Origin of the sequence: Chromohalobacter sp. 11-W, assembly GCF_029889905.1 — a bacterium.
Lineage (GTDB): Bacteria > Pseudomonadota > Gammaproteobacteria > Pseudomonadales > Halomonadaceae > Chromohalobacter.
On sequence record NZ_JARANZ010000003.1, the window covers coordinates 229,268 to 344,610 of the forward strand.

A 115,343-nucleotide genomic window follows, 5' to 3' on the forward strand; every position below is an offset into this window, starting at 1 on the left:
AAGTTCTGGAACGCTCGTTGATCGACGACCCCGAGGCCATCATCGATAGCATGCAGCGTCTCAAACGCCGTGGCATGGGATTCGCCATCGATGACTTCGGTACCGGCTATTCGTCGCTTTCCTACCTTATGCGGATCCCGTTCGACACACTCAAGATCGACAAGAGCTTCATCGACCGCATCTGCGACGATCCACGCGTAGCTTCGCTGGTGCACTCGATCGTCTCGCTGGGGCGCGATGCCGGCATGCAGGTCGTCGCCGAGGGCGTGGAAAACATCGCCCAGGTCACGCTACTGCGCGACTTCCACTGCCACAGCATACAGGGCCATGTTTTCTCCATCGCCCTGACGGCCCCCCATGCCGAAGCACTGTTGGCGGCCACTGCCAGAAAACGTCATCACTCCCCGAGTGACTCGTCCAGCTCACCGGGAGCGGTGTGACGCACGTCGAGCCCCTTGACCAGATAAATGACGTGTTCAGCCAGATTGTCGGCATGATCGCCGACCCGCTCCAGAGCCCGCAGGATCGTCATCACGCTGAGAATGGACGTAATGGCGCGCGGATCTTCCATCATGAAGGTCACCAACGAGCGCGTGGCCGTGGTGTATTCATTGTCGACCGACTCGTCCTCGTGGAGCACTTCCAGCGCCAGCCGCGTATCGAAGCGCGCGAACGAGGTCAGCGCGTCGCGCAGCATCTTGCGCACGTGCTCGCTCAGGTGGCGAATCTCGACCATACCCCGCGAATGGCGGTCCGACTCGATGAGCGTCAACGCATTGCGTGCGATTTTGTTGGCCTCGTCGCCGACCCGCTCGAGATCGGAGGTAGCGCGGATGACCGCCAGCACCAAGCGTAGATCGGAGGCCGCCGGCTGCCGGCGTGCCAGCACCCGGGTGCATTCCTCGTCGATCTGGATTTGCATGTCGTTGACGGCGTTATCGCTATCGCGCACGCGCTCGGCGGTTCGACTATCGCCCTCGAGCAACGCCTCGACGGCATCTTGTACCTGCTTCTCGACCAGTCCGCCCATGGCCATCAACTGGGTCTTGAGCTGCTCCAGTTCCTGGTTGAACTGACGGGAAATGTGCTGGCTATGCGTCTCGTTGGTAATGTCCATGACACTGCTCCGCTTGTCGGAATCGCCGCGACTCAACCCACGCGGCCGGTGATGTAGTCTTCGGTGCGCCGTAAGCGCGGATTGGTGAACAACGTATCGGTCGGGGCGTACTCGACCAGCTCACCAGCGTGCAGAAACGCGGTGTAGTCGGACACGCGTGCCGCCTGCTGCATGTTGTGGGTGACCAGAATCAGCGTCAGTTGCGACTTCAAGCCACGAATCAGTTCCTCGATCTTGAGTGTCGAGATCGGATCCAGCGCCGAGGCCGGCTCGTCGAGCAGCAATACGTCCGGGCGCACCGCCAGGGTGCGTGCGATGACCAAACGCTGCTGCTGGCCGCCCGACAACGTCCACGCCGAGGCGTGCAGGTCCGCCTTGACCTCCTCCCAAAGCGCCGCTGACTGCAATGCCCACTCGACGATCTCATCCAGCTCGCGCTTGCGTTTGACGCCCTGCAGACGCACCCCGTAGGCGACGTTTTCATAGATCGACATGGGGAACGGGTTAGGCGTCTGAAACACCATTCCCACCCGGCGGCGCAGCTCGGCCACATCCACATCGCGGGCATGAATGTCCTGGCCCTCGAGGCGAATGCGTCCGTTCCGCGTGACCTGGTCATTGAGGTCATGCAATCGATTGAGGCCGCGCAGTAGCGTCGACTTGCCGCATCCCGAGGGCCCGATGAATGCCGTCACGCGATGACGCGGCACGCGCAGCGTCAAGTCGCGCAACGCCGGTTTTCCCTCATAGGCGAGCGACAGGGCTTCGATGTCGAAACAGCTCGACGTCGAGGGAAAATCAACCACCGCCGACGAGCGCTGGGTCTCGGCGGCGGAAAAAGACGCGGCAGACAAGAGTGACGAACCTCCTACGAATGCTCCAGTGCACGGTGACGTGCCCTGAGATGATGGCGCAAGATTATTGCAGTTAGGTTAAGCACCACGATGACGAGGACCAATAACGTCGCCGTCGCGAATACCAGCGGCATCGCCGCCTCGGTATCACGACTGGCGAAGCCAAGATCGAACAAGTGATAGCCCAGATGCATGAACTTGCTATCGAGATGCAAGTACGGAAACTCCCCATCCACGGGGATTTCCGGCGCCAGCTTGGCCACGCCCACCAGCATCAGCGGCGCTACCTCGCCGGCGGCACGGGCCACGGCCAGAATCACTCCGGTCAGCATCGACGGCAGTGCCATGGGCACCACCACCCGGCGCAGGGTTTCGAAACGCGTCGCGCCCAGCGCCAGCGAGCCCTCACGCAACGCCACGGGAACTCGCGCCAGGCCCTCTTCGGTGGCCACGATCACCACCGGCAGCGTCAACAGCGCCAACGTCAGCGAGGCCCACAGCAGCCCACCGGTGCCGAAGGTCGGCGACGGCAAACGCTCGGCGAAGAACCAGCTATCGAGGCGACCACCCAATCCGTAGACGAACACACCCAGCCCGAACACGCCGTAGACGATCGACGGCACCCCGGCCAGGTTACGCACCGCGATGCGTACCAGGCGCGTCAATGGCCCCTGGCGTGCCACCTCATTGAGATACAACGCCGCCAGCACGCCAAACGGCGTGACCACCAGCGACATCAGCATCACCATCAATAGGGTGCCGAAGATCGCCGGCCATACACCGCCTGCGGTATTGCCATCGCTCGGCGCCTCGCTGAGAAAGCGCCACACGCCGTGCCCCCAAGCCGCGAGCTTGTCGCCCACATCCATGCGATTGGGCCAGGCAATCGACGCCACCTGCGCGAACGCAACCTTAAGCTCACGTCCCTCGACATTGCGCACATAAAGCGTCGCTACTTCGGCGTCTCCCGCCAGCGCTCGACGCAAGCGGCGTTCGGCCTCGGCACCTTGCAGGCGTTCGCCGGCGGGCGTTTCCACCGCCGTCAGGCGACCGATGAAGGACCCCCAATCGCGACGCTCGGCGTACAGCAACGCCGGCGGCGTCTCGCGCGTCACGATGGCCTGCGTCTCGACCCATCGCCATACCTGACCGTCGAGGTCGCGATTGGCGGTGAAATAGCGCTCCTCGCCGGCTGCGCTGCCACGGGCGATGCCGGCAATCCGCTGGCCGTCGTCGAGGGTCAGTTGCTCGATATCGGCAGGCCAGAAATGCGCTAACCCACGTGTCACGACCAGCACCAGTAGCGCCACCACGGCCAATAGCGACAGCGCCACGCAGGCCCCGCTCAGCCATCGCCACACACCGTCACCGCCCAACCGAGGGATATTCATGCGTTACCCCCACTCATGCGTCACCCCCATAGCGTCGATACCGCCGCTTGAGCCGCCAGCGCACCATTTCCGCCAGCGTGTTAACGACGAAGGTGAACACGAACAGCAAGAGCGCCCCGAGCAGCAGCAGGCGATAATGGGTGCCGCCCACCGCCGCCTCGGGTAATTCGATGGCCAGGTTGGCGGCCAGCGAGCGCAGGCCCTCGAAGAGGCTCGGCGACATCAGCGGCGTATTGCCGGTGACCATCAGCACGATCATGGTTTCCCCTACCGCGCGCCCCGCGCCGATCATGACCGCGGAGAGAATCCCCGGCGCGGCAGCGGGCAACTGCACCCGCCACAGCGTCTGCGCCCGTGTCGCGCCCAACGCCAAAGAGCCTTCCGCCAGGGGACGAGGCACGCCAGAAAGCGCTTCCTCGGCCAGCGAATACAGCGTGGGAATGATCGCCAGCCCCATGGCCATGCCGACGATCAGCGCATTGCGTTGCGCGTAGTCCCAGCCCCACTGCTGGTGCATCCAGGCACGCAGATCGCCGCCGAACCACCACGCCTCGAGCCACGGCGAGAGACTCAGCGCCGCCCAGCACAGCAGCGCCAGGGGCACCATCAGTCCTACTCCGGCACTGATAGGGGGTAGACGCGGTCCCCAGCGTCGAGACAGCATCCGCCACAGCCAACCGCACGCCACGCTGCCCAGTGGCACGCACACGAAAAGCGCCAGGGTGCCGGCGAGATGGCGCTCGACGAAAGGCGCCACGAACAACCCCGCGACAAAGCCGATGACCACGCCGGGCAATGCTTCCATCAACTCGATGGCGGGTTTGAGACGCGCACGCTGCCGCCGTGACATATAACAGGCGCTATGCACCGCAGCTCCCAGCGCCAGCGGCACGGCGAACACCATGGCCCAAGCCGCCGCCTTGAGTGTGCCCCACGCCAGTGGCACCAGGCTGTATTGCGGCTCTTCATCCCCGGTGACGGCTGCCGCCCAGCGCCACTGGGCATCGCTGTGGCCTTCATAGGTCAGCGGCATCCATAGCGTCGCTGGACTCACCGCGGCATGCGGTGCCTCGATCGCCAGACGTTGGAGCGCCCCCGTCGCATCTAGCCACATCACTTGTGTGCCTTGCGCGTTAATCGACACGGCCGGCGGCGGCGTGGCCTCGGGTGCCTGCCCCTGCCAGCGCTGGCCGCTCAGGGATTGATAGAGCCCCAAGCGGCCGCTGTCGTCCAGCGCCAACCACAGGCGCTGCCGGGGCAGCGCGATCAAGCGTCGAATGGCAGCATCGCCCAAGGCCGTGTAGGACGTTTCGGCCACTTGCCAGCCCGTGGCATCGGGGGAGAGTCGCCACCGGCGCAGCCCGCCTTGGGCATCGCCGACGATCAGCGTGCGCCCGCCTTGCAGGAAGCCCAACGCCGTCACCGGCGCCTGGGTTTCGGTGCGCGCCAACGCCTTGCCACCGCCGTCGGGAGACAGTTGCCACAGCGTCAATTGCGTGCCTTGGGTCATGGCCAGGCGGCCCGCGTGGCCCAGTGCGATATGCTCGGCCGTCTCCGGTACCAAGAGACGCCGCGTGGCCTCACCGGTATGCCACAGGGCCGCCACCTTGCCTTGGGTATCGCGCCCTGCCAGTACCCAGCCCTGGGCCGCATGACGCAGTGTCAGCGCCACCACACCCCGGGCCTCGAACAGGCGCATGGTAGAGGCCTGGGCCCATCGCAACCGCCCACTATCATCGCGGGGCACCAGACGCACCTCGCCGTTGCCCAATCCCAGGGCCAACGGCTGTGTCTTGCCCGACTCGGCTACCGACGCGATCGTGGTGTCGGTGGTCAGCGTCGCAATCTCGCCCTCGGCGTCGCGCAGATGCCCATCTCGCGTCAACCAACGCGTGCCGTCATCGGCCAGCCAGACGGCGTGAATCGCGCCGTCGTCGGCAGCCGAGGGGGCGGCGTCGATATCCACTTCGGCGCCGTCGAAAAGCGGCAGCACGGCCAGCGTCAGATACACACCGATGGCCAGCACCGCAACCACCACGCCGATACCGCTGGCGGCGATCACCCCGGTCGCCAGACGGTCGAGACGCTGACGCAGGCGACGATTCGGGCGAGGCGGGGCAGTGGAGGGTTCAGTCATCGGCGAGCCCGGCGGCGAAGCATTGCCTTGCAATGAAGTGAGACCATCAGATTACGTCAGTTTGATGACGATTGCGTGACACCGGCAAGGGATGGCAACCGCAATGCTCGCCTGGCGGCGGCCAAGCGCGGTTCAGGCAACGGCACGAAACCTTGCCGGGCGACCACCGCCTGACCTTCGGGCGAAAGCACTAGATCGAAGAAGGCCCGTTCCAGGGCCGGCAAGCGTTCCTCCGGGGCCAGATTGACGTATACATACAAGGGGCGAGTCAGCGGATAGCGCCCACTGACGACGTTGTCCTGCGTGGGCAGACGCGGCGTGCCCTCATCATCACGCAGCGCCAGCACCTTGACCATCGCGGTGGGATAGCCAAGGCCAGCATAGCCGATCGCCTCGCGGGAACGGCCGACCGCCGCCACCACCGCCGAGGAGCCCGGCAGTTCATTGACGTCACGGCGGAAATTGCCGCCGCACAAGGCCTCTCGCTTGAAAAGTGCATGCGACCCGGAGGCTGTGTTGCGACCGAAGCGGGCCACCGGGCGTGAGGCCCAGTCGCCGTCGAGCCCCAGCGCACCCCAGCGTCGGATAGCGGGCGTTTGATCGCAGAAGCGCGTATCGGCGAACAGCGCCTCGACCTGCGCCAATGACAGCGAGGTCAGCGGATTGTCGCGATGCACGAACAGCGTCAGCGCGTCCAGTGCCACCGGCACCGCCACCGGCGGATGGCCCTGGCGGGCGATGAAGTCGGCGCGCTCGGCCTCGGTCATGGGCCGTGACATCGCGCCGATACGCGTCACTCCTTCGGCCAGCGCCGGCGGCGCCGTCCCCGAGCCCGAGGCCTGTACCTGCAAGCGCACCTCGGGATGGCGCGCGCTGAGTCGTTCGCCCCATTGCGTCATCAAACCGCCCAGCGTATCCGAGCCGACCGTGCCCAGTGTGCCGCTCAACGGCGCCGCCATCGCCATCATCGGCAACAGCAACGCCCCCAGAGTCATCGCCACGCGACACCGCCTGTTCACTGTGCCGCACCGGCCTGTTCGCTTTTTACTTATCAACGCTTTCGCCCCCGTTGTCACGCCTGTCCCGCCGCGATACACCTTGCCGGGCGACTGGTCGTCGAGGCCCAGCGGCGTTTACTATGAGATGGTTGCAACGGCACACGCTAATCTCGACAACAACAATGCTCGACAACCACGATGCTCGATAACAACAATCGCCAGGACCCACACCATGCATGAACTCGACGATATTCCCACCCCGCAGGGCGAACTCACGCTCAAGCTGGTCACCCGGCGCCAGGACACCAACCTTTATGGCGACATTCCCGGCGGTTGGCTCATCGCACAGATGGACCAGGCCGCCGAGCTCGCCGCGGGGCGCCTGGCAAGCGGCCGAACCGCCACGGTCGCCACCGAGAGCATGGATTTCCTGTGCCCGGTGCGGGTCGGCGCGATGGTCAATATCTTCACCCAAATCAGTGAGGTCGGGCGCAGCTCGATCAAGGTCGATGTCGAGGTGTGGATTCGCCCACCACACGAGCGCAGTCCCGAGGAGCGCTACAAGGTCACCGAAGCGCGTTTCGTGATGGTGGCGCTGGACGACAACGGCCGCATACGCCCCGTCCCCGAAGCGTAAAGGGCCTATCGTGAACCGTTACGACGAGCCGTTGCCGCCGCGCCGCACCAGCCAGTAACTCAGGCCCAGTGCCAGCACTGCGGCGGCCAGGGCCACGATTTTCAAGGGCTCTATGGTTTCCATGTCCATGACCATGAATTTACGGACCAGCGCCATGATCGCGATCAGCACCACGATCTCGACCTGGATGAAGCCGCCACGCCCTTCCATGGTGCGCACGATGGAATTGTTGAACTCCATGGCGATCAGCACCGTGAGAATCATGTCGAACACTGCCTGGAAGACGCGGTAATCGAACGGATCGCGGGTCTGCACGAACAACAACTCGACCACGTGAACGACCAGATAATACAGCGCCACCAGTACCACGAAGCCGATCGCCACCGTCAGGACCAGCGAGACCAGGCGCTCGAAACGTTGATAGCCGGAAAGCTGCGACCACTGATCCATCAACTCGGGAAACCACTTCTTCATCGTTGCGTCTCGTTTATGTTGTGCTTACGACTCATAACGGCGTCAGCTTGGCGAATCCCAGCACCAACCATTTGTCGCCCTCGTCCTCGAAACTGATGTGCACGCGCGCTCTGGCGCCTTCGCCCTCGGCATTGATGATCACACCCTCGCCGAAGACCGGATGACTGACCCGCTGCCCCAGGCTCAACGACGGCTGATCGTCATCGCTCGAGACGCTCTGCTGCTGGGAGAGGCCGCGGTTCGGCCGCGTGGAAACCGGTCGCGAGACCTGGCCACGCAAACGCACCTCCTCGAGCAACGACTCGGGCAACTCATGCAAAAAGCGCGACGGCCGCGAGAAGGTTTCCTTGCCATGCAGGCGACGGATCTCGGCATGCGTCAGATACAGCTTACGCATGGCGCGGGTCACCCCGACATAGCACAGCCGGCGTTCTTCCTCGAGGCGTCCCGGTTCCTCCAGCGACATCTTGTGCGGGAACAAGCCCTCCTCGACACCGGCGACGAACACCACCGGGAACTCCAGCCCCTTGGCCGAGTGCAGCGTCATCAGTTGCACGCTGTCCTCGAAATCGTCCGCCTCGTGATCGCCGGCATTGAGCGCCGCCTCGGCCAGGAACGGCTCCAGCGCCGCCGCGCCCTCGCCGACTTCCTGCAACGAGAAGGGATCGCCCTGGGCGAAGTTGCGCGCCGCGTTGATCAATTCCTCGAGGTTCTCGACACGCGCCTGGCCTTTCTCGCCTTTTTCGTTGCGGTGATGCTCGAGCAACCCGGTGGTGTGCAGGACATGTTCGATCAGTTCATGCAGCGCCATGCCGGCGGTATCGTTGTCGAGGCGCTCGATCAGCTCCGAAAATGCCGAGAGCGCACTTGCCGCGCGCCCCTTGAGCAGCCCCTCACTGAGACTATCGTGCAGCGCCTGCCACAGCGATATTCCTTGGGTACGCGCCCGCTCGCGCAGCACCTCTACGGTGCGCGTACCGATACCGCGTGCCGGCACGTTGATCACGCGCTCCAGCGAGGCATCGTCGTCACGCGTCAGCGTCAATCTGAGATAGGCCAGGGCGTTCTTGATCTCGAGACGCTCGTAGAAGCGTTGGCCACCGTAGATGCGATAAGGCACGCCACTGCGGATCAGTGCCTCCTCGAGCACCCGGGACTGGGCGTTGGAACGATAGAGAATCGCGATGTCATGCCGCGCGCTGCCCTTGTTCACTTCCTCGTTGAGGGTATCGACGATGAAGCGGGCCTCGTCGAGGTCGTTGAAACCGGCATAGACCGAGATCGGTTCACCGTGAACGCCATCGGTCCACAGCTCCTTGCCCATGCGCCCGGCGTTATGGCTGATCAGCGTGTTCGCGGCCTCGAGAATCGCGCTCGTCGAGCGATAGTTCTGCTCCAGACGCACCGTGGTGGTCGCGGGAAACTCCTCGGCGAAGCGCCGGATGTTCTCGACCTTGGCCCCGCGCCAGCCATAGATCGACTGATCGTCGTCGCCGACCACGGTCATGCCCGCGCGATCGCCGGCGAGCAACTTGAGCCAGGCGTACTGCAAGGTATTGGTATCCTGGAACTCGTCGACCAACAGATGACCGAAACGCTCGCGATAATGCGCCAGCAACGCCGGGTTGTCGCGCAGAAGCTCCAGGCCACGCAGCAGCAATTCACCGAAGTCGACCAGACCGGCGCGTTCACAAGCTAGTTGATAGCGCTCGTAGAGCTCGACCATCTGGCCCATGTAGGCATCGCCATGGGTCTGGACCTGATGGGCGCGCAACCCCTCTTCCTTGCAGCCGCCGATGAAGTATTGCACCTGCTTGGGCGGGAAGCGCTCAGCATCGATGCGATGGTCCTTGAGCAAGCGCTTGACCAGGCGCAGTTGATCGTCGCTGTCGATGATTTGGAAATGCTGAGGCAGGTGCGCGTCATGCCAATGGGTGCGTAGCAAGCGGTGTGCGATGGAGTGGAACGTGCCCACCCACATGTTGCGCAACGACACCCCCAGCAGCGCCTCGAGACGCGTGCGCATCTCGCGCGCCGCCTTGTTGGTGAAGGTCACGGCGAGAATCGCGTAGGGCGACAGTCCCTCGACCTGCAATAACCAGGCGATACGATGTACCAGGACACGCGTCTTGCCCGAGCCGGCACCGGCCAGCACCAGCAAATTGCCCTGTGGATGGCTCACGGCCTCGCGCTGGGCCGTATTCAGCGAGTCGAGTAGCGGCGAAACGTCGCCCGGCGAAACGTCGTCCATGGATCACGTATCTTGGCATTGCGAAATGAGCGCACAGCTTAGCACAAGCGGTCTCGGCTTCGGTCGCTCGCGATCCGCCAGCCGGCTAGGGGTCTTCGTCGGCGTCGGGATAGCGCAACGGGACCAGGCTTTTCTTCACCGATTGGAGTTGCTCGGCCAGCTTGGGCCCACGTGTCTTGGCCACGCCCACGGCGAGCACGTCGACGATCACCAGATGCGCCACGCGCGAGCTCATCGGGGTGTAGATTTCGGTGTCCTCATGCACGTCGATATAAAGCGGCAGGGTGACTTCGCTGGCCAGCGGCGAGTCGCTGGGGCATAAGCCGATCACCGTGGCGCCGGTCTCGCGGGCCAGACGCACGCTGGCCACCAGCGCCCGGGTGCGTCCGGTCTGCGAGATGGCGACCACCACGTCGCGAGGCGTCAGCGTCACCGCCGACATATTCTGCATGTGCGGGTCGGAATAAGCCGCAGTGGATATCTGCAGGCGGAAGAACTTGTGCTGGGCATCGAAGGCCACCGCGCCCGAGGCGCCGAAACCGTAGAACTCCACACGATTGGCCATGGCCAGGGCGTTGACCGCCTTGCCCAGCGCGGCGTGATCGAGCCGATCGCGCACCGAGAGCAGCGTACCCACGGTGGAGTCGAAAATGTTGTGGGCAAATTCGGCGACGCTGTCACTATCGTTCATCGAGAATTGCGCGAACTGACTGCCCGTGGCCAGCATCTGCGCGAGCCTGAGCTTGAAGTCCTGGAAGCCATTGCACCCTAGCGCACGGCAGAAACGCACCACAGTGGGCTCGCTGACCTTGGCTTCGGTGGCCAGATCGACGATGCGCATGTGGATAACATCCTCGGGATGGCGCAATACGAAGCGCGCCACCTTCTGCTCGGAGCGCCGAAAGTGCTCCATGCGGCGTCTCATCTCGTCGAACAGGGCACTGCTCATGATGGCGCGACTCCTTGGCTGACCAACAACGACGTGAAAACAGATTCGATTCTAGTATGCCGCAGACGTTGAAGGGAGAAAAAACGCCCGTTTCATCCTTGACGTCATAATTCTGTCAAGTGCGTTATAGTAAGAATGTCAAGCGGAACCCGGTTAAATGACAATAAGACAGTCATAAGCACGATTGGGAGATTCGATATGCGCGATGCCGCACATCTTCAATCCTTGAAAAGCGAGCTTCTAGACATTCATATGAGCCTGGAAATGCTCGAACATGAGCAACGCAAAAAGAGCGCTGCAACACGCTATCTGCGGGCACGACGCGGCATTGAGCTGCATCAGGAATTCAAGCGCCTGGAGCGTGATATCGTCGATTATGACGACTGGCAATAAATAGGCACGCGATGCACGAAGAGATATCCCGTGCATCGTGTGCCTGGAAGGGCTTTCCAAGCCCGGCGCGGGCTCTATTCGCCCACGCCGGGTAACGCTCAGAGGCTGCTGACGAAGACGATCACCACGCCGATGGGCGCGATGAAACGTACCGCCACGCGCCACAGGGCGAAGGCGCCATCGCTCATGTTGAGCTGCGAGCGCAGTTCGTCGCGCCCCATGAACCAGCCCACGAACATCACGGTCGCCAAGCCGGTCAGCGGCAGCAGCAGCTTGCTGGTGACATAATCGAGCAAGTCGAAGAGGGTCATGCCGGCGAACTTGTCGAACATGCCCAGCGGCGCGAAATCACCCCAGATGTTGAACGACAGCACCGTGGCCAGCCCCAGGGCCCAGGTCGCCAGCCCCGCGACGATGGTCGAGCCCACGCGCGACAGCGGCGAGCGTTCCTCGATCCATTCCACCAGCGGCTCCAGTAGCGAGATCGCGGAGGTCCACGCCGCGAACACCAGCAGCACGAAGAACAGCAACCCGAACAGCCAACCACCGGCCATGTTGCCGAACGCCAGCGGTAGGGTCTGGAAGATCAGACCCGGGCCCGCAGCCGCATCCAGCCCATTGGCGAACACGATGGGGAAAATGGCCAGTCCCGCAAGCAGGGCGATGACAGTATCCATGACCACGACGATGAGCGCCGAGCGACCGATGTTGACGTCATCGGAGAGATACGAGCCATACGCCATCATGATGCCCATGCCCAGGCTCAGGGTGAAGAAGGCATGCCCCAGCGCAGCGAGAATGCCGTCACGGGTGATCTTGGAGAAGTCCGGCGTAAACAGGTAAGCCGCCCCTTCGGCGAAAGCGCCGGTCGTCGCGGCATAACCCACGAGCAATACCAGCAGCACCGCCAGCGCCGGCATCAGCGTCTTCGCCGCACGCTCCAGGCCACCGGCAACGCCTCCCACCACGACACCGATCGTCATGATCATGAATAGGCTATGCCAGAGCAGCAATTCCACGGGGCTTGCCAGCAGATTGCCGAACAAGGTGCCAACGCTATCGTTATCCAGTCCGCTGAAGGTGTCGACGACGGCCATGCGAATGTAGGCCAGCGCCCAACCACCGATCACGCTATAGAACGAGAGGATCAAATACGCGCCGAGAATCCCGGCCACGCCGATCAACACCCAGGCACGGCTACGCTTGAGACGCCGTGTGATGTCGCCCATCGTCGAGATGGGGTTCTTCTGGCCCAGGCGTCCGAGCAGCCATTCGGACATCAGCATCGGCAAGCCGACCAGGAAGATGCAGATCAGATACACCAGAACGAAAGCGCCACCCCCGCTTTCGCCGGTCATGTAGGGGAATTTCCAGATATTGCCCAGGCCGACCGACGAGCCGACGGCGGCCAGCACGAAGGCCATCCGGGAGGACCACTGCGCGTGCGAATGAGACTTGTAAGACATTGCTTCACCTGAGTTGCGTGGCGCCACCGCGCGATTAAAGGATGGCGTTGTATTGTTGTTGCCACGTCCCCGGGCATGGATCGCACACCACGACATGGAGCATGACAGGTCCTTGTGAGCGCTGGGATCTGACCACCGATCAACAAGGAGACCGCACCGCTCGCAGCGATGTCAGTCACCGTAAGGGTGTCGATAAACACCGATTGAGGAGACGACTGTCCTCGACGTCGTCCACAGAGAAACGCCATTTTAGCGGCAAGTTTTAGCCAAAACCATTCGCGTTATAGCATCAAGCCATCAACACCGCGTCCTACCACGCCATGGCGTTATCACCGCGGTTAGAAAAGCGCGCTCTGGCGCTCGCCGGGAAAGGCCTCGAGAGGCGGTAATTCGACGCGTTCGGCCAAGCGTGCATAGAAGCGTCGCGCCAATTGTGGCGCTTGTCGATTATCCGGCGTATGCACAAACAAAAAAGGGGTTTTCCCCTGTTTTATCCACAGAATCAGGCGCTCACACCAAGGAGTGAAAAGTCGATCGTTGATGGCCATATCACAATGTCCGATAAAACGCACGATAGGCATATTTGCCGTGGAAATCACGTGTAACGGGCGTTTCGGCTTTTCGCCCTGAGCCTTTATCAAGCGCGTATCGGTGCCCGCGGGCGTGGCGAAAAGCGGCCTCACATCGAGCATTACCCGGTCTACTCCCAAAGTTATCAACAAGCGGTTCAATTGCTGTTCCGCCGCCCCTTTGTGGAAAAAATCACTATGACGCACCTCCACGGCGCAGGGTATTGCCGACGGCCAGTGCCTCAACAGTGCCTCCAACGCTGGCAGTTCCTGGGCCCCGAAATCACGCGGCAATTGCACCATCGTCGGCCCTAGCCGGTCATGTAACGGCGCTAGCGCTGCAAAGAACGTTGCGAGTTCCTCCGCGATATTCACCAGACGCTTTTCATGCGTGAGCCGCGCCGGCAACTTGAAGCAAAAACGAAAATCCGCCGGTGCCTGGCGCGCCCATTGGGCGATGGTCGCCGCCTTGGGCGGCCCGCTGTAGAAGGTCGTGTTGCCTTCCACGCTAGTGAACACGGCACCGTAATCGTGCAGCATGCCCTCCTGCGGCGCGTGTTGCGCGTAGAGACTGCCGCGCCATTCGCTATTGGCCCACATCGGCAAGCCCAGGAATAAACGTGGGCGATCCCCCGTCATGACGGGCCTCGCGATTGTATCGCTTGCGCCCCGCGGCTATGATGCGCTGCGCGAAGCAGCCTCACCGGGTACGCTTCTTGCAGCGTGTCATTTACCCGCCCTTTGGCCACAAGCCCTCGGCGGTGCGCCGACCATCTTCGGCATCGATTCATCTTCCACACCCTCGGGAGAGACAACATGAAGGTTTCCTGGCGTTCCTGGCTGACGCTGCTCGAAGGCTGCCTATTGGTGGCACTTGGCGTGCGGCTTCTGCAATCCGCCGATTTACTGGTCAGCGGTACCGCAGGGTTGAGTTTGCTGATCAGCGATCTGCTGCCGGTGAGTTTCGGCATCACTTTCTTCGTCATCAACCTGCCCTTTTACGGGCTCGCGTTCAAGCAATTGGGGCGCGATTTCACGCTACGTACGCTCTCGAGCGTGACCTTGCTTTCGGTACTCAGCGACACCCTCACCGCCACACTTCCCTTGGGCGACACCCACCCTGTGGTGTGTGCCATCGCGGCAGGGCTGTTGATCGGCCTCGGGCTTGCATTGCTGTTTCGCGCCAACGCCTCGTTGGGGGGTCTTAACATTCTCGCCCTTTATCTGGAACGCCGCGTGGGATGGCATGCCGGTCGCACCACGCTGTGCTGCGATCTGCTGCTGCTGTTGCTGGCTGTCATCGTCTATCCATGGACGCAGGTCGCTGGTTCGGCCTTGGCGTTCCTCACTTTGAGCGCGGTGCTCGGCCGTTATCATCGTAAAACGAGCAGCCAGCGCCACCAGCCCGTTGACGACGATGACAAGACGGCACGCATTCCGCGGCACAAGGGTGCTCTATCGCCCCATCGCGCCTCGATCGCGCGCTTGCGGCCCCTCAACGAGGAAGGCTAGGCCGCGCCTGAAACGTACCGAAGGCGCGACGCCACTGGCACGATTCGCCCCGGCAAGGCATCATCGCTGGCGACACTCATTCCGGGAGTCGACCGCCGAGGTGCCTTGCTTGTTCATGCCATTGCCGCAACCGATCATCGATGCCGCCCGCCCCCTGCGCCAACTCGCTCGCGCAGTGTGGCTGTTGCCGCTTTTGATACTCGGAGCGTGCAGTTCTCAGCCGCCCGCGCCGAGCATGCCTTCGCCGGCAGCCTCCGAGCGCATGCAACCCATGGCATGGCAGGCACTGCCCGGCTGGCGTGACGATCACGTCATCGCCGCCTGGAGCGCGTTTCTCGCCAGTTGTCCACAGCTTGCCAAGAAACCTCGCTGGACATCGGTGTGCGATGATGCCGAGCATATCGATCCGCTCGATGAAAGCGCTATCACGCGCTTTTTCGAGATGCGCTTTCAGCCATATCGCCTCACGAACGACGATGGCTCCACCACGGGCACGATCACCGGCTATTACGAGCCCATTCTGCATGGGGCGCGTGAGCGCCACGGGCCGTATCAGACGCCGCTCTACCGCTTCCCCAACGCCTGGCAAGCGGCACCGCAGCGTGTACGTGCCGCACAGCGCACGTTGCTGGAAAGCGGTGCCCTACGCGGTCAGGAACTGGTCTGGGTCGACAACCCCGTCGAGGCCGCCTTCCTGCAGATACAGGGCTCGGGACGTGTCCGGCTGGACGACGGCGGTACCATGCGCGTGGCTTTCGCGGGATCCAACAATCAGCCTTTCCGATCGTTCAATCGTGCCTTGATCGATCGCGGGGAAATCGACGTCTCCCAAGCGACCTTGCCCGGTGTAAAGGCCTGGGCCAAGCGGCACCCCGAACGCGTGGAAGAAATGCTGACCGTCAACCCGCGCATGGTGTTCTTCCGTGAGCTGGATAGCGATCATACCGACACTCAGGGACCGATCGGCGCCCTCGGCGTGCCCTTGACCGCGGAACGCAGCCTGGCCGTGGATCCCTCACGCATTCCGCTGGGTGCACCGATCTTCCTATCGACCACACAGCCGCTCTCGAAAGAGCCCTTGCGGCGCCTGATGGTGGCCCAGGATACCGGCAGCGCCATCAAGGGCTCGGTACGCGCGGATTTCTATTGGGGGCACGGCGAAGCGGCCGGTGAACGCGCCGCACGCATGAAGCAGGATGGTCGCCTGTGGGTACTGATGCCGAAATGAGCCGATCATCGGGCGAAGAGAGGAGCAACGCATGAGTGAAGATCGCCACGCCCCGGCCCCGTTGGCCGTGGTTACCGGCGCTACCGCCGGGCTCGGCCTCGAGACCGCCAAGGGCCTCGCGGTGCAGGGCTATCGCGTGATCGTCACCGCACGCAATGCGCAAAAAGGCGAGCTGGCCTGCCACGCCATTCGCGCCCATGCGCCCCATGCCGAGGTAAGCGCCGAACCACTCGACCTCGACAGCCTCGAATCGGTACGCGACTTCGCCCGGCGCCTGGTACACCGCGAGTCCTCGCTGGAACGCTTGATCAACAATGCCGGGGTCATGGCCCTACCGCGCCTCGAGCGCACACGAGACGGCTTCGAACGCCAATGGGGCATCAACTACCTGGGCCACTTCCTGCTCACCAGCGAGTTGCTGCCACTGCTCATCGCCGCGACGGCGCCCCGCGTGGTACAACTCTCGAGCCTCGCCCATCGCAGTGGATACATCGCCTTCGACGACCTCAACGGCGAGACGCACTACGACCCCTGGCGCGCCTACCGGCAATCCAAACTCGCCATGCTGTTGTTTGCTCAGGCGCTGCAGAAACACAGCGATGCCCACGGCTGGGGACTCAAGAGCCTGGCCGCCCATCCCGGATTGTCACGCACTGCGCTGTTCGACGCCGGGGTCAAAAGCCGGCCCTTTATCGGCAGTGTCTTCAAGCTGACCCTGCCGCTGATCAGCCAGTCCGCCGCCGAGGGCGCCCGCCCCACGCTGCATGCCGCACTCAGTGAAAGCATCGGCCCCGGCGATTACATCGGGCCCGACGGCCTCGGCGAGACACGTGGCGCACCCAAACTAGCCCGGCGCGCCCGTAACGCACGCGATCCAGCGGTCGAGGCACGCCTGTGGGATGTCTCGTGCGAGCTCACCGGGGCACGCTGGGAAACGACACCTCCTGCGTAAGTACTACCGCTCTCTTTCCAACCTCTATAGCCCTTCTTCCAGCAACTGGGGGGCGAAGTAGGTCATGATCAGGTCGGCACCGGCGCGGCGCATCGAACCCAGCGTCTCGCGGATCACCGCCGCTTCATCGATCACGCCCTGTTGCGCCGCCAGGCGAATCATCGCGTACTCGCCGCTGACCTGATACGCCACCAGCGGCAACAGGCTGTTGCGGCGAATATCCGCCATGATGTCGAGATACGCCAGCGCCGGCTTGACCATCAGAAAATCGGCGCCTTCGGCCTCGTCCGCCAGCGACTCACGCAGCGCCTCGCGACGATTCATGGGGTCCATCTGATAGGTCTTGCGATCCCCCTGGAGTTCGGTGCCCGCCGCTTCGCGGAAGGGTCCGTACAGCGCCGAGGCCAGCTTGGTGGAATACGCCATGATGGGGATATCCTCGAAACCGGCCCCGTCTAGGGCCGCGCGGATCGTCGCCACCTGACCGTCCTGAGCCGCCGAGGGCGCAATGATGTCGGCCCCCGCCCGAGCAGCCGCGACCGCCTGGACACCGAGATTACGGATCGTCAGGTCGTTGTCGACCGTGTCGCCCTTGAGGATGCCGCAGTGGCCGTGTGTGGTGTATTCGCAGAAGCAGATATCCGGAATCACCACCATCTCGGGGTCGGCCGCCTTGATGATGCGTACCATGCGCGACACCAGGCCGTTTTCGTCCATGGCATCGCTGCCGTCGGCATCCTTGTGATGCGAAATCCCGAACGGCATGATGCCCTTGAGGCCCAGCGCGCTGAGGCGTTTCACTTCCTCCGCCAACTGGTTTTCCGGAATGCGATACTGACCCGGCATTCCCTCGATGGGCACGAAGTCGTCCGCCCCCTCCTCGACGAAGATCGGATACACCAAATGCTCCGCACGCAGCGAGGTTTCGCGCACGATGTCACGCAGCGATGATGTGCGCCGCAGGCGACGCAGACGGGCCTGGGGAAACTGAGCAGGCATGTAAGACTCCTTGATCGCCGCCGGGCGCGGCGGCACCCGGCGTTAAGAACCGGGATGTATTTTATAGCACGCTAACAAAATAGCCCAGCCGACAAAATGTCGCATCATTCCACCGTCACCGACTTCGCCAGGTTGCGCGGCTGGTCGACATCGGTGCCCTTGAGCACGGCAACGTGATAGGCCAGCAATTGCAACGGAATAGTGTAGACGAGGGGCGCCAACGCCTCGCTGACCGCCGGCACACGCAGCACATGTAGATGTTCGGAAGGCTCGAGGCGAATGCCCTCATCGGCGAACACGAACAACTCACCACCGCGCGCGCGAACTTCCTGCAAGTTGGATTTCAGCTTCTCGAGCAATTCATCGTTGGGGGCCACGGCGATCACCGGCATCTCGCTGTCGACCAGCGCCAAAGGCCCGTGTTTCAGCTCGCCCGCCGGATAGGCTTCGGCATGAATATAGGAGATTTCCTTGAGCTTGAGTGCCCCTTCCAGGGCGATCGGGAAATGTGCGCCGCGTCCCAGGAAGAGTGCATGGTGCTTTTCGGCGAACGCCATGGACAGTTGCTCGATCTCGCCATCCAGGGCCAGCACCTGGTTGATCACCCCCGGCAATTCCCTGAGCCCCTGGACCAGCGGCGCATGCTCGCCATTGGCGCCCCGCACACGACCCAGCGCCAGAGCCAGCAGCATCAGCGCCACCAGTTGGGTGGTGAAGGCCTTGGTCGAGGCGACGCCGATCTCGGGGCCTGCCTGCGTCATCAGGGTAAGATCCGACTCCCGCACCAGCGAACTACCCGGCACGTTACAGATCGCCAGACTGCCGAGATAGTCACGCTGCTTGGCGAAGCGCAGCGCCGCCAGCGTATCGGCAGTCTCGCCGGACTGCGATAGCGTCACGAACAAGGTGCCTTCAGGCACTACGACCTCGCGGTAGCGATATTCCGAGGCCACCTCGACCTGAGTGGGCACGCCGGCCAGTTTCTCGATCCAGTAGCGCGCTACCATGCCCGCATGGTAGCTGGTACCGCAGGCGATGATATGCACCTGGCGCACGCTCTCGAACAGCGACGCGGCCTCCGCCCCGAAACTGTTGACCAGCACCTGATGATCGCCGAGACGCCCTTCCAGCGTGGCCGCGATCACCTGGGACTGCTCGTGGATTTCCTTGAGCATGAAGTGCCGATAGCCGCCCTTGCTGGTCACGCCGTCGCCATGCTCGAAGACGGTCACCGGACGCTCGACTCGTTCGCCGCTCGCCTCGAAGAGCTCGATCTCACCACCCCGGGCCAAACGCACCACATCGCCTTCCATCATATAGATGAAGCGGTCGGTAACCTGCAACAGCGCCAGCGGGTCGGAGGCAAGGAATGCCTCGCCGATGCCTACGCCAACCACTAGCGGGCTCCCCTTGCGCGCACCGATGATCGCATCGGGTTCGGCACGGTGTACTACCGCCAGGGCGTAGGCGCCTTCCAGCAATGCCACGCTGCGTTGCACGGCCTGGAGCAAGTCCTGGGAAAGGGTGAACTCGCGCGACAACAAGTGTGCGATCACTTCGGTGTCGGTTTCGGAGGTAAAAACATAACCCTGGGATTCAAGCTCGCCTTTAAGCGCCTCATGGTTCTCGATGATGCCGTTATGCACCACCGCCAGGCTATCGCCGGACTGATGCGGATGCGCGTTCTGCTCGCTGGGGCGACCATGGGTGGCCCAACGCGTATGGGCTATACCCAGCGTGCCCTTGAGCGCCGTGTCGGCGAGCTTCTCTTCTAGAGCCGCCACCTTGCCCACCGCACGCTGACGATTGAGTCGCGCATCGTCGGAAAGCACGGACATGCCCGCCGAGTCGTAGCCGCGATACTCGAGACGGCGTAAGCCTTCGAGAAGGATTTCCTGCACGTGACGCTCGGCGACGGCTCCTACGATTCCACACATATTGAACTCCTCGTCTTCATTCGTTGACCGCAGCGCGGATGACGGCGATACCCTGTGCCTCGATCCGTCGACAGGCATCGGCATCGAGCCCCTCGTCGGTGATCAGGGTATGAATCCTTTCCCACGGCAGTTCCAGATTGGGAATGCGCCGGCCTATCTTGTCGGATTCGGCGAGCACCACGACTTCGCGCGCGACCTCGGCCATCACCCGCGATAGCCCCAGCAATTCGTTGTAGGTGGTGGTCCCACGCCCCAGATCGATGCCATCGGCACCGATGAACAATTGATCGAAATCGTAGAAACGCAACACCTGCTCGGCGACCTGTCCCTGGAAGGATTCGGAGTGCGGGTCCCAGGTACCGCCGGTCATCAGGATCGCCGGCTCGGGCTCCACTTCGCGCAAGGCGTTGGCCACCGACAGCGCGTTGGTCATCACCACCAGCCCTTCGCGCCCGCCCAATTCGGGAATCATCGCCGAGGTGGTGGTACCGCTGTCGATGATGATGCGATTGTGGGCGCGGATACGCGCACTCGCCGCTTGCGCAATCGCTAGCTTTCGGGGCGAAAGCGGCGCGTTGGCTTCCGCCAGTATCTCACTAGGTAACGGCAAGGCACCGCCGAAGCGTCGCAATAACAGACCGCTCTTCTCCAGCGTGGCGAGATCCTTGCGTACGGTGACTTCGGAGGTTGCGAAGTGTCGGGCAAGCGTATCGACGCTGGTTTCACCCTGCTCATTCACGTAGGCCAGCATGGCATGGCGGCGCTGGGCAGTATCGCGTTTGGGCATATCATCCTTATTCACGAAAGATATATCTTCCGAAACGAAACAATACGCTTATAAAACGCGATTCGACATCTTCGGTCAAGCGCAGCCCGGCGACGTGTAGAAAAATCCTCCGCCCGCGATCAACAACGTCATACCAAGGGCGACGCTCCCTGGGATGAGAGCGCCGGAGTTCAATACTCAGGAAGACTTGCGGGGGCGCTTCCAACCCGTACGCGTGGTCTGACGCGGTCGCGCCACCGCCAACGCCCCGGCGTCGACATTCTTGTTGATGGTCGAGCCGGCCCCGACCGTCGCGCCATCACCCAGCGATACCGGCGCCACCAGGGCGGTATTGGAGCCCACGAAGACATCATCGCCGATCTCGGTGCGGTGTTTATTGGCACCGTCGTAGTTGCAGGTGATGGTGCCCGCGCCGATATTGACGCCACGCCCCAGCCGAGCATCGCCGACGTAGCTCAAATGATTGATCTTGCTACCTTCACCAACGTCGGCGTTCTTGGTCTCGACGAAGTTGCCGACCTTGCTGTCGCATGCCAGGCGCGTGCCGGGACGCAAGCGCGCGAAGGGCCCGATGCGCGCGCGTGATGCCACCTCGGCGCCGTCGATGATGCTATGCGCCTCGATGACCGTCTCCGCCGCAATATGGCTGTCGCGGATCAGCGTATAGGGGCCCACGCTGACGCCATCGCCGAGCGTCACCTCGCCCTCGAACACACAGCCCACGTCGATGAAGACATCATGACCGCAATCGAGGCGGCCACGCACGTCGAAGCGTGTCGGATCGGCCAGCGCCACGCCCTCGGTTAGCAGACGTTCGGCTCGGTCGCGCTGATAGGCGCGTTCCAGGGCCGCCATCTGCGAGCGATTGTTGATGCCCTCGACTTCCAGCGCCGAGGCGGGGCTGGCGGTGGCGATCTCGATGCCTTCGGCCGCTGCCATGGCGAAGATGTCGGTCAGATAATACTCACCCTGAACGTTCTCGGCGGAAAGCCGGGGCAACCAACGCTTGAGCTGCGCTGCGGTGGCGGCGACGATGCCCGTATTGCATTCGGTGATAGCGCGCTGGGCCTCGCTGGCTTCCTTGTGTTCGACGATGCCCGTGACATGACCGTCGGAATCGCGCACGATCCGCCCGTAACCGCTGGGATCGGGCAGTTCCACGGTCAGTAGACCCAGGCGGGTCTCATCCACCTCGGCAAGCAACGCCGCCAAGGTCTCGGCACGGATCAGCGGGACATCGCCGTAGAGGATCAGCACCTTGGCGTCGCCCATGTTCTCCAGTGCCTGGGCCACCGCATGGCCGGTTCCCTTCTGTTCGGCCTGCAGGGCGAAATCCACTTCACGTCCACTGAGTTCAGCCTCGACCTGCTCGGCGCCATGACCGATCACGACGTGCGTGCGCGTCGCGCCCAGTTGCTCGGCGGTATCCAGCACGTGCGTCACCATCGGCTTACCCGCCAACGGATGCAGGACCTTGGGCTTGGCCGAACGCATCCGCGTTCCCTGGCCGGCGGCGAGTATCACCACGTCTAACGTCATCGCAGTCGTCCCTATGCATCTCTTGAAGAAGATGGACGTATTCTACGGCGGGCGGAAGGCGCTACCAAGCGACATGCGTCATGTCTCGGCACGATATGTAAACGTCCGTGACATGCGGTTAGCGGATTGCATCCACGAAAAAGGCGACCCGTGGGTCGCCTTCATGACAGTGGCATCGCGTGCGGCGCCTAGCGGCGGCTGCCCTTCTCACGCAGTTGCTGGATGGTACGCAACTGTGCCACGGCTTCCGCCAGTTCGGCGGCCGCACGGGTGTAGTCGAGATCGGACTGCTTGTCGCCCATGGACCGCAAGGCCTCCTGACGCGCCTCTTCGGCGGCAGCCTCATTGAGATCGTGCGCCCGCGTGGCCGTATCGGCCAGCACCGAGACCACCTCCGGTTGGACCTCCAGGAAACCGCCGGTGACGAAGTACACTTCTTCCTCGCCATCTTCACGCGTCACACGGACCGGTCCCGGCTTGAGCTCGGTGAGCAGCGGTGCGTGACCACGCAGAATACCCAGATCGCCCGACACGCCGGCCGCCACTAGCTGCTCGGCGCTGCCGGAGAAGATGGCCTTCTCGGCGCTGACGATGTCGCATTGGAAGCTAGCCATCGCTATCTCCTCGTTCATGGAAGCGTCGGGCACGGCGCGCAACGGCGCCGTGCCTACCACTCCCGAATGGGCATGGCCTTACTTCATGTTATTGGCTTTCTCGACGGCTTCGTCGATGGTACCAACCATGTAGAAGGCTTGTTCGGGCAGTTCGTCGTACTCACCGTCGAGGATGCCCTGGAAGCCGCGGATGGTCTCCCTGAGAGAGACATACTTGCCGGGCGCCCCAGTGAAGACCTCGGCGACGAAGAACGGCTGTGACAGGAAGCGCTGGATCTTACGCGCCCGTGCCACGGTCAGTTTGTCTTCGTCGGCCAACTCGTCCATCCCCAGAATGGCGATGATGTCCTTGAGCTCCTTGTAGCGCTGCAACACGCCCTGTACACCGCGCGCGGTATTGTAGTGCTCTTCGCCAACGGTCAGCGGATCGAGCTGGCGCGAGGTGGAGTCCAACGGATCGATGGCCGGATAGATACCCAACTCGGCGATGGAACGCGCCAATACCACGGTGGCATCCAGGTGCGAGAAGGTGGTCGCCGGTGACGGGTCGGTCAAATCGTCCGCCGGGACGTAAACCGCCTGCACGGAGGTGATGGAGCCCGTCTTGGTCGAGGTGATGCGCTCCTGCAGAACACCCATCTCCTCGGCCAGGGTCGGCTGATAGCCCACCGCAGAGGGCATGCGGCCCAGCAGCGCCGAGACCTCGGTACCCGCCAAGGTATAGCGGTAGATGTTGTCGACGAACAACAGCACGTCACGCCCATCGTCGCGGAACTTCTCGGCGATGGTCAGACCGGTGAGGGCCACGCGCAGGCGGTTCCCGGGCGGCTCGTTCATCTGGCCATAGACCAGCGACACCTTGTCGAGAACGTTGGAGTCCTTCATCTCATGGTAGAAGTCGTTACCCTCGCGGGTACGCTCCCCCACCCCGGCAAAGACGGAATAACCGCTGTGCTCAGTGGCGATGTTGCGGATCAACTCCATCATGTTGACGGTCTTGCCGACACCGGCGCCGCCGAACAGACCGACCTTGCCGCCCTTGGCGAACGGGCATACCAGGTCGATGACCTTGATACCGGTTTCCAAGAGTTCGTTGGACGTTGCTTGATCCGCATAGCCCGGCGCCTTGCGGTGGATCGGCATGCGTTCGTCTTCGCCGATTTCGCCAGCTTCGTCGATGGGTTCGCCAAGGACGTCCATGATGCGCCCTAGCGTGGCCGTCCCCACCGGCACCGAAATTGCCGCTCCGGTATTGGCGACATCAAGGCCACGCTTGAGGCCTTCGGTGGTGCCCATGGCGATGGCACGCACGACGCCGTCACCCAGCTGTTGCTGTACTTCCAGAATGGTCTCGGTGTCGGAGACCTTCAGCGCGTCGTAGACCTTGGGCACATCGTCCCGCGGAAACTCTACGTCAATCACCGCGCCGATGATTTGTACGATACGTCCGCTCATGTTGGTTCCTCTAATACCTGCAAATGAAACCTGCTTCGCCTAGGCCCCGAGGCTGCCCGCGTGAGTGCCTCGGTGGGACCTGCGTCGTCATACGGCGGCGGCGCCGCCGACGATCTCCGAAATCTCCTGGGTGATCGCGGCCTGACGGGCCTTGTTATAGACCAGCTCCAGGTCATCGATCAGATTGCCGGCATTGTCGGTCGCGCTCTTCATCGCGATCATCCGTGCCGCCTGTTCGCAGGCCGCATTCTCGACCACTGCCTGGTACACCTGGGATTCCACATAGCGCACTAACAGATGATCGAGCAGGGTCTTGGCGTCCGGCTCATACAGGTAGTCCCAGCTGCCGCTGGCACGTGTCTCTTCTTCATCGTCATCATCCGCCTCGGCTTCCAAGGGGAGCAACTGACGCACGATCGGCTTCTGGGTCATGGTGTTGACGAACTCGTTATGCACCACGTAAAGCCGATCCAGTTGTCCCTCATCGAAGGCCTTCAGCATGACACTGACGCTCCCGATCAGGTCTTCGACGGCCGGGGCTTCGCCCAGACCGCTCTTGCCCGCCACCAAATTGCCGCCGTGGTTGCGAAAGAACACATTGGCCTTGGAGCCGATGGCCGCGTAATCGACCTCGACGCCCTGTTCATGCCAATACTTGGCTTCGCGCGTCACGGCCTTGAACACGTTGACGTTCAGGCCGCCGGCCAGGCCACGGTCACTGGAGACCACGATATACCCCACGCGCTTTATTTCGCGCTCGATCATGTACTCATGACGATACTCGGGGTTGGCCTTGGCAATGTGGCTCACCACGCGACGGATCAGCTTCGCGTACGGCTGACTGGCCGTCATGCGTTCCTGGGCCTTGCGCATCTTCGACGCAGCGACCATTTCCATGGCACTGGTGATCTTCTGCGTGTTCTTGATGCTCCCGATCTGGGTGCGAATCTCTTTTGCAGCTGCCATCTCGATCTCACCCTCTTGCGAGCCGCTCAGCTAGGATTGCCGGCCCGGTGTGTCACCGGGCCTTGCATCACCAGGTCTGAGTGGACTTGAACGTCTCGAGGCCGGACTTGAGGCCCTGCTTGATATCGTCATCGTAATTGCCGGTCTGATTGATCTTGTCGATCAGCTCGGCATGCTCGGATTTCATGTACGCCTGCAGCGCTTTCTCGAAATCCAGCACCTTGTTGACTTCGATATCTTCCAGGAAACCTTCGTTGGCGGCGTACAGTGTCACCGCCATTTCGGCCACCGACATCGGCGAATACTGATTCTGCTTCATCAGCTCGGTGACGCGCTGCCCATGCTCAAGCTGCTTGCGGGTCGCTTCGTCGAGATCCGAGGCGAACTGTGAGAAAGCAGCCAGTTCACGATACTGCGCCAAGGCCAGACGCACGGTCCCGCCAAGTTTCTTGATGATCTTGGTCTGTGCCGAGCCACCCACACGCGATACCGACAGACCCGCATTGATCGCCGGACGTACCCCGGAGTTGAAGAGGTTAGTCTCGAGGAAGATCTGACCGTCGGTGATCGAGATCACGTTGGTCGGCACGAACGCCGAGACGTCACCGCCTTGGGTCTCGATGATCGGCAGCGCGGTCAGCGAGCCGGTCTTGCCCTTGACCTCACCGTTGGTGAGCTTCTCGACATGATCGGCGTTGATACGCGCGGCACGCTCGAGCAGACGCGAGTGGAGGTAGAAGACGTCGCCCGGATAGGCTTCGCGGCCCGGCGGACGGCGCAGCAGCAGCGAGACCTGGCGATAGGCCACAGCCTGCTTGGAGAGATCGTCATAGACGATGAGGGCGTCTTCGCCACGGTCGCGGAAATACTCGCCCATGGTGCAGCCGGAGTAGGCCGCCAGGAACTGCATCGGTGCCGGGTCGGCGGCGCCAGCGGCGACGATGATGGTGTGCTCCATGGCCCCATGCTCTTCGAGCTTGCGCACCATGTTGGCAATGGTCGACTGCTTCTGACCGATGGCGACGTAGACGCAGGTGACGCCTTTGTCTTTCTGGTTGATGATGGTGTCGATGGCGATTGCCGACTTACCAATCTGACGGTCACCGATGATCAGCTCACGCTGGCCGCGGCCGATCGGCACCATGGCGTCGATGGACTTGAGACCGGTCTGGATCGGCTCATCGACGGACTGACGGGTGATGACGCCCGGCGCGACCTTTTCCACCGCGTCGGTCATCCTGGTATCGAGCTCACCCTTGCCATCGATGGGATTACCCAGCGCATCGACGACACGGCCGATCAGTTCCGGGCCTACCGGCACCTCGAGGATGCGACCGGTACACTGCGCGGTCATGCCCTCTTCGAGCTGAAGATAGTCGCCGAGCACTACGGCGCCTACGCTGTCACGCTCGAGGTTGAGCACCATGCCGAAGATGCTGCCGGGGAATTCGATCATTTCGCCGAACATCGCATCGGCGAGACCATGGATCTTCACGATACCGTCGGAAACGCTGACCACGGTACCTTCGTTGCGGGCTTCGGATGCGACATCCAGCTTTTCGATACGCTGTTTGATGATGTCGCTGATCTCGGAAGGATTCAGTTGCTGCATGCCATGTCCCTCGAACTCAAGCGGAAAGTGCGTCGCGTAGACGGTTCAATCGACCGCGTACCGAACCGTCGATGACGGTGTCGCCGGCACGCAGGATCACGCCGCCCATCAGCGCACGGTCCACCTGAGTGGTAATGGAGATTTCGCGGTTGAGACGCTTCTTCAGCGCAGTCGCGAGCTTGTCCTGCTGTGCGGCATCCAGATCGAAGGCGGAGACGATGGTCACATCCACCCGCTTCTCTTCTCGAGCGCGCAACGCCTCGAACTGCTCGGCGATCGCCGGGAGGGCGGCGAACCGCCCTCGCGAGCCAACGGTACGGAGAAAGTTGCGAAGCGACTCATCGAGTTCTCCGCAAACGTCGAGCAACAACTCGGTCTTCTGTCCTCGGGACAGTTTCGGGTTGCCCACCACCTTGGCGTTGAAATCGGTGTCAGCCACTGCTTGCGCCGCCGACGCCAGGTGTCCGGACCAGGCTTCAAGCGCCTTTTGATCGCGCGCATATTCGAACGCCGCCTTGGCGTACGGACGAGCTACGGTAGACGTTTCAGCCATGCCTCACCTCCTCAGAGCTCGGCCGCGAGCTTGTCGACCAGCTCACGATGCTTGGCTTCATCAATGGAGGAGTCGAGGATGCGCTCGGCCCCCTGAATGGCGAGTGTCGCCACCTGGGTCCGCAACTCTTCCTTGGCACGCTGCGTCTCCTGCTCGATCTCGCCGCGAGCGCTTTCGATCATGCGCTCCCCTTCGAGACGAGCGTTGTCACGCGCTTCCTCGACCATCTGGTTGGCCCGCTTATGGGCTTGCTCGATGATCTCGGCCGCCTGCTCCTTGCTTTCCTTGAGTTGCTCGGCTGCTTGCTCCTGAGCCAGCTCAAGGTCGCGAGTCGCACGGCTGGCCGCATCCAGGCCATCGGCGATCTTCTTTTGCCGCTCCTGCAGCGCCTGCATGACCGGCGGCCATACAAACTTCATGCAGAACCAGACGAAAACCGCGAAGGCTATGGCCTGACCGATCAGGGTTAGGTTCAGATTCACGCCAGCACCTCTCGCATCACAAGTTTGGGGTTAATGTCACCGTGGCCCATGGGCCGAACGGCAAAGTTAACCGACAAACGGATTGGCGAAGGTGAAGAACAGCGCGATACCCACACCGATCATGGTCACGGCGTCGAGCAGACCGGCGACGATGAACATTTTCACCTGCAGTTGCGGAATCATTTCCGGTTGACGTGCCGCACCTTCGAGGAACTTACCGCCGAGGATGCCGAAACCGATGGCGGTGCCCAATGCACCCAGGCCGATCAGCAGGGAGACGGCGATAGCGGTCATACCCAGAACTTGTGCTTCCATGATTGACTCCAGTTTATTTCAAGATTTAAGGGGTTGGGGTTGAGAAAACCGGTTAATGCTTTTCCGTCGCCATGCTCAGGTAGACGATCGTCAGCATCATGAAGATGAACGCCTGCAGCGTGATGATCAGCAGGTGGAAGGTCGCCCACGCGAAATGCAGGGGCAACTGCCACAAGCCAATCATGGCGATCAGGATGAAGATCAGCTCGCCCGCATAGAGATTGCCGAACAACCGCAATGCCAGCGACACGGGTTTGGCCAACAGCGTCACTGCTTCCAGCAGGAAGTTGGCGGGAATCAGCAAGGCCTGGACGAACGGATTGGAGGCGTTGAACGGGTGCAGCGTCAGCTCGGCTACGAAGCCGGAGAAGCCCTTTTCGCGAATGCTGTAGAAGATGATCAGGGCGAATACCGCCAGCGACATGCCCAGCGTGGCGTTGACATCGGTGGTCGGCACGACCTTGAAGTAGACGTGCGCGGGATCGGCCCCGAACCAGGCACCGATCTTCTGCGCCAACATCGGCAGGAAGTCCACCGGCACCAGGTCCATGAGGTTCATCAAGAAGATCCAGCAGAAGATCGTCAGCGACAGCGGCGCAATCAACTTGCTCTTGCCGTGAAACGTCTCACGTACCGAATTATCGACGAACTCGACCATCATCTCGACGAAGTTTTGCATGCCGCTCGGCACGCCGGTGGTCGCGGTCTTGGCGACCATGCGGAACACCCACAGGAACAGGATCCCCAGGCCGATCGACCAGCCCATGGTATCCAGGTGAATGGCCCAGAAACCCATTTCCTGAGCTTCCTGCGCGGAATGTGCCAGCCCCAACCCATGCTCCGGGTGCAACCCGAAAGTCATGTTCTGCAGGTGGTGCTGGATGTACTCCGTAGACGTCGGGTTGTTGCCTGCCATTGAGTAAGCCTCGAGTTCAAGTGCGCGACGGTCGATGCAACAGCCAGGGTCCCAGCCAGTGCGCCAACTGCGTCACCACGTAAGCGCCAAAGAAGAAAGCGGGGTTTGAGGGAGGCACGGCTACGAATACCACTATGAACAATGCCGCCGTCAAACCGAACTTACCGGCCTCGGCTCGGTAGAAACTGTTTACGATGTTGCGCGCTTGCGACGCTCCCTGATGACGAAAGGTCTGCCAGGCAAAGAAAACATTAGGCAACCAGGCAACTAGGCCACCCAACAATGTCGATAACGCCGCTTCAGGCGTATGCCAGATCAACGTGAGTGCCGTCATTCCCAGTGCCATGCACAACTGCAACATCAGCAAGGGAAACAGTCGAGGGCCCTTGAGCCTGGCCGGTGCCGCTTTATGCATGGCGTCGGTCTTGCCGTCCTCTTGTTGCTGGTGTCGTCACCCGGACAAATCTTGGCGGATTATAGGGGAGGGCCTAGTGGCCTTCAACAGAACATGGGCCGATTTAGCGCGATCTGGCAGCTCGTTACCACTAAAGGGGCACGAAAAGACGATAAATAACGTTAACGCGCTAAACGTTGACTGCGGCATTTTGTCACACTAACCGTTTATCTCGCGGCTGCATTCCCGTCATTGAATATGCCCCAGGATCCCATCCAGTTCGTCGAGACTGGTGTAGCGAATGGTGACGCGCCCCTTGCCGGAGGCCCCATGCTGGATCTTGACCGGCGCGCCCAGCAGTTCGGCGAGCCGCGTTTCGAGCCGCGCCACGTCGGTATTGCCCGACGCGCTCGGCGGGGACTTGGCGGTCTCCTTGCCGCTGGCGTTCTGCTTGGCCAGCGCCTCGGTCTGGCGCACGGTGAGATCGCGTTCGACGACTTCACGCGCAATGCTGCGCTGGCGCGCGGCGGGCAGGGTCAAAAGAGCACGCGCATGCCCCATGTCCAGGTCGCCGCGTTCGAGCAATGTCTGCACTTCCTCGTCGAGGCTCAACAGGCGCAGCAGGTTCGCCACTTGCGCGCGCGATTTGCCCACCGCATCGGCCACCTGCTGTTGCGTGAGTTCGAAGTCGTCGAGCAGACGCTTCAGCGCTGAGGCTTCTTCCACCGGGTTGAGGTTTTCGCGCTGGATGTTCTCGATCAACGCCAAGGCGAGGGCGGCCTCGTCGCTGACCTCGCGCACCACGGCGGGGATGACGTCGAGCTCCGCCAATTGAGCCGCCCGCCAGCGTCGTTCGCCGGCGATGATCTCATAGCGAGACTCGCCCATCGGTCGAACCACGATGGGCTGCATGACGCCCTGGGCACGAATCGAATCGGCCAGTTCCTCGAGCGACTCGGGCTGGATATCGCGCCGTGGCTGATACTTGCCTCGGCTCAGTTGTCCCAGCGGCAAGCGCATCAAGCGCTCCTGCTCTTCGCTGGCAGCCGGGGCCTGAGCGGGTTCCAGCAAGACATCGCCGTCGATGGCATCATCGCCGAGTGTATCGCGTTGACGCGCGCCTGCACCGATCAAGGCATCCAGGCCGCGTCCCAGTGCGCGTTTGCGCGTCATAAGTATTCCCTCGATTCGTCTCCCACTCGCCTGGGACGCATCATAGCGCCAGGCGGCGGATCAGTTCCTTGGCCAACACCCGATGGGCCTGGCTCCCACGCGACAGGCGCGCATACTTGGTCACCGGTACGCCGTGACTGGGTGCCTCGGCGACGCGCACGTTGCGCGGAATGGTCGTCTTGAGCAGGGTGTCACCGAAATATTGGCTCAACTGTTTGCTGACATCGCGCGTCAGGCTGTTACGCGCGTCGTACATGGTGCGCACGATGCCGAAAATGCTCAGATCGGGATTCACGTTGGCCTGGATCTGCTCGACGGTATCCAGAAGCGCGGAGAGCCCTTCCAGCGCATAGAATTCGCATTGCAGGGGAATCAACACCCCGTCCGCAGCGGTCAAGGCGTTGACGGTCAGCATGTTGAGCGAAGGCGGACAGTCGATGATCACCACGTCGTAACTTGCAGCCACGCTTCCCAAGGCATCGCCCAGGCAGCGTTCGCGTCCGTCACGATCGAGAAGGTCGACTTCGGCGGCGGTCAGGTCGCCATTACCGGGTAGCAGGGCATAGCCGGCGTCGGGGCAATCGAGAATCACCTCGCTGGCACGACGCCCATCGAGCAGCACCTCGAGCACGCTACCCTCGAGTTCGTGCTTGTCGACGCCACTGCCCATGGTGGCATGTCCCTGGGGATCGAGGTCGACCAATAGGACCCGCCTGTCCAGCGCGGCGAGACAGGCCGCGAGATTGACCGCGGTGGTGGTCTTGCCAACGCCACCCTTCTGGTTGGTCAAGGCGATTATCTTGGTCACGATCGACTCCCATTATCGACAACGCCCGAAAACGGCAGCGCTGGTGGCATTCAACTACGTCGCAGGCGCACGAGCACACGTTGCGCCTCATCGCCCGGCACCGCCAGCCGGCGGTTTTCGACGAGCGTTACCCCGCTCGGCAAGGCGGCAAGCTCCGTTTCCACATCACGCCCCTTCATCGCCAACCATTCGCCATCCTCGGCCAACAAGGGGCCCGTCAGCGTGAGGAAGGTCGCCAGATCGGCAAATGCTCGCGACACGATCTGATCGAAACCGCCATGCTCGAAGGTTTCGACCCGCGCTTGCACCGGCGTGACGTTATCCAGCCCCAACTCTAGAACGGCCTGGCGCTGAAAGCGTACTTTTTTGCCATTGCCGTCGAGCATGGTCACCGCCAGGCGAGGATCGAGTATCGCCAATACCAAGCCAGGCAACCCGGCGCCCGCACCGACATCGAGCAGCGTTGGACCGCGCACGGCGGCCGCGATGCTGGCGCTATCGAGCAGATGGCGGGTGACCATCTGCTCAGGATCGCGTACCGCGGTGAGGTTATAGGCGCGGTTCCACTTGTGCAACAACTCGAGCAACGCCAGCAGGCGCTCACGGGCAGTGGCATCGACATCGATCTCGAGCGTGGCAAGACCGGTATCGAGACGCGTTTCACAAGCTGGGGTCATGCGTTGGCCGCCTGGACGTCCTGATCCTCGATCAGACGACGCTTCTTGAGATGCACCAGCAATAGCGACACGGCCGCCGGGGTAACGCCGGAGATACGTCCCGCCTGCGCCAGCGTCTCTGGCCGCGCGGCCTCGAGCTTCTGACGGATCTCATGGGACAGGCCGTCGATGCGTGCGTAGTCCAGATCCTCGGGCAGACGCAGTGTCTCATGGCGGCGCAGACGCTCGATCTCGTCTTGCTGACGCGCAATGTATCCCTGGTACTTGGCTTGGATCTGCACCTGATCGGCGACGCTGGGGTCGAGCTCAGGCGCCTCGTCATCGAGGTCGGCATGCGTCAGTTCGGGCCGCTTGAGTAGATCCGCAAGACGGTATTCGCGGGCCAAGGGCTTGTCGAGCTTGCTTGACAGGCGCTGGGCCAGCTCGCTCTGGGGTTGTACCCAGGTATCCCGCAAGCGTTCGGATTCGCGGGCGATGGCCTCGCGCTTGGTGGAAAAACGCTGCCAACGCTCGTCGTCGACGAGTCCCAGTTCCCGGCCGATCTCGGTGAGACGCAAGTCGGCGTTGTCCTCGCGTAGCAGCAAGCGATGCTCGGCCCGCGAAGTGAACATGCGGTACGGCTCCTGGGTGCCCATGGTGATCAGGTCATCGACCAGCACCCCGAGATAGGCCTCGTCGCGGCGCGGTGACCAGGCATCCTGTCCCAGGGCGCGACGAGCGGCGTTGAGTCCGGCCAGCAAGCCCTGGGCGGCAGCTTCCTCGTAGCCGGTGGTGCCGTTGATCTGACCGGCGAAGAACAGGTTGTGGATAAATTTGGTTTCCAGCGAGTGACGCAGATCGCGTGGATCGAAGAAATCATATTCGATGGCATAACCGGGACGCGTGATGTGCGCGTTCTCGAAGCCTTTGATCGAACGTACCACCTGGAACTGCACGTCGAAGGGCAGCGATGTCGAAATCCCGTTGGGATAGAGCTCGTGGGTATCGAGGCCTTCGGGCTCGACGAAGATCTGGTGACTCGATTTGTCCGCGAAGCGGTTCACCTTGTCTTCAATGGACGGGCAGTAGCGCGGTCCGACACCCCCGATGACGCCGGAATACATCGGCGAGCGATCGAGGTTGGCGTGAATGATCTCGTGGGTACGAGCGTTGGTATGCGCGATATGGCAGTTCATCTGGCGCGGATGCTGCTCCCGGTTGCCAAGATATGACATCACCGGAGTCGGCGTATCGCCGGGTTGGGTCTCGAGTACCGAGAAATCCACGCTTTTGGCGTCCAGACGAGGCGGAGTACCGGTCTTGAGCCGATCGACGTTGAACGGCAGGGCACGCAGGCGTTGCGCCAAGGCGTTGGAGGACGGATCCCCGGCACGCCCGCCGGAGTGATTGTCCAACCCGATGTGGATAACACCGCCGAGGAAGGTGCCGGTACATAGCACCACGCTTTCGCCATAGACCCGGATACCCGTCTGCGTAACGACACCGCGCACCGTGTCGCCATCGACGATCAGGTCGTCGGCGGCCTGTTGGAAGAGCGTCAAATGCGACTGGTTTTCCAGTTGGCTGCGAATCGCGGCCTTGTAGCGGACGCGATCGGCTTGGGCCCGCGTGGCACGCACGGCGGGGCCCTTGCGGGCATTGAGTACACGGAACTGAATGCCGCCGAGATCGGTGGCATGCGCCATGGCGCCGCCTAAGGCATCGATTTCCTTGACCAGATGACTCTTGCCGATCCCGCCGATGGCGGGATTGCAGGACATCTGGCCGAGCGTCTCGATGTTATGCGTCAGCAGTAGCGTCTGACAGCCCATGCGGGCGGCAGCCAATGCGGCTTCGGTCCCCGCATGGCCCCCGCCGATGACGATGACATCAAAGCGGTCTGGGTAATCCACGTTACACCTCGAATCGCAGCGTATGGCTGCGGTCGTGCATGTCGGCAAGTCTCATCGTCAGGCGATGAAGCTTGGCAAATAGCCGGACAGTATAAACCCCTTGTGAGTAACCGTCAGGGTTTTCCACACATGGATTGCCAGTGGGTTGGCTCCTCATTGGGTCTCTTATTAATAACAATATAGAATTTAAAAGAAGTTCTATTGTTGTTGTTATTACTGGTATCGGCAAAATCTGGGGATAAGTGGAAAAACTCGAGTGTTGATAGTTTTTTACGCTGTTCACTCTTGATCGGAAAAAGCGCCAACAGCCTGCGCGGGAGCGGGGGATGGCCTGTGGATGGAAGGGGGGCTTATCCACACGCCAGATCATGCACTACTTGTCCCCAGGCACATACCAGGGCTCCGCCCATAGTGGTCAACATTTGTCGGCGTTGCCTCTTAACCCCCGCATGACGGGGCTGGTAACGAAAATGAGCGGGTTGTGACAGCAATGTTATGCACAGGCAAAAAATTGCCCTGTGAAGACGGAAATGAAGCGCGGCGACCCTTGAAAGGTCGCCGCGTGATCGTGAGGTGAGAGCGTTACCTGATGTTTGAGAACAAAAAGCTAGTGCTTGAGAACGCGGGAGAGGAAAGCTTGGGTGCGTTCGTGTTGGGGATGATCGAAGACTTCTTGTGGTGTGCCTTCTTCGACGATGCGCCCGTCATGCACGAAGATGACGCGGTCGGCGACCTCGCGTGCAAAGCCCATCTCGTGGGTCACGATCATCATCGTCATGCCTTCGTTGGCCAGTTCACGCATGGCGTCGAGTACTTCGCCGATCATTTCCGGGTCGAGGGCCGAGGTGGGCTCGTCGAATAGCATCAGGCGCGGTTCCATGGCCAATGCGCGTGCCAAGGCGACACGCTGCTGCTGGCCGCCGGAGAGCTGGCTAGGATACTTGTCGGCTTGATTGCTGATACCCACGCGTTCGAGCAGTCGATCGGCGATTTCCCGGGCCTTGGCGTTGTTGAGCCCGCGTACTTTCTCCGGCGCCAAGGTCACGTTGGCATGTACCGACAGGTGGGGAAACAGATTGAATTGCTGGAAGACCATGCCGACCTCGGTACGGATGGTTTGCAACGATTTCCCGCCCTTGCCGTGCGGTGTGAGCTCGTTGCCATCGACGATGATGCGTCCCGACTGGAACTCCTCGAGGCCATTGACGCAGCGAATGAGCGTCGATTTGCCAGAGCCGCTGGCACCGACGATGACGACCACCTCACCGGCGGCGATCTCGAGATCGATATCCTGCATCACGTGCAGGCTGCCGAAGTACTTGTTGACCTTCTCCATCGTGACGATCGGAGCGGTGGAATCTTGCTGACTGTCATTCATGATAGGCGCCTCATTGTCCGACCAGGCCCTTGCGCTCGAGCAGGCGCAAGGCGAAAGAGAGACTCAGGGTGATCGCCAGATAGAGCAAGGCGACCATCAAATAGACCTCGAGCGCGGTGAAGGTGGTCGCGATATAGACCTGGCCCTGACGCACCAGCTCGCCCACGCCGATGACCGAGAACAGCGAAGTGTCCTTGATGCTGACGATGCCCTGGTTGCCGAGCGCCGGAATCATGCGGCGTAGCGCCTGGGGCCAGATGATGTAGCGGAAGGTATCGGTCCGCGACAGGCCTAGCGACAAGCCGGCTTCGCGCTGGCCCTTTTCGATGGATTGCACGCCGCCACGCACGATTTCCGAAATATAGGCCCCCGCGTTGAGGGCGATGGCGGCGATACCGGCGACGACGGCGTTGATCGGGCCGCCAATGAGCTGCGGCAAGCCATAGAAGATGAACAGCACCTGCACGAGCACCGGAGTGCCGCGGAAGATTTCGATGTAGACCGTAGCTGGCCAGCGTAGTAAGCGCAGCGGACTGATGCGTAGAAGGCCAAAGATGATACCGATCAGAAAGCCGATGGCGAGGCCGCCGAACGAGATCAGTAAGGTCCAGGGAATACCAGTGAGAAGATGCGGGAGGGAGGCGATGGCCGCCTGCCAGTCGAACTGGAAGTTGACGTCCACGAAGGTGTCTCCAGGGTCGTGCCTCAGCGTACGTGCGCGCTGAGGCGACGACGCTTACGGTGGATGATGAGCCATGAAAAGGGGCCGGGTGAATGATCACCCGGCCCCTAAAGGATCGTCGTATTTATTCGGCGTCAGGTGCCTTGCCGAACCACTTTTCGTAGATATCGTCGTAGGTGCCGTCTTCACGCATCTCGCTGAGCGCTTCGTTGGCGGGTTCTACCCATTCGCTGCCCTTGGCGAAGGCGATGCCGTATTGCTGGCCTTCATACAGTGGCCCGACCACCTTGGCCTTGCCTTTGCCCTTGGTCTCGGCGAAGTAGCCGACGTTGGGCGCATCGTAGAATACGGCGTCGACACTGCCGCCCATGAGGGCCATGTACATGTCGGAACTGCCGGGATACGGAGTGATTTCGGCGTCGTCACCGAGCTCTTCCTGAAGGTAATCGTAACTCGTGGACCCGATCTTGGTGCCGATACGCATGCCTTCGAGGTCGTCGAGTTCCTCGACGTCGTCGTTGCTGCTGGGGACCAGGATGCGCAGACCGCTGTCGTAGTACGGATCGGAGAAATCGACGATCTCGCCGCGTTCGTCGGTAATGGTGATACCCGCGATGGCGATATCGACGTTCCCGGTCTGCACGGCAGGGATGATGCCGTTGAAATCCATGGTGTTGAGATCGATATCGAAGCCGGCACGATCGGCGATGGTGTTGATGATGTCGATGTCGAAACCGACCATTTCGCCGCTATCCTCGTCCATCATCTCGAAGGGCACGAAGCTGGGGTCGGTCGCCACGGCGAGCGTGGGCGTATCCTGAGCGAGGGCGGCACCGCTGGTACCGAGTGCCAGAGCCAGGGCGGAAAGACGTAGTGGCAGACATAGTGGCAAGTGTTTCATAGCGTTCCCCGTTTGCTGTTGTTGATGGGACCGACTCTACATTGACGAGTCCCGGTGGGGGCGTCAAGTGGAGAGAGAGGAACGCGAAAGGAGAGAAGGGGCATCCGCGTGGCGGACGCCCGAGGCGCTGCATGACCGCTCAGACGGCGAACGAGGCACCGCAGCCGCAGGTAGATGTGGCATTGGGATTTTTGATGATGAAACGCGCCCCGGCGAGGCCTTCCTCGAAATCTACCGTGGAGCCGACCAGATATTGATACGAGAGCGCATCAATGATCATCGACGCGCCGCCATGTTCGATGACGGTGTCCTCATCGCCGACATTCTCGGCGAAATCGAAACCGTACTGGAAGCCCGAGCAGCCCCCACCGGTGACGTAGACACGCAGTTTGAGACCCGGCTTGCCCTCTTCCTCGACCAATACGCCCAGACGCTGGGCGGCGGCATCGGTCAAGTACATGGGCACCGGGACGAACGATTCAGCCCCGCTCATGGGTGACCTCCTTAATCCATCGTGTGACTTATGGCTTCCCATTATCGTGAAAACCAAGCAAAACGGTCAACTTTGTATTGCGCTGGAGGCGCTGCCTACCGTCCTTCGCTAAGGTGTATGATAGAAAATACGCTATGTCAGTTTGCCATGGCGACGCCGGGGCGTGGCCATGCCGCGCGCCATGACCTCGGTGGAATTATCCGTTCATGGGGAGATACGGTGTGCCTTTGCGTCGGTTTCGACCACCGCTCAAGCGGCCCAGTATGGAAGCTTTTCGTCGCCGCTTGGCAAGCGTCGATGCATTGCCACAGTTATGTGTGCTGGGGGTCCTTTCGGGGCTTCTGACCGGCGGTTTGATGGTCGTATTTCGCGGCGCACTGGAGTTTGGGGCGTTGGCCTTCATGCCGGATGGCGACCCCGAGGCTTTCGAGCGACTCGCAGTACCGCTTCGCGTGGTGTTGCCGTTGATCGCCGTGGCACTGATCGGCCTGTGGCTGTGGCGCATGCCGACGAGTGCCGGCAAGATCGGCATCGGCCATGTCATCGAACGGTTGACTTATCATCAAGGCAAGATGCCGCTACGCAACTGGATCACCCAGTGGTGGGTAGGGCTCGTGGCCCTGCTGGGCGGCCTTTCCGCAGGGCGTGAGGGGCCCGCCATTCATCTGGGTGCGGCGGCGTCGAGCTGGATCGGGCAGACCATGCGGTTGCCCCACAACAGCCTGCGCGTATTAGTCGGATGTGGCACCGCGGCGGGCATCGCCGCGTCGTTCAATACCCCGATTGCCGGCGTCATCTTCGCCATGGAAGTGGTGATGATGGAATACACCATCACCGGTTTCATGCCGGTCATTCTGGCCTCGACTACCGGTGCCGTTGTCTCGCAGTTGGTCTACGGTTCCCAGCCCGCCTTCTCGGTGCCCAGCGTGCAACTGGCCTCGTTGTTCGACCTGCCCTGGATCGTCGTGACAGCCTTGTTGATCGGCCTGGTGGCCGGCGGTTTCGTGCGCCTTGCCAGGCCCGCGGCGTGGAAGGCGCGCCTACCCATGTGGGGGCGATTCCTGGCGGTGGGCGTCGCGGTGGCGGCACTGGCTTGGTGGTACCCCCAGGTCCAGGGTATGGGTTACGACTCGCTTGAGCGCATGCTCGTCGGCCAGCCGGCGCTGGATGTGTTGATCGCCGTGGCGCTCGGTAAGCTGGTGCTGACGGCACTGGCCATCGCCTTCGGAGTTCCGGTGAGCATCATTGGGCCGATTCTGGTGGCGGGGGCGGCTCTGGGCACGTTGTGCGGGCTGTTGTGGGCCATGCTGATGCCAGAGTTGGCCTCGTCGCCGGCGGTGTTTTCGCTGCTGGGCATGGCCGCCATGATGGGGGCCGTCCTGCAGGCGCCCCTGGCGGCGTTGATGGCGCTTCTGGAGTTGACGCACAATTCGAGCATCCTGCTGCCGGGCATGCTGGCGGTGGTCATTGCGGTGCTGGTGGCGCGTCAGGGGTATCACTGCTCGGGTTTTTTCATTTCCACGCTCGATAGTCAGGGTCTGCATCCCTTGCAGCGCCCCTTGATGCAAGCCTTGTCACGGGTCGCGGTGCCCGCCGTCATGGAACGTAGCGTGGCGCGGGCACCGCGCGTGTTGTCGCGGGCCCAGGCTCAGGAACTGCTGGCCGGCAAACCTACTTGGCTGGTGGTCTCGCGCGAGGAGGATAAACCCCCGGTGGGGCTCAAGGCCGCCGGGCTGGCGCGGCTCATGCTCGACGAAAAATGGCAGGACGAACCCCGCTTCGACCTGCTGGAAATCCCCGGTCAGCGTGTCGATCTGGCGCCCATTTCCTTGCAGGCGACGCTCTCGGAGGCCTTCGAGCAACTCAACAAGTATGGCGTCGATGCGCTCTACGTCGAACACACTACGGCGCCGCTGATCCGCAAGATTTCGGGTATCATCACCCGCGACGCCATCGAGAACTACTACCGTAACAAATGATCCCGGTACTGCTCCGAGGCATTTTTCAGCAAGAACGTAGGACTAGCATTAAGGAATCGCCATGTATCATTGGATCTTATCGCTGCATCTGGTTGCCGTCATGACCTGGTTCGCGGCGCTTTTCTTCCTCCCTCGATTGTTCGTCTATCATGCTCAGGCGCGCGATCATGGCGATGAACAGGCGATGGGCTACTTTCAGCTCATGGAAAGGCGTCTCTACAAGGGCATCATGCTGCCGGCGATGATCGCGGTGATCGTTTTTGGGGGGCTGCTGATCTATCTGGTGCCGAGCGTCATGAGTAATGGCTCGTTTCATGTCAAGCTGCTGCTGGTCGCGTTTTTGATCGGCTACCATCATGTGTGCCTGGCCTACCTCAAGCAGTTCGCGGCGCAGCGTTGCCAAAAGAGTTTGAAATTCCTGCGTATTTTCAATGGCATTCCCATCCTGCTGCTGTTTGCCATCATTCTACTCGTCGTCTTCCAGCCGTTTTGATGACGACGCCAAGATTGCCGGCGGTGCTAGTGCTGGCTGGCCACGATCCCACTGGCGGGGCGGGGTTGACCGCTGATGCCGAAGCCATCCGCGCCTGCGGTGGCTGGCCATTGACCGTGCCCACTGCGCTGACGGTGCAGACCACGCGTGACGTACAGCGTGTCATGCCGTGTTCGCGAGAGAGCATCGAAAGTGCCTGCGAGGCCTTGTTCGAAGATATCGAGATCAGCGCCATCAAGGTGGGGCTGATCGCCGATCGTGCGTCCCTCGAGGCGGTCATCGCCGTGGTGAGCGCGCATCCCCATTTACCGTTGGTCGTCGACCCGGTGATGCGTGCCGGTGGCGGCGGTGTACTGGCGCCCGACGACGGCGTGCCGATGTTTTGCGAACGCCTGCTTCCGCTAGTGGATATCTTGACGCCCAATCGCCAGGAACTGGCGCGTCTGAGCACGGCTTCCGGCAGCGAGGTCGACCGGGTAGTGGAACTGATGTCGCTGGGCGCACAGGCGATTCTGGTCACCGGTGCCGATGCCTGGGAAGATGAGATGTCCGTGCGCGATGAGGTTGTCCACACCCTGCATACCCCCGACAATAGTCGCCAATGGCGATGGCCACGCTTAGCGGGTGACTATCATGGGTCGGGATGTACCCTGGCGGCTTCGCTTGCCGCGCGCCTTGCGTGTGGTGAATCCTTGATCGAAGCCTGCAGCCAGGCCCAGCGAGTGGCGTGGGATAGCTTGGTGCATGCGCAACGTCCCGGACACGGTCAGGCGTTACCCGATCGCCTGTGGCGATTGCCGCCCTTCGAGAGCGAGACGACATGACGGCGGATTGGACGCGAGGCATTTACGCCATTACCGATGCGACGCTGTTGCCGGATGATGAGCGTCTGTTCGCGGCGTGCGAGCGTGCTTTGAGCGCGCCCCCGGCGCTTCTGCAGTACCGTGACAAGTCGGCGGATGCCGACAAACGCTGGCGTCAGGCTGCGACCTTGGCGGGGTATTGCCACGATGCCGGGGTTCCGCTGATCGTCAATGACGATATCGCCCTGGCGGTGCGACTGGGCGCGCGTTTCGGTACCACTATCGGGGTGCATCTGGGGCAGCAGGATGGCGCGTTGGATGCCGCACGCGAGGCGCTGGGACACACGGCGATCATCGGCGCGACCTGCCATGCGCGCTTGGATCTGGCCGAGCGCGCGGCGGCCGAAGGCGCCAGTTATCTGGCTTTCGGGCGTTTCTTCGCCTCGCGCACCAAGCCCGAGGCGCCACCGGCGCCCTTGACGCTGCTCGGCGACGCAGCGCGTTTCGGCCTGCCGCGTGTGGCGATCGGCGGGCTCGACGTCCACACTATGCGTCTAGCCCGGGAGGCCGGCGCGGAGTTGCTGGCCACGGTGCATGCGGTCTTCGGCGCCGACGACCCCTCCATCGCCATCAAGGGACTGCAGGCGAGTCTCGGCGATGCGGCGCGCCACTGAATTATCCACAGGCTCGAGCGGAGAGTTTTTCGACCTGTCCAGAGATTTATCCACACTTTCTTTTAGCGACACGTTCTTTTAGCCACACACAGCCAGAGGAAGTCATGACCACGTCCGCACAACTCTTCGAGCAGGCTTGCCGTCACATCCCCGGCGGTGTGAACTCACCAGTGCGCGCCTTCAAGGGTATGCAGCGCGCCCCGGTATTTGTGGAACGCGCCCAGGGCGCCTATCTCTACGATGTCGAAGGCCAGCGCTACATCGATTATGTCGGTTCCTGGGGGCCGTTGATCACTGGCCACGCCGACCCCGACGTGTTGGGCGCGGTGCGTGACCGTCTCGACGACGGCTTGTCCTTTGGCACCCCGACCGCCATCGAAACGCGCATGGCGGAATTGATCTGCGAGATCATGCCGTCCATCGACATGGTGCGCATGGTCAACTCGGGCACCGAGGCCACCATGTCGGCGATTCGTCTGGCGCGTGGCCATACCGGGCGCGACAAGATCGTCAAGTTCGAGGGCAATTACCACGGGCATTCCGACTCGTTACTGGTCAAGGCCGGTTCCGGCGCGCTGACGCATGGCGAACCCAGTTCACCCGGCGTGCCGGCGTCCCTCGCCGAGCATACCGTGACGTTGCCCTATAACGATCTCGAGGCGGTGCGTGACTGCTTCGCACGCCTGGGGGATGAGATCGCCGGCATCATCGTCGAGCCGGTGGCGGGCAACATGAACTGCATTCCGCCGCAGCCGGATTTCCTCAAGGGCCTGCGCGAGGTATGCGATGCTCATGGCAGCGTGCTGATCTTCGATGAAGTGATGACCGGTTTTCGCGTAGCGCTGGGCGGGGCTCAGGCACACTTCGGCGTGACCCCGGATCTGACGTGCCTGGGCAAGATCGTCGGTGGCGGCATGCCGGTCGGCGCCTTCGGTGGGGCGCGCGAGCTGATGGAGCAAGTCTCGCCTCTAGGACCGATCTACCAGGCGGGTACGCTGGCCGGCAATCCACTGGCCATGGCCGCGGGGATCGCACTGCTCGAGAAGATTCGTGAACCGGGCTTCCACGATACGCTCGGCGAACGCGTGACGACACTGTGCGATGGCCTGGAAGCCCGTGCCGAAGCGGCTGGCGTGGATTTGATCACCCAGCGTGCGGGCGGCATGTTCGGCGTCTTCTTCACGGCCCAGCGGCGCGTCGATAATTTCGCCCAGGCCACTGCCTGCGATGCCGATACCTTCCGGCGCTTCTTCCTGGGTATGCTTGAAGAAGGCGTGTATCTGGCACCTTCGCCGTTCGAGGCCGGTTTCATGTCGAGCGCCCACACGGCGGCCGATATCCAGACGACCCTGGACGCCGCCGAACGGGTACTGGCGACATTGGGACAGGCCTGATATAGCGGGTGAACGATGCAATGCAACGACAGGATGCGGGAGAACGCTCAGTGAGCCAGGTATTGATCGAGGCATTGCGCCAAGGCAAGGAATTTGGACACTCGGTCGGGGAGGTCGAGGTGTTCGAGACCCATATTTCCTGGGTCATCCTCACTGGCAACTATGCCTACAAGATCAAGAAGCCGCTGGATTTCGGCAGCTTTCTGAACTTTTCGACTCTCGAAAAGCGGCGTCGGCTCTGCGAGCAGGAAGTGCGTCTCAATCGGCGGCTTGCCCCGGCGCTGTATCTGGAGACGGTGCCCATCAGCGGTACGCCCGAGGCGCCGCGACTGGATGGCAGTGGCACGCCGTTCGAATATGCCGTCAAGATGCGCCAGTTCAGCAACCGCCACCTGTTCAGCACCCTGCAAGTTAGCGGCGAGCTTTCGGTGGAGCTGCTCGACGACCTCGTCGATCAGTTGGTGGCATTTCACGAAGACGCGCCGCGTATCAGCGGCGATAGTCCGTTGGGCTCGCCGGATATCGTGCGCCGTACGCTGGACCGCGAGTTTCGCTTGATCGAAGCGCGGCTCGACGACACCCAGGCACGCGAGCGCCTCTCGCGACTCGAGACCTGGAGCCTGGACAGCTTCGCGCGGCTCGAGCATGAGTTCGAGCGGCGCTGGCGCGAAGGCTACGTGCGCGAGATCCACGGTGACATTCATCTTGGCAACGCGGTGCATTTCGAAGGCCGCGCGCTGCTCTTCGACGGCCTGGAGTTCAATGCCGAACTGCGCTGGAACGATGTCGGCTGCGAGCTGGCGTTCTTGTTGATGGATCTCGAGGCGCGCGGCGAACAGGCCTTCGCCAACCATGTGCTCAATCGCTACCTGGAACTCTCCGGCGATTACGAGCTGGTGCGTCTGCTTGCCTATTACAAGCTTTATCGGGCACTGGTGCGGGCCAAGGTGGCGATGCTGCATTACCATCAACCGCAATTGACGCCTGACGAACGCCAGGAAGTGTACGCTGAGTACCAGCACTACATTGCCTTAGCCGAGCGTTACAGCGAGTTTCGCTTCCCGTATCTGATCGTTGGCGTGGGGGTCTCGGGCAGTGGCAAGAGCCGTTTCACCGGCGAGATGGTGCAGCGGCTGGGTGGTGTGCGAGTGCGCTCTGACATCGAACGCAAGCGTCTGTACGGCTTTGAGGCCCAGGCCAGCACCGCCGATGGTGCTGATATCTATACCTCCCAGGCCACTGAGCGTACCTATGATCGCCTCGCGGAGCTGGCGGGGGTCTTGCTGGAATCAGGGCTGCCGGCCTGTGTCGATGCTACCTGCCTGACACGCGCTCAGCGCACGCAACTGTGCTTCGAAGCCGAACGTCGCGGGTTGCCGGTGTTGCTGGTGAGTTTCGAAGCGGATGAAGCGACCCTGCGCGCGCGCATCGAAAGGCGTGCCCAGCGCGGGGGGGATCCTTCCGAAGCGGGGCTCCAGGTGCTCGAAAGCCAGCTGGCACGTTTCGAACCCTTCGCCGACGATGAATTGAGCCATCTGGTCCATCTCGATACCACGGCACCGGATGCCAATCGTACCCTGGTGTCGATGATTCAGGAGCGTATCCAACTCAATTGAAGCGCCGTCATCATCATATCGTGGCTGCGTCATGGGCCTGTCATGTGCCACTTTTATGCTCAAGGGGTGGTTAGGGTCGTCACGTTGCCACATGGCGTGTGGATGATGTGAGTCTCGTGATATTGCGCCGCTCCTTCGGGAGCGGCGTTTTTTGTGGGTCGTGCAGGCATCATGACGTGCGCGCCTTGCGGGGGCTGCGCAACGAGACCATCGGCGGCGCACCGAGGTTCTGGCGTGCCCAGTTCATGGCCTGAATGCGGTTGTGCACCTTGATCTTGCGGAAGATATTGTAGAGATGCGACTTGACGGTATGCTCGCTGACGAAGAGCTGATCGGCGATTTCGGTGTTGGACGCGCCGGTGCCCAGCAGGCCGATGATTTCCAGCTCGCGGTGGGTCAGACCACATACCGGGCGGTACGCGTTGAGCTGTTGGCGACGATAGAAATCGATCAGGCGTGTCATGAGGTTGCGCGACATCCACAGATCGCCCTCGAGCAGCTTGGCGATACCCTTGCAGATCAGCAGCAGGTTGTCCTGGCGATAAAAGACGCCCTGCAGATGTAAGCTGATAAGCAGTTCCGCCGCATGCTCATCGTCACGCAGATTGAAGGCCGCGAGGATCATTTCCGGACTTTCGCTGGCGCGGCTGTTCCATAGATGCATGCAGTTTTCGTCGACATGGTCGGCATCCAGCAATACCACGACTTTGCAATCCATGGGCGGCTCGAAGCTTTCCTGAGTGCTCAGCGCCGAGACCTGGCAATCGAGCTGCTGGCGAATGTAATCGATGAACAGCTGCGACTGCGGATTGCAGTCGGTGACCATCAGAACCCTTGTATTGTCCATGCTCATGCGTTTCATCCCGGTGTTGTGTGAGACATTATCAGTGGCATCTCCCGACTTTCTCATGGCCGGTTTCATGCCGAATTGCCTTCAAGCCTTATCCGAGACACGCCTTTTGTAAATAGACAGTAATCCCGGTATCTTAAAACTTAAAAGAATATAATCTTTATATTTTATAACTTTTATTAATTTTATAGTCGCATCAAGTGGTTGGATGGGGCTCGCGAGTACCTCGATGAGCACGGTGTGGGTGGGCGAAGAGAAATTTCAGTCATGCCGCTCATTTATATTAGGCAAATAGTGACTCAAAAGTATGAGAAATTTCATTTACGTCATTAACATATTGTTTTAAAAGATATATTAATTAACGGTCAGAGTGGTTTCCCGACCGTAGAGCGGCCCGTAGAATGAGTGGCCGAGCGATAAGGAGGAAGCATGATGGCGGATCGAAAGACCCTGGTACTGGCCAGCGGCAATGCCGGCAAGTTGCGTGAATTCCAGCACTTGCTGGGCCCTTTGGGGCTGGAGGTGCGCCCCCAACACGACTTCGCCGTGTCCGAGGTCGAGGAAACCGGCCTGACCTTCGTCGAGAACGCCCTGCTCAAGGCCCGCGAAGCCTCACGGGTAAGCGGATGTCCCGCTCTCGCCGACGACTCGGGCCTGGATGTCGACGCCTTGTATGGCGCGCCGGGGATTTACTCGGCGCGTTTCGCGGGCGAACCCAAGGATGATGCCGCCAATAACCGCAAACTTCTGGAAGTCCTCGACGCGGTGCCGGAAGGACAGCGCACCGCGCGATTCTGGTGCGTACTGGTGTACTTGCGTCACGCCGAGGACCCGGTGCCGCATATCGTGCAGTGCGCCTGGGAAGGAGAAATCCTGGCGCATCCGCGAGGCGAGGGAGGTTTCGGCTACGATTCACTCTTCTGGGTGCCGGAACGCGGCATGAGCGCCGCGGAGCTACCCGCCGAGGACAAGAATCGGCTCAGCCATCGGGGGCGTGCCATGACCGCGCTGCTTGCCCAACTGTCCGCCGACTCATGACGACTCTGCCTCCCTTGTCGCTCTATGTGCATGTGCCCTGGTGCGTGCGCAAATGCCCATATTGCGATTTCAACTCGCATGGTGTGGGCCATGATCGCACGCTACCCGAACGCGCTTATGTCGATGCCCTGCTCGATGATCTGGACGCGGAGTTGGCGTTGGCCAGCGGCCGCGAGCTGGTGAGCATCTTCATCGGCGGCGGCACCCCCAGCCTGCTGAGCGGTGCGGCGTATCGGCGTCTGTTGCAGGCGATAGAGGCACGCTTGCCGTTTGCTGAGGATATCGAGATCACCCTCGAAGCCAATCCCGGAGCCGTGGAGCACGACCGCTTCGCGGCGTATCGCGAGGCCGGCATCAATCGCCTGTCGCTGGGGGTGCAGAGTTTCCAGTCTCTCCAGCTCGAGCGTCTGGGGCGCATTCATGGCGGCGATGAAGCCGCTCAGGCGCTGCGTAACGCGCGCGCGGCGGGATTCGATAACATCAACCTCGATCTAATGCACGGCCTTCCCGAGCAGGGCGTGGAAGATGCTCTGGCAGATATCGATCGGGCGCTGGCATTGGCGCCCGAACATATCTCCTGGTATCAGCTCACGCTCGAGCCCAATACCGAGTTCTACTCACAGCCCCCGCGCTTGCCCGATGAAGACGTCCTGTGCGATATCCAGGAGGCTGGGCATGCGCGGCTCGAGGCGGCGGGTTATCAACGCTACGAGATTTCCGCCTACACGCGTCCCGATCGCCAGGCGCGCCATAACCTCAACTACTGGACGTTCGGCGACTATCTCGGCATCGGGGCCGGAGCGCACGGCAAGTTGAGTGCTTGGCAGCCCGATGGCAGCCTGGCCATCGAACGACGCTGGAAGGTGCGTCAGCCGGAAGCCTATCTGCGGCGCGCACAGGATCCACGCGGTTTCGTTGCCGGACGACGCGCTCTCGAAACGCAGGATTTGCCGCTGGAGTTTTTGATGAACGCCCTGCGTCTCACCGAGGGCGTTCCGCGACATTATTGGCGCGAGCGGAGCGGACAGACTGATACACTGCTCGACGCACGACTGGAAGAGGCCCAGGCCAAGGGATTACTGCGTGATCCGGCGCAGCGTCTACAGGCATCGCCTCATGGACTGTTATTCTTGAACGACCTGCTCGCGCTTTGCGATGAGCAGTGACAAACGTTTCGATAGCAGGAACGCTAGAACGTTTTACGAAACGCATTACAGCTAAGGAGAAAGGACGCATGCAACGCTCGATATGGATGGCGATTCCGCTGGCTCTGGCGATTGGTGTCACGGGTTGTGCAAGCAACGATGCGCAAACCGGCGGCCAACAGAGCGACCACGGCAAGACATTCGGTGGTGCGGGCATCGGTGCCGCGGTGGGCGCAATTGCCGGCGCGCTGACCGGGGACGGCAGCAGCAGCACCCGTGACCGTGCGTTGATCGGGGCGACTGCCGGGGCAGCCATCGGTGGCGGTGTGGGTGCCTACATGGATGCTCAAGAAGAAAAGCTGCGCCAGGATCTCGACGGGACCGGTATCGGGGTCGATCGTCAGGGCGACAACATCGTCCTCAACATGCCTAGCAGCGTGACCTTCGCGGTCGACTCCAGTGAGCTGCGGACGCCCGCTCGGCAGGCACTCAACGATGCCACCGCCGTCATGCGCGAGTATCCCAAGACACGGATCAACGTGGCAGGCTACACCGACAGCACCGGTAGCGCCGACTACAACCAGCGCCTGTCGGAGCGTCGCGCGCAGTCCGTGGCCGATTATCTCGGTCAGGGAGGCATCGCCGGCAATCGTATCGCCACGGTCGGCTACGGCGAAAGCCAACCCGTCGCCAGCAATGATACTGAAAGCGGCCGTGCCCAGAACCGGCGTGTCGAAATCACGCTGACGCCTGTCACTCAGCAGAGCTAAGCGACCACGGCAGCGTGCCAGGCCGGTTCACACCGGCCTGGCCTGCCAGGTTCATCAGCGCCCCTGACGTGGGCTCCCTTCGCGCTTCACGTCGTTTCGGAAACTTTCATGCTCGCCTATCAGCACGCCTACCACGCCGGCAATTTCGCCGACGTTCACAAACATCTCGCCATGTTCGCCGTTCTGCGCCATCTATTACGTAAACCTTCTCCTGTTACGTATGTGGATACGCATGCCGGACGCGGGCTGTATCCCCTTGATGCCGAGGAAACGCAGCGCCTCAAGGAGTATCGCCACGGCGTGGCGAGTCTCTGGGCGGCGCGCGAGCGCCTTGCCGACGACGCATTTCTGGGTCCATGGTGCGAGCAACTTGGTGCGGTACAGGCGTCGCCTCGGCTCAGCCACTATCCGGGCTCGCCCTGGTGGTTGTCTCAGGCATGTCGGGTGCAGGATCGCCTCGACCTGTACGAGCTTCACCCGGGCGAGTCGAACCATCTCGAAACCCAAGCGTGGCCTGACCAGGCGCGACGTTTCCACGCGGATGGGCTGGCTGGCCTGCGTGCCTCTTTGCCGCCGGCGACGCCCCGCCTTTGTGTGCTCATCGATCCCAGTTACGAACTCAAGCAGGAATATGTCGACGTCGCGACGACGTTGCAGGCCGTGTCCGCCAAGGTGCGTCACGCCATCGTCTTGATCTGGTATCCGTTATTGCCCAGCGGGCGTCATCACGACCTGCTCGATGCCGTCCGGCATAGCGGAGTGCGCAAGGTCTGGCGCAGCGAGCTGCTTCTGCATCCGCCCGGCGATGCCACGCATGGCATGTACGGTAGCGGCATGCTGATCTTCAATCCGCCCTGGGGGGTGGATACGCAGCTCGATGACAGCCTGGCGCGCGTCGTACGCTGTCTGGGGGACGAAGCCACGCATGCGTCGCAGTGGTGGGTCGAGGAGTAGGCGTGGCTAGGCAAGGCAAGTTCTGTGGAAATGGCTGGCTAAATCACTTCCTGCGAGACTTTAACCCGATCCAATACAACGATGGTTCTGAACCATTTGACGTTGGGGTTGTTGTGAAACAGCGCGTCGCAGAGTTCTTGAAACCGACTCATGCTGGGCACTAGCAGTATCAGCATGAAATCCGCTTCACCGGTCACGTAGTAACACTGCTGAATCTCAGGTCCGGAAAAATGGGTCTTGAGCTGCGCCAGATCAGCGGCGTGGGTCTTATCCGCCTGTACCTCCACCAGCAGAGTAATCACCTGACCCAGGCGGTCTGGATCGAGCACGGCAACGTTTGCCTGTATAAAACCGCCGTTCTTGAGCTTCTGTATGCGCCGCTGAATGGAAGCCGTCGACAGGTGGACCATTTCGGCCAGCTCGCGAAGCGGCGTCTGGCAATCTTTCTGCAAAAGTTCAAGCAGGGTGTAGTCAAAGTTATCCAGCGTCATCAGGATATTCAGGTGAGAAAATTTATCGCTGACGGTAGGTAATACAAGCGCCTTTATCAAGGGTGCTGCAATAAAATAGCGCTGAATTCCCGACCGGAAGCAGCTTATGCGCACGGACTCCACTACAATCGCTGGCGTCACGCTGAACGTGATTGCCTCGGCCCTGTTTGCTTTACTGTTTGCCTATACCGCTCTGCTGCCGGCCATGGAGGGCGGCGAGATCTACGGCTGGCGGATTCTGCTGACCTTTCCCTGCCTGAGCCTGTTTATTCTGTGGCGGGGCTATGGGGCGCAAATAACCACTCTTGGCCGGCGCCTGATAGCAGAGCGCTACTTCTGGGCCACCCGGCTGGCGTCAGCGTTCCTGCTGGGCGCTCAGCTCTGGCTATTCATGTGGGCGCCGGGCAATGGCCATGGCCTTGCGGTGTCGCTGGGCTACTTCATGATGCCGATCATCATGGTGGTTATCGGGCGCATCGCGTTCGGCGACCGCCTGACAGGCTTTCAGAAAGTTGCCTGCCTGCTGGCGGTGGCGGGCATTGTCAATCAGTTGGCCATATCGCAAACGCTGGCATGGCCAACCCTGGCGGTATGCGTAGGCTATCCGGCCTATTTTTGGCTGCGGCGTAAAACCGATACCAACCACATCGGCGGGCTATGGCTGGATATGCTACTGAGCCTGCCGGCATGCCTTTGGTTTATTCTTGCTGGCGGCCATATGACAGAAGCGATCAATATCGAGGCTATCGGGCTGGTGACGGGGCTTGGACTGCTCAGCGCGCTCGCTTTAGGGTTTCAGGCGCTCTCCGCCCCGCTGCTCAATCTGAGCCTGTTCGGCCTGCTGGTTTACGTTGAACCCGTGCTGCTACTGGGTGTTTCGCTGCTTTTGGGCGAGGTCATTGATCCCCGCGAATGGCCGACCTATATCGCGATCTGGCTGGCGGTAGTGGTGCTCATGGTGGAAGGCGCTTGGGGCTTGCACAACCGCCGCTACGCGCCTGAAAAGACTGCCCCCGTGGCGGAATGACCGCGCACCACGCTACGCCCTTACTTGCCGATGCAGAAGCTGCCGAAGATTTCACCGAGTAGGTCGTCGGCGGTGAATTCGCCGGTGATTTCGGCGAGCGCGTGTTGCGCTTCACGGAGGTCCTCGGCGAGCAGTTCACCGGCCCCGTGCCCCTGTAGCTGGGCGATGCCGTTGTCGAGGGCCTGACCGGCGCGGTCGAGGGCGTCGAGGTGGCGCCGGCGCGCCGAGAAACGTCCTTCGGTGGTGGCATCGAAGCCCATCACCGTCTTGAGATGATCCTTCAGGTTATCCACACCCTCTCCAGTGATGGCGGACATGCGCACCAATGGTGGGGTTGTGGATAAATCACTCACGGCATTCTCGCCGCTTTCGTCGATCTTGTTACGCACCAGCGTCAGGCGCTCGGGATGGGGGAGGCGTGCGACGAATTCCGGCCAGAGTTGCATGGGGTCGGTCTGGGTCGTGGTCGCTGCATCGACCAATAGCAGCACGCGGTCGGCCTTCTCGATTTCTTCCCAAGCGCGGGCAACCCCGATTTTCTCGATGGCATCCGGCGTGTCGCGTAACCCGGCGGTGTCGATGACGTGCAGTGGCATGCCATCCAGATGAATGTATTCGCGCAATACGTCACGGGTGGTGCCTTCGATGTCGGTGACGATGGCGCTGTCGCGTTCGGTCAGTGCGTTGAGCAGGCTCGACTTGCCGGCATTGGGGCGTCCGGCGATGACCACGTTCATGCCTTCGCGCATCAATGCCCCTTGCCCGGCGGCGGCACGTACCTCGCCGAGCATGGTGTGCACGTCGTTAAGCATCGCCGCTACCTTGCCGTCGGCGAGGAAGTCGATCTCCTCCTCGGGAAAGTCGATGGCGGCTTCGACGAACATGCGTAACTCGATCAGCTTGTCGACGAGCGCTGCGACGCGCGTCGAGAATTCGCCCTGCAGCGAGCGCAGGGCGTTTTCGGCGGCGGCGCGGGAGCTGGCATCGATCAGATCGGCGATGGCCTCGGCCTGGGCCAGGTCGAGCTTGTCGTTGAGGAAGGCGCGTTCGGAAAACTCGCCAGGGCGCGCCAGGCGGGCGCCCAGCGTGACACAGCGTTCGAGGAGCAGGTCCATGATCACCGGCCCGCCATGCCCTTGCAGTTCAAGAACATCCTCACCGGTAAAGGAGTGGGGGCCGGGGAAGAAAATTGCGATGCCTTCGTCGATGACACCGTCGTCGGCGTTGCGAAATGGGCCGTACTGCGCGTGACGCGGCGCTGGGCAATGGCCGAGGAAACCCTCGGCCAGCGTGCGACTGGCGGGACCCGAGATGCGCACGATGCCGACCCCGCCACGTCCGGGGGGCGTGGCGATGGCGGCGATGGTGTCTTGGCGATAGAGCGGCGTAGCGGTCATGTTGATCTCCGACTCGTTGCCGGTATTGTCCCGGTGGTAGGCCCAAAACGCCAGACCCCCGCCGAGGCGGGGGTCTGATCGGATGGTAAACGGAAAGGGCCGTCAGCTCTTGGCTTTACTGGCTTTTCCCGTTTCGCCGTCACTTTCGATCTTGCGCGTGATGATCCACTGCTGAAGGATCGAAATGACGTTGTTGCAGATCCAGTAGATCACCAGGCCGGCCGGGAACCACAGGAAGAAGAACGTGAAGACCACAGGCAGCATCTTCATGATCTTGGCCTGCATGGGATCCGGCGGTGTCGGATTCAGCAACTGCTGAACGAACATCGAGGCGCCCATGATGATCGGCAGGATGAAGTAGGGATCCTGGGCCGAAAGGTCATTTATCCACAGCATGAAGGGCGCATGACGCAGTTCCACGGATTCCAGCAACATCCAGTACAAGGCGATGAAGACCGGCATCTGCACGACGATGGGCAGGCAGCCCCCCAGAGGATTGATCTTCTCCTTCTGGTAGAACTTCATCATCTCCTGCGACATCTTCTGCCGGTCGTCGCCGTACTGTTCCTTGATGCGCTTCATCTCCGGGCCCATCTTGCGCATCTTCGCCATCGACTTGTAGGCCTTGGCGGAGAGCGGGAAGAGCACGATCTTCACGACGACCGTAAGCAGCACGATCGACCAGCCCCAGTTACCGATCAGGCCATGAATCTTCGCCAGCAGCCAGAACAGCGGATTGGCGATGAACCATAACCACCCGAAGTCGACGGTCAACTCCAGGTGAGGCGCGATGGCTTCCAGGCGGTCCTGAATCTTGGGCCCCATGTAGAGCGTCGCGGCCAGAGTGGTTTCGCCGCCGGGCTGGACCTGCTTGGAGGGACCGGCAAACGCGGCGACGTTGCGATCACGGGAATCGATATTGGCGTAATAAAGATTCTCTTGGCTCTGTACCGGGACCCACGCCGAGGTGAAGTAGTGCTGGATCATGGCGACCCAGCCGCCCTCGGAGTTGACATTCTTGAAGTTGCCTTCACGAATGTCATCGAAGTCGATCTTCTCGTAGTTGCTTTCTTGCGTGGAGAAGGTCGCGCCGAGGAACGACTTCATGCTCATAGGGCCGCCGCCCTGGCTGGGATCGGCGCTATTGTCGCGAGCAAGCTGGCCGACGAAACGCGCGGAGATAGGCGTTTCGCTCTGGTTATCGAGTCGGTACTCGACATTGACGGCGTAACTGTCGCGATCGAAGGTATAACGCTTGATGATGTCCACGCCATTGACCTCGGCCGTGAGGTCGACGCTTAGGCTGTCTTGATCGTCGCCAAGCGAATATTGCATTTGCTCGGAAGAGAAATCGATGCGCCCATCATGGCCCTCCAATTGCAGCCCCGACTTGGCAACGTAGCTGCGCACGTTGTTGTCGCTGAGGAGAACGAAGGGTTGCTCGCTATTCAAGGACTCATGGTGCTTGGGTAGCGCGGCATAGACGACATCGCCGCCACGAGGATCGATGCGAATATCCAGCGTGTCGGTGCGTACCTCGATCAAGCCGTCCGCGTCGGTTTGCCCGTCCGCGCCAGGCATGTCGGCGGCCTCTTGCGATGAGGCACCGTTACCGCTGCTGTTGGACGTGGGAACCGAAAGGCTGTCGCTGTCGGCGTTACTATCGGACGTATCCTGGGTAACGCTTTCAGGTGCGCGTTGTTCGACGCTGTTTTGCCCATAATCCGCGTTCCACTGAATGACCAGTAGATAGGCGAGTACCGCGAGCGGGATGACGAGTAGGAGTCGTTTTACGTCCATAAGGATTCTGCCCGGTGATACATTCTGACGTCACGTCCCGACCGGCACTGCGGCCACGGTGGAACGTGGCGGAGAAATGCCGATCAAGGGGATGGCGTGGACGAGACCGACTGCTTGCGTACGTCTTTTTCCAGGCGTCGCCACATGCCGTGCAATTGGCGATGCAAGGTATCGTTATCCAGCTCATGAGCCCCACGCCGAGCGAGAACGATGATATCTACGGCGGGGAGACGATGCTGCTGGAGACGAAAAGATTCACGGACGAGGCGTTTCAGACGGTTACGGTCGACAGCACGACGTACGTTCTTCTTGCTAAATACGAGCCCCACTCGCGGTTCACCGAGAGCATTGGGACGCGCAAGCATCAAAAGGCCCTTGCCGTGCACCTTGAAGGACGCGTGAGCGAAGACGTGCTGATAGTCCCCGGCGGTTAGCAGTCGCCGCCGCCGGGGAAAGCCCTGATCGGACATTCGTTGTCCAGTCAGGCGCTCAGACGCTTGCGACCTTTGGCACGACGACGCGCCAGCACCTGGCGGCCGTTCTGGGTGGCCATGCGAGCACGGAAGCCGTGCACGCGCTTGCGCTTTAGGACGCTCGGTTGAAAAGTGCGCTTCATAGCTGCGAATTCTCACGTGGTTGTTTGGAAACGATTTGAAACTGAAGAGCCCGGTACGTTTGCACCAGGCGGTATTCGGCTCAAGACCGGCAATTCTAGTGAATCCCTGGGGCAGGTGCAATTTTTCCGGCGCTTTTATCCACACCTGTTTTGTTACGGCGGCGGGGGCTCGGCATGTGCCGAGGCGGTCGGCCCGAGCGGATGCTTGTTTGTTCGCTCGTCGCTTGTCGGCCTGCTCTTGGGCGAAACGATCAAGCTATTATCATTATTGAAGTTGTACTAACTGATGTTGTTATTAATAGTGGGGATATTATTTGTGGATAACCATATTTTTACCTTTATTAACAATGATGTGAGATGTTCTTGGATCTGTGAGGAAAAGGCGGGGAAGCGGTGGGTAAGCTGTCGGTAGCATTGTGGGTAAGTGGCGATTTCTACACACCCTACGACATCTCCACGTGTCACGGACACGTTGTGCGCTGAGTTATGGGGTGGGTTTTCCACAGGAAAAGAGACTCGGCATCCATGTGGATAACCCGGGCGTCGAACGATACAATAGCCGGCCATTCATCAACGCTAGGTGAGGTCGTGTGTCGGTCGCTCTCTGGCAGCAATGCCTCAACTTTCTTCAGGATGAGCTGAGCTCTCAGCAGTTCAACACCTGGATTCGCCCCTTGCAGGCGGAGGACGGTGACGCCAACGAGCTGTGTCTGCTGGCGCCCAATCGCTTCGTGCGTGACTGGGTCAATGATAAATACCTGAAGCGTATCAATGAGTTGCTGAGGGAGCTTGCATCCGGCAAGCCGCCCAAGGTGCAGCTGACGGTCGGCAGCCGCCGCAACGTGGCCATGTCGTCGCCGCGTGATCTCGGGGCACCGGTATCGGCGGCGTCCATGAATACCTCGCGTCCCCCCGAGACGCCGCCTGCCGTGCATGCACCGAGAGCCCGGGGCGATTATGCGGATGAACAGGAAATCGATCGCATGCGTGAGCGCGAGGATTCCTCGCGCCGTGGAGGTGGCGAGCGTCAGGTGCAGGTGGAAGGGAGCCTCAAGCACCAGAGTGGGCTCAATCCCAATTTTACCTTCGAAACCTTCGTCGAGGGTAAATCGAACCAGCTTGCGCGTGCCGCTTCGCGTCAGGTGTCCGAAAACCCCGGTGGTGCCTACAATCCGCTGTTCCTGTACGGTGGTGTCGGCTTGGGTAAGACGCACCTCATGCATGCGGTAGGCAATCATCTGGCCGGCCAGCGGGAAAACGCCAAGGTGGTTTATCTGCACTCAGAGCGTTTCGTGGCTGATATGGTCAAGGCGCTGCAGCTCAACGCCATCAACGATTTCAAGCGATTCTACCGCAGCGTGGATGCACTGCTGATCGACGACATCCAGTTTTTCGCTGGCAAGGAGCGCTCGCAGGAAGAATTCTTCCATACGTTCAATGCGTTGCTCGAGGGCGGTCAGCAGATGATCCTTACCTCGGATCGCTACCCCAAGGAAATCAGCGGGGTGGAAGAACGCCTCAAGTCGCGCTTCGGCTGGGGGCTGACGGTGGCCATCGAGCCGCCTGAGCTGGAAACCCGCGTGGCGATCTTGATGAAAAAGGCCGACCAGGCCAAGGTCGACCTGCCGCACGATGCAGCGTTCTTCATTGCACAGAAGATTCGTTCCAACGTGCGTGAGCTTGAAGGGGCATTGAAAAAGGTCATCGCCGACTCGCACTTCATGGGCAAGCCGATCACCCAAGATTTCATCCGCGAGTCGCTCAAGGACCTGCTGGCCCTGCAGGACAAGCAGGTCGGCGTCGACAACATTCAGCGCACGGTGGCGGAGTATTATAAGATCAAGCTAGCGGATCTTCTCTCCAAGCGTCGTTCGCGTTCAGTGGCGCGTCCGCGACAGGTCGCCATGGCATTGGCCAAGGAATTGACCAACCACAGCTTGCCCGAAATCGGCGATGCCTTTGGGGGGCGCGATCACACCACGGTGCTGCATGCTTGCCGAAAGGTGCAGACACTCAAGGAAGAAAGCGCGGATATCCGCGAGGACTACAAGAACCTGTTGCGGCTGCTGACCAGTTGAGCATGGCGGCCAGAATATTCCCTTGGACCCCAGGACGAGAGTGGAGCCCATGAGATTTACCATCACCCGCGAAGACCTTTTGCGTCCACTGTCGCTGGTCGCCGGCGTCGTCGAGCGTCGCCAGACCCTGCCGGTGCTGTCCAACGTGCTGCTCGAGGTACGTGACACCCAGTTGGCACTGACCGGTACGGACCTCGAAGTCGAGCTGATCGGCCGCACCGCCCCGCATCACGTCGATGAGCCGGGCTCGGCGACAGTGCCGGCGCGTAAGCTAATGGATATCTGCAAGTCGTTGCCCGAGAAGACCGATATCACCTTTACGCTCGAAGAGGGGCGTGCAGTGCTTCGTGCGGGGCGTTCACGCTTCACCTTGTCGACGTTGCCGGTGGCGGAATTCCCGAATATCGAGGGAAGTCAAAGCGATACAACCTTGACCTTGACGCGCGGCACGCTCAAGCACTTGATCGATGCGACCTCTTTCGCCATGGCGCAGCAAGATGTGCGTTACTACCTGAACGGTATGCTGCTCGAGTTTGGCCATCACCTGGTGCGCACGGTGGCGACCGACGGTCACCGCTTGGCGGTATGCGCACGTAGCGCCGAGGTCGACGTCGAGCCGTCGCAGAAGCTCATCGTGCCGCGCAAGGGCATTCTCGAATTGGCGCGCTTGCTGGATGGCAGCGATGAGCCGGTGGAACTCACCATCGGTGGCACGCATCTGCGTGCTCAAACCGGGGATTTCACCTTTACTTCCAAGCTGGTCGACGGCAAGTTCCCCGATTACGAGCGCGTGGTTCCGCGGGGCGGTGATAAAGTCGTCATCGCCGAGCGTGGCGAGTTGCGGCAGGTGTTGTCGCGTACCGCTATTCTCTCCAACGAGAAATATCGCGGGGTCCGGCTCAATCTCGAAGAGCACAATCTACGTGTGACGGCCAACAACCCCGAACAGGAAGAAGCCGAAGAAAACGTGGCCATCGAGTATGAAGGCGACACCTTGGAGGTGGGGTTCAATGTCGGCTATCTCGTGGATGTGCTCGGCGTGCTCGATGCCGATCGCGTACAAATGACGCTGTCCGACCCCAACAGCAGCGCACTGCTGGAAGAACCGGGTGGTGGCGATGCCATGTATGTGGTCATGCCGATGCGCCTCTGATCGCCTGCGCTGCTCTTTCACTCATGCACGTCTCGGGCGCGGGTCGGTTCACGCCGACATTGCTAACCGCGTCCGAGGTGGCATGCTGCCTCCGATCCCCTTATGCCCCTCGAACGTCTCAATTTCCTAGGTTTGCGTAACCTGGACGCACTCGATATGCGCCCCGCGCCGGGAATCAACCTGGTGACCGGTGCCAATGGCAGTGGCAAGACCAGCTTGCTGGAAGGCGTGCACATGCTGGGCATGGCGCGCTCGTTCCGCACCCAGAAGCTCAAGCGCGCGATTACCCACGACACTGATGCCGTCACCTTGCACGGTCGCCTGTCGGGTGATCCGCCGGTATCGCTGGGCGTTCGACGGGCACGCGATGCTTCCGAGCTGGAAATTCGTCTCGATGGCGAGCGCGGTATTCGCGTGGCGCGCTTGGCGGAAACGCTCCCCCTGCAACTGATCAACCCCGATGCGTTCCGCCTATTGGAAGGCGCACCTGCGGCTCGGCGTGAGTTTCTGGATTGGGGAGTGTTTCACGTGAAACACGAGTTCTTCGAGGCATGGCGACGGGTCAGGCGCGCCCTGAAACATCGGAATGCCCTGCTCAGGCATGATAGAATCGACCTACGATCGATGCGTGTCTGGGAGCAAGAGTTGGCGCATTGGAGTGAGCAACTCGACCTCTTGCGCAGCGACTACATGGCGCAATTCGCCAAGACATTCGAAGCGACATTACATGAGTTGTTGCCGCTTTCCGGCTTGTCTCTTCGTTATTACCGCGGATGGGATAAACAACGTGGGTTGCTGGACGTGCTCGAAAATGGCCGGGACACCGACCGGCAAATGGGCTTTACCCAGCAGGGGCCGCAACGTGCCGATTTGCGCTTGCGCATCGGTAAGCGAGCTGCCGTGGAAGAACTATCGCGCGGGCAGCAAAAGTTGGTAGTGAGCGCGCTGAAGTTAGCCCAAGGGCGCTTGCTGGAGGAACTGACGGGGCGTACCTGCGTTTACCTGATCGATGACCTGGCTGCCGAGCTTGATGTTTCGCATCGGCGGATCTTTTGTCATTGGCTGGCACGCTTGCACTGCCAGGTCTTTATTACCGGAGTCGAGCGCAGTGCGCTCGAGAATGCATGGCAGTCGGAAACGGATGTCGCGATGTTTCACGTGGAACACGGGCGACTGCTCACGGAATGACTTCACGACGGAGTAGGCAATGAGCGAACAAGCTTACGACTCATCGAGCATCAAGGTCCTCAAGGGCCTGGATGCGGTACGCAAGCGCCCTGGCATGTACATCGGCGATACCGATGATGGTACGGGCCTGCATCACATGGTCTTCGAGTTGGTGGATAATTCCATCGACGAAGCGCTCGCGGGACACTGCAGCGAGATTCGCGTGGTGATCCACCCCGATGAGTCCGTCACCGTCAGTGACAATGGGCGTGGCATTCCGACTGATATGCATTCGGAGGAGAATGTCTCGGCGGCGGAGGTCATCATGACGGTGCTGCATGCCGGCGGCAAGTTCGATGACAACTCCTATAAGGTCTCGGGCGGCCTGCACGGCGTTGGCGTTTCCGTCGTCAACGCGCTCTCCGAAGAGCTCAAGCTCACGGTGTGGCGCGCGGGTCAGGTTTATGAGCAGATCTATCATCACGGTGTGCCCGACTCTCCCTTGGATGTGGTAGGTAAGACCGAGAAGAGCGGTACTCAGGTCAACTTCAAGCCGTCGACCGAAACCTTCGCCAATATCGAGTTTCACTACGACATTCTGGCCAAGCGCTTGCGTGAGCTGTCGTTCCTCAACTCCGGCGTCGCGATTCGCTTGCTCGACGAGCGCTCGGGCGCGGAAGAGCTGTTTCACTATGAAGGCGGGCTACGGGCCTTCGTCGATCACCTGAACACCAACAAGGCGACGTTGAACCCCGTTTTCCATTTCGAAACGCAACGCGAAGACGGCATTGGCGTCGAAGTGGCGATGCAGTGGAACGATACCTTCTCCGAGAACATCTTCTGCTACACCAACAATATTCCCCAGCACGATGGTGGCACCCACCTGGCCGGCTTCCGGGCAGCCTTGACGCGTACGCTCAATCACTACATCGAAACCGAAGGGCTGCTGAAAAAGGCCAAAGTCAACACGGCCGGTGACGATGCACGGGAAGGGTTGACGGCGATCGTGTCGGTCAAGGTGCCCGATCCCAAGTTCTCGTCGCAGACCAAGGAAAAGCTGGTGTCGTCCGAGGTCAAGACGGCGGTAGAGCAGGAGATGGGGCGCCAGCTGGGCGATTATCTGGTGGAGCGGCCCAACGAGGCCAAGGCCATCGTCAACAAGATGCTCGACGCCGCGCGCGCTCGCGAGGCTGCACGTAAGGCGCGCGATATGACGCGCCGTAAGGGTGCATTGGATATCGCCGGGCTACCGGGCAAACTGGCCGATTGTCAGGAGAAAGACCCAAGCCTGTCGGAGCTTTATCTGGTCGAGGGCGACTCGGCGGGCGGCAGCGCCAAACAAGGGCGCGACCGGCGCACCCAGGCGATTCTGCCGCTCAAGGGCAAGATCCTGAACGTCGAGAAGGCGCGTTTCGACAAGATGCTGTCGTCGGCGGAAGTAGGCACGCTGATCACGGCGTTGGGGTGTGGCATTGGGCGCGAGGAGTTCAATCCCGACAAGTTGCGCTACCATTCGATCATCATCATGACGGATGCCGATGTCGACGGTTCGCACATCCGTACACTGCTGTTGACGTTCTTCTTCCGGCAGATGCCGGAACTGATCGAACGTGGTCATGTGTTCATCGCCCAGCCGCCGCTTTATAAGATCAAGCGCGGCAAGCAGGAAACCTATCTCAAGGATGAACAGGCGCTGACGGATTATTTGACCACGACGGCGCTGGATGGCGCGCGCCTCTACGTCAATGCCGACGCGCCGGGTATCGCCAACGAGCAGCTCGAGACCCTGGTGAGCGAATATCGCGATGTCATGCGGCGTATCGACCGTCTCTCGCGCGTTTATCCCAATCTCGTGCTGCGCAAGATCGTGCATACCGCGAGGCTCGAAAGCGAAAGCCTCAAGGACCGCGAGACCATGCAGCATTGGATCGACCATCTGCAGCGCGAAATGGACGATCTCATCGCTTACGAGGGCGGCCCCCGTTATACCTTCCATCTCCAGGAAGACGCCGAGCGCGGTGTTTATCTACCCTGCGTAGCACTGACGGCGCATGGGGTCACGACCGATTACGTGTGGGGCGTCGATTTCTTCCGCAGCGCCGATTACCGCGCCATGACCGCATTGGGCGAGACGCTGGACGGACTGCTTGAAGAAGGGTCCTATGTCGCTCGCGGTGAGCGCCAGCGTTCGGTGGACACCTTCTACGAAGCGCTCGAATGGCTGATGAGCGAGGCCCAACGTGGCTTGAGTGTGCAGCGCTACAAGGGCTTGGGCGAGATGAACCCCGAGCAGTTGTGGGAAACCACCATGGATCCCAATTCTCGCCGGATGCTGCGTGTTTCCATCGAGGATGCCGTGGCGTCCGACATGATGTTCAATACCTTGATGGGTGATGAGGTCGAGCCGCGTCGTGACTTTATCGAACGCAATGCGCTGGTCGCCAATCTGGATATCTAACGCAGACACTGGGCAGGCGATGTTTCACGTGGAACATTCACCATGAAGTGTCCTGCCTAGATTGTGGTGAGTAGGCTACAGGAGAGGCTGGCAACGTCACACGACGTTGCCAGCTTTTTTTGTGGGGCAGGGCAGGGCAGGTGAGGGGAGGCCAAGCTGCGCGCAAGCATGTCAGTAATGGCAAGAAGCCGTTTTCTCGCACGAGAGGAGCCAGTCGGTGAAGGCGGCAAGGTCGTCAAAAATGCGTGCATGACCGAGGCCTGTGCCCTTTAGCTCAGTGCGCGCTCCCTTGCCTGTACGTACCAGAGCGCTTTGACATCCCATGGCATCGCCGGCCTGTAGGTCGCGCAGGCTATCGCCCACCATCCAGCTACCTTCAAGCGTTTCTAGCCCGAGTGCATCGCGTATGCGCTCCAGCAGCCCGGGCAAAGGCTTGCGGCAGGAGCAGTCATCGTCCGGCCCATGGGGACAATAGGCGATGTGGTCGATTTTGCCGCCAGCAACATTCACCAGTGTTTGCATCTCGGTATGCATCGCCTCGAGGGTGTCTACATCGTAATAGCCACGTGCGATGCCCGATTGATTGGTAGCCACCGCAACTGTCCAGCCGGCTTGCGTTAAGCGTGCAATGGCCTCGATGGCCTGAGGGTAAGGGAGAAATTCATCGAGCGATTTTACGTAGTCATCGCTGTCCCGGTTGATGACACCGTCTCGGTCGAGGATAACGAGTTGAGGCATGGAGGCTCGCGGCTATCAGGAAAACTGCTGTCAATTATCGCGGCTAAGTGCACCGACTGCAAAAGTACGCCATGTTTCACGTGGAACAATTCTTGAGCTACGAGCTACGAGCTACGAGCTACGAGCTACGAGCTACGAGCTACGAGCTACGAGCTACGAGCTACGAGCTACGAGCTACGAGCTGAAGAGGGAAGAGGGAAGAGGGAAGAGCGCATTCTCGGCGCTAAATCTGGGGTGCCATGTTTCACGTGAAACATTTGTAGCTGACACGCGGGGAAGAAAGAAGAGGCTAGGAGGCTGGCTGGTGTAGTTAGTAAGCGTGAATGCCGATGAGCATTTTGTTCCACGTGAAACACAAAAGGGTGGCCCCGATAAGGGCCACCCTTTTCGTCTGCAACGCGCATGCGGTTATTGCTGCAACTGGGCGATATCCGCGATTTCCAGGAACAAGGCCTGGAGGCTGGCCAGCAAAGCAAGGCGGTTGCGACGCACGGCATCATCCTCGGCCATGACCATGACGTCATCGAAGAACGCGTCGACAGGGCCTCGCAGGCGTGCCAGAACGTCCAGTGCCTCGCTGTAACGAGCGGCATCGATCAATGGGCGTACCGCCTGATGGCACTGCTCTAGCGCCTCACTCAGCGTCGTCTCGGCTTCGGCTTGCAGAAGAGAGGCATCCACGGCGGTAGCGCCGTCGTGCTGCTGCTTGGCGAGAATGTTGGAGACACGCTTGTTAGCCGCCGCCAGCGCTGCTGCTTCTTCCCGCTGACTGAAGGCATGCACGGCTCGAATCCGGCGCGCGAAATCGAGCGGCCGCGTCACTGGTCGAGAGCGCACCGCCAGATAAACTTCAACGGCGATACCTTCGTCTTGGGTCCAGGCGCGGAAGCGATCAAGCATGTAGTCGAGCACATCGTCGATCAGGCCGTCAGCCTTGGGTAGCTCGCCATGCTGAGCGGCGGCGAGTTCGAGCAGTTCGCGCAAGTCGAGATCGAGCTCACCCTTGACCAGGATGTTGAGAACGCCGATGGCGGCGCGACGCAGGGCGAAGGGGTCCTTGGTGCCCGTGGGACGCTGGCCGATACCGAAGATGCCGGTCAGCGTATCCAGGCGGTCAGCCAAGGCCAAGGCCAAGCCGGTCTGCGTCTTGGGTACGTCGTCGCTGGCGAAACGCGGCAGGTACTGCTCGTGGAGTGCTTGCGCTACTTCTTCCGGTTCACCGTCCTGACGGGCGTAGTAGGTGCCCATGATGCCCTGGAGCTCGGGGAATTCCAGCACCATCTCGGTGACCAGATCGCACTTGGCGAGCTGTGCGGCACGTTGAGCATGGTCGACGTCGCCACCGATCCGAGCGGCGATGAGCGCACCGATGGTCTGCATGCGTCGCGCCTTGTCACCCAGCGTACCCAGCGACTTCTGGAAGACCACGTTATCCAGCGCATCGCGCCGCGAGGCCAATGTCTGTTTGCGGTCGGTATCGTAGAAGAAAGCGGCATCGGCCAGACGCGGGCGGATGACTTTCTCGTTGCCCTCGATGACCTGCTGTGGATCGCGACTTTCGATGTTGGAGACGGTGATGAAGGCCGGCTTGAGTTGTCCCTCGGCGTCGAGCAGGTGGAAGTATTTCTGATTGGCCTTCATCGACGAGATCAAGCACTCGGCGGGTACTTCGAGGAAGCGCTCGTCGAAGCTGCCAGTCAGCGCCACTGGCCATTCGACCAGGCCGTTGACTTCGTCGAGTAGGTCGTCGTCGATGACGGCCGTGGCGTCGTTGACCTCTGCCTCGGCCAGCACCTGCTCGCGGATGCGCTCACGTCGGCGGTCGTTATCGGCTAGTACGAAGGCATTTTCGAGCACATCCAGATAGTCGTCGGCGTGCGCCAGCTCGATGGCCTGCGGGGCATGGAAGCGATGCCCTTGGGTGGTGCGGCCGGCTTCGAGGCCGAGTACCTCGGCGGACACCACGTCCTGGCCGTAGAGCATGACCAACCAATGCACGGGGCGCGAAAATTCGAGCCGAGAGGCGCCCCAGCGCATGTTCTTGGGCACCGGCAGGGCATTGACGGCACGCTTGAGTATGGCCGGCAGCAGCGCCGTGGTGGCTTCGCCCGGTTCCTGATAGCGATAGCCGAGCCAGGTACCCTTGTCGGTTTCCAGATGGATCAGGTCCGCGACGCTGACCCCGCAGGAACGCGCGAAGCCTTCCGCGGCCTTGGTGGGCTCGCCGTCCTTGAAGGCGGCGGCCAGGGCGGGGCCGCGCCGCTCGATCTCGCGATCCGGCTGCTTGTCGCCAAGCGCCTCGATGCTGACTGCCAAACGGCGTGGCGTGGCGTGGGCATGAGCTGCTTCGAAGGGAACCTCGGCGTCGGTAAGGCCATTTGCGATACCGTCGCGCAGGGCATTGGCGAGGGATTCGATGGCGCCTGGCGGAAGCTCCTCGACGCCGAGTTCGACCAGTAGGGTGTTGGATGCCATTCTTACGCGTCTCCCTCGTTGCTTTCTCGGCTCAGCAGTTCCTGACGGATGGCTTCGGGTGCCATGGGGAACCCGGCTGCCTTGCGCGATTCAAAGTAGGCGTGGGCGACGTCACGGGCCATGGTGCGCACACGCAGGATGTAACGCTGACGCTCGGTGACCGAGATAGCGTGCCGGGCGTCGAGCAGGTTGAAAGTATGCGATGCTTTGAGCACGTGCTCGTAGGCGGGCAGGGGCAACCCTGCGTCGAGCAGCTTTTGGCATTCGCCTTCGCTGTGGTCGAAAGCCGAGAACTGATAGTCGACGTCGGCGTGTTCGAAATTGTAAGCCGACTGTTCGCGTTCGTTCTGTAAGTAGACATCGCCGTAGGTGACGGATGAACCATCGGGGGCGTAGTTCCATACTAGGTCGTAGACGCTATCGACGTCTTGCAGGTACATGGCGATGCGTTCCAGGCCGTAGGTCAACTCGCCGGTGACCGGATAGCATTCGATGCCGCCGGCTTGTTGGAAGTAGGTGAACTGGGTCACTTCCATACCGTTGAGCCAGACTTCCCAGCCGAGGCCCCAGGCACCTAGGGTAGGAGACTCCCAGTTGTCTTCGACGAAGCGAATGTCGTGGACCTGCGGGTCGATGCCGAGACGCTCGAGCGAGCCCAGATACAGCGCCTGTAGCTCCAGGGGGGAGGGCTTCATCACCACCTGGAACTGATAGTAGTGCTGCAAGCGATTGGGGTTCTCGCCATAGCGCCCATCGGTGGGACGGCGCGATGGCTGCACGTAGGCGGCATTCCAGGTCTCGGGGCCGATGGAGCGCAGGAAGGTCGCGGGATGAAAGGTGCCGGCTCCGACTTCCATGTCCAGGGGTTGCATGATTACGCAGCCCTGTTCGGCCCAGTACTGTTGCAGGGCAAGGATCAGGCCCTGGAAGGTTTTCACGTCTGGCGTCGACTGTGTCATTGGTGAAGTACCGTTGGCCCATGAATTCACGAACTGCCAAGTATACAATTAGCGGTTAATCGGTTATAGGCACCGTGACGAAAAGCACGCTTCCGTGTGGGTGCACGACTTGAAGGAATCGACGACATGATCGTAGTGACGGGCGGTGCCGGTTTTATCGGCGCCAATCTAGTGAAGGCTCTGAATGCACGCGGCCACGAGGATGTGCTCGTGGTCGACGACCTCTCCGACGGCACCAAGTTCGTCAATCTCGCCGACTGCACGCTGGGTGATTATCTCGACAAGGATGACTTCCTGGCGCGTGTGAAGGCCGAACTGCGCGGTGAGCCGAGCGCCTTGCCGCCGATCGAGGCCATCTTCCACGAAGGGGCCTGTTCGGATACTACCGAGTGGGACGGCAAGTTCATGCTCGAGAACAACTTCGAGTATTCCAAGGTGCTGCTGCATTTTTGCCAGCACAAACGCATTCCCTTTCTGTATGCGTCGTCGGCGGCGACCTACGGTGGCAGCGAGGTATTCGTGGAGGCACCGGAGCACGAGAAGCCGCTCAACGTATACGGCTATTCCAAGCTACTGTTCGACCAGTACGTGCGCGTTCACTGGGAGGAGTTCGAGGCTCAGGTGGTGGGTTTCCGCTATTTCAACGTCTATGGCCCGCGCGAGCAGCACAAGGGCAAGATGGCCAGCGTCGCCTATCACCATCACACGCAGGTGCAGCGTGGTGAGAACCCCAAGCTGTTCGGTGCCTGGGAAGGCTATGAAGCCGGTATGCAAAGCCGTGACTTCATCTATGTCGGCGACGTGGTGGACGTCAATTTATGGTGCCTCGACAACCCCGAGGTGTCGGGCATCTTCAATCTGGGCACCGGCCGTGCGGAACCGTTCAAGGCCATCGCCGAGACGGTGATCGATTACTACGCCACCGGCAAGATCGACTACATCGCCTTTCCCGAAGAGCTCAAGGGGCGTTATCAGAGCTACACCCGCGCGGATATCTCGCGCCTGCGTGAGGCGGGCTACCCGGCGGAATTCAAGACCGTGCGCGAAGGCGTCAACGCCTACCTGGATTGGTTGAATGGCTGACGACATCGCTACCTCCCCACGCCTGCTCGTCGTCGGCCCTTCCTGGGTCGGTGACATGGTCATGGCGCAGAGCCTGTTCATGACGCTCAAGGCGCGTTATCCGGAGGCCTACCTTGGCGTACTGGCCCCGGGCTGGTCGCTGCCGATTCTGGCGCGCATGCCCGAGGTCGACGAGACCGTTGCGCTGGACGTCAAGCACGGCGAATTCGGTTGGGCCACGCGGCGCAACGTGGCGCGCACGCTGAAGGGCCGCTTCGACCGGGCGATCGTGTTGCCGCGCTCCTGGAAATCGGCGCTGGTGCCGTTCCTGGCCCGCATCCCTGAGCGCTTGGGTTTCCAGGGCGAGCAGCGCTACGTGGTGCTCAATGCACGCCGTGAGCTCGATAAAAGCGTGCTGAATCAAACCGTGAAGCGCTTCGTCTCGTTGGGCCTGCCTGAGGACGAGGCGCAAGCCGGGGATTTTGCGATTCCCACGCCGCGCCTCGAGGTCAATGCCGACGAACAACGCCGCCTGCACGAGACGCTGGGGCTCTCGGATCGTCCTGCCATTGGCATGATGCCGGGCGCCGAGTTTGGACCGTCCAAGCAGTGGCCGCTAGCGCATTTTCGCACCCTGGCGGAGCGCCTGGTGGCCGAGGGCTTCGAGGTGCGGGTGATGGGTGGCCCCAAGGACGCCGACGCCGGTGAGACGATCAGCCAAGGGCTGGATGGCGTGCATAACCTGTGCGGGCGTACCAAGCTCACCGAGGTGGTGGACCTGCTCGCTGACTGCCAGCAAGTGGTCACCAACGACTCGGGGCTGATGCACGTGGCGGCGGCGGTGGACACGCGCGTGCAGGCCATTTACGGCTCGTCCTCGCCGGCCTACACGCCGCCTCTGACCGAAAACGCCGAGATCCACGATCTGTATCTGTCATGCTCGCCGTGCTTCGCGCGTGACTGCCCGCTGGGACACACTAATTGTCTGCGTCATCTCGAACCGGCGCGGCTGTTGGCGGCGATTCGGCACGCGGCGCTCAGTTGACCCCTTTCCACATGTAGGTTTGCAGCGCGTCTTCCTCCGCCATGTGGTCGTTGATGGTCTCCAGGCCGTATTCTTCGACCAGCGTGGGGGCCTTGGCGAATAGTGAGCGCCCCAACCCGGCAGCGCGTGCGTCCAGCGTGAAGCCCATGGCTTCGAGTACCGTCGGGTAGACATCGACCATCGATCCCTGGCGCTGGATGCGCTTCCCGGCCGGGACCCCCTCGCCAAGCATCATGAAAGTGTTTTCGCGCTCGGCGTCGACCAGCTGCGGCCACTCCGAGTTCTTCATGCTCAGGTGGTCGCTGGAGATCACCACCAGGGTATTGTCGAGCAGGCCTTCCGCGTCGAGCCGCTTCAGGAAACGACGTACCAGCCAGCCCGTGCACTTCACCGAATATAGGATATCGACGCCGTCGAACTTGCCTTGGTTCTCCAGGCACGCCTGAGCCGGGTTGCCGAACGGCGGATGCGCCGCCAGGGTCAGGGCGAACATGGCATAGGGTTGGCGGTCGTCATTCTCGGCGAGCTTGCGAATGCGTTCGGTGGCCATGTCGAGCAGGGTATCGTCGTAAAGGCCCCAATCGTTGAGGTAATCCGGCGGCGTGACCTGATCCTCCAGCTCGTCGCGGCCCAGCGCGCGGTCGAAGCCATGTCCCTCGTAGAACACCTTCTTGCCGGCGAAACGTGTACTGGCCCCGCCCATGTAGGTGAGATCGTACCCTTTGGCATCGAGCAGGTCGCCCAGGCACTGGGTGTGCGGGAGTACCTCGTCGAGCGGCTCGAACTGGTTGTCATGTTTCAACCCGGCGGGAATCAGCGGCACGCCGCACTGGGTGGCGACCATGCCGGCGGTTGTCCAACCGGTATTGTCGAGCTGCTTGAGCCCCTCGAAGACGGTACCGCGCTTGCCGAGCTCGGCGAGATCCTCATAGGCGTCGCCGAAGGTGTCGCGGTTGGCGTAGGTTCGCTCGGTGCTCTCTAGATAGAGATAGATAAGATTGGGGCGCGTTTGCGGCTCGCTTTCAATGCTCGGGACGCGGTAGTGATCGCGCAACCAATCACCCTCGGTGACCACCGAAGCGCCGCGTTGCGAGAGACCGAACAGCAGCGGATTGAAGGCCAGCAGGAAGAGCGCGCCGACACGCTCCCACAGCCGCCACCGGTGATCGGCGCGTACCAGCCAAGTAAAGGCCATGAGCATGACGATGGCGCATAGGGTGAAGATCACCGCGGCGACGACGCGGCCTTCGCCGCCATGCTCGGTCATCCCTGCCTGTAAATGGAAAATCACCGCGCCCAGATCCACCTTGCCGAAGCTATCGTCCAGGTACAGGTAGATCCACCACAGGGCCAGCGGAATCGACGACCAGGGCAAGACGCGTCGCGTGCTAGAGCGCTGCGCGGGATGGCCCCAGCGAAAATACCAGGCGATGGCGACCCACACTGCCGCGACGGGAAACAAAAACCAGTGACTGGTGATGGTCAGTGTGGTGAAGAGATACCCCAGGCATAAGCCGAGGTAGGTAAGCACGCTCCAGCGGAGGATGGCGGGCGGCAGCTTCATCATAAGAACGCGTCCTTGTCTTTATGACTAGAGTATGACAGCGAAGAAGCCGATCTGACTCATCGTTGCGGCATTTGTTCGAGTTCGTAGAGCTCGTTGAGCTTGGCGTACTTCATGTAGGCATGAAACGCCGTGGTCAGAGCGACCGTCATGCCGTCCATTCCCTGGAGCATGCCGCCCTTGAAGACCAGCTTGCGCAGCATCGCGTTGACGGCGTGCAGCGTCGGGCGCAGTCGTGAGGGGCGTACACCGCGCTCTTTCATCGCCCAGGCATCGCGGCTGGAGAGCGCGTCGATGCGCCGGATCCAGTGCGACATGTCTTCGTAAGTGAAATGTCGCAAGTGCGCAGTGGTGGCCTCGACCTTGGGGGCCTCGACCGAAGAGTGCGCCTTCTTGGGCAGGTAGCCGGCGGTAGTGCGGTTATAGAGGCGTACCACCGAGTCCGGGTAGAAGCCCGCGGCGCGAATCCAGTGCCGAGCCACGTAGTTCTTGCGTCGAAAGCTGTAGGCGGTCTGTGGATCATCGAGGGCGAGCGATTCGATCAGGGTTACGGCGTCGTCGTCGAGGCGCTCGTCGGCGTCCAGGGCCAGGATCCAGTCATTCTTGGCGAACGGCACGCCGTGCGCCTTTTGTGGGCCGTCGCCGAGATAAACCTGCGCGATCACCCGAGCGCCCTCGGCCTCGGCAATCGCCACGGTGTCGTCGCTACTCAGCGAGTCGACGACGATGACTTCGTCGCAGACGCGTGACAGCGAACGCACGCAGTCGGCGATATTGGCTTGCTCGTTGAGGGTGATGACGATACCGGTCAGCGGTTGCATGGCGTTTCCTCGGTGGCCGTTGGCGTCGGCCAGGCGTCGGCGATTTGGCGTGCCACCGCTGCGATGTCGATACGCGACATATCGCTGGCGGAGGCGTCGTCGGCCGGTGGGCTGAAGGCCAGGCGGCGTGTCTCGGCGTTGCAGGTTTGCCAGCGTAGCGGCGTGGCCGAGCGCTTGGCGGGGTAGAAGCCGATCGTGGGCCGGTTGAGCGCCCCGGCGATGTGCAAGGGCCCGGTCGAACCGGCGACGAAGACATCGGCGGCGGCCAGGGTCGTGGCGAAATCGGTCAGGCTGGCGCGTGGTGGCATGAGCACTGCATCGACATCGCGCGCATTGAGCGTCTCTACCAGGTGCTGGGCAACGGCTTCCTCGCCAGGACCATAAGTAAGCACCCACTTCGGAGGTGCGGCAAGATTGGCGCTGATTGCCTGAGCAAGATCCGCGTATTGCGCCACGCTGAGATTGACTGCCGAGCCGCCGCTGCCGGGATGCAGAAACCACCAGGGGCGTGTCGGGGACAGCGACAGTTCGTCGCTCAAGCGCTGGCGTTGGGCGTCGCGCGTCGCATCGGGCAGTGGCCAGTAAGGCGGCGTCAGCGTTGGCATGTCCTGGCCGAGGGTGTGCAGCAGGGCGGCGGCCAGGTCCTGATTGTAGACGTACTCGGGTTTCTGCGATCGCGACCTACGTTGTTTAATGCGAAAGTTGTAAAATACCTGAGCCCATTTGGTGGCGGGCGCCATGCGCAGGGAAATGCCGGCGCGCCACCCCAGCCACCCGATACGTGGCGTGGAGAACAGCGTCAGCAGGGCGTCGAACTTTCCGGCGCGAAGCTGCGCGAGCAAGTCTTTCTGCTGGCGTCGCGGCGCGGCGCCGCCCGGGTCGAGAATCACCTCGTCGATCCATGGGCAGGCATGCGCCAAGGGCGCCGTATAGGGGGGCACCAGCACGGCAACATGGTTGTCGGGGTGGGCACTCTTTAGGCAGGCCAGGGCCGGCCAGGCGAGCATGAAGTCGCCGAGCTTGTCGTTGCGTACCACGAGGATGCGCTGTGGGCGCGACTGGGTCATCGAGTCTCCTGTGCCCGGTGGCGTCGACGCGTGAGTCGAACATTGTCCGAGGAGCTTGCCTTGCAGCACAAGGTTTTGCACATCTGTTTATCCCGCGGCTGGGGCGGGCTGGAAATGTACCCTGCGCGCATTATACCCGAGCTGGCCCGCCAGGGGTGGCGCGCCTATGTGCTGACGCTCGAAGGAACGCGTCTGGCCCAGACGTTGGCCGACTGCGCCAACGCCTGCCGCTTCGTCAATGCACGCTGCACGCTGGCCCGACATGTGTCCGGGCTGTGCGAGATTTACGCGGATGCCGCATAGCCGAGACGGCAGACCCCCTAGCGATAGAACTTACGGAACCACTGCATTGCTTCAAACACTGCCGGCGAGAACTCGGCGCCCTCGATCGGGTCGAGCTGACGGTCGACGATCTCCCACTGACCGGTGCCATCGACCACGGTGATGCGGTCCGGCTCGATGATGCCGTAGTCGATGTAGCTGCTGGACTCGACCCAAGGATGGTCGATGCCAGGCTCGAGCAGGTCCTCGCCCATGGCGTAGTCGGAGAGCGGATTGCTGCAACCCAGGGCGTGGCGCATCAGCATGGGGGCCACGTCGAGGTGGCTGGTCATGCCCGCGACCTCGCCCGTCTCGACGCCAGGTCCGTTGACGAGCATCGGCACGTGGGTCTGCGGCGAGGCGAAGTGACTGTTGTGGCCCCAGTAGTTCTTGTCGAAATCATCGAATGATTGGCCGTGATCGGCGGTGACCACCAGCATCGTGTTCTCCCATTCACCCTTGGCCTTGAGATCGTCGATCACACGGCCGAGCAGGGCATCATCGTAATGTACGGCATTGCGATGGCGGTTGAAGGAGGGCACCGGATCGGTATCGGGACCCAGCTCGAGATAATCCATGTTCTGGATAGACGGCTGAAAAGGTTGAGCAGCATCGGCCGGCACGTCATAGCCGTGTGGCGCATCGTAGAACAGCATGCCGAACCACGGTGACGCGTCCTCTTGCTCTTGCTGATCCAGCCACTTCAACCAGTCTTCGGTCATCCTCTCGTCCCGGCCCGCGGGCGAGTTACCCGGCGTGCTCAATCGCAGGGGATCGACCGAGGAGAAAATCGTGCGATCGAAACCGACGCTATCGAGGCTGGCCGAGGAGAAGATGCCCAGCGCGTAGTCCTGCTTCTGTAGCTGGGTGATCAGCAAGGGGGGCGTCTGGGTGTCGTCGAGATAGGCGTAGTAGTTGCCAGTGAGGCCGTAGAACAGGCTCATCGTCCCGTTGCGGGTAGCATTGCCGCCGCTGTAGTGATTCAGATAGCGGCGTCCGTTCTCGTTCAATGCGGCATAGAGATTCGGCGTGTTTTGAGGTCCGTATTCGTCGGCGCGCCACGAGTCGATCAACACCACCATGACATTGGGGGTGTCATCGGGCTGGCAACTTAGCGGGCTCTTGGGCCAGTCGAGATTTTGTGCCTGCTGGGTGTTGAGATCGGCGTTTGCGGCGCGGGCAGCGCGGGGGTCGAGCCAGCCGTGATCCTCCATGAAATCCTTGGCGGTCGCCGGGAACAGCAGCGGATAGATCCCCACCTGCTGGGTCACGCTACGCATATAGCGAGCATCGGCGACGACATGCACTGCGTGGCTGCCGACCAGGGCCAAAAGCACCAGGCTACAGGCCAGGCCGACCGGTACGCGGCGACCACGCCTGCCCGCGACCAGGCGGTGGGCGAGCCAGCCTTCCACTGCCAGCGCCACCAGCACGCAGCTGGCCACTACAAGCCAGGTCGAGGTCGTGAAGCTGAAAATCTCGCCATTCTTGTCGTTCAGAAACAGCGAGACCATGAAGTAGTTCACGTGGAAGCGGTACTGGGCGTAGACCACGGTATCCAGTAACAGCGCACATAGCCCGAGTGCGCCTAATAGCGCCGCTGGCAGCCATAGCCAGCGGGCCTTCAACAATAGTGCCAACACACCCAGCGGCAACCAGGCGAGCAATACCAGCATGCCGAAATGGCCGACCCAGGTCAGGATCAGATACGCCACTCCCATGGCATCGTCGGGGATCGCGAGATACGGCACATAACGCAGGGCGATCAGCCACACGAGCGGGAGTTGCAACAGCGCAAAAATCAGAGTGCTGCGCCAACGACGCCTCAACGTATCGTGCATGCAGATCACCTTATTGTGAGTCACCGGGAGCGTTTCGATAACCATCGACAATGGCGATGAAAGCGTGTTCCGCATTGGCGGGCGAGAAGCGAACGAGCGAGCGCTTGAGGCGTGCCAGGTTGCTCTCTTGCCAGCGCCCCGGGGGGCGCAACCGGCAGCGGTCGAAGTCGATCAGCCAGACGCGATCGTCGGCGTCGACGAGCAGGTTGCGAGCATTGAGGTCGACGTGGTCGAGCCCGGCGTCGTGAAAACGGCGCACGGTATGCCCGACCCGCTTCAGAAGGGCGGGCGTCGCCGTCGGCAGGCGCTCGGCCAAGGCCGTGACATCGGGAATAAGCCGCGTGATCAGCGTGGCGGTGTAGCTCGGGCCGTGTCGCCACACGCCAGCGGCCACCGGCGCGGGCACCGGCAGGCCGCGCTGCTTGAGTTCAGCGGTCAGGCGCATCTCGCGAAAGGCGCGGGTGCGCTCGAGCCCGGTCCACACATAGCGCGCGTCGCTGAGCCGGGCGATCAGGCCACCGCGTCGATAGGGCCGCAGCGCCCAGCGCTCGTCGCCGCAGGCGACGAAAAGGCTCGCCCCACGCCCCGGCGCTTCGCCGAGTACGGCGTCGCGCTCGTGCCAGAAGTCCGGGGTCAACCAGCGTGGGTCGATTTGTGGCCCGTGGCCGGCGTCACATAGAATGTCGGCATCATATAGAATGAATGCCTGTCCCGTTTGGAATGTTGCCAACCGCATGAAGCATCCTCTGCCCGTCCGTCCCGCGCATATTTGTGTACTACGACTGTCCGCGCTAGGCGATGTCTGCAACCTCGTCCCGACCATTCGCGTGCTGCAGCGCCTATGGCCCGATGCCCGCATCACCTGGATCATCGGCAAGGGGGAGCACAGTCTACTGGCCGGTCTATCAGGGGTCGAGTTCATCGTCTATGACAAGGCCTCGGGCTGGGCCGGCATGCGTGAGATCTGGCGTCGGCTCGGCGACACGCGCTTCGATGTGCTGTTGCACATGCAACAGGCGCTGCGCGCCAGCGTGCTTTCTCTGGGCCTCAAGGCGGACCTGCGTATCGGCTACGACAAGGCTCGGGCCAAGGATTGGCAGCACTGGTTCACCCACCGTCAACTGGCGCTGCATGCCCACGCGCATGTCCTGGAATCGTTTCTCGACTTCGCACGCTTGTTGGGCGGCGAGGAGCGCGTCGACGCCGAACCCTTGCGCTGGGACCTGGCGATCCCCGACAGCGCCTACCAGGAAGCCGTACGCGTCACCGGCGAGGCGCCTTATGTGGTGATCAGTCCCTGCGCCAACCCGCGCCTGCGCAATTTCCGCAACTGGTCCGCCGAGGGCTATGCGGCAGTGATCGCGCATGCCTGGGAAGAGCACGGCCTGCGTACGGTAATGACCGGGGGCAATAGCGCCCAGGAGCAGGAAATGGGCGCGCGCATTCGCGCCCTATGCGCGGAAGGGGCGGTCATCGATGCCATCGGCGGCACCTCGCTCAAGGGTCTGCTGGCCATGCTCGACCGCGCACGCATGGTGATCGCCCCCGACTCCGGGCCGGTGCACATGGCCAACGCCCTGCGCACGCCTACGCTGGGGCTTTTCGCCACCACCAATCCCGATCGCGCGGCGCCCTATTGCTGGCGGCGTTTCGTGGTCGACCGCTATCCCGATGCCGTGCGTCGTTATCTGCACAAGTCACCGGAGGTCATCCCGTGGGGCACGCGCGTGCGGCACCCCGACGCCATGAGCCTGATCCGTGCCGACGACGTCATCGCCCAATTCGATGCCTTGCTGGATGCCTCGCCGTCCGCTTCGCCCCGCTCGGAGCCCGACCATGAAGCTTGATCTGACCGTTCTCGAACAGGCCCGCCTGCTGGTGGTGGGTGACGTCATGCTCGACCGTTATTGGCACGGCGGTACCTCACGTATCTCGCCGGAAGCGCCGGTGCCGGTGGTCAAGGTCGGTGAATCGGAAGACCGTCCCGGCGGCGCCGCCAACGTGGCGCTCAATATCGCCGCGTTGGGCGCGCACGCCGCGCTGGCGGGCGTGGTTGGTGAAGATGACAATGCCGCGTTGCTCAAGGCGAGCCTTGAAGCTTCCGATGTAAGTACTTACTTTCATCACAGCCCTGAAATTCCGACGATCACCAAGCTGCGTGTGATGAGTCGCAACCAGCAGTTGCTGCGTCTCGACTTCGAGGAATCGCTGTGGGAGATCGACACCCAAGGCCTGACCGAGCGCGTCGAGGCAGCGTTGCCCGACGCCGACGTGGTGATCCTCTCCGACTATGGCAAGGGCAGCCTCAACCGCGTCGAAACGCTGATTGCCATCGCGCGTCAGGCAGGTAAGCGCGTGCTGGTCGATCCCAAGGGCCACGCCTTCGACAAGTATCGCGGGGCGAGCATCATCACTCCCAATCTGGGCGAGTTCGAAGCGGTAGTGGGGCCATGCCCCGACGATGCCACGCTCGCCGAGAAGGGCGAGCAGCTACGCGCCGACTTGCAGCTCGAGGCGCTGCTGGTCACGCGTAGCGAGAAGGGCATGACGTTGATCCGCGAGGGTCATGCGCCGCTGCATCTGCCGACGCATGCGCGCGAGGTCTTCGATGTCACCGGCGCCGGGGATACCGTCATCGGCGTACTGGGATTGGCGCTAGCGGCGGGCCACGGCTATCCCGAAGCGATCATGCTCGCCAACCTGGCGGCGGGGCTGGTGGTCGCCAAGCCGGGCACCGCGACATTGTCCATCGCCGAGCTCTACACGGCGCTGCATGGCGACAAGCTTGCCGAATTCGGCCCCATCGAGGAAAGCGCATTGGTCGACGCGGTGCGCGCGGCCAAGCTGCGCGGCGAGCGCGTGGTGATGACCAACGGCTGCTTCGACATCCTGCATGCCGGCCATGTCGCCTATCTCGAGCAGGCCAAACGGCTGGGAGATCGGCTGATCGTGGCCGTCAACGACGACGCCTCCGTGGCGCGCCTCAAGGGCCCCAAGCGGCCGATCAACGCCCTCGAACGCCGCATGCAGGTGCTGGCGGGCTTGAGTGCGGTAGATTGGGTGGTGCCCTTCGCCGAGGAAACCCCGGCACGCCTGATCGCCGAGGTACTGCCCGATGTGCTGGTCAAGGGCGGCGACTATCGTCCCGAAGACATCGCCGGCGGCGAGGCGGTGATCGCCGATGGCGGTGAGGTCCGGGTGCTCAACTTCGAGGATGGCGTCTCCACCACGGCGATGATCGGCACCATTCTCGACCGTGAAGGCTAAGGCTATGTACGAAAAGGCGGCGCAATGATGGCGCCGGATGTCGCTCGCGGTCTCTACAGCGCGCTGTTGTATCTGCTCTCGCCGCTTATCTGGTGGCGGGTATGGCGTGAGCATGCGCTTACTAACAAGCGCGCGGAACGGTTGGGGTTGGTCGCTGCGGCGGCGGACGGCCCACCGACGATCTGGCTGCATGCCGCTTCGGTCGGCGAGGTGCTGGCGGCACGGCCCTTGATCGAGGCCCTGGCTGCGCGCCACGCCGACCACCGCCTGGTGGTCACCACCATGACTGCCACTGGCGCCGAGCGCGTGCGAGCGCTGTTTCCTGCCGAGCGCTATGCGCTCACGCATTATTTCCTGCCGCTGGATTTCCCGGGGACGGCGCGGCGTTTCATCGCCCGTTTGCGCCCGCGCCTGGCGATCATCGTCGAAACCGAGCTATGGCCCAACCTGCTGGCAGCGTGCGAACGGCAGCACGTGCCCGTGGTGGTCGCCAACGCTCGGCTCTCGGATAAGGCTTTCCAGGGCTATCGCAAGGTGGCGCCATTGCTGCGTGGCGCACTGGGCGCGGTCAGTTGGCTGGCGGCCAAGTCATCGTCGGATCTCGAACGCTTCACGGCATTGGGGTTGGCCCGTGAGCGCGGCGAAGTCGTCGGCTCGATCAAGTTCGATCTGCCCATCAATGCCGAGTCGCGTGATGAAGGTGAGCGTTTACATACCCAGTGGGGGGCGCGGTTCGTTTGGGTGGCAGGCTCGACCCATGAGGGGGAGGACGAGCAGGTGCTGGCCGCGCATGCCCGCCTACGACGCACGCATCCTCAGGCGCTGTTGGTGCTGGTGCCGCGCCATCCGCAGCGCTTTTCGGCAGTGGCCGAACTCTGTGAGGCACGCGGCGAGCGCCTCGCGCGGCGTTCGCAAGGTGAAGCGCCCAGCGCCGAGACGAGTGTCCTGCTGGGCGACACCATGGGCGAGTTGATGCGCTTTTATGCCGCATCGGACGCCGCCTTCGTAGGCGGCAGCCTGGTGCCCATCGGCGGACACAACCTGCTCGAGCCCGCCGCCCTCGGCGTGCCGGTACTCACCGGGCCGCATCTGGAGAACTTTCAGGACATTGCCGAGACCCTGCGCGAGGCCAAGGCACTTTGCGAGATCGACGCTGCCGAGACCTTGGGCGACGCCCTGGCGACCCTTGCCGACGACCCCGAACAGCGCCGCCGGCTGGGTGCCGCCGGTGAAGCCGTGGTGGCCGCCAATCGCGGCGCGTTGGAAAAGACGCTGGAAGGCATCGCGGCGCGCCTGCCGGCGGATGTACACGCTTAGGGCGTATGGCGCTCGACACCCTCATTCGTCCCCAACAGCAACACATCGGCGCCGCGCTGGGCGAAGAGTCCGTTGGTGACGACGCCGACGATATTGTTGAGGCGCTGCTCCATGGCCTTGGGGTCCTCGAACAGGCATTCGTATCCGTCGAGGATCTGGTTGCCGTTATCGGTGACCACGCCGTCGCGGTAGACCGGGGTGATGCCCAGCTTGACCAGTTCGCGCGCCACGTAGGAGCGCGCCATGGGGATCACCTCGATGGGCAGCGGAAAGCCGCCGAGCACGTCGACGTGCTTGGAGGCGTCGGCGATGCACACGAAACGCTCGGCGCAGGCGGCGACGACTTTCTCACGCGTCAGCGCTGCACCGCCGCCCTTGATCATGTTGAAGTGCGCATCGATTTCGTCGGCGCCGTCGACATAAACCGGCACCGTACCCACGTGGTTGAGCTCGAAGACATCGATGCCGTGGCCTCGCAGGCGTTCGGCCGTGGCGTCCGAGCTTGCCACTGCGCCTTGAAAGTCGTGCTTGAGCCCGGCCAGCAAGTCCACGAAGAAATTGGCGGTGGAGCCGGTGCCCACGCCGATGATGGTGTCACGGCCGAGCAAGGGCTTGATATCCTCGATGGCGGCGGCGGCCACCGCGCGCTTGAGTTCGTCTTGGGTCATGGTGCGTCCGTATGGGCGTTCGTATCGAGTCGTAAGACGTTTGTGCAATCGTTCATATAAGCGTTCGTGTAAACGTCATTATAGAGACGTATCGGCGAAATCCGTGCCCATTATAGAGCTTATCCGTGCCGCATAAGAGACATGCCGGCACGCATGGGACTGGACGCTGTGCCGCGCCCTCTGCTAACAATGGAAGTTTGCTACCGGTTGGCCGCCCCTGGCACGCCGGTTTCACAATGAGACGCGCGAATTCGCAGGACACACCAGAATGCTAGAAGAGACCGTCAAGAAAATCCTCCAGGCACGCGTATATGAAGCTGCCCGGGAAACACCGATATCCCCTGCTCCCTTCCTTTCCCGCCGTCTCAACAACACGATTTTGATCAAGCGTGAGGACCTGCAGCCGGTCTACTCCTTCAAGATTCGCGGCGCCTACAACAAGATGGCCCAGCTAAGCGAAGAGCAGAAGGCCAAAGGCGTGATCGCCGCCTCCGCCGGCAACCATGCCCAGGGCCTGGCCATGGCCGCCAAGCAGATGGGCGTCAAGGCAATCATCGTCATGCCGCGCATCACGCCGGACATCAAGGTTCAGGCGGTACGCGCCCGAGGCGCCAAGGTGGTGCTCAAGGGCGATGCCTTCGGCGAGGCACTGGCGCATGCGCGCGAACTGATCGACGAGCATGGCTATACCTACATTCCGCCCTTCGACGACAACGATGTGATCGCCGGCCAAGGCACGGTGGGGATGGAAATCCTGCGTCAGCATAGCGGGCCGCTGGATGCGATCTTCGTGCCCGTGGGCGGTGGCGGCTTGCTCGCTGGCGTGGTGGCCTATATCAAGTACCTGCGCCCCGAAATCAAGGTTTACGGGGTCGAGGCGGAAGACTCGGCCTGTCTCAAGGCAGCGATGGCAGCCAACGAGCGCGTCACCCTCGACCAGGTCGGCGTGTTCGCCGAAGGCGTCGCCGTGGCGCAGATCGGTGAGGCGCCGTTCGAGATCCTGCGCCACTGGATCGACGGTGTGGTCACGGTCACTACCGACGAGATATGCGCGGCGGTCAAGGATATCTTCGAGGATACGCGCGCCGTTGCCGAGACCTCTGGCGCGCTGTCGCTGGCCGGGCTCAAGAAGTATATCCAGCAAGAGCGCGTCGACGGCCAGACGCTGTTGTGCATCAACTCGGGCGCCAATACCAATTTCGACCGTCTGCAGCACATCGCCGAGCGCACCGAGCTGGGCGAACAGCGCGAGGCGATCCTGGCGGTGACGATCCCCGAGCGCCCCGGCAGCTTCAAGAAGTTCTGCAAGACCATCGGCAAGCGCATGGTCACCGAGTTCAACTACCGCTACGCCGATCCCGAGCAGGCGCATATCTTCGTCGGTGTTCAGGTCAAGCCGGGTGGCGACGATCGCCAGGCGGTCATCGACAAGCTGCGCGAGGCCGACTATCCGGTGGAGGATCTTACCGATAACGAGTTGGCCAAGCTGCACATTCGTCATCTCGGCGGTGGGCGCCCCAAGGAACACTTCAGCGAAGAAGTCTATCGCTTCGAGTTTCCCGAGCGCCCCGGTGCGTTGATGAACTTTCTGACCCATTTGCCCGCCGACTGGAACATCTCATTGTTCCACTACCGCAATCACGGTGCGGCGTATGGCCGGGTCCTGGTGGGCATGCAGATTCCCAACGGCGACCGTGCTCATGTCGAGGAACACTTCGAGCGCATCGGTTATCGCTACTGGAAAGAATCCGACAATCCCGCTTATCGCCTGTTCATGGCGTGAACCGTCTGGTGCCATGGTATGACGACTTGGCATGGCACCTTCATAGTCTCCGATTATTAGGATCTAACTTCCCATAGATGCTAATGTCGGCGACATGACGAATGTCAAATAAAAACATCGTTCGTTAACCAAACGTTTCATTCTTGTGCCCGAGGCCAGTTGTCAACCCATACGGCTGGCCCTATAGTCGTAAGCGTTATTCGGGGTGCTATAAGAAACAGTCCTTTACGGAGCAGGAAATGAAACGCAAGCCTGATTTGGTCATGGCTTTAGTAATGTTGTTTGGCTTGGGTGTAGTGGCGACGGGTTACGCACAGACATTGATGGGCACTTGATGAGCGCCCCGCTATCTGGGCGTATTCGCCGGTCGTCTTGAACGTCCGAGTGCTTGCATAGCCCGCCGAGCGGCCGACGATGGTTCTCCATCGTCGGCCGCTTGCGTTACGGGCGTACGGTGCGGGCGTCGCTGACGATGGCATCGAGGGGCACGTCCCAGTCCGCGATGGGCAGTTGCTCGACGTACTGACAGTCGTGGGCAAGGCCGATCAGGCGCGGATGCGGGCGGCGCAGGCGTCGAAAGGCAAAAGTACGGTCGTAGAATCCGCCGCCCATGCCCAACCGATTGCCCTGGGCATCGAAACCGACCAACGGCATGAGCACCAGGTCCAGCGCCCAGGCCGGCAGGCGCCGTGCGCGATGCGCGCCATGCCGCGTGCTCGGCTCCGAGATGGAAAATCGATTGGTACGCATGGGCGTCTTTGCGTGGTAATGCACGAACCACAGGCGGTTGTCGGATAGCGGTCGCAGCACCGGCAGATATACCCGGACGCCGCGGCGTCGGAACCACGCGATCAGCGGTGTCGGGTCGATCTCGCCGTCGTTGGGCAGATAGAGCGCGACGCGGCGGGCGCGCTTGACCTCCGGCAATTGACGCAGGCGGCGACATAGCGCATAGCCGGCCTGGCGGCGCTGGGATGCGGAAAGTCGACGTCGGCGCCGACGCAATTCGCGGCGCAGGCTGCGTCGGTCGGATAGTTCGAGAGGGGGGGCGTGCGTCATATTCGGTGAGGTTCCCCAAAGTGCCGCTGTCGTTCTGGCCCTGAACCTAAAGGTTCAAGGTGGGTGGCCGCAGACGAGTCATCAGGCTTTCCGTCGCACGGACATGCACACAGACCCGTCTAGCAATTGGCCCCCTGGTAATGCGCATAGGCTCGAGGGACTATAACGACTGGCGAACACTTCAGGGAACGCCTCTATCCTAGCAGAGACCGGGGCGCGGCCAAAGCGCCAGGCCCTTTTCGTATAGCGTCTTTTTCTCGTGTAGCCCTTGTTCTTGTATAGAACCTTTTCCTGTATAGCGTCTCGTCGTAGCGCACCCAAGCGCGTGTCGGACAACGCCGGAGAGTCAGCTCGAGGGTTTGCTGTCATCCGGGGATGGCGTATCGGCCAGGGCCTGTTCCAGACGTTCGCTAAGGCGTGACAGGCTGGACTCGCTCTCGCGCTGGGTGTCGAGCGCTTCGAGGAGTTCATGCGTGATGTTCAGCGCCGCCATGATGGCGATCTTCTCGGCGCCTTGCACCTTGCCCTGGGAATGGATCCCGTTCATGGCGCGATCCAAATAGCGCGCCGCACGCTTTAGCTCGTCTTCCTGATCGGGCGGGCAAGCGATCACGTAGGGGCGTCCCAGCAACGTGATCTCGGTCGTCTGCCGCGAGGCGTCGTTCATGGATCGCTCCAGAGCGGGCCAAGGTCGGGCCCGATGCGGTAAGATGGAACCAAGTTTCCGCGTCATGCGCGGTGGAGGGAACGGTCTCGACGACCTTGGCATCCTGCCGTCGCGAGCCTACGTTCGCCGCCATGTAAGCCATTGATCACTATAAAGAGCCGCCCGGTCGCGGTCAACGCGGCCCGGCGGCCTGCATCACAGGACCGCATCATGTCCCTCATCGACGAACAACTCGATTTTTCACGTGTCGCCGACACCTTTCTCGCCCACGGCAGCATGCAGTCACCGGCGTTTCTCGACGGCCGCTTGTGCGCACGCCTGGCGTTGGCCGACATCAGCGCCGATACCTGGCTCGAGGAAGTCTGCGCGACCCTGGGCGTCGACCAGCCCCATAGCCGCGAAGACGGCGAGGTTTTGCTCGCTTGGCGGCGCCAGGCGCTGGACGCTCTAGCCGCGCCGGAACTCAACTTCGAGCCGCTGCTGCCCGATGACTTGTTCTCCCTCGCCGAGCGCGCGCACGGCCTCCAGGAATGGACCCAGGGCTTCCTGGAGGCCATCGTCGAGGCCGGCGGTCAGAGCGACGACTGGTCACCGGCTCTGCGCGAAGTGCTCGAAGACCTCGGTTCGCTCGTCAACCTGGAGATCGAACTCGAGGACAACGCCGAGAACGAGAACGACCTCTTCGCCTTGACCGAGCATGCGCGCATGGCTGCCATGCTGCTCTACACCGAGCAGCACCCCGGTCAGCCCCAGGTCGAGCGCGTCGAGAATTCCGAGGGTGACGACGCCACCACGCCGCCGTCACAGACCCACTGACGAACCCCTTGGCCGGGCGAGTGCCCGGCCACTCTCCCACATCTCCCGCCATCCGAGGAGCGTCCATGCCTCGCACTGTCCTGCCGCGTCCGGCGGCGATTTCTTCCGATGAGCATCGTGCCCGCCGCCAGGCGTTGATGGCGGCCTTGCCCGCGCACAGTGCCGTATTGATCCCGGCGGCCTCGCTGGTCACGCGCAACCGCGACAGCGAATACGCCTTTCGCCAAGATAGCGACTTCCACTATCTGAGCGGCTTTCCCGAACCCGACGCGCTGCTAGTGCTGCTGCCCGGCCGCGACGCCGGCCAAGTCGTGCTGTTCTGCCAGGAGAAGGATCCCTTTCAGGAGGCCTGGACCGGAATACGCATTGGCGCTCAGGCGGCGGTGACGGATTACGGGGTTGATGAAGCCTACGAGAACGCCAACCGCGATGTCTTGCTGCCCGAGCTGCTCGAGGGCCGTGAAACGTTGTATCTGCCTCTCGATAATGGCGAGATGCTGGCCCTTGCCGAGTCGCTGCGTGCGGAGCTGGCGCCCCAGGCTCGGCGTGGCGAACGCACGCCAAGTGCCTTCGCCGATGTCGCGCCGCTGATCCACGCGCGGCGCCTGATTAAGAGCGAGGCGGAACTGGGCCTGATGCGTCACGCCGCGCGCATCTCGGCGCAGGCGCACCGCCGGGCCATGCAGAACGTGTCTCCGGGTCTTCTTGAGTATCAGCTACAGGCAGAGCTCGAGCACGAGTTCGTCTGGCACGGCGCGCGTGCCCCGGCTTATGCCACGATTGTCGGGGGCGGCGAAAACGCTTGTGTGCTGCACTATATTGAGAACAGTGCCGCGCTTCGCGATGGCGACTTGGTATTGATTGACGCCGGCGGTGAGTTCGAGCTCTACGCTGGCGACATCACGCGAACCTTCCCGGTCAACGGCCGCTTCACGCCCGCGCAACGTGAGCTTTACGAGGTCGTCCTCGAGGCGCAATGCCGCGCGGTGACCGCCGTCGCGCCGGACACGACTCTGCGTGCGATTCACGACGGCGTCGTACGCGACCTGACCGCCGGCCTCATTCGCCTGGGCCTGCTCGAAGGCACACTCGAGGCGCGAATCGCCGATGACAGCTACCGGCGCTTCTTCCTGCACGCCACCTCGCACTGGCTGGGACTCGACGTGCATGACGTTGGCACTTATCGGCTGGACGGTGAACCGCGTGTGCTGGCGCCGGGCATGGTGCTGACCGTCGAGCCCGGACTCTATATTCCCGACGCTGAGGACATTCCCGAGGCGTATCGCGGCGTGGGTATTCGCATCGAGGACGATGTCGCGGTGACCGCTACGGGGCATGAGGTGTTGACGGCGGATGTGCCCAAGGAAGTGGCGGAAATCGAGGCGCTCATGCGTGAGAGTTGATCATTTTCTGATCGCGCGGTTTGTATTTACGTAATTACGCTATGAGTGCGTAAATATCCATAACGGCTGCCGTCACGACTGCCGTCCATGTCCTTAACGTGGTACAAAATAGCGTGTCTCGCCATCGCTTGTGGCAAGACCTTTGAAGCCGACAGGGAGAGTTTTCGATGCCGCCTAACCGGGTCGATATCGCCATCGTGGGAGGCGGATTGGTCGGCGCCAGCCTGGCATGTGCTCTGGCGCCGCTAATCGAGCGCCATGGGTTGCGCGTGGCGGTGATCGAGGCCGCGCCGTTGAACGCGACGCAGCCGACGACCTTCCAGCCCAGTTTCGATGCCCGCGCCAGCGCCATCGCGCAAGGTTCGCGCCGGCATTTCGAGCGGCTCGGGGTGTGGGCGTCGATGGCCGAGCGCGCCACGCCGATTCGCCAGATCCACGTCAGCGAACGCGGGCGTTTCGGGGCGACGCGGCTGACGGCCGGCGAGTTCCATCTCGACGCCCTGGGTTATGTGATCCCCAACGCCTGGATGGGGCGCGTGCTGCACGCCGGGCTCGAATCGTTACCGCTGACCTGGCACTGCCCGGCGCGCGTCGAGGACATCGTGCCCATCGCCGACGGCCACCGCCTGACGCTCAGCGACGGCGCTTGCCTCGAGGCTGGCTTGACGGTGCTCGCCGATGGCGGCCGTTCTGGGCTCAAGGAGCGCCTGGGCATCGATAGCCAGGCGCAGTCCTATGAACAGCACGCCTTGATCGCCAACGTCGAGATCGGTCGAGACCACGCCGGCGTGGCCTATGAACGCTTCTCGACCCACGGCCCGATGGCGTTGCTGCCCCTGGCCGGGCGCCGCATGGCGCTGGTTTGGACTCACGCCAAGGTGCCACGCGAGGAGACGCTAGGCTGGAGCGACGCTGAGTGCCTGAGACATCTGCAAGAGGCCTTCGGCGACCGCCTGGGGCGCTTTCGGCGCATCGGGCATCGTGACGCCTATCCTCTGTCGCTGGTCACCGCTAACGAACCGGTGCGCCCGCACCTGGCGATCATGGGCAACGCCGCTCACTCGTTGCACCCGGTCGCCGGGCAGGGGTTCAATCTTGCCTTGCGCGGCGTCATGGATTTGGTCGCATCGCTGGAAGCTGGGCTAGCGCAAGGCCAGGCTATCGGTGGTGCGCGTCTGCTGGGCGATTTCGAGGCCCGCCGCGCCGCCGACCGGCGTAACGTCATCCGCTTCAGCGATGGCCTGATTCGCCTGTTCGGCATCGAGCATGCCGCGTTTTCCCACCTGCGTGCCGCGGGCCTGGTGGGACTCAATATCGTGAGTCCGCTGCGACGCACCCTGGCGCGCCGCGCCATGGGGCTGGAGCGATGAAGGCCGACGAGGAAACCAGCATGGATGAGACAACACACGATGACGTGATCGTCGTCGGCGGCGGCATGGTGGGCAGCGCCCTGGCGGCGCTACTCGGCGAGGCCGGCATCTCGGTGACGGTGCTCGACGCCCGCCCCACGCCGCTGACGCGTGAAGACGTCGGCTATGGCCTGCCTGCGCCACGAGTCAGCGCCCTGACGCCGGTATCGCAACGTTTGTTGACGCATCTCGGCGCCTGGCCGTGGATCGCCGAGCGGCGCGTGTCGCCCTATCAAGGCATGCGCGTCTGGGATGGCGAAGGCAGCGGCGAGATCGCCTTCGCGGCGGTGGATATCGGCCTGCGCGAGCTCGGCCATATCGTCGAGAATGACGTCGTCCTGGCCGCCCTGGAAGCGCGCCTCGAGGCCTTGCCAAGCGTCACCCAGCGCTTCGGCACACGCGTGACGGGGCTCACCCGCGCGGCAGACGCGCAGGAGGTCACTCTCGACGATGGCAGCCGTTGGAAGGCGCCGCTGGTGGTCGCTGCCGACGGCGCACGCTCGCCGCTTCGCCACCTGGCGGGCATCGACGTCAGCGAGCGCGAGACCGGCCATGTGGCGTTGGTCACCACGCTGCGCTGCGAGCATGGTCATGGCGGCGTGGCGCGTCAGGTCTTCCTGCCCGACGGGCCGCTGGCCTTTCTGCCGCTGCGCGTCGAGGAAGACGATCGGCACTGCTCGATCGTCTGGTCGACCCGCCCCGAGCACGCTGAGCGCCTGCTGGCGTTATCGCCGGAGGCGTTCGCCCAGGCTCTGGGCGACGCCATGGAAGGCCGACTGGGCAAGATCGAGGTACTCGACGAGGTACACCACTTCCCGCTGACCCAGCGCCACGCCCGTGAATACACCGCGCCGGGCCTGGCTCTGATCGGCGACGCCGCGCACAGTATCCACCCGCTGGCCGGCCAAGGCGTCAATCTCGGCTTTCTGGACGCGGCGGTGCTGGCGGAAGAAATCACCCACTCACGCCAACGCGGCGTAACACTCGGCGACGCCCGCACACTGGCGCGTTACGCCCGCCGCCGGCGCGGCGACAACGCCGCCATGCTGGCACTGATGGACGGCTTCCGCCTTCTGTTCGGCGCCCAACACCCCGCGTTACGATTGATACGTAACGTCGGCCTCTCCAGTACCGACAAGCTCATGCCTCTCAAGCGCACCATGATTCGCCAAGCCGCCGGCGAACGTGGCGAACTCCCCGCCGTGTGTCGTTAAGATGATCGTTGGGCCGGTTACATACCCGGCCCAGCTATTCTAAAGGGCGTGCTAACGGTGCCCATCATGGTGGCGGTGGTGTGTCTGAAATCTATACTGATTGGTTGATGAAATTGCCAGGCCCTATCAGCCAATGGTGATCGTGGGAAAAGGAACAAAGCTATGTTGATCTCCGGTGAGGATGGATCGGCTGTTCAGGAAACGCTCTACCTACTTTCTGTGCCGGGTATGCGTGACTCGATTCGCGAGGGAATGGGCACACCTATTGAAGAATGCGACGAAGAGCTGAGCTGGTGACGGAAAAGCGCGTATCGCAAGCCTCCCCCATTTGAAAAGCTTGTCGGTGATCTTGCCGGGGCTTATTCTCGCAGAATCAATATCCAGCACCGTCTTGTTTACCAAGTGCTTGATGATGAGAAAGTGGTGAAAATTCTCAGGCTCTGGAGCCATTATGAATAGTACTGCGTTTTTTCAGTAGCGCCGAACAACGCTTCCTAAGCTGAACGAACGAAAGCCTGTGCTGCTGGTGATAAATGACGGTAACCCAAGACGAGGTCGAATTCAGGTTCAGCACTTGATAGCGGATGATAGCTTATCCGGTCTCCACGAAAGCCACTCATGCTCTCGGGAACAACGGAGACTCCTGCTCCGACTGCCACCAGCGACAGCACGGCGTGCATCCCGTACGCTTCCTGCGTAACCTCGGGCACAAAGCCTGCATTCGCGCAAAGTCGGATAACCTGCAGATGAAAACCACGCCCTTCAACCATCGGCCATAGGATGAACGGTTCGTCTGAGAGATCGCTAAGTATTAGGCCTGGTCGCTTGCCGAGGAGGTGATCTTTCGGGATGGCCATGCACAAGCGGTCACTGTCGAACAATGTCTGATCGACGTCTTCAGCATTTGCAAGCGGTGGAATCAACACACCTACGTCCAGCCTTCCATCGCGTAATGCGGCAACCTGTGCAGCGGTAGTCGCCTCATGTAGCTCAAGACGAACTTGTGGATGATTTGTCCTAAATTCACGAATGACATCAGGTAACCGTCCATAAAGCGAACTTCCCACATAGCCTAGGCGCACGACACCTGTTCGGCCTGCTGCTACATCTGCCGTAGCGGTGATCGCCTGCTCCGCCCGCCGAAGGGTTTCGCGTGATTCATAAAGAAATTTCTTTCCCGCGGGGGTCAAGCCAAGTACGCGGTTGCCGCGATTGATCAGGGCGGCATTGATATCGGACTCCAGCTTGCGGATGGCGCTGGTAAGAGGGGGCTGCGACATATTCAGCCGCTCTGCTGCACGATGGAAGTGCAACTCTTCCGCAACGGCGACGAATTGCTCCATTGCGCGCAAAGTGATTCGAGCCCGAGCATTTATCGCCATATCCCGCCCCAAAAATGTATTCAGCTTGCCAATGATACTAAAAATGTATCGTAATGCATTGCATGTTGTATTTTATGTATCGTGAGTCTAGCTCCATGCTTCTCCTAAACATGTTCTTGTAAAGAATGGAGAGTGTGGGATGGTGGATTTCAAAGGTCAGGTAGTGCTCATAACCGGAGCGGGTCGAGGGCTCGGCCTTTCGTATGCCCGGCTTATCGGGCAGCTGGGGGCGACGGTCCTGATCCAGGATATCGGTGCCGCCTCGAATGGTCATGGCGTCGATTCGCAGATTGCGGAGCGCGCGGCAGAGACGCTGCGACTGGAGGGGCTGAATGTCCAAGCAATTTCCGGTGATATTGGTTCACGCGAGGGATGCCATGACCTCTGCAGAGACGCCTTGAGGAGAGGTGGACGACTGGACGCCTTGATTCATAATGCAGGCTGGGTTGCCCACCAGAGCATTGAGTCGATAGACGAAAGTTCGTTTGATCATATGATGGACATCTCCACCAAGGCGCCTCTCTGGCTCGCACAGGCGGCATGGCCGGAGATGAAATCGGCGGCCTATGGCCGCATCGTCATGACGACCTCTTGCCGGGCGCTGTACCCACAGTATGTTCAGAATGGTCTTGCGTCATACGCGGCTGCCAAGATGGCTGTGGTGGGACTGGTGAATGTCTTGGCTTCTGAAGGCGCACAGGACGGCATTATCGTCAATGCAGTGTCGCCAGTCGCCAAAACACGCATGTGGGGGATAGAGGGCGAGCCGGATGAGCTGCGGCCCTCTGAGGTGGCCCCGGGGGTGGCGTATCTCGCCTCCCCGGCATGCCCCGAAGGTGGCTGGATACTCCGCGCTGCGAACGGGCAGTTTCATGCCACCAGGGCTATAGAAGCCGAGGGCGTAGACTATCCCCGTAATCTTCGTGCGGTTCACGCTGCAACCGCTCATGAGGTTGCGGCGAACTGGGCACTGATCGCTGTGGCTGACGTGGAGCCGCGACGGAAAAAGACTCTACGTCACTGACTCCCTGCGCGGATATCCCCGGCAGGGAACATCCTTGGACTGCTTGAGCTTCCTGTGCCGCGCCCTACGAGCTGTACCTTTGCTGATAGCGATCAATGTCTGTATGTAACCTCGGCTCGGCTTGGTTTATCGAAAAGTGAGCTTGAGGAAGCGCCTGAATCAGGAGCCTTACTGCGGATCGATTATGATGGAGCACTAATGTGAAAGTGATAAAAGCTTTAGAGCAGCACCGCAAGGATCTGCGGGTCAAGAAGCTTGTTGCGGCGTGAAGCTGCACCTAACCTTCCTGGTATCTCCAAAGAACACGTGTCATGAGCGAAGGCCCTCCCCTTCGCCCATGACTCGTGCGTGTAGACAACGGATCAGATACCCATGGAGGCGAGTTCATGACGAAACGCAATCATCAGGGCGTCACGCTTGAGTGTGTGCAGGGCGATATTGCGCGCCAGCCGGATATGGACGCCATCGTGAACGCGGCGAATGCGGAGTTGCGTATCGGCGGCGGTGTGGCGGGTGCGATTCATCGTGGTGCGGGGCCGGAACTGGAGCGGGAATGCCAGCCGCTGGCGCCCATTCAGCCGGGGCAAGCGGTGATCACCGGCGCTCATAACTTGCCCAATCGCTCGGTGGTGCATTGCCTAGGTCCGGTGTACGGCGTGGACGCGCCCGCCGAGCCGTTGCTGGCGGCCTGTTATCGCAATGCGCTAGAACTGGCCGAGCAACATGGGCTTACCTCCATCGCCTTTCCGGCGATCTCGACCGGGGCCTTCGGATATCCGCTAGAAGCGGCGACGCAGGTGGCGTTCAAGACGGTGATCGAGATGCTGCCCCAGCTATCCTCGGTCAAGCATATCCGCTTCGTGCTGTTCCAGGAGGCGGACGTTCGGGTTCATGAAGAGGTGCTCGAGCGCTTGCTCGATTGAAACGACGCCATTAACTGAAACGCTATCATTGTCGGGCGCCGGACGGTCCTGCTTTCGGTGCCCCCTACCTTTCTCCCCCAAGACACACTCGCTTCGGACGACGAATCTGTCTGCCGGTGCTGCTCCGTACGGCCCTGCCTAGAAAGTGACTGCCCACTTTTTGTTGTTTAGATACTGGTGCCTAACCGATACCGAGTGCGTGGCGCGCAAGAGGCTTTGCAGTATTTTGTTGTACGAATGTTTCTTTCTTGTACGATATTTGTATAATTATTCCTGTCGCTGGACGAAAGATCGTCTTCGGTGCATGTGCTTTCTTCGATTCGCCAGATAGGAATAACATCGTGAAAACCATATTTTCATGGCTCCAGGGAACGACGATTCGTGCCCGAATGACGGCTGGCTTTGCCAGTGTTCTCTTGCTGATGGTCATCCTGACTGCCGAAGGGATACGTGAGGTCAACTTGATCGACCACAGCATGAAGGTCATCAACGACGTCAATAGCGTCAAACAACAGTATGCGGTTGATTTTCGTGGCAGTGTCCACGACCGCGCTATCGCCGTGCGTGATGCGGTACTGGTCGATGACGAGGCCAGCCTCGAGCCGATCCTGGCGGATATCAAGCGCCTCGAAGGCGACTACCGCGAGGCTGCCGCCGGCATGCAGGACCTCTTCTCGCGTGGTGATGTCACCGCCGACGAGCGTAACGCCCTGGCCGCTATTCAGGAGATCAAGGCCACGACCATGCCGTTGATCGATGAAGTGATCGAGCGACGCCAGGCAGGCGATATCACCGGCGCTAAGCAATTGCTGCTCAATGAAGCGGCGCCGGCTTTTCGGACCTGGCTGAATGACATAAATGCTTTCATTACCCTGTAGGAACGGCTCAATGCGGCCGAAACCGGTTTTGCGCGCAACATCGCCGAAAATTTCCAAATCACCATGCTGGTGCTATGCCTGGGCGCTCTGGTGATAGGGGCCTTGGTGGCTACAGTGTTGACCCGGCTACTATTGCGAGAGTTCGGCGCTGAGCCCTATGAGGTCAAGGCCTTCGCCGAGGCGGTGGGCAATGGCGACCTGACACGTCAGGTATCGTTAAAGCCACAATATCGAAACAGCATCATGGCCGCCCAGGTGGCGATGGCGGAAAAGCTGAAAACCACAGTGTTGGAAGTGCGCGGTTCGGCCGAATCGGTGGCGACCAATAGCGAGCAGATCGCCGAGGGGAATAACGAACTTTCGTCCCGCACCGAGCAGCAAGCGAGCTCCCTGGCCGCGACCGCCTCTGCCATGGAGGAGCTGGGCAGCACCGTTCAGCAAAACGCCGACAACGCCGTGGAAGCACGTAAGCAGGCTGCCAATGCCTCGCAAATCGCCGAAGAGGGTGGTGAGGTCGTCACGCAGGTGGTGCAGACCATGCACGACATCGATGGCAGCTCCAGAGAAGTAGCCGAGATCATTTCGATGATCGACGGTATCGCCTTCCAGACCAATATCCTGGCGCTCAACGCCTCCGTCGAGGCGGCGCGTGCCGGTGAGCACGGCCGAGGTTTTGCCGTGGTCGCTCAGGAAGTGCGCGAGCTCGCCAGCCGCTCTGCGGCGTCGGCCAAGGAGATCAACGCCTTGATCACCGCCAATCGCAAGCGTGTTGAGCAGGGGACGGAACTGGCCACCCAAGCCGGCAAGACCACCGAAGACGTGGTGGCATCCGTCAAGCGCGTGACCGAACTGATGGAAGAAATCAGCAACGCGACCGCCGAACAGCGCGATGGCGTGCAGCAGGCGGGTGAAGCCGTTACCCAGATGGATCAGGTCACGCAGCAGAACGCGACCTTGGTCGAGCAGAGCGCCAGCGCCTCCAACAATCTCAAGGAGCGCGCACACAAGCTAATGGAGCTGATGTCGGCCTTCCAGCTTGGCGATGTTTCGTCACAGGCCACACGCCAGGCAACCGATCGCTCCCAGGTGGCCCCGCACAGCGCAGGCCAACAGCGGGCACCGGCATCCTCGTCTCGACTGCCGAGCACCCGCAGCACGGCGCGCCAGACCACCGAGGAAGAGTGGGAAGCGTTCTAAGCGCTGTCTGAAAATCGACGACCGTTCGCCTGGAACGGCATGCCACAACGACCGCCGCCGGCGGTCGTTTGGCGTCGAGGCCCCGCCCGCCTCGATATTGCACCACTCGACTCTTCTCCCACCCAAGACACACCCGCTTGAAACCCGGATAATGGCGAGCAATTCGCCTGCGGGCGCACCCGACACCAACCCGGTTTTTGTACATGGAAATCAAGGTCAACTTTCTCGAAAATCTGCGGCTGGCGGCCAAGTTCGACGATTTCACCGTCGAGACCGATCAGCCCATTCGCTACAAGGGCGACGGCTCGGCGCCGAGTCCGTTCGACTACTTCCTGGCCTCGTCGGCGTTGTGTGCGGCGTATTTCGTGCGCTTGTACTGCAACGCGCGTGACATCCCCACCGAGAACATCCGGTTGTCGCAGAACAACATCGTCGCCCCGGAGAACCGCTACAACCAGATATTCAAGATCCAGGTGGAGCTGCCGGAGGATCTTTCCGAGAAGGATCGCACCGGCATCCTGCGCGCGGCGGAGCGGTGCAGCGTCAAGCGCGTGATCCAGAACGCGCCCGAGTTCCAGATCGAGACGGTCGAGAACATCGACGAAGACGCCCAGGCGCTGTTGATGGGCACGAGCGCCAAGGACGGCGACGCAGGCGGCGAAACCTGGATCGAGGGCAAGGACCTGCCGCTGGAGCGCACTATCGCCAACATGACCCAGATCCTCGAGGACCTGGGCATGAAGATCGAGATCGCCTCGTGGCGCAACATCGTGCCCAACGTCTGGTCGCTGCATCTGCGCGACGCGGCCTCGCCGATGTGCTTCACCAACGGCAAGGGCGCGACCAAGGAAGCGGCACTCTGCTCGGCGCTGGGCGAGTTCATCGAGCGCCTCTCCTGCAACTTCTTCTACAACGATCAGTTCTTCGGCGAGGAGATCGCCGATAGCGCCTTCGTCCATTATCCCAGCGAGCGCTGGTTCCCGCTGGAAGACGACGACGCCCTGCCCGCCGGGCTGCTCGACGCACACTGCCGGGCGATCTTCGACCCGGACGGCGAGCTGCGCGGTTCGCACCTGATCGACACCAACTCTGGGCGCACGGATTGCGGCATCGTCGCGTTGCCGTTCAAGCGCCGCTCCGATGGCGCGACGGTGTACTTTCCCTCGAACCTGATCGAGAACCTGTACCTCAGCAACGGCATGAGCGCCGGCAACACGCTCGCCGAGGCCGAAGTGCAGTGCCTTTCCGAGATCTTCGAGCGCGCGGTGAAGAAGGAAATCATCGAGCAAGAGATCGTCCTGCCCGACGTGCCGGAGGAGGTGCTGGCCAAGTACCCCGGCATGCAGGAAGGCATCGCTGCACTGGAGGCCCAGGGCTTCCCGGTGCTGGTCAAGGACGCCTCGCTCGGCGGCCGCTACCCGGTGATGTGCGTGACCCTGATGAACCCGCGTACCGGCGGCGTGTTCGCCTCCTTCGGCGCGCACCCGAGCTTTCAGGTGGCGCTGGAGCGCAGCCTCACCGAACTGCTCCAGGGGCGCAGCTTCGAGGGCCTGAACGACCTGCCGCAGCCGACCTTCAGCTCGCTGGCCGTCTCCGAGCCCAACAACTTCGTCGAGCACTTCATCGACTCCTCCGGGGTGATCTCCTGGCGCTTCTTCAGCGAGCGCACGGATCTCGACTTCCACGAATGGGACTTCGCCGGCACCACCGCGGAAGAAGCCGAGCGCCTCTACGGGCTGCTCGCCGAGCAGGGCCTGGAAGCCTACGTGATGGAGCACGAGGACCTGGGCGCGCCGGTATGCCGCATCCTGGTGCCGGGGTATTCCGAGGTATACCCGGTCGAGGACCTGGTGTGGGACAACACCAACATGGCGCTGGACTTCCGCGCGGACATCCTCAATCTGCACACACTCGAGGATGAGCGCCTGGCTAACCTGCTCGAACGTCTGGAAGAAAGCCAGCTCGACGACCACATCAAGGTCGGCACGCTGATCGGCATCGAGTTCGACGACAACACCGTGTGGAGCGAGCTGACCATCCTCGAGCTCAAGCTGCTGATTGAGATCGCTCTGGGCGAGTACGAAGCAGCGCTGGAGCACGTCCAGATGTTCCTGCAGTTCAACGACAACACCGTGCAGCGCGGCCTGTTCCATCAAGCCATGCAGGCGGTGCTGGAGATCGCCCTGGACGACGACCTCGACTTCAACGACTACCACCGCAACCTCACGCGGATGTTCGGCGAAGAGACCATGCGCCAGGTGATTGGCGCGGTGAACGACGAGATACGCTTCCCCGGGCTGACGCCCACCAGCATGGGGCTGGAAGGCATCGACCGCCACCAGCGCCTGATCGAAAGCTACCGGAAGCTGCACGCCGCGCGCGCCGTCGGGGCCGGCATCGCCATCTCGTAAACCGCCCCTCCCCACCCTCTCCGTCACCGCCACTCACGGCGCGCCTTGGCGGAGAGGGCATTTCCCCTTCATGCGTTAATACCAGCCCCGCCCCTACGACCAACCGCCGTTTTGCATCCATCACCACAGTTGAATACTCTGATTCACTAAGGCTGCTTAGACGGCCAGATTGAAGAACGACGACCAACGCAGGGACTACCGCATGGGATGGCAAGGGCGCATCACGTCTTGCAGGGTAGGGGCGGTAGCGTGCCCGGGCCCGTGATTCGCTATTTCTCCTTCCATGCGTTGGCGCCCGTTAAAGCGCGCGAAGTCTACATAGATTGCCGAGCTTTTCTTTATTTTATTTAAAATCAATGGCTTAGGTGCGAAATGGCGGGCTAGATAAGATTGTTGAACGCGCGGGCTCGTTCAAGTGGGAAAATGAACGTGCTATTTAATACCTTTTAGCGAAGAACCATATGGTCGAAGACGATAACAAGAAAGCCTTAGCCTTGATTAGGGGAGGGACGGAGTTAGCTGGCTCCGCCGTTTCTGGTGCGCTCGGTTTTTTTGCTGCCGGCCCAGCCGGGGCGGCAGCAGCCAGCGTTGCAGGCGCAGCAATAACTAGCGGTTCGGTGAAACTAATCGGTGATTTTGCAGATCGCCAGCTATCATCGAAAGAGCAAGAACGAGTTGGAGCAACTGCTGCCCTAGCGTTCAATAAGATCAGTAAGAAGTCGGAAAATGGTGAACATTTAAGAGAGAAGACTTTTTTTGAGCCCAGCGACGGAGCTCGCTCTGAGGCAGAGGAGCTATTGGAAGGAACCCTTCGGCAAGCGAGAGAAGAATACAAAGAGAAAAAGCTGCAATTTCTGGGTAATTTTTATTCAAATTTGGTTTTCTCCCCCGGGGTTACTAGCAATGAAGCTAATTACTACCTTCGTTTATTCGACAATCTCACGTACCGTCAGTTCTGTGCCATATGCATCGTCTTCATGCTTCCATATCAAAATATTCGCGAAACCGACTATCGGGGCTATAAGGGGCCGCTAAATGCTGAGATGGTATCGTTACTGCAGGAGATATACGACCTAAACGATAAAGGGGTGGTGGCTTGCAAGGCGCAGGGTGATGGATACTCGGCACTACTAGGTTGGCATGATGTTGTGCCCCGATCGCTTGAGCTGACAGGGCTAGGCGAGCGACTGCAAACTTTATTTATGGCCGGCGGGAGTCTGACAACGTCAGATCTCGATTTAGTTGCAGATAAACTTCGCTAACAAAACGCTGCAGTTGATCGTGGACTTTCCCCGGTTTAGTGGATACGCATCGATAACTCCCACGGAGGAGAAAACCGATGCCCGCAATAATCACGGGGAAGAAGGCGCAACGTTACACCCCGGAATTCGAGACGAAGGTGGTTTCAGGTTCATCTAGGTGTTCAAGGGGTCTCGGAAGCATTGGATATTAACCCATTAATGCTGTCACGCATGTGAAAGGAATACCGAGCAGGAAATAACGTCCTAAAAAATAGCGAGGTAGAGTAGCAATGAAGGAGTATCGCTTCCGCGAAGCGCGATCAGATGATCTTGCATCACTAGTCGAAATGCTTGCTGATGATGAACTTGGGCAAACCCGTGAGTCGCCGGGGGCGCCGTTGAAAGTCGGCTATATCAGAGCATTCGAAGCTATCCAAAATGATCCAAATAACGAGCTTGTGGTTTGTGAATCGGATGGCCAATTGCTTGGTATGCTCCAAATGACGTTTATCCCTTACCTGACTTATATCGGAAGCTGGCGAGCGTTGATTGAGGGCGTTCGTGTTGCGTCGTCTAAGCGAGGAGAAGGGATTGGTGCCAAGCTTTTCGAGTGGGCAATACAGCGAGCTAAGGAAAAAGGCTGCCTGATCGTCCAATTAACCAGTGATAAGAAAAGGCCAAATGCAATTCGTTTTTATGAGAAGCTTGGTTTTAAAGCGTCGCATGAAGGGATGAAGCTCTGGTTGAACTAAAGAGCGTTTAACAGTTCATTAAAAGCAATCGCTAAAAGAGCTGCCGCGCTTCAGCAGAAAGCTTGGCTACGGCGTTAGGCGAGTTATTTATCTAGGGGGGGAGCCAACGATGCCACAAAAAGGTGAGCACAACTATTCCACTACCGTCGTCTGGACCGGTAATTCTGGCGAAGGTACAAAGCACTATCGCGCCTTTTCGCGCGATCATGAAATAACCTGCGGTGACAAACCCGCAATAGCCGGGTCGGCGGATCCAGCATTTCTTGGCGACTCATCCCGCTATAATCCGGAGGAGCTGTTGCTGAGCTCGCTCTCTGCATGCCACATGCTCTGGTATCTACATCTGTGCGCTGATGCCGGCATCAAGGTGTCGAGTTACGAGGACAACGCCGAAGGCCGAATGATTGAGACCAAAAGTGGCGGCGGTCATTTTGATAAAGTGATACTCAAGCCCATCGTCAACATCGGCGAAAACGACGATAGCGAGCTAGCGAAATCTCTTCATGAGAAAGCGCATTCGCTATGCTTCATTGCGAATTCGGTGAATTTTGAGGTCGCGTGTGAAGCCGAAATTCGCTACGGCCAATGAAGGCCTGACAGTGCGCTACGCGCGGGCGTTAGCTGCGCTTTGGCCTTGAACCGACAGGCGCTCACTGAAAGGAATCACTGATGATCGTTCCTTTATTCCTTGATACAAATGATTGTCGGCATTTTTCACAGGATGCTCGTCGTGCCGTTGAAGAGGTATGTGCCGATGCTGAATCGGAGATTCGTTCTTTCCTCGATGATTTAAATGAGAATATTGAGTTGGCGTGTCAGACGGGGCCTTTCGTTATCCCGGAAACGGGTGAGATGGGCATGGCAATCTCGCCAGGCCGCGTGGGATGGACCGTTGATGCGAGGCTGCCGGGCGGTGTGGCCGCTGTTGCTCGCGCCCAGCTGCGTTTCACGTTGTTTCACGAGCTCCATCATTTGGTAAGAGGATGGGTCATGTATGGTGGGGTGGCGCGTACCTCCTTTATGGAGGGAGTCGTCAGCGAGGGCCTTGCGACCGTATTTGAGCGAGATTTTGCAGGCCGTGAGACGCCTTGGGGGCAATATCCTGACGATATCGCGCAATGGGTTGCTGAGTTGCTAGCGCTTCCGGTTTCGGCGTCTTACGATAATTGGATGTTCCAGCACCCGGATGGGCGGCGTTGGATTGGTTATCGTGCAGGAACCTACATTGTAGACCAAGCTATCCTAGCGTCTGGGTTATCGGCTGCCGACTTGGTTCGTGTTCCAAGCGACGAAATACTACGGATGGCTGGTACCCGCTAGCATCGATACGAGAGAACCCAACAACGTCATGCACGTGATAATTGCGTGATGGCTGATATCGATATGAACGACGAATCACAAATCAAGGATTGGCTGGCGAGCGATCCCACACGTATGGAGGCGCTTGTCATCGCTTCTGAGCAGAATTTGCCGGATTGGTGCATCGCTGCGGGGTTCGTTAGAAACTTGGCTTGGGATAATCTGCACAGGCTTTCATCGGCCACCAGTATGAACGATGTTGATTTGATTTACTTCGATCCACACGATTGTAGCGAATCTCGCGACCGAGAAATTGAGGATAATCTAAAAATTATCTCTGGGCTTCCATGGTCAGTGAAAAATCAGGCAAGAATGCACGAGCGGAATTCGGACAGCCCGTACATTTCAACTGAAGATGCTATGAGTTTCTGGGTAGAAGTGGAAACTGCCGTGGGGGTCAGGTTGGATGAGAGAGGCGACGGCAGCGTTCTGTGACGCAAGTCGTTGACGTAGAAAATAAAGGTAATTTCGATATGTTTGACTACACGTTGGTACATTGGCTGGCGTTTTTGTCAGCGGCGGTGCTTCTGAATCTTTCTCCGGGGCCGGATATCGCGTTCATGCTAGGCCAGACACTACGCAGCGGGCGTCGATATGGGTTCGCTGCGATGTTCGGCGTATGGTCCGGGGCGGCGTTGCATGTAGTGATGGCGGCGGCGGGCCTGTCGGCCATTCTGGCTACCTCGGCGGTGGCGTTCTCGGTGGTCAAGTGGGTCGGGGCTGCCTATTTGATATGGCTCGGCGTCAAGATGCTGCTGTCGAAGGGAGATTCTTTTATCTCCAGTGACGGAGGCCGAGACGTAAAGGTGACATCGGTCTATTGGCAGGGTGTGCTGGTGTCCGCGCTGAACCCCAAAGTGGCTATCTTCTTCCTCGCATTCTTGCCGCAATTCGTCGTGGCAGGTGCCGGGCCGGTGGGTGCCCAGCTGTTCTTGCATGGCAGCTTGATTATCGTGGTGGCGGCTTTTATCGAGCCCCCTTTGGTGATGATGGGAGCAAAGCTGGGTGCTTTCTTGAAGGCAAGTCCGCGAGTGGGCATGTGGATGGATCGCGGCCTTGGTGCCATGTTCGTTGCCCTGGGGGCGCGTCTAGCCGCCAGCACCAGGTGAGATCAGGATGTCAGTAGCCCTCCTGCTTGCTGCATTAATACCCATGTATCGGATGCCAAAACCCTCGCTTCGCAATGGTGCTGGTTTCAATACAGACGGCGCTATCTCTACGAATCCTTAAGCTATCCCCCTTAGGGCTGAAAGGGCCACGATGGAGGTGGGTGCGCTTGGGTTGGGGGTGTTAGTTCTGTGTGTCGTGCCGGTTCAGCCAGCGCTCAAACAATCGCCAGCGCAGGTCAAATGTCTGGGTGTACCACTGCTGATCACGGTGTATGGCTTTTTCCAGATGCGCGGGCAGGGTGGGCAAATAGGGGCGCATGGGGGTGGAAGTCTCTTTGTGTAACCCCACCCGCTCGCGCGCTGAATGACGCGAGGGACTGTAGCTGATCAGACTGGCTTGATGGGCCATGGGCTCGGCGCGTGTGGCGTAGCGGATGAATCGCTCAGCAAGCTGGGGTTGATCCGCCTGGGCGGGAATGGCCCAACTGTTGTAGTCCAGTAGTTGGCCATCCCAGATAATGGTAATAGGCGCTCCGTCGTTGACCTGGGCATCAAAAAAGCGTCCGTTGTAGCCAGAGGCCATGGCGACTTTGCCTTCGGCCAGCAGCCGGGCCGGCTCGTTGCCGCCGGTCCACCAGGTGAGTTGCCCGCGCAGTTTATCCAATTGGTTGAAGGCCAGATCAAAGCCGCGCTCGGTACTTAGAAGATCATAGAGCTGACTGCGGGGCACGCCTTGGCTCATCAGCGCCCATTCAAACAGCCCCACTGGCGCGCGCCGCAGAGCGCGCCGACCGGGGAAGTGCTGGGTATCAAAAAAGTCCTCGACGCGACGTGGTTTTACGCCGGGGAAGGCCCTGTCGTCATAGGCGATCACGGTAGAGAATACCAGTTGCGTCACCGCGCAGCGGCCAATGGCGCCTTTTATAAAATCCTCGCTCGCGGGAGTGCCGTCGGGTGCGGAGGCAAGGATGCTCGGGTCCAGTTCGCACAACAGGCCCTGTTCGCAGGCGGTGTCGGCGTTGGCCTTTATCATGTCGATCACATCCCAGGAGTGATCGCCCTTGGCGTAGGCTTCTTTTAGGGCGTCCAGCCCGCCGTTAAAACGTACGGTTTCTACCTCGATGCCGGTTTTTTCGGTAAAGGGCTCGAAGTAGGCTTCGTGCTGGCTACGTTCGTAGGCGCCGCCCCAAGTGACCACCGTGAGCGTGGGATGGTCCGTATCCGCCAGCGCCGGTAGCGTCAGCGTGATGGTGAGTAGCAATATGAGATTAAGCGGTCGCATTTTCCTCCCGTCGTAAGTCATCGACGATGCCTAGATAGGCGCGTATCACCGCTTCCTCGGAGACACTGCCAACGGGGCGTCCGTCATCGTCCAGAATCGGAACCGATTCGCCCACGAAACCCTCCAGTGCGTTCATGGCATCCCAGACACTGGTGGCGTGGATAAAGGCGGGCGCAATACGCCAGTGCTTCCGTGGCACCGGCTCGGCATCGGGCAGGGTGAGGAGTGTCTGAAGGCGCACGCAGCCGACAAAATAGCCCTGAGCGTCGGTGATTACGGCCTCGGCCCGCTGCTGTTCGACCAGTAGTGTGCGGATGGCGCCAGCGGTATCGGTGGCATTTGCGCGCGTGACATCGGTCGAAGCGTAATCGGCAATCGAGAGGCTCTGTAGTATCGCCCGGTCGCGGCCCTGGCGGAGATCGAACCCTCGTGCACGCAGTTGCCGGTCAAACAGCGAGCGGCCCACCATCCGGTAGGAGACCAGGTTGCAAAACACTACCGTTACCATCGCCGCAATGGTCAGGTCGTAATTGCGGGTCAACTCAAACACGATCAGTATGGTCGTCAGCGGCGCGCCGATCACCGCGCTCGCCAACGCCATCATGCCGCCAATGGCGTAAGCCACCAGGCCGGACAACTCCAGCGGTACAACCGTTTGTGCCGTCATGCCGAACAATGAACCAAACAGTATCCCGATCAATAGCGCCGGGCTGAATACCCCGCCCACAAAACCGAAGCCCACGCACAAGGCCGTGACCAACAGCTTCAGGGCGACGAGCAAGCCCAACTCCTCGGCCCCAAAAGCGCCGGGGATGGTGGCAAAGCGCAGACTCTCCTGGCCGATACCCAGTACCTCCGGCATCCACAACGCCACCAGCCCCAGTGCCAAGCCGGCACCGGCGGGTTTGATTGTTTGTGGCAACCGGGCCTGGGCGGCCAATTTACCGGCCTTCTCAATTAAGCGGATAAAAACCCAGGCCAGTAGCGCGCACAACATTCCCTCAAAAGCGAAGAGCAAAAACTCGTAGCTATGGCTAACACCGGCAAAATCCACCAGGAACAAAGGCTCAAGCTCAAACACTACATTGGCCAATACATAGCCCGTGGCTGCCGCCACCGTGACCGGTGCAAAGGCGCGCAGCGAATAGTGGCGCAGGATCACCTCGTGGGCGAACACCAGTCCGGCGATCGGGGCATTAAACGCCGTCGCAATCGCAGCGGACACGCCGCAGGCAATGGCAATGGCCTTCAGATCTTTGACGCCCAATTTCAGCTTGGCAGCCAGCGCCCCAAACAGCGTGCCCAGATACACCATGGGCCCGTACTGGCCCACACTGGCGCCACTGCCTAGCGAGACAATCGCCGCCAGGGTGGAAACGATACCATCGCGAAAGCTCGGTAGCGGCTGATCGGTCTGCACCGCGAGAATGGCGTCCGGCGGCGCTAGCGCTCTCCGCACGCTCGAGCCATAGCGCATCAAAAGTCCCACCACTAGGCCACCCAACGTGGGCACCAGTACCGTCGCGGCCGTCACCAGCCCCGGTCGCTCGCCCCATTGAATCCGTGCGTAAGGGGACACCAGTAGCCGGTGGTTCAACCACGCTACCGCCTCCACAAAACCGATGGCGCACAGAGAAGCGACCGCACCGACGATCACCGCGACCAGAGAAATGGCGCTAATGCGGTAGATGATGGTTAGCCAGTTTCGCACGGTAGAGCGCATAGGTTTGATGAGTCTTGTTGGGCGTCGAGTGTAAAGTGGCTGAGAAGATAGAGCCTTGAGAATCAATATGATGATAGGTCAGCGTTGGCGTTTTATCATTCTCGCTATTTTTGTACAGTGAAGCGTATCAGAATGTACCGCATGACATTAAAGCTCGCCCGCTTTATCACCTTTTAGTTTATTGAGTTCAATGGCGAATTCATCATCCGGACGCTGATAATTTTTCAAGGGGGACGATAAAACTGTGTGTTCAGAATATCCTCTGAGGGCGTTTCTGCTTGAATGAAAAAGTTTAGGAAGTAAATTGACGCCGTTTGTAAACAAATTTTGTTGAGACATTGAGTTACACTAATAAGAATACCATCCGGAAAAGCGTCGCTGTTCCGGTTCTTGCAGTCGCCTGATGTGATGCATTCATTTGCCACTCTCAGCTCACTTCTTGGGGCTGGAGTAGACGCTCAGCGCGGTTACCGTGGCGAGGATCAGCAACATCCCGACGATCTGGATGCTCACCAGGCTTTCGCCGAGGACCACGACGCCGAAGAGCGATGCGGTGACGGGTTCGACCATGGCGACGATGGAGGCGACGGCCGGGGCGGTGTGTTTCAGGCCGGCGATGTAGAAGATGAACGAGAGCCCGGCGCCGAGTATTCCCAGCGTGACGAACAGCGGCCAGTCCGGTGTATGCAGCACGTCCAGTGTTTGGCTGGTATCGCCGAGGCCGGCCAAGAGCACGGCGAGAACCGCGAAGGCAATCACCAGAATGGCCTGCGGGCTGCCGTGCGGTGCCGCGTACTTGAACCCGAAGATGAACACCGCGTAGGAGACCCCGGCCAGCAGCCCGGCACCCACGCCGAGTAGCGTGACGCCCCCTGAGCTCACATCGTAAATACGTGTCAGCAGCACGATACCGAGCATCACCACGACGATGGCGGCCCATTTCAGCGGCGTGGGCTGTTCGAGCTTGAGCACGAACGAGAGCAGATAGACGAAGATCGGCGCCGAGTACATCAAGGTCGCCGCCACCGCGACGCTGCCCTGCGAGATACTGAGGAAATAGAACGCGAAGTTGCCGGCGACGCCCAGGCCGGCCACCGCTGACCATCCCCACAGGCGACGATTGCGCAATCCGCTGTGGCGTGGGCGGATCGCCAACCAGCCGAGCACGAATACCAGGCCGATGGCGCCCCGGTAGAACGAGACGACGAACGCATCCCAGTCGTCCGCCATGAGCAGGCCGCCGATGCCGCCGGATAGACCCCAGCAAAGTGAGGCGAGAACCACGAGTGCCGTTGCACCTGCCATTGAGAGCTCCTGTTATCAGGGTGAAGTGGAAAATCGAATCATAGACCGCCGTAAAAGGACGGCATCCCCTGCGGGCCACGCCAACAAGGGATGCCGTCTCATGCCGTGTTCCTCCAAGCGCATCAGGAGCGTACCTTTTCCAGGAGCCTCTGAAGCGTCTTCTTGCTCCATACGAAGAGCCCGATAGGCGGCATCGCCGGCATATATATCACTTTCAGAGCCTGTTCATGCTCGGCCCGCTCGTTTTTACGAGACTGCTCATCGTTACGCATATCGTCTCCTTATCGCGTTGCTATCAAGAACCTCACTCCTCACGAGTGCCGTTGTATCTGCATTTACGTCTCCTGATGACGGGGTGAAGTGGCAGGAGACTGGAAAGCCGCGCGCTCGGCGCTCCTGTAGCCGATGAGGGCCGTGGCCACCGCGATCAGCGCGAAGGCGATGAAGCAGACGAGATATCCTCGGCTGCCGATCAGGTAGCCCGCGAGGGGCGAGCCGACGATCTGGCCGACGGCGATCATCAGGAAGGGCAGTCCCAGCCCGATGGCGGGGCGTTCCGCATACAGCCGGATGCCCCAGACGAGGTAGACGCCGGTCAGCATGATGTAGGCCGCGCCGAAGAGTGCGGCCGCGACGAGCACCGCCGCCAGGTTCGAGGGGCTGATTACCAGCAAGCCGAGCGCGCAGGCCATGGCCGCGAGACTGCCGCGATGCACGACGTTGAGGCCAAAGCGTGCGATCAGGTCGCCCGCTGCGCCGCCGACCAACCCCGCGACCCCGATCAGAATCCAGACGATGTTGGCCGTCGCCTGCTCGAAATGTCCCAGCGTGATGACCACATCGCTCGAGAAGGTCCAGAAGGCCGCGCTGGCCGTGCCCATCCCGACGGCCGCGACGATCAGCGTCAACGCATGAGGGCGCCAGAGCCCGCCAAGACGATCGGCGCCTTGGCGGCTGTCGGTCGAGGCGGTGTCGCCGGTGCTCGCGCGAGGCATACTGAACAGCAACAGCAGCGCATTGAGCAACGCGGCGACGGCAAAGGCGGCGTAGGCGAGCCGCCACTGCCCGGTGGCGAGAAAGGCGACCGGCCCGGAAACAGCAACGCCCAGGCTGGTACCGGCGTTGATGACGGTGTTGGCCCGCCCTTGCCGGGGCGTGGTGATCGCGCGTGATACTGCCTGCGCCATGGGCGGCGATGCCAGTCCGGTGCTCGTTCCCGCGAGCAGAATGGCGCCGGCCAGCCACAATGGCTGCGTGCTGACGGCGACGCCTGCCATGCCCACCGCCGCGATCAGGGCGGCGGCGACGGCGATCCGGCGTGGCCCGAAGCGTTCCACCAGCAGCGCGCTGAGCACGATGGCGAGGCAATACCCCACATAGGCGCCGCTGCCGATGACGCCGGCCAGGGTCGGGTTCAAACCGACATCGTCGCGCATGCTGGGCAGGAATAGCCCATAGGCGAAGCGCGCCAGGCCGTAGGTGGTGCCGATCAGCATGGTGCCGGCGACGATCAGGCGGAATTCGATGCGCGTCATGCGGTGTACTCCCCTCGGCCTGTGGCCGGCATCATGGTAACGATGTGTAAAACGGTCGTTTTCACTATGGGCGTAATTTAGCCGCCGGTTCGAGCCCGGTTAATGTCACGAGTCGTGGGCTATGCTGCGTGTCGAAGCGGCAAGCGTGTCGCTGAACTCGGCGCCGCTATGACGCCCGCGCGGCATTTGCCAAACGCTGCGCCGCTCGGCGCGCGACATCGACGGTCGCGACGCCGCGATACGCTGCCATGTGGGTCGCGCCTTCGAACAGCAGTTGAATCGTCTCGACGAGTTCGTCGTCATGCTGGCTGATCTCCGCGACGACGATGTCGCTAATCCGGCCCCGCAGGCGCTGCTTATGGCGTTCCATCGCCTCGGCGATCTCTGGCACATCGCCACCGGTTTCCCCCCAAGCGCGCAGGAACAGGCAGCCCCGCACGGCCTCCTGGGCCAACCAAGTCTCCAGTGCGCCGAACAAGGCATCGATGCTGTCTTCTTCCACCAAGCGATGGAAGCGGCGGTCGCGCTCGTTCAGGACGGCCGCGATCAGGCCGTTCTTGCTGCCGACGTGCTTGTAAAGCGTGCGACTCGAGATCCCAGCGCCCTCCGTCAGCCGGTCCATGCCGGTGGCGTTAAAACCGTGACGGTCGAAGAGCTGCTCGGCGGTCTCGAGCAATCGTGTGCGAATATCCATGTCTGCAGTGTAAAACGATCACTTTACCTTCGCAAGCCGAGGCTCAGACAAAACGCCCCCGCGCCGTTTATTTGTTAAATTGATGCACCAGTTCACTTTTACCACCCAGAACGCCGATATTCCGGTCTTCGGGAGCGCAGAGTGGTTTGTCGTATTGAGTGTTGAAGAGAATCAGGGCCGACTCGTCAAAAAAAGGAGCAAAATGGCATTGCCATGACACAAAGTGACCTTCAAAAAGCCATCACCCGAGGTGAAGATAGCCGCCACCAGTTCAAGCGTGACGCTACCAATGCGGATGGTCTTGCCGCCGAGCTGGCGGCCTTTGCCAACAGTGGCGGTGGCTGGCTGTTTCTGGGCGTGAACGACGATGGTTCGATTGCGGGGTTGGATGGCGCGTCGGTTCGGCGTTTGAACCAATTACTGGGCAACGCCGCCTCTCAGCATGTGCGTCCACCGGTGCATCCGCTGACTGAAAATGTGCAGACGGATCAGGGCCTTGTGGTGGTGGTTGAAGTGCCCGATGGATTGGCCAAGCCTTATTTGGACAATCAAGGCCGCATCTGGGTCAAGCAGGGCTCGGACAAGCGGCATGTAACTTCTCGGGAGGAGATGCAGCGCATGTTCCAGCGCTCCGGGCTGGTTTACGCCGACGTGGTCCCGGTGGCGGGTACTTCCATAGAGGATATCGACGACAAGGCCTTTACTGCCTATTTCGACCGTCGCTACGGAGAAAGCGATGAGTTCTCGGGCCTGACCCGGGAGCAGTTGCTGCAGAACCTGGGCTTGGGCGATGGCAGCGAGCTGAACCTGTCAGGGCTAATGCTGTTTGCTCGCAATCCCCAGCTCTGGCGCCCGGCGTTTGAAGTCAAGGCGGTGGCCTTCCCCGGCACCGCGCTGCACGATACCCGCTACCTGGATAGTGAGGACATCAAAGGCACCTTGCTGGAGCAGTTCCGGGGCGCTTTCGCTTTTATCAAACGCAATCTGCATCATGTGCAGCACGGGCGCAGCTTCAATACGTTGGGTGAGCTTGAGATCCCCGAAACCGCGTTGGAAGAGCTGCTGGTCAACGCCCTGATCCACCGAGATTATTTTACCAGCGCCTCGGTCCGGCTGATGGTCTTTGCCGACCGGGTGGAGATCGTTAGCCCTGGCCACCTGTCGGATAGCTTGAGCCCGGAAGATATTCGACGAGGCAAGACCATTCGCCGCAACCCTACGCTCACCGAGCATGCCTCCCATATCCTGCCCTATCGGGGCATGGGCAGCGGTATTCCACGAGCACTTCAGGCATGGCCCCGGATCGATTTGGTGGACGACTCATCGGGAAATCAGTTCAGTGCAGTGGTCTGGCGACCGGAGGCGGAGTGGCGCTCAGGGACGGGCGGCGACCAAGTCACCGATCAAGTCACCGATCAAGTCACCGATCAAGTCACCGATCAAGTCACACCCGAGATGGAGCGGCTTCTGCTGGCCATCGATGGTGAAGTGAAGAGGGCGGATCTACAGCAAGCACTGGGCCTGAAGCATACTCCGCACTTCAGAGATGCCTATCTTCGCCCGGCACTGGAAGCTGGGCTGGTCGAGCTGACGATTCCGGACAAGCCCAATAGCCGTTTGCAGAAATACCGACTCACGGCCGCTGGCAAAACCTGGCTGCAGCGCCGGAGCGATTAAAGATAGCCTTCTGAGTCTGAAAAAACGCCCCCGCGCCGTTTACTTCAAAATAACGGCGCGGGGGCGTTTGCGTTTCAGGGCGCGGATGGAGTGTTAGTTGCTGCCCTGCGCACGCGGCAGCACGTTGAGGGCCCTGAGTAGGTTGAGCGCTTCGCCGAGTTGGTAGTCGCTTTCGGCGAGTGAGGCTTCGCGCTTGGTGCGTTCGGTGTCGCCGTTGATGTTGCGCAGGTGGTTCTCGAGGTCGGCTTCGCGGATATTGAGGCCGCTGCCTTCGGCAACTTCGAGGCGGCCACGCACCACGTCGACATCCGGCTCGATGCCTTGGGCCTGGATCGAGCGGCCATCCGGCGTGTAGTAGAGCGCGGTGGTCAGCTTCAGGCCATCGCCGTTGTTGAGCGGCAGTACCTGTTGGACGGAGCCCTTGCCGAAGCTCTCGGTGCCCATCAGCACGGCGCGTTGCTGGTCCTGCAGCGCGCCGGCGACGATCTCTGCTGCCGAGGCGCTGCCGCCGTTGATCAGCACCACCATGGGCACGTCCGGGGCGCTGGTCTGCGTGGATGCCGAGAAGCGCATGTCGCTGTCCGGCAGGCGGCCTTCGGTGTAGACGATCAGGCCACTGTCGAGGAACAGGTCGGCGACGTCGACGGCGCTGTCGAGCACACCGCCGGGGTTGTTGCGCAAGTCGAGTATCAGCCCCTTGAGTTCGCCTTCGTCACGTAGTGAGGCGATGGCGTCGCGGGCCTGCTCGCCGGTGCGGCTCTGGAACTGGCTGATGCGCAGATAGCCATAGCCCGGCGCTAGTAGCTCGTGTTTGACGCTCTCGGTCTGGATGGTCTCGCGCGTCAGGGTGACGTTGCGCGGCGCATCCTCGCCCTCGCGCATGATGGTCAGGCGGATATCCTCGCCTTCGTCGCCGCGCATCATGTCTACGGCTTCCTGCAGCGACATGCTCTCGGTGGGCGTGTCGTCGATGCGCAGGATGCGGTCCTGGGCCTGGAGCCCGGCGCGCGCGGCGGGGGTGTCGTCGAGAGGTGCGATGATCGTCAACTGACCCTCTTGCATGCCGACTTCGATGCCGACGCCGCTGAATTCACCCTCGGTGGTCTCGCGCAGGGCCTCGAAGTCGTCCTTGTCGAGATAGGCGGAGTGCGGGTCGAGCTCGCCGAGCATGCCACGAATGGCGTTGCGCATCAGGGTGGTGTCGTCGACTTCGTCGACATAGGTGCGCTTGATGCGCTCGAAGACCTCGGCGAAGGTCTGCACGTCTTCCACGGGCAGGGCGTCATTGTCGGCCGGTGGCTGAGCGCTTTGCTGAGCGTGCGCCGGTAGCGGCAGGGTTAGCACACCGATCACCAGGGCCATGCCCATGGCTAGAAAGTGACGAACGGTGAGACGCGGGGAACGGGGTTGGCTTGCGGTCATGCTGTCTCCACAACGCGGCGGAACGGGCTCGTGTCAGTCGCGCCGGAAGGGGCGACCAAGTGGCGGGGCGAAGGTGAACCCACGCGCGCCGAGGCCCAGCATAGCCTTTATGGGTCGGCGCAATCCAGCGCGACGGACGTTCAGCGCCGGGCGATCCAGTCGCTGGGGTCGATGGGGTCGCCATCCTTGCGCACCTCGAAATACAGCGCGGGGCTGTCGCGACCGCCACTGTCGCCGACGGCGGCGAGGGTGTCGCCGCGCGTGACCTGGGCGCCGACCTCGACATCGAAGCGTTGCAGGTGGGCGTACAGCGTCATGACGTTGTCGCCGTGGTCGACGATCAACAGGTTGCCGAAGCCGCGCATCCAGTTGGCGAACACCACGCGGCCGGCGTGTACGGCGGAGACCGGTGTGCCCGCTGCGGCGCCGATGAGCATGCCGTTGCGGTCGACGCCGGCGCCGTTGCCGTAGGTGGCGAGCATGTCGCCCTGCACGGGCCAGGGTAGCTCGCCCCGGGTTTGGGCGATATCCGTGGAGGGCGGCGCCTGGTCGAGGCGCTCGAGCTTGGCCTGCATCTGCTCGAGCAGTTGCTGCGCGTCTTCGCGGTTATCGGTGAGCGCGGCCAGCTTGGCTTGCTGGGAGGTGTAGCGTTGTTTGTACTTCGAGAGGATGGCTTCGCGCTCGCTGCGTTGATCGCTGAGCGTTTCGCGACGCTCGGTGAGCTCGCTGGCGAGGTCGTCCAGGCGCTCTTGATGCGACTGTAGCGCGCTTTGCGTTTCGTCGAGCTGGCTTTCGAGCTTGGCCAGGGCGTCGAGGCGTTGCTGACGCGCCTGGTTGAGATGATTGAGATACTGCTGAAGGCGGTCCAGCCGCGCAGGGTCGGTCTGGTTGAGCAGCAGCTTGAGCTGCGGCGTGGGGCCGAGCCGGTACAGTGCGTTGAGTTGTGTGGCCAGGGCGGCGCGTTGTTGGCGGCGTTCTTCCTCGAGGGTCTGGCGCTGCTGCTTGAGCTCGGCGACTTCCTGGTCGAGTTGATCCTGCTCGCGTTGCAGGCCGGTCAGCCGCTGTTGGGTATCGGCCAGTTTGGTTTCTATCTCGCGCAGTTTGCGCTGCGCGCTATCGCGTTCATCGCGGGTGCCCTCGAGGCGCGACTCGGCGTTCTGGATATCGCTTCCCAAGGCTTCGAGTTGACGTTTGACCGCCTCCGGCGAGTTCTGCGCCCAAGCGCTGGACGCGCCCAGCGCCAGCCACGCACACGAGAACGCCATGGCGCAGGCCATGGCGATTCGCTTGCTGGACGTTGGCGCGCTCATGCGCCGACTCCGCAATACACGCACACCTATCAGGGGGTATCCACCAGCACGCGGCCGGTCATTTCCTCGGGAATCGGCTCGTGCATCATGGTCAGCAGGGTCGGCGCCAGATCGCACAGGCTGCCGTCGTCCGCCAGGGTGGCGCCGGCGCGTGGCGTGACGTAGACCAGCGGCACCTGAAAGGTGGTGTGCGCCGTCTGCGGATTGCCCGTCTCGGGATGCACCATCTGCTCGGCATTGCCGTGATCGGCGGTGACCAGGCATTCGCCGCCGGCGCGCTCGATAGCCTCGATCACCCGGCCCAGGCAGACATCCACTGCCTCGATGGCTTTGACGGCGGCATCGAAGTCGCCGCTATGGCCGACCATATCGCCATTGGCGTAGTTGCACACCACCAGATCGAACGTGCCTGCGTCGATGGCCGCGACCAGCTTGTCGGTGAGCTCATACGCGCTCATCTCCGGCTTCTCGTCGTACGTCTTGACGTCCTGTGGCGAGGGGATCAGCTCGCGGGTCTCGCCGTCGAATTCGTCCTCGCGGCCGCCGGAGAAGAAGAAGGTGACGTGGGCGTACTTCTCGGTCTCGGCGATGCGTAGCTGTTTCAGGCCGCGCTTGGCGACGGTCTCGCCCAGGGTGTTGACCAGGTCGGTGGGCGGAAAGGCCACCAGCGCCGGAATGTTCGCGGCGTATTCGGTGAGCATCACCAGCCCTTCGTGGGCCAGCTTGGGCCGTGCCTGGCGGGTGAAGCCGCTGAAATCATCCTCGGCGAAGGCGCGGGTCAGCTCGCGGGCGCGGTCGGCGCGGAAGTTGAGGAACAGCGCGGCGTCGCCATCGGCCATGCGAACGGGCTCGCCGTGCGGGCGAATGCTGGTGGCGGCGACGAATTCGTCGCTTTCGTCACGCTCGTAGGCGGCGTCCAGCCCGGCCTCGGCACTGGTGGCGACCTGCTTGCCTTCACCCTCGACGATGACGCGATAGGCTTGCTCGACACGGTCCCAGCGGTTGTCGCGGTCCATGGCGTAGTAACGGCCGACGATCGAAGCGACGTAGGCGTTGTCGGCACCGAACAGCTCGGCGAGCCGCGCATTGGCGCGTTCCAGCGAGGCCCGAGCGCTTTTGGGCGCGGTATCGCGACCGTCGAGAAAGGCGTGCAGATAAACGTGCTTGGCACCACGATCGGCGGCCAGCGCGGCCACGGCAAGGATGTGATCCTCGTGACTGTGTACGCCACCGGGCGAGAGCAAGCCAAGTAGATGCACGGCTCTGCCGGCGGCCACGGCGGCGTCGATGGGCGCCGTCAGCGCGGTGTTGGCAGTCAGTTCACCGTCTTCAATGGCCTTGGTGATACGCGTGAAGTCCTGATACACGATGCGCCCGGCGCCGAGGTTCATGTGGCCGACTTCGGAGTTGCCCATCTGGCCGTCGGGCAGCCCGACGTACTTGCCATCGGTGTGCAGCAAGGCGGAGGGGTAGCGTTGTTTCAGCGCGTCCATGACCGGCGTCTTGGCCGAGTAAACGGCGTTGTGCCGAGTGTCATCGTTTTGGCCGTAGCCATCGAGGATCAACAGCGCAACGGGCCGGGGACGCTGGGTGTGGGTATCTGCCATAACATGCCTCGCGGGAATCTGATGGGCGTCGCATCGGCGTATCCGGCCGATGACCCCATGAAGCGGCAGTGCCGCTGCGGGGTTCGCGACTCACGTCTCCTTGCGGCATCATAACGCAGTCACGAGAGAGCGTCAGCCGCGTCGGTGGGGCCGGACGCTCGCGCATGGCTCATGTATACTAAGGCGCCCGCCGGGGCATGCGGCGTTCGCCGAGCGCACACGACGCCGACAGACACACAACGAGAGTTATCCGCACCCATGATCGATCAGTTATTCGAATTCGTGCAAAACCACCTGCTACTGTCAGGCGCTTTTCTGGTGGTACTGGTGGCATGGATCGCCTACGAGCTGAAAGGCTCGAACAGCGGCGTCTCGCCGTCCGAAGCCACCTCGTTGATCAATCGCGAGGAGGGGCTGTTTCTGGATATTCGCGAGGTCAAGGACTTCAAGGCGGGGCATATCGCCGGTGCCCGCAATATTCCCAAGGGCCGCTTGGAGGATCGCCTCAAAGAGCTCGAGGACTACAAGGAAAAGCCGGTGGTGGTGGTATGCCAGCATGGCCAAAGCTCCGGTGCTGCCGTGGGGCAGTTGACCCAGGCCGGCTTCACCCGCGCGGCCAAGCTCAAGGGCGGTATGACCCAGTGGCAGTCCGATGAGTTGCCGGTGGTCCGCAAGTAAGCGATACACTGGCGGGGCGGCGCACGCCGGGCCCCGCGTCTCATGCATAGATAAGTCAAAGGAAGTGCAACATGGCGGAAGACAACAATCAGGCCGCTCAAGGTGGCAACGACACGCAGAACCAGCTGCAATTTTCCATGCAGCGCATTTACGTCAAGGATGTCTCCTTCGAGTCGCCCAACGCGCCGAGCGTGTTCCAGAATGCGTTCAAGCCCAAGGTCGGGCTCGATCTCAACACCACCAGCGAACAGGTCGGTGAGAACCTCTACGAGGTCGTGGTCAAGGTGACGGCGCAGGTCACCAACAACGAAGACGGCGCCACGGCGTTTCTCGTCGAGGTGGAGCAGGCGGGGTTGTTCCGCATCGCCGGCTTGAGCGACGACCAGCTCGACCACACCCTGGGCGCGTTCTGCCCCAATATGCTGTTCCCCTATGCGCGTGAGTGCATCGACAACCTGGTCAATCGCGGCAGCTTCCCGCCGCTGATGCTGTCACCGGTCAACTTCGAGGCGATGTACGCCCAGAAGAAGAAGCGCGAAAGCGAAGCCGCCGAGAACGTGCAGTAAGCGATGGCCGGACCGCGCATTCATGTGGCGGCCACGCTGGTCGCCGCAGCGGAAATCACCCTGCCTGAAGGTGCCTCGCGCCATGTGGCGGGCGCGCTTAGGCTGCGTGAAGGCGCGGCGCTGCGTCTGTTCGATGGCGAGGGGCTCGAAGCCGAGGCCGACATCGTCAGTGTGGGGCGTCGCGAGGTACGCGTGCGGGTCACCGCCGTGACCGAAGGCGGCGCCGAGTCGCCGCTGGCGGTGCATCTTGGCCAGGCGATCTCCAAGGGCGACCGCATGGACTATGCGATCCAGAAAGCCACCGAGCTTGGCGTCGCGGCCATCACCCCGCTTTATACCGAGCACGGCGACGTGCGTCTCAAGGGGGAGCGCGAAGCCAAGAAGCTCGCCCACTGGCAAGCCGTCGCGGTCAGCGCCTGCGAGCAATGCGGGCGCAGCCGCGTGCCCACCGTGCATCCCCCGCAAACGCTCAACGCCTGGCTGGCGGCACGCGACGAAGCGCTACGCCTCGTCCTGCATCCCGCTACCGACACCGCCTGGCAATACGCCAGCGACATCACCCGCGCCGCACTCCTCGTCGGCCCCGAAGGCGGCTTATCCCCCACCGAAATCGACGCCGCACACGCCGCCGACTTCGCCGCTCTCACCCTCGGTCCGCGCATCCTGCGTACCGAAACCGCCCCCGTCGTCGCTCTTACGCTGTTGCAGCATTATTTTGGCGATTTGGGGTAGTTAGGTCGGCTTCAATAGGTGTGGCCAGCATCGAAGACCTCCCGAAGATGCGCGGCACGATCACGAACGGAACGGTCGCATGTCCCGTATTATTCTTAACGCCAGGCCTGGATCTAGGTGCTGGCTTGCAAGCCTTCTGGCTTGTTTGCCTGTTGAGCCTGTGCTGTTTTGCCGAGCGCATCGATTAGCCAGTCACGGAATGCGCGTTTACGAGCATCGGAGTCGATAGACGAGGGCGACAGTAGCCAATAAGACGAACCATCGGCGATGAAGCCCATGGGGGCAACGAGCTCACCTGTCTCAATCTGATCGGCGACCATATAGATCGAGCCCATGGCAAAGCCCAACCCGGCACGCGCAGCTTGGAGACTGAGATAGAAGTGCTCGAATTCTAGTTCTCGATCGATGCTCGTGGTTTGTCGAAAGCGAGACCGCCATGGGGCCCATGCCGATGGCCGTGATGCCGTGTGGAGTATCGTCTGCCTTGCGTTGGCTGACGCTGGCAGCCCAGGCGAAGCTACAACGCCGGTGATTTCATCCGCTACGCGGTAGGTAAAAACGTCTGGGTCCCATTCGAAATCGTCCCGACGTAGAGCCAGATCGATCGAGGTCGCCTGGAAATCCATAGGCCCGCCGGCAGCGAACAGATGGAGCGTGATGTCGGGATGCTGGGCGTAGAAATCTGGCAGTCGGGGTATTAGCCACTGCATGGTGATCGTGGGTTCGCATGACACTACTAACGGCGCGTCGGACGCGGCGGGCTTTTCGAAAGTGGCCAATGCGCTTGAGAGCGTATCGAAAAGGCTCTGACTCACGCGATACAGCTCGGCACCTTTGGCCGTTAGGCGTACTGAATTGTGTTGGCGTTCGAAAAGTTGGGCACCGAGCTCTTGCTCAAGATCCCTTATTCGCTTGCTCACTGCGCCGGGCGTTACAAACAAGCGCTCCGCAGCAACTGTCATGTTTTCTGCTCGGGCAACCGCTACGAACACACGCAGCGCATCTAGAGATCTGATCATGCTGTGCTCCTTGCACTCATCCATGGCATGAGAAAAGTTCACGTCTTCGTGTGAAAAGGAATCGTTTCCCAACAAGAGCCTTACTGTCCAATTGTGTATGTGTGCGCTGAATACGTGCTTGCGCATGCCTATGGGTAAGGAGATTAATAGTGTCGACTTTACAAGAAACCACAGTAAGACGTTACTCCACCGACTGCGTTTCCCAACGCCTGGATATCGATGATCTATGTTCTGGTTTAGCGCGTCACAATTATCTTTTCATCGATGGACTGACCACGACCAACATTCTCACCGGCCTGCATCAGAATGCGCTGGCGGACTGGCGTGAGTTTGCAGCGAGTTGGGGCGACATGCCTCTGGATGGCCACATGGCAGATGGCGGCAGCTACCGCCGGCGGCGACATGCAACGCTTGCGGCCAACGCGGACAGTCCAGAGTGGCATATCAAGGCGCATCAACCACACTACCAAGGGCGTGATTTCAACAGCTTGAACGGTGGGATCGCACGGCATTACGAGCCGATACTGAAAGACATTCTACACGGCGCGACCATGAGCAGTATTGTCGGCCTCGGGTGCCGGATGTTCAGCCGTCTCGCGCCCTACTATCCGTGGCAC

At 61.3% G+C, this 115,343-nt stretch carries 107 protein-coding genes, 1 other RNA gene and 2 pseudogenes (2 of these 110 running past the window's edge); 50 read left to right on the forward strand and 60 right to left on the reverse strand.

The features are described 5' to 3' along the window. A protein-coding gene (locus tag OP494_RS06085; RefSeq protein WP_280539827.1) for a GGDEF and EAL domain-containing protein crosses the window boundary here: on the forward strand, positions 1–440 show its 3' portion. The gene continues 1,435 nt to the left of window position 1, outside the view; only the last 440 of its 1,875 coding nucleotides appear in the window; the start codon falls outside the window, past its left edge; the stop codon is at positions 438–440. Here the strand turns inward: OP494_RS06085 and phoU are convergent. The 5 genes from phoU to OP494_RS06110 all read right to left on the reverse strand — a co-directional run bounded on the left by phoU (position 398) and on the right by OP494_RS06110 (position 6,494). Then, entirely contained in the window at positions 398–1,117 is a 720-nt protein-coding gene (gene phoU, locus OP494_RS06090; protein WP_280539828.1) for a phosphate signaling complex protein PhoU, read from the reverse strand. The two genes, OP494_RS06085 and phoU, sit on opposite strands and share 43 nt — an antisense overlap. 32 nt (positions 1,118–1,149) lie before the next feature. After that, complete coding sequence (gene pstB, locus OP494_RS06095; protein WP_280539969.1) at positions 1,150–1,923, reverse strand: phosphate ABC transporter ATP-binding protein PstB; 774 nt, start codon at positions 1,921–1,923, stop codon at positions 1,150–1,152. Between the two features lie 62 nt (positions 1,924–1,985). Further along, positions 1,986–3,362, reverse strand: a complete 1,377-nt coding sequence (gene pstA / locus OP494_RS06100; RefSeq protein ID WP_280539830.1) for a phosphate ABC transporter permease PstA — start codon at positions 3,360–3,362, stop codon at positions 1,986–1,988. A gap of 13 nt (positions 3,363–3,375) precedes the next feature. Next, positions 3,376–5,499, reverse strand: a complete 2,124-nt coding sequence (locus tag OP494_RS06105) for an ABC transporter permease subunit (protein ID WP_280539831.1) — start codon at positions 5,497–5,499, stop codon at positions 3,376–3,378. A gap of 56 nt (positions 5,500–5,555) precedes the next feature. Continuing rightward, a complete protein-coding gene (locus OP494_RS06110; protein WP_280539970.1) occupies positions 5,556–6,494 on the reverse strand; it encodes a phosphate ABC transporter substrate-binding protein in 939 nt (312 codons plus the stop codon). A 235-nt stretch (positions 6,495–6,729) separates the two neighbouring features. Here OP494_RS06110 and OP494_RS06115 point away from each other — a divergent pair, with 235 nt between their 5' ends. Beyond that, entirely contained in the window at positions 6,730–7,134 is a 405-nt protein-coding gene (locus OP494_RS06115) for an acyl-CoA thioesterase (RefSeq protein ID WP_280539832.1), read from the forward strand. A gap of 18 nt (positions 7,135–7,152) precedes the next feature. Here the strand turns inward: OP494_RS06115 and OP494_RS06120 are convergent, their stop codons facing one another. From OP494_RS06120 to hexR, 3 genes are all read right to left on the reverse strand, one after another. Beyond that, positions 7,153–7,608, reverse strand: coding sequence for a phosphate-starvation-inducible PsiE family protein (locus OP494_RS06120; protein ID WP_280539833.1), 456 nt, complete (start codon positions 7,606–7,608; stop codon positions 7,153–7,155). Positions 7,609–7,639: 31 nt separating this feature from the next. Then, on the reverse strand, positions 7,640–9,859 hold the full coding sequence (uvrD, locus tag OP494_RS06125; protein WP_280539834.1) for a DNA helicase II: 2,220 nt from the start codon (positions 9,857–9,859) through the stop codon (positions 7,640–7,642). A gap of 85 nt (positions 9,860–9,944) precedes the next feature. Further along, positions 9,945–10,808, reverse strand: a complete 864-nt coding sequence (gene hexR, locus OP494_RS06130) for a transcriptional regulator HexR (protein ID WP_280539835.1) — start codon at positions 10,806–10,808, stop codon at positions 9,945–9,947. A 198-nt stretch (positions 10,809–11,006) separates the two neighbouring features. Here hexR and OP494_RS06135 point away from each other — a divergent pair, with 198 nt between their 5' ends. After that, complete coding sequence (locus OP494_RS06135; RefSeq protein ID WP_040240300.1) at positions 11,007–11,201, forward strand: hypothetical protein; 195 nt, start codon at positions 11,007–11,009, stop codon at positions 11,199–11,201. Between the two features lie 98 nt (positions 11,202–11,299). Here the strand turns inward: OP494_RS06135 and OP494_RS06140 are convergent, their stop codons facing one another. Both OP494_RS06140 and OP494_RS06145 read right to left on the reverse strand, forming a co-directional pair. Then, a complete protein-coding gene (locus OP494_RS06140; protein ID WP_280539836.1) occupies positions 11,300–12,667 on the reverse strand; it encodes a sodium-dependent transporter in 1,368 nt (455 codons plus the stop codon). 338 nt (positions 12,668–13,005) lie between these two features. Further along, complete coding sequence (locus tag OP494_RS06145; RefSeq protein ID WP_280539837.1) at positions 13,006–13,875, reverse strand: DUF72 domain-containing protein; 870 nt, start codon at positions 13,873–13,875, stop codon at positions 13,006–13,008. Positions 13,876–14,052: 177 nt separating this feature from the next. Here OP494_RS06145 and OP494_RS06150 point away from each other — a divergent pair, with 177 nt between their 5' ends. The 3 genes from OP494_RS06150 (at position 14,053) to OP494_RS06160 (ending at position 16,928) form a co-directional block, all read left to right on the forward strand. Continuing rightward, complete coding sequence (locus OP494_RS06150; RefSeq protein WP_280539838.1) at positions 14,053–14,748, forward strand: YitT family protein; 696 nt, start codon at positions 14,053–14,055, stop codon at positions 14,746–14,748. Positions 14,749–14,863: 115 nt separating this feature from the next. Then, entirely contained in the window at positions 14,864–15,976 is a 1,113-nt protein-coding gene (locus OP494_RS06155; protein ID WP_280539839.1) for an MltA domain-containing protein, read from the forward strand. Between the two features lie 31 nt (positions 15,977–16,007). Beyond that, entirely contained in the window at positions 16,008–16,928 is a 921-nt protein-coding gene (locus OP494_RS06160) for an oxidoreductase (RefSeq protein ID WP_280539840.1), read from the forward strand. A gap of 24 nt (positions 16,929–16,952) precedes the next feature. Here the strand turns inward: OP494_RS06160 and hemB are convergent, their stop codons facing one another. The 21 genes from hemB to erpA form a co-directional block, all read right to left on the reverse strand. Beyond that, a complete protein-coding gene (gene hemB / locus OP494_RS06165; RefSeq protein WP_280539841.1) occupies positions 16,953–17,927 on the reverse strand; it encodes a porphobilinogen synthase in 975 nt (324 codons plus the stop codon). A 104-nt stretch (positions 17,928–18,031) separates the two neighbouring features. Then, on the reverse strand, positions 18,032–19,864 hold the full coding sequence (gene glmS, locus OP494_RS06170) for a glutamine--fructose-6-phosphate transaminase (isomerizing) (RefSeq protein WP_280539842.1): 1,833 nt from the start codon (positions 19,862–19,864) through the stop codon (positions 18,032–18,034). A 16-nt stretch (positions 19,865–19,880) separates the two neighbouring features. Next, on the reverse strand, positions 19,881–20,651 hold the full coding sequence (locus OP494_RS06175; RefSeq protein ID WP_280539844.1) for a DeoR family transcriptional regulator: 771 nt from the start codon (positions 20,649–20,651) through the stop codon (positions 19,881–19,883). 177 nt (positions 20,652–20,828) lie between these two features. After that, positions 20,829–22,190, reverse strand: a complete 1,362-nt coding sequence (gene glmU / locus OP494_RS06180; protein WP_280539845.1) for a bifunctional UDP-N-acetylglucosamine diphosphorylase/glucosamine-1-phosphate N-acetyltransferase GlmU — start codon at positions 22,188–22,190, stop codon at positions 20,829–20,831. Positions 22,191–22,378: 188 nt separating this feature from the next. Further along, a complete protein-coding gene (locus tag OP494_RS06185) occupies positions 22,379–22,804 on the reverse strand; it encodes a F0F1 ATP synthase subunit epsilon (protein ID WP_040240278.1) in 426 nt (141 codons plus the stop codon). Between the two features lie 78 nt (positions 22,805–22,882). After that, positions 22,883–24,259, reverse strand: coding sequence for a F0F1 ATP synthase subunit beta (gene atpD / locus OP494_RS06190; protein WP_280539846.1), 1,377 nt, complete (start codon positions 24,257–24,259; stop codon positions 22,883–22,885). 87 nt (positions 24,260–24,346) lie between these two features. Further along, positions 24,347–25,225, reverse strand: a complete 879-nt coding sequence (gene atpG, locus OP494_RS06195; protein ID WP_280539847.1) for a F0F1 ATP synthase subunit gamma — start codon at positions 25,223–25,225, stop codon at positions 24,347–24,349. A 67-nt stretch (positions 25,226–25,292) separates the two neighbouring features. Next, positions 25,293–26,837 (reverse strand): F0F1 ATP synthase subunit alpha, encoded by a 1,545-nt coding sequence (atpA, locus tag OP494_RS06200; RefSeq protein ID WP_280539848.1) that lies wholly within the window; start codon positions 26,835–26,837, stop codon positions 25,293–25,295. Positions 26,838–26,853: 16 nt separating this feature from the next. Continuing rightward, positions 26,854–27,390: a F0F1 ATP synthase subunit delta gene (locus OP494_RS06205; protein WP_280539849.1), complete on the reverse strand. Its 537-nt coding sequence runs from the start codon at positions 27,388–27,390 to the stop codon at positions 26,854–26,856. A gap of 11 nt (positions 27,391–27,401) precedes the next feature. Continuing rightward, entirely contained in the window at positions 27,402–27,872 is a 471-nt protein-coding gene (locus tag OP494_RS06210) for a F0F1 ATP synthase subunit B (protein ID WP_280539850.1), read from the reverse strand. A gap of 66 nt (positions 27,873–27,938) precedes the next feature. Beyond that, entirely contained in the window at positions 27,939–28,187 is a 249-nt protein-coding gene (gene atpE, locus OP494_RS06215) for a F0F1 ATP synthase subunit C (protein ID WP_011508579.1), read from the reverse strand. Positions 28,188–28,239: 52 nt separating this feature from the next. Continuing rightward, on the reverse strand, positions 28,240–29,103 hold the full coding sequence (gene atpB / locus OP494_RS06220; protein ID WP_280539851.1) for a F0F1 ATP synthase subunit A: 864 nt from the start codon (positions 29,101–29,103) through the stop codon (positions 28,240–28,242). A 16-nt stretch (positions 29,104–29,119) separates the two neighbouring features. Beyond that, positions 29,120–29,518 (reverse strand): ATP synthase subunit I, encoded by a 399-nt coding sequence (locus tag OP494_RS06225; protein WP_280539852.1) that lies wholly within the window; start codon positions 29,516–29,518, stop codon positions 29,120–29,122. Between the two features lie 228 nt (positions 29,519–29,746). Next, positions 29,747–30,670, reverse strand: a complete 924-nt coding sequence (locus OP494_RS06230) for a ParB/RepB/Spo0J family partition protein (RefSeq protein WP_280539853.1) — start codon at positions 30,668–30,670, stop codon at positions 29,747–29,749. A 40-nt stretch (positions 30,671–30,710) separates the two neighbouring features. Next, complete coding sequence (locus OP494_RS06235) at positions 30,711–31,478, reverse strand: ParA family protein (protein ID WP_040240256.1); 768 nt, start codon at positions 31,476–31,478, stop codon at positions 30,711–30,713. A gap of 50 nt (positions 31,479–31,528) precedes the next feature. Continuing rightward, on the reverse strand, positions 31,529–32,155 hold the full coding sequence (gene rsmG, locus OP494_RS06240; RefSeq protein WP_280539854.1) for a 16S rRNA (guanine(527)-N(7))-methyltransferase RsmG: 627 nt from the start codon (positions 32,153–32,155) through the stop codon (positions 31,529–31,531). Further along, entirely contained in the window at positions 32,152–34,047 is a 1,896-nt protein-coding gene (gene mnmG / locus OP494_RS06245; protein ID WP_280539855.1) for a tRNA uridine-5-carboxymethylaminomethyl(34) synthesis enzyme MnmG, read from the reverse strand. Before mnmG ends, rsmG begins: the two co-directional genes overlap by 4 nt. 607 nt (positions 34,048–34,654) lie before the next feature. Then, positions 34,655–35,425 (reverse strand): amino acid ABC transporter ATP-binding protein, encoded by a 771-nt coding sequence (locus OP494_RS06250; protein ID WP_280539856.1) that lies wholly within the window; start codon positions 35,423–35,425, stop codon positions 34,655–34,657. Between the two features lie 10 nt (positions 35,426–35,435). Continuing rightward, positions 35,436–36,107 (reverse strand): amino acid ABC transporter permease, encoded by a 672-nt coding sequence (locus OP494_RS06255; RefSeq protein WP_280539857.1) that lies wholly within the window; start codon positions 36,105–36,107, stop codon positions 35,436–35,438. 124 nt (positions 36,108–36,231) lie between these two features. Next, positions 36,232–37,008, reverse strand: a complete 777-nt coding sequence (locus tag OP494_RS06260) for a transporter substrate-binding domain-containing protein (RefSeq protein WP_178998878.1) — start codon at positions 37,006–37,008, stop codon at positions 36,232–36,234. A 139-nt stretch (positions 37,009–37,147) separates the two neighbouring features. Beyond that, positions 37,148–37,501 carry an iron-sulfur cluster insertion protein ErpA gene (gene erpA / locus OP494_RS06265; protein ID WP_040240244.1) on the reverse strand — a complete coding sequence of 118 codons (354 nt, stop codon included), beginning with the start codon at positions 37,499–37,501 and terminating at the stop codon, positions 37,148–37,150. A gap of 263 nt (positions 37,502–37,764) precedes the next feature. Here erpA and OP494_RS06270 point away from each other — a divergent pair, with 263 nt between their 5' ends. From OP494_RS06270 to OP494_RS06295, 6 genes are all read left to right on the forward strand, one after another. After that, complete coding sequence (locus tag OP494_RS06270) at positions 37,765–39,480, forward strand: chloride channel protein (RefSeq protein WP_280539860.1); 1,716 nt, start codon at positions 37,765–37,767, stop codon at positions 39,478–39,480. 61 nt (positions 39,481–39,541) lie between these two features. Beyond that, positions 39,542–39,973: a CopD family protein gene (locus OP494_RS06275; protein ID WP_280539861.1), complete on the forward strand. Its 432-nt coding sequence runs from the start codon at positions 39,542–39,544 to the stop codon at positions 39,971–39,973. Further along, positions 39,973–40,797 (forward strand): hydroxymethylpyrimidine/phosphomethylpyrimidine kinase, encoded by an 825-nt coding sequence (locus OP494_RS06280; RefSeq protein ID WP_280539863.1) that lies wholly within the window; start codon positions 39,973–39,975, stop codon positions 40,795–40,797. Before OP494_RS06275 ends, OP494_RS06280 begins: the two co-directional genes overlap by 1 nt. Continuing rightward, positions 40,794–41,450 carry a thiamine phosphate synthase gene (thiE, locus tag OP494_RS06285; protein ID WP_280539864.1) on the forward strand — a complete coding sequence of 219 codons (657 nt, stop codon included), beginning with the start codon at positions 40,794–40,796 and terminating at the stop codon, positions 41,448–41,450. The genes OP494_RS06280 and thiE overlap by 4 nt, the downstream gene beginning before the upstream one ends. Before the next feature lie 104 nt (positions 41,451–41,554). Beyond that, positions 41,555–42,844, forward strand: coding sequence for a glutamate-1-semialdehyde 2,1-aminomutase (gene hemL / locus OP494_RS06290; RefSeq protein WP_280539865.1), 1,290 nt, complete (start codon positions 41,555–41,557; stop codon positions 42,842–42,844). Between the two features lie 50 nt (positions 42,845–42,894). Continuing rightward, the gene (locus OP494_RS06295; RefSeq protein ID WP_280539866.1) at positions 42,895–44,460 is read left to right on the forward strand and encodes a bifunctional aminoglycoside phosphotransferase/ATP-binding protein; all 1,566 of its coding nucleotides are present in this window, start codon (positions 42,895–42,897) and stop codon (positions 44,458–44,460) included. A gap of 169 nt (positions 44,461–44,629) precedes the next feature. Here the strand turns inward: OP494_RS06295 and OP494_RS06300 are convergent, their stop codons facing one another. Next, positions 44,630–45,313, reverse strand: a complete 684-nt coding sequence (locus OP494_RS06300) for a LuxR C-terminal-related transcriptional regulator (RefSeq protein WP_280539867.1) — start codon at positions 45,311–45,313, stop codon at positions 44,630–44,632. Between the two features lie 429 nt (positions 45,314–45,742). Here OP494_RS06300 and rdgB point away from each other — a divergent pair, with 429 nt between their 5' ends. The 4 genes from rdgB to rlmJ all read left to right on the forward strand — a co-directional run bounded on the left by rdgB (position 45,743) and on the right by rlmJ (position 49,217). Further along, positions 45,743–46,348 (forward strand): RdgB/HAM1 family non-canonical purine NTP pyrophosphatase, encoded by a 606-nt coding sequence (rdgB, locus tag OP494_RS06305; RefSeq protein WP_280539971.1) that lies wholly within the window; start codon positions 45,743–45,745, stop codon positions 46,346–46,348. After that, positions 46,345–47,514 carry a radical SAM family heme chaperone HemW gene (gene hemW, locus OP494_RS06310; RefSeq protein WP_280539868.1) on the forward strand — a complete coding sequence of 390 codons (1,170 nt, stop codon included), beginning with the start codon at positions 46,345–46,347 and terminating at the stop codon, positions 47,512–47,514. The genes rdgB and hemW overlap by 4 nt, the downstream gene beginning before the upstream one ends. A 68-nt stretch (positions 47,515–47,582) precedes the next feature. Continuing rightward, positions 47,583–48,263, forward strand: coding sequence for an OmpA family protein (locus tag OP494_RS06315; protein ID WP_280539870.1), 681 nt, complete (start codon positions 47,583–47,585; stop codon positions 48,261–48,263). A gap of 108 nt (positions 48,264–48,371) precedes the next feature. Next, positions 48,372–49,217 carry a 23S rRNA (adenine(2030)-N(6))-methyltransferase RlmJ gene (gene rlmJ, locus OP494_RS06320; protein WP_280539871.1) on the forward strand — a complete coding sequence of 282 codons (846 nt, stop codon included), beginning with the start codon at positions 48,372–48,374 and terminating at the stop codon, positions 49,215–49,217. Positions 49,218–49,255: 38 nt separating this feature from the next. Here the strand turns inward: rlmJ and OP494_RS06325 are convergent, their stop codons facing one another. After that, a complete protein-coding gene (locus OP494_RS06325) occupies positions 49,256–49,708 on the reverse strand; it encodes an Lrp/AsnC family transcriptional regulator (protein WP_280539872.1) in 453 nt (150 codons plus the stop codon). Positions 49,709–49,814: 106 nt separating this feature from the next. Here OP494_RS06325 and rarD point away from each other — a divergent pair, with 106 nt between their 5' ends. Then, positions 49,815–50,735 (forward strand): EamA family transporter RarD, encoded by a 921-nt coding sequence (gene rarD / locus OP494_RS06330; RefSeq protein WP_280539873.1) that lies wholly within the window; start codon positions 49,815–49,817, stop codon positions 50,733–50,735. Between the two features lie 20 nt (positions 50,736–50,755). Here rarD and mnmE read toward each other — a convergent pair whose 3' ends face one another. From mnmE to rpmH, 4 genes are all read right to left on the reverse strand, one after another. Further along, complete coding sequence (gene mnmE / locus OP494_RS06335; RefSeq protein WP_280539874.1) at positions 50,756–52,132, reverse strand: tRNA uridine-5-carboxymethylaminomethyl(34) synthesis GTPase MnmE; 1,377 nt, start codon at positions 52,130–52,132, stop codon at positions 50,756–50,758. Between the two features lie 102 nt (positions 52,133–52,234). Continuing rightward, entirely contained in the window at positions 52,235–53,932 is a 1,698-nt protein-coding gene (gene yidC, locus OP494_RS06340; protein WP_280539875.1) for a membrane protein insertase YidC, read from the reverse strand. Positions 53,933–54,015: 83 nt separating this feature from the next. Beyond that, positions 54,016–54,402 carry a ribonuclease P protein component gene (gene rnpA / locus OP494_RS06345; RefSeq protein WP_178998863.1) on the reverse strand — a complete coding sequence of 129 codons (387 nt, stop codon included), beginning with the start codon at positions 54,400–54,402 and terminating at the stop codon, positions 54,016–54,018. An 11-nt stretch (positions 54,403–54,413) separates the two neighbouring features. Next, positions 54,414–54,548 carry a 50S ribosomal protein L34 gene (gene rpmH / locus OP494_RS06350; protein ID WP_040240205.1) on the reverse strand — a complete coding sequence of 45 codons (135 nt, stop codon included), beginning with the start codon at positions 54,546–54,548 and terminating at the stop codon, positions 54,414–54,416. A 590-nt stretch (positions 54,549–55,138) separates the two neighbouring features. Here rpmH and dnaA point away from each other — a divergent pair. The 4 genes from dnaA (at position 55,139) to gyrB (ending at position 61,404) form a co-directional block, all read left to right on the forward strand. After that, positions 55,139–56,626, forward strand: coding sequence for a chromosomal replication initiator protein DnaA (gene dnaA, locus OP494_RS06355; RefSeq protein WP_280539876.1), 1,488 nt, complete (start codon positions 55,139–55,141; stop codon positions 56,624–56,626). Positions 56,627–56,675: 49 nt separating this feature from the next. Then, positions 56,676–57,779, forward strand: coding sequence for a DNA polymerase III subunit beta (gene dnaN / locus OP494_RS06360; protein WP_280539877.1), 1,104 nt, complete (start codon positions 56,676–56,678; stop codon positions 57,777–57,779). Positions 57,780–57,881: 102 nt separating this feature from the next. Next, positions 57,882–58,967 (forward strand): DNA replication/repair protein RecF, encoded by a 1,086-nt coding sequence (gene recF / locus OP494_RS06365; RefSeq protein WP_280539878.1) that lies wholly within the window; start codon positions 57,882–57,884, stop codon positions 58,965–58,967. A 19-nt stretch (positions 58,968–58,986) separates the two neighbouring features. Further along, positions 58,987–61,404 (forward strand): DNA topoisomerase (ATP-hydrolyzing) subunit B, encoded by a 2,418-nt coding sequence (gene gyrB, locus OP494_RS06370; protein ID WP_280539879.1) that lies wholly within the window; start codon positions 58,987–58,989, stop codon positions 61,402–61,404. Between the two features lie 171 nt (positions 61,405–61,575). Here the strand turns inward: gyrB and gmhB are convergent, their stop codons facing one another. From gmhB to glyQ, 3 genes are all read right to left on the reverse strand, one after another. Beyond that, positions 61,576–62,142: a D-glycero-beta-D-manno-heptose 1,7-bisphosphate 7-phosphatase gene (gene gmhB, locus OP494_RS06375; protein ID WP_280539880.1), complete on the reverse strand. Its 567-nt coding sequence runs from the start codon at positions 62,140–62,142 to the stop codon at positions 61,576–61,578. A gap of 408 nt (positions 62,143–62,550) precedes the next feature. Beyond that, positions 62,551–64,617 (reverse strand): glycine--tRNA ligase subunit beta, encoded by a 2,067-nt coding sequence (glyS, locus tag OP494_RS06380; RefSeq protein WP_280539881.1) that lies wholly within the window; start codon positions 64,615–64,617, stop codon positions 62,551–62,553. Between the two features lie 2 nt (positions 64,618–64,619). After that, on the reverse strand, positions 64,620–65,576 hold the full coding sequence (gene glyQ / locus OP494_RS06385; RefSeq protein WP_280539882.1) for a glycine--tRNA ligase subunit alpha: 957 nt from the start codon (positions 65,574–65,576) through the stop codon (positions 64,620–64,622). 126 nt (positions 65,577–65,702) lie between these two features. On the opposite strand from glyQ, the gene rfaD reads away from it, so the two are divergent. After that, a complete protein-coding gene (rfaD, locus tag OP494_RS06390; RefSeq protein ID WP_280539883.1) occupies positions 65,703–66,659 on the forward strand; it encodes an ADP-glyceromanno-heptose 6-epimerase in 957 nt (318 codons plus the stop codon). Beyond that, entirely contained in the window at positions 66,652–67,683 is a 1,032-nt protein-coding gene (gene waaF / locus OP494_RS06395; RefSeq protein WP_280539884.1) for a lipopolysaccharide heptosyltransferase II, read from the forward strand. Before rfaD ends, waaF begins: the two co-directional genes overlap by 8 nt. On the opposite strand, the gene OP494_RS06400 is transcribed toward waaF, so the two are convergent. From OP494_RS06400 to OP494_RS06410, 3 genes are read right to left on the reverse strand one after another with little or no spacing between them, the layout of a single operon-like run. After that, positions 67,676–69,250, reverse strand: a complete 1,575-nt coding sequence (locus OP494_RS06400; protein ID WP_280539885.1) for a sulfatase-like hydrolase/transferase — start codon at positions 69,248–69,250, stop codon at positions 67,676–67,678. The two genes, waaF and OP494_RS06400, sit on opposite strands and share 8 nt — an antisense overlap. Before the next feature lie 56 nt (positions 69,251–69,306). Further along, complete coding sequence (locus OP494_RS06405) at positions 69,307–70,068, reverse strand: glycosyltransferase family 2 protein (protein ID WP_280539886.1); 762 nt, start codon at positions 70,066–70,068, stop codon at positions 69,307–69,309. After that, entirely contained in the window at positions 70,056–71,135 is a 1,080-nt protein-coding gene (locus tag OP494_RS06410) for a glycosyltransferase family 9 protein (RefSeq protein WP_280539887.1), read from the reverse strand. The genes OP494_RS06405 and OP494_RS06410 overlap by 13 nt, the downstream gene beginning before the upstream one ends. Before the next feature lie 60 nt (positions 71,136–71,195). Between OP494_RS06410 and OP494_RS06415 the strand changes: the two genes are divergently transcribed. Further along, positions 71,196–71,438: a hypothetical protein gene (locus OP494_RS06415; protein WP_280539888.1), complete on the forward strand. Its 243-nt coding sequence runs from the start codon at positions 71,196–71,198 to the stop codon at positions 71,436–71,438. Between the two features lie 17 nt (positions 71,439–71,455). Here the strand turns inward: OP494_RS06415 and OP494_RS06420 are convergent, their stop codons facing one another. Both OP494_RS06420 and OP494_RS06425 read right to left on the reverse strand, forming a co-directional pair. Beyond that, entirely contained in the window at positions 71,456–73,297 is a 1,842-nt protein-coding gene (locus OP494_RS06420) for a DUF3413 domain-containing protein (RefSeq protein WP_280539889.1), read from the reverse strand. Between the two features lie 10 nt (positions 73,298–73,307). Next, entirely contained in the window at positions 73,308–74,033 is a 726-nt protein-coding gene (locus tag OP494_RS06425) for a 3-deoxy-D-manno-octulosonic acid kinase (RefSeq protein ID WP_280539890.1), read from the reverse strand. Between OP494_RS06425 and OP494_RS06430 the strand changes: the two genes are divergently transcribed. The 3 genes from OP494_RS06430 to waaA are packed head-to-tail and all read left to right on the forward strand — an operon-like array spanning position 74,032 to position 77,881. Then, a complete protein-coding gene (locus OP494_RS06430) occupies positions 74,032–75,144 on the forward strand; it encodes a glycosyltransferase family 9 protein (protein WP_280539891.1) in 1,113 nt (370 codons plus the stop codon). The two genes, OP494_RS06425 and OP494_RS06430, sit on opposite strands and share 2 nt — an antisense overlap. Next, positions 75,134–76,564: a bifunctional D-glycero-beta-D-manno-heptose-7-phosphate kinase/D-glycero-beta-D-manno-heptose 1-phosphate adenylyltransferase HldE gene (gene hldE / locus OP494_RS06435; protein WP_280539893.1), complete on the forward strand. Its 1,431-nt coding sequence runs from the start codon at positions 75,134–75,136 to the stop codon at positions 76,562–76,564. Before OP494_RS06430 ends, hldE begins: the two co-directional genes overlap by 11 nt. 24 nt (positions 76,565–76,588) lie before the next feature. Beyond that, entirely contained in the window at positions 76,589–77,881 is a 1,293-nt protein-coding gene (waaA, locus tag OP494_RS06440) for a lipid IV(A) 3-deoxy-D-manno-octulosonic acid transferase (RefSeq protein ID WP_280539894.1), read from the forward strand. Here the strand turns inward: waaA and rpiA are convergent. Beyond that, entirely contained in the window at positions 77,878–78,549 is a 672-nt protein-coding gene (gene rpiA / locus OP494_RS06445) for a ribose-5-phosphate isomerase RpiA (protein WP_280539896.1), read from the reverse strand. The two genes, waaA and rpiA, sit on opposite strands and share 4 nt — an antisense overlap. 217 nt (positions 78,550–78,766) lie before the next feature. Here rpiA and ilvA point away from each other — a divergent pair, with 217 nt between their 5' ends. Continuing rightward, positions 78,767–80,332 (forward strand): threonine ammonia-lyase, biosynthetic, encoded by a 1,566-nt coding sequence (ilvA, locus tag OP494_RS06450; protein WP_280539973.1) that lies wholly within the window; start codon positions 78,767–78,769, stop codon positions 80,330–80,332. 441 nt (positions 80,333–80,773) lie between these two features. Here the strand turns inward: ilvA and OP494_RS06455 are convergent, their stop codons facing one another. The 3 genes from OP494_RS06455 to OP494_RS06465 form a co-directional block, all read right to left on the reverse strand. Further along, positions 80,774–81,391 (reverse strand): 5-formyltetrahydrofolate cyclo-ligase, encoded by a 618-nt coding sequence (locus OP494_RS06455; protein WP_280539897.1) that lies wholly within the window; start codon positions 81,389–81,391, stop codon positions 80,774–80,776. Between the two features lie 8 nt (positions 81,392–81,399). Next, positions 81,400–81,582, reverse strand: a non-coding RNA gene (gene ssrS / locus OP494_RS06460) — 6S RNA. Between the two features lie 155 nt (positions 81,583–81,737). After that, on the reverse strand, positions 81,738–82,058 hold the full coding sequence (locus OP494_RS06465) for a cell division protein ZapA (RefSeq protein ID WP_075368522.1): 321 nt from the start codon (positions 82,056–82,058) through the stop codon (positions 81,738–81,740). Positions 82,059–82,268: 210 nt separating this feature from the next. Between OP494_RS06465 and OP494_RS06470 the strand changes: the two genes are divergently transcribed. The 6 genes and pseudogenes from OP494_RS06470 to OP494_RS06495 all read left to right on the forward strand — a co-directional run. Beyond that, the gene (locus OP494_RS06470; protein ID WP_280539899.1) at positions 82,269–82,874 is read left to right on the forward strand and encodes a UPF0149 family protein; all 606 of its coding nucleotides are present in this window, start codon (positions 82,269–82,271) and stop codon (positions 82,872–82,874) included. Between the two features lie 65 nt (positions 82,875–82,939). Continuing rightward, positions 82,940–84,277 carry a Xaa-Pro aminopeptidase gene (gene pepP, locus OP494_RS06475; RefSeq protein WP_280539901.1) on the forward strand — a complete coding sequence of 446 codons (1,338 nt, stop codon included), beginning with the start codon at positions 82,940–82,942 and terminating at the stop codon, positions 84,275–84,277. 167 nt (positions 84,278–84,444) lie between these two features. Further along, positions 84,445–85,647, forward strand: a complete 1,203-nt coding sequence (gene ubiH / locus OP494_RS06480) for a 2-octaprenyl-6-methoxyphenyl hydroxylase (RefSeq protein WP_280539903.1) — start codon at positions 84,445–84,447, stop codon at positions 85,645–85,647. 20 nt (positions 85,648–85,667) lie between these two features. Continuing rightward, complete coding sequence (locus tag OP494_RS06485; RefSeq protein WP_280539905.1) at positions 85,668–86,900, forward strand: UbiH/UbiF/VisC/COQ6 family ubiquinone biosynthesis hydroxylase; 1,233 nt, start codon at positions 85,668–85,670, stop codon at positions 86,898–86,900. Positions 86,901–87,000: 100 nt separating this feature from the next. Continuing rightward, positions 87,001–87,197: pseudogene (locus tag OP494_RS06490) on the forward strand (type II toxin-antitoxin system prevent-host-death family antitoxin). Between the two features lie 12 nt (positions 87,198–87,209). Then, a pseudogene (locus OP494_RS06495) lies at positions 87,210–87,359 on the forward strand (Txe/YoeB family addiction module toxin); the annotation flags it as partial. A 35-nt stretch (positions 87,360–87,394) separates the two neighbouring features. Here OP494_RS06495 and OP494_RS06500 read toward each other — a convergent pair. Next, complete coding sequence (locus OP494_RS06500; RefSeq protein ID WP_280539907.1) at positions 87,395–88,282, reverse strand: LysR family transcriptional regulator; 888 nt, start codon at positions 88,280–88,282, stop codon at positions 87,395–87,397. A gap of 139 nt (positions 88,283–88,421) precedes the next feature. Here OP494_RS06500 and OP494_RS06505 point away from each other — a divergent pair, with 139 nt between their 5' ends. The 11 genes from OP494_RS06505 to OP494_RS06555 all read left to right on the forward strand — a co-directional run bounded on the left by OP494_RS06505 (position 88,422) and on the right by OP494_RS06555 (position 99,176). After that, on the forward strand, positions 88,422–89,306 hold the full coding sequence (locus OP494_RS06505; protein ID WP_280539909.1) for an SDR family NAD(P)-dependent oxidoreductase: 885 nt from the start codon (positions 88,422–88,424) through the stop codon (positions 89,304–89,306). Positions 89,307–89,692: 386 nt separating this feature from the next. Further along, positions 89,693–90,229, forward strand: a complete 537-nt coding sequence (locus OP494_RS06510) for a macro domain-containing protein (protein ID WP_280539910.1) — start codon at positions 89,693–89,695, stop codon at positions 90,227–90,229. Between the two features lie 341 nt (positions 90,230–90,570). Beyond that, positions 90,571–91,107: an MCP four helix bundle domain-containing protein gene (locus tag OP494_RS06515; RefSeq protein WP_280539911.1), complete on the forward strand. Its 537-nt coding sequence runs from the start codon at positions 90,571–90,573 to the stop codon at positions 91,105–91,107. A 105-nt stretch (positions 91,108–91,212) separates the two neighbouring features. Further along, complete coding sequence (locus OP494_RS06520) at positions 91,213–92,304, forward strand: methyl-accepting chemotaxis protein (RefSeq protein WP_280539913.1); 1,092 nt, start codon at positions 91,213–91,215, stop codon at positions 92,302–92,304. Between the two features lie 203 nt (positions 92,305–92,507). Then, on the forward strand, positions 92,508–94,715 hold the full coding sequence (locus tag OP494_RS06525; protein ID WP_280539914.1) for an OsmC domain/YcaO domain-containing protein: 2,208 nt from the start codon (positions 92,508–92,510) through the stop codon (positions 94,713–94,715). Between the two features lie 461 nt (positions 94,716–95,176). Then, positions 95,177–95,977 (forward strand): hypothetical protein, encoded by an 801-nt coding sequence (locus OP494_RS06530; RefSeq protein WP_280539915.1) that lies wholly within the window; start codon positions 95,177–95,179, stop codon positions 95,975–95,977. Positions 95,978–96,246: 269 nt separating this feature from the next. Beyond that, positions 96,247–96,708, forward strand: coding sequence for a GNAT family N-acetyltransferase (locus OP494_RS06535; protein WP_280539916.1), 462 nt, complete (start codon positions 96,247–96,249; stop codon positions 96,706–96,708). A gap of 109 nt (positions 96,709–96,817) precedes the next feature. Beyond that, positions 96,818–97,297: an OsmC family protein gene (locus OP494_RS06540; RefSeq protein ID WP_280539917.1), complete on the forward strand. Its 480-nt coding sequence runs from the start codon at positions 96,818–96,820 to the stop codon at positions 97,295–97,297. Positions 97,298–97,377: 80 nt separating this feature from the next. Beyond that, the gene (locus OP494_RS06545; protein ID WP_280539918.1) at positions 97,378–98,028 is read left to right on the forward strand and encodes a DUF2268 domain-containing putative Zn-dependent protease; all 651 of its coding nucleotides are present in this window, start codon (positions 97,378–97,380) and stop codon (positions 98,026–98,028) included. Positions 98,029–98,076: 48 nt separating this feature from the next. Beyond that, positions 98,077–98,502: a nucleotidyltransferase family protein gene (locus tag OP494_RS06550; protein ID WP_280539919.1), complete on the forward strand. Its 426-nt coding sequence runs from the start codon at positions 98,077–98,079 to the stop codon at positions 98,500–98,502. Beyond that, complete coding sequence (locus OP494_RS06555) at positions 98,499–99,176, forward strand: LysE family translocator (RefSeq protein WP_280539920.1); 678 nt, start codon at positions 98,499–98,501, stop codon at positions 99,174–99,176. The genes OP494_RS06550 and OP494_RS06555 overlap by 4 nt, the downstream gene beginning before the upstream one ends. A gap of 181 nt (positions 99,177–99,357) precedes the next feature. Here the strand turns inward: OP494_RS06555 and OP494_RS06560 are convergent, their stop codons facing one another. The 6 genes from OP494_RS06560 to OP494_RS06585 form a co-directional block, all read right to left on the reverse strand. After that, positions 99,358–100,479, reverse strand: coding sequence for an ABC transporter substrate-binding protein (locus OP494_RS06560; RefSeq protein ID WP_280539921.1), 1,122 nt, complete (start codon positions 100,477–100,479; stop codon positions 99,358–99,360). Next, positions 100,445–102,169, reverse strand: a complete 1,725-nt coding sequence (locus tag OP494_RS06565) for a chloride channel protein (protein ID WP_280539923.1) — start codon at positions 102,167–102,169, stop codon at positions 100,445–100,447. Before OP494_RS06565 ends, OP494_RS06560 begins: the two co-directional genes overlap by 35 nt. A gap of 444 nt (positions 102,170–102,613) precedes the next feature. After that, positions 102,614–103,486 carry a DMT family transporter gene (locus OP494_RS06570; RefSeq protein ID WP_280539924.1) on the reverse strand — a complete coding sequence of 291 codons (873 nt, stop codon included), beginning with the start codon at positions 103,484–103,486 and terminating at the stop codon, positions 102,614–102,616. A 122-nt stretch (positions 103,487–103,608) separates the two neighbouring features. Further along, the gene (locus OP494_RS06575; RefSeq protein ID WP_280539925.1) at positions 103,609–103,758 is read right to left on the reverse strand and encodes a hypothetical protein; all 150 of its coding nucleotides are present in this window, start codon (positions 103,756–103,758) and stop codon (positions 103,609–103,611) included. Between the two features lie 63 nt (positions 103,759–103,821). Then, positions 103,822–105,021, reverse strand: a complete 1,200-nt coding sequence (locus OP494_RS06580; RefSeq protein ID WP_280539926.1) for an MFS transporter — start codon at positions 105,019–105,021, stop codon at positions 103,822–103,824. Between the two features lie 166 nt (positions 105,022–105,187). Further along, positions 105,188–105,715 carry a helix-turn-helix domain-containing protein gene (locus OP494_RS06585; protein WP_280539928.1) on the reverse strand — a complete coding sequence of 176 codons (528 nt, stop codon included), beginning with the start codon at positions 105,713–105,715 and terminating at the stop codon, positions 105,188–105,190. 213 nt (positions 105,716–105,928) lie between these two features. Between OP494_RS06585 and OP494_RS06590 the strand changes: the two genes are divergently transcribed. After that, positions 105,929–107,392: a Fic family protein gene (locus tag OP494_RS06590; RefSeq protein ID WP_280539930.1), complete on the forward strand. Its 1,464-nt coding sequence runs from the start codon at positions 105,929–105,931 to the stop codon at positions 107,390–107,392. Positions 107,393–107,485: 93 nt separating this feature from the next. Here OP494_RS06590 and OP494_RS06595 read toward each other — a convergent pair whose 3' ends face one another. The 3 genes from OP494_RS06595 to gpmI form a co-directional block, all read right to left on the reverse strand. Beyond that, positions 107,486–108,814 (reverse strand): S41 family peptidase, encoded by a 1,329-nt coding sequence (locus OP494_RS06595; RefSeq protein WP_280539932.1) that lies wholly within the window; start codon positions 108,812–108,814, stop codon positions 107,486–107,488. A gap of 140 nt (positions 108,815–108,954) precedes the next feature. After that, positions 108,955–110,124: a peptidoglycan DD-metalloendopeptidase family protein gene (locus tag OP494_RS06600; protein WP_280539934.1), complete on the reverse strand. Its 1,170-nt coding sequence runs from the start codon at positions 110,122–110,124 to the stop codon at positions 108,955–108,957. Between the two features lie 29 nt (positions 110,125–110,153). Continuing rightward, the gene (gene gpmI / locus OP494_RS06605) at positions 110,154–111,731 is read right to left on the reverse strand and encodes a 2,3-bisphosphoglycerate-independent phosphoglycerate mutase (protein WP_280539935.1); all 1,578 of its coding nucleotides are present in this window, start codon (positions 111,729–111,731) and stop codon (positions 110,154–110,156) included. Between the two features lie 258 nt (positions 111,732–111,989). Between gpmI and OP494_RS06610 the strand changes: the two genes are divergently transcribed. The 3 genes from OP494_RS06610 (at position 111,990) to OP494_RS06620 (ending at position 113,707) form a co-directional block, all read left to right on the forward strand. Next, positions 111,990–112,409, forward strand: a complete 420-nt coding sequence (locus OP494_RS06610) for a rhodanese-like domain-containing protein (RefSeq protein WP_280539937.1) — start codon at positions 111,990–111,992, stop codon at positions 112,407–112,409. Positions 112,410–112,480: 71 nt separating this feature from the next. Next, a complete protein-coding gene (secB, locus tag OP494_RS06615) occupies positions 112,481–112,975 on the forward strand; it encodes a protein-export chaperone SecB (RefSeq protein WP_040240498.1) in 495 nt (164 codons plus the stop codon). A gap of 3 nt (positions 112,976–112,978) precedes the next feature. Beyond that, complete coding sequence (locus tag OP494_RS06620; protein WP_280539940.1) at positions 112,979–113,707, forward strand: 16S rRNA (uracil(1498)-N(3))-methyltransferase; 729 nt, start codon at positions 112,979–112,981, stop codon at positions 113,705–113,707. A 113-nt stretch (positions 113,708–113,820) separates the two neighbouring features. Here the strand turns inward: OP494_RS06620 and OP494_RS06625 are convergent, their stop codons facing one another. Beyond that, positions 113,821–114,726 (reverse strand): LysR substrate-binding domain-containing protein, encoded by a 906-nt coding sequence (locus OP494_RS06625; protein ID WP_280539942.1) that lies wholly within the window; start codon positions 114,724–114,726, stop codon positions 113,821–113,823. Between the two features lie 149 nt (positions 114,727–114,875). Between OP494_RS06625 and OP494_RS06630 the strand changes: the two genes are divergently transcribed. Further along, a protein-coding gene (locus tag OP494_RS06630) for a 2OG-Fe dioxygenase family protein (RefSeq protein ID WP_280539943.1) crosses the window boundary here: on the forward strand, positions 114,876–115,343 show its 5' portion. Its footprint extends 315 nt past the window's final position; 468 of the gene's 783 nt are visible here — the first part of the coding sequence; it begins with the start codon at positions 114,876–114,878; the stop codon falls past the right edge of the window.

Coding starts and splice junctions, on each gene's coding strand:
- phoU (WP_280539828.1), bottom strand. CDS start 1,117: ATGGACATTACCAACGAGACGCATAGCCAGCACATTTCCCGTCAGTTC.
- pstA (WP_280539830.1), bottom strand. CDS start 3,362: ATGAATATCCCTCGGTTGGGCGGTGACGGTGTGTGGCGATGGCTGAGC.
- OP494_RS06105 (WP_280539831.1), bottom strand. CDS start 5,499: ATGACTGAACCCTCCACTGCCCCGCCTCGCCCGAATCGTCGCCTGCGT.
- OP494_RS06110 (WP_280539970.1), bottom strand. CDS start 6,494: ATGACTCTGGGGGCGTTGCTGTTGCCGATGATGGCGATGGCGGCGCCG.
- OP494_RS06115 (WP_280539832.1), top strand. CDS start 6,730: ATGCATGAACTCGACGATATTCCCACCCCGCAGGGCGAACTCACGCTC.
- OP494_RS06120 (WP_280539833.1), bottom strand. CDS start 7,608: ATGAAGAAGTGGTTTCCCGAGTTGATGGATCAGTGGTCGCAGCTTTCC.
- uvrD (WP_280539834.1), bottom strand. CDS start 9,859: ATGGACGACGTTTCGCCGGGCGACGTTTCGCCGCTACTCGACTCGCTG.
- hexR (WP_280539835.1), bottom strand. CDS start 10,808: ATGAGCAGTGCCCTGTTCGACGAGATGAGACGCCGCATGGAGCACTTT.
- OP494_RS06135 (WP_040240300.1), top strand. CDS start 11,007: ATGCGCGATGCCGCACATCTTCAATCCTTGAAAAGCGAGCTTCTAGAC.
- OP494_RS06140 (WP_280539836.1), bottom strand. CDS start 12,667: ATGTCTTACAAGTCTCATTCGCACGCGCAGTGGTCCTCCCGGATGGCC.
- OP494_RS06145 (WP_280539837.1), bottom strand. CDS start 13,875: ATGACGGGGGATCGCCCACGTTTATTCCTGGGCTTGCCGATGTGGGCC.
- OP494_RS06150 (WP_280539838.1), top strand. CDS start 14,053: ATGAAGGTTTCCTGGCGTTCCTGGCTGACGCTGCTCGAAGGCTGCCTA.
- OP494_RS06155 (WP_280539839.1), top strand. CDS start 14,864: ATGCCATTGCCGCAACCGATCATCGATGCCGCCCGCCCCCTGCGCCAA.
- OP494_RS06160 (WP_280539840.1), top strand. CDS start 16,008: ATGAGTGAAGATCGCCACGCCCCGGCCCCGTTGGCCGTGGTTACCGGC.
- hemB (WP_280539841.1), bottom strand. CDS start 17,927: ATGCCTGCTCAGTTTCCCCAGGCCCGTCTGCGTCGCCTGCGGCGCACA.
- glmS (WP_280539842.1), bottom strand. CDS start 19,864: ATGTGTGGAATCGTAGGAGCCGTCGCCGAGCGTCACGTGCAGGAAATC.
- OP494_RS06175 (WP_280539844.1), bottom strand. CDS start 20,651: ATGCCCAAACGCGATACTGCCCAGCGCCGCCATGCCATGCTGGCCTAC.
- glmU (WP_280539845.1), bottom strand. CDS start 22,190: ATGACGTTAGACGTGGTGATACTCGCCGCCGGCCAGGGAACGCGGATG.
- OP494_RS06185 (WP_040240278.1), bottom strand. CDS start 22,804: ATGGCTAGCTTCCAATGCGACATCGTCAGCGCCGAGAAGGCCATCTTC.
- atpD (WP_280539846.1), bottom strand. CDS start 24,259: ATGAGCGGACGTATCGTACAAATCATCGGCGCGGTGATTGACGTAGAG.
- atpG (WP_280539847.1), bottom strand. CDS start 25,225: ATGGCAGCTGCAAAAGAGATTCGCACCCAGATCGGGAGCATCAAGAAC.
- atpA (WP_280539848.1), bottom strand. CDS start 26,837: ATGCAGCAACTGAATCCTTCCGAGATCAGCGACATCATCAAACAGCGT.
- OP494_RS06205 (WP_280539849.1), bottom strand. CDS start 27,390: ATGGCTGAAACGTCTACCGTAGCTCGTCCGTACGCCAAGGCGGCGTTC.
- atpE (WP_011508579.1), bottom strand. CDS start 28,187: ATGGAAGCACAAGTTCTGGGTATGACCGCTATCGCCGTCTCCCTGCTG.
- atpB (WP_280539851.1), bottom strand. CDS start 29,103: ATGGCAGGCAACAACCCGACGTCTACGGAGTACATCCAGCACCACCTG.
- OP494_RS06225 (WP_280539852.1), bottom strand. CDS start 29,518: ATGCATAAAGCGGCACCGGCCAGGCTCAAGGGCCCTCGACTGTTTCCC.
- OP494_RS06230 (WP_280539853.1), bottom strand. CDS start 30,670: ATGACGCGCAAACGCGCACTGGGACGCGGCCTGGATGCCTTGATCGGT.
- rsmG (WP_280539854.1), bottom strand. CDS start 32,155: ATGACCCCAGCTTGTGAAACGCGTCTCGATACCGGTCTTGCCACGCTC.
- OP494_RS06250 (WP_280539856.1), bottom strand. CDS start 35,425: ATGAATGACAGTCAGCAAGATTCCACCGCTCCGATCGTCACGATGGAG.
- OP494_RS06260 (WP_178998878.1), bottom strand. CDS start 37,008: ATGAAACACTTGCCACTATGTCTGCCACTACGTCTTTCCGCCCTGGCT.
- erpA (WP_040240244.1), bottom strand. CDS start 37,501: ATGAGCGGGGCTGAATCGTTCGTCCCGGTGCCCATGTACTTGACCGAT.
- OP494_RS06270 (WP_280539860.1), top strand. CDS start 37,765: ATGGAAGCTTTTCGTCGCCGCTTGGCAAGCGTCGATGCATTGCCACAG.
- OP494_RS06275 (WP_280539861.1), top strand. CDS start 39,542: ATGTATCATTGGATCTTATCGCTGCATCTGGTTGCCGTCATGACCTGG.
- OP494_RS06280 (WP_280539863.1), top strand. CDS start 39,973: ATGACGACGCCAAGATTGCCGGCGGTGCTAGTGCTGGCTGGCCACGAT.
- thiE (WP_280539864.1), top strand. CDS start 40,794: ATGACGGCGGATTGGACGCGAGGCATTTACGCCATTACCGATGCGACG.
- hemL (WP_280539865.1), top strand. CDS start 41,555: ATGACCACGTCCGCACAACTCTTCGAGCAGGCTTGCCGTCACATCCCC.
- OP494_RS06300 (WP_280539867.1), bottom strand. CDS start 45,313: ATGAGCATGGACAATACAAGGGTTCTGATGGTCACCGACTGCAATCCG.
- rdgB (WP_280539971.1), top strand. CDS start 45,743: ATGGCGGATCGAAAGACCCTGGTACTGGCCAGCGGCAATGCCGGCAAG.
- hemW (WP_280539868.1), top strand. CDS start 46,345: ATGACGACTCTGCCTCCCTTGTCGCTCTATGTGCATGTGCCCTGGTGC.
- OP494_RS06315 (WP_280539870.1), top strand. CDS start 47,583: ATGCAACGCTCGATATGGATGGCGATTCCGCTGGCTCTGGCGATTGGT.
- rlmJ (WP_280539871.1), top strand. CDS start 48,372: ATGCTCGCCTATCAGCACGCCTACCACGCCGGCAATTTCGCCGACGTT.
- OP494_RS06325 (WP_280539872.1), bottom strand. CDS start 49,708: ATGACGCTGGATAACTTTGACTACACCCTGCTTGAACTTTTGCAGAAA.
- rarD (WP_280539873.1), top strand. CDS start 49,815: ATGCGCACGGACTCCACTACAATCGCTGGCGTCACGCTGAACGTGATT.
- mnmE (WP_280539874.1), bottom strand. CDS start 52,132: ATGACCGCTACGCCGCTCTATCGCCAAGACACCATCGCCGCCATCGCC.
- yidC (WP_280539875.1), bottom strand. CDS start 53,932: ATGGACGTAAAACGACTCCTACTCGTCATCCCGCTCGCGGTACTCGCC.
- rnpA (WP_178998863.1), bottom strand. CDS start 54,402: ATGTCCGATCAGGGCTTTCCCCGGCGGCGGCGACTGCTAACCGCCGGG.
- rpmH (WP_040240205.1), bottom strand. CDS start 54,548: ATGAAGCGCACTTTTCAACCGAGCGTCCTAAAGCGCAAGCGCGTGCAC.
- dnaN (WP_280539877.1), top strand. CDS start 56,676: ATGAGATTTACCATCACCCGCGAAGACCTTTTGCGTCCACTGTCGCTG.
- recF (WP_280539878.1), top strand. CDS start 57,882: ATGCCCCTCGAACGTCTCAATTTCCTAGGTTTGCGTAACCTGGACGCA.
- gyrB (WP_280539879.1), top strand. CDS start 58,987: ATGAGCGAACAAGCTTACGACTCATCGAGCATCAAGGTCCTCAAGGGC.
- gmhB (WP_280539880.1), bottom strand. CDS start 62,142: ATGCCTCAACTCGTTATCCTCGACCGAGACGGTGTCATCAACCGGGAC.
- glyS (WP_280539881.1), bottom strand. CDS start 64,617: ATGGCATCCAACACCCTACTGGTCGAACTCGGCGTCGAGGAGCTTCCG.
- glyQ (WP_280539882.1), bottom strand. CDS start 65,576: ATGACACAGTCGACGCCAGACGTGAAAACCTTCCAGGGCCTGATCCTT.
- rfaD (WP_280539883.1), top strand. CDS start 65,703: ATGATCGTAGTGACGGGCGGTGCCGGTTTTATCGGCGCCAATCTAGTG.
- waaF (WP_280539884.1), top strand. CDS start 66,652: ATGGCTGACGACATCGCTACCTCCCCACGCCTGCTCGTCGTCGGCCCT.
- OP494_RS06400 (WP_280539885.1), bottom strand. CDS start 69,250: ATGATGAAGCTGCCGCCCGCCATCCTCCGCTGGAGCGTGCTTACCTAC.
- OP494_RS06405 (WP_280539886.1), bottom strand. CDS start 70,068: ATGCAACCGCTGACCGGTATCGTCATCACCCTCAACGAGCAAGCCAAT.
- OP494_RS06410 (WP_280539887.1), bottom strand. CDS start 71,135: ATGACCCAGTCGCGCCCACAGCGCATCCTCGTGGTACGCAACGACAAG.
- OP494_RS06420 (WP_280539889.1), bottom strand. CDS start 73,297: ATGCACGATACGTTGAGGCGTCGTTGGCGCAGCACTCTGATTTTTGCG.
- OP494_RS06430 (WP_280539891.1), top strand. CDS start 74,032: ATGAAGCATCCTCTGCCCGTCCGTCCCGCGCATATTTGTGTACTACGA.
- OP494_RS06425 (WP_280539890.1), bottom strand. CDS start 74,033: ATGCGGTTGGCAACATTCCAAACGGGACAGGCATTCATTCTATATGAT.
- hldE (WP_280539893.1), top strand. CDS start 75,134: ATGAAGCTTGATCTGACCGTTCTCGAACAGGCCCGCCTGCTGGTGGTG.
- waaA (WP_280539894.1), top strand. CDS start 76,589: ATGATGGCGCCGGATGTCGCTCGCGGTCTCTACAGCGCGCTGTTGTAT.
- rpiA (WP_280539896.1), bottom strand. CDS start 78,549: ATGACCCAAGACGAACTCAAGCGCGCGGTGGCCGCCGCCGCCATCGAG.
- OP494_RS06455 (WP_280539897.1), bottom strand. CDS start 81,391: ATGACGCACGCCCCCCCTCTCGAACTATCCGACCGACGCAGCCTGCGC.
- OP494_RS06465 (WP_075368522.1), bottom strand. CDS start 82,058: ATGAACGACGCCTCGCGGCAGACGACCGAGATCACGTTGCTGGGACGC.
- OP494_RS06470 (WP_280539899.1), top strand. CDS start 82,269: ATGTCCCTCATCGACGAACAACTCGATTTTTCACGTGTCGCCGACACC.
- pepP (WP_280539901.1), top strand. CDS start 82,940: ATGCCTCGCACTGTCCTGCCGCGTCCGGCGGCGATTTCTTCCGATGAG.
- ubiH (WP_280539903.1), top strand. CDS start 84,445: ATGCCGCCTAACCGGGTCGATATCGCCATCGTGGGAGGCGGATTGGTC.
- OP494_RS06485 (WP_280539905.1), top strand. CDS start 85,668: ATGGATGAGACAACACACGATGACGTGATCGTCGTCGGCGGCGGCATG.
- OP494_RS06500 (WP_280539907.1), bottom strand. CDS start 88,282: ATGGCGATAAATGCTCGGGCTCGAATCACTTTGCGCGCAATGGAGCAA.
- OP494_RS06505 (WP_280539909.1), top strand. CDS start 88,422: ATGGTGGATTTCAAAGGTCAGGTAGTGCTCATAACCGGAGCGGGTCGA.
- OP494_RS06510 (WP_280539910.1), top strand. CDS start 89,693: ATGACGAAACGCAATCATCAGGGCGTCACGCTTGAGTGTGTGCAGGGC.
- OP494_RS06525 (WP_280539914.1), top strand. CDS start 92,508: ATGGAAATCAAGGTCAACTTTCTCGAAAATCTGCGGCTGGCGGCCAAG.
- OP494_RS06530 (WP_280539915.1), top strand. CDS start 95,177: ATGGTCGAAGACGATAACAAGAAAGCCTTAGCCTTGATTAGGGGAGGG.
- OP494_RS06535 (WP_280539916.1), top strand. CDS start 96,247: ATGAAGGAGTATCGCTTCCGCGAAGCGCGATCAGATGATCTTGCATCA.
- OP494_RS06540 (WP_280539917.1), top strand. CDS start 96,818: ATGCCACAAAAAGGTGAGCACAACTATTCCACTACCGTCGTCTGGACC.
- OP494_RS06545 (WP_280539918.1), top strand. CDS start 97,378: ATGATCGTTCCTTTATTCCTTGATACAAATGATTGTCGGCATTTTTCA.
- OP494_RS06550 (WP_280539919.1), top strand. CDS start 98,077: ATGGCTGATATCGATATGAACGACGAATCACAAATCAAGGATTGGCTG.
- OP494_RS06560 (WP_280539921.1), bottom strand. CDS start 100,479: ATGACTTACGACGGGAGGAAAATGCGACCGCTTAATCTCATATTGCTA.
- OP494_RS06570 (WP_280539924.1), bottom strand. CDS start 103,486: ATGGCAGGTGCAACGGCACTCGTGGTTCTCGCCTCACTTTGCTGGGGT.
- OP494_RS06575 (WP_280539925.1), bottom strand. CDS start 103,758: ATGCGTAACGATGAGCAGTCTCGTAAAAACGAGCGGGCCGAGCATGAA.
- OP494_RS06580 (WP_280539926.1), bottom strand. CDS start 105,021: ATGACGCGCATCGAATTCCGCCTGATCGTCGCCGGCACCATGCTGATC.
- OP494_RS06585 (WP_280539928.1), bottom strand. CDS start 105,715: ATGGATATTCGCACACGATTGCTCGAGACCGCCGAGCAGCTCTTCGAC.
- OP494_RS06590 (WP_280539930.1), top strand. CDS start 105,929: ATGACACAAAGTGACCTTCAAAAAGCCATCACCCGAGGTGAAGATAGC.
- OP494_RS06595 (WP_280539932.1), bottom strand. CDS start 108,814: ATGACCGCAAGCCAACCCCGTTCCCCGCGTCTCACCGTTCGTCACTTT.
- OP494_RS06600 (WP_280539934.1), bottom strand. CDS start 110,124: ATGAGCGCGCCAACGTCCAGCAAGCGAATCGCCATGGCCTGCGCCATG.
- gpmI (WP_280539935.1), bottom strand. CDS start 111,731: ATGGCAGATACCCACACCCAGCGTCCCCGGCCCGTTGCGCTGTTGATC.
- OP494_RS06610 (WP_280539937.1), top strand. CDS start 111,990: ATGATCGATCAGTTATTCGAATTCGTGCAAAACCACCTGCTACTGTCA.
- secB (WP_040240498.1), top strand. CDS start 112,481: ATGGCGGAAGACAACAATCAGGCCGCTCAAGGTGGCAACGACACGCAG.
- OP494_RS06620 (WP_280539940.1), top strand. CDS start 112,979: ATGGCCGGACCGCGCATTCATGTGGCGGCCACGCTGGTCGCCGCAGCG.
- OP494_RS06625 (WP_280539942.1), bottom strand. CDS start 114,726: ATGATCAGATCTCTAGATGCGCTGCGTGTGTTCGTAGCGGTTGCCCGA.